The organism is Streptomyces sp. NPDC008092, from assembly GCF_042957285.1.
Lineage (GTDB): Bacteria > Actinomycetota > Actinomycetes > Streptomycetales > Streptomycetaceae > Streptomyces.
In genome coordinates this window covers 121,852-234,941 of the sequence record NZ_JBIBHY010000002.1, presented here as the reverse complement: position 1 = coordinate 234,941, position 113,090 = coordinate 121,852, and the positions used below count along the sequence as shown (strand labels likewise).

Here is a 113,090-nt window from a genome sequence, read left to right as displayed (position 1 = left end):
GCCGGTAGCCGAGCACGGCGGAGGCGGCCGCGGCGGCCGGGGTCCCGGAGGCGGTGAGGGCGAACGCGAGGGCCGCGTCGAGGGAGCCCAGGCCGCCCGGGGTGGGCAGCAGCGCGGCGGCGCCGCTGGCGGCGAGGTAGAGCAGCGCCACCCGGGCCGGCGACAGCGGCAGCCCGACCGCCCGGGTCACGGCGAAGAGCACCAGCGCGTGCAGCCCGGCGAAGGCCAGCGAGCCGCCCCACAGCGCGGCCGCGCGGACCGGGCGGGCGTGCAGGGCCCGGATGTCGGCGGCCACGGCGGCCACCGCGCCCCGGCAGCGGGGCCACACCCGGGCCCGGAGCAGCACCGCGCCGAGCACGACCGCGGAGGTCACCGCGAGGAGGACGGGCCCGGACACGTGCGGGATCCGCAGCAGCCCCGGGCACGCGGGGGCGAGGGCCGCGATCAGGGCCAGCCGGACCACCGCGCCGGAGGCCGCCTTGACCGCGAGGGCCGACGCGCCGCGGCCCGCCGGGAGTCCGCAGCGCATCAGGAACCGCAGGTTCACCGCGCCCGCCCCGAGCCCGGCGGGCAGCACGTGGTTGGCGGCCGACGCGGCGAACTGTGCGGCGACCAGCCGCCCGCCGGGCAGCCGGCACGTGACCGCGCCCTGCTGGGCGAGTGCGGAGGACGCCCACGTCCCGACCGCCGCCACGGCCGCCACCAGCAGCCACCCCTGGTCGGCGCCGGCCAGCCGGACCGCCCCGTGCGCCACGACCGGCCAGTGCCGCCGGACCAGCCAGCCCGCGCCGAGCAGCAGCACCAGGCAGGCGGCGCTCTGCCAGTAGAGTCCCCGGCGGCCCATGACGGGCGTGGCGTTCACGTTCGGGACCATCGAGGCACCCCCCCTGTTCCCCTGCGGCGCGCAGGACCCTCCATGGACTCAGGGACAAACACTGACAAATTAACCGGACTTACCGGTGGAGGCAGCGCGGGTACGTCCATACGAACGGCGGCACTACGCGCTGTAAGGTTGTGGCATGGCTGGCACAGGGTCCCGCGGCAGGACGGAGCGGCGCAGCGCCGGAGAGCTGGAGAGCGAGGTCCTGGCGGCCCTGTGGGCGACCGAACACCCGTTGACCCCGGCCGAGATCCAGACCGAGATCGGCGGCGGGCTCGCCTACAACACGGTCCACACCATCCTGAAGCGGCTCTACGACAAGGGCCTGGTGCTGCGGGACGCCGACGGCCGGCGCGGTGCGTACCGGCCGGCGAAGAACGCGGCCGAGCTGACCGCCGAGGCCATGCACGAGGCCCTGGACCGGGGCCCGGACCCGATCGCCGCGCTCCAGCAGTTCGTGTCCGGGCTGAGTCCGGAGGAGGAGCGGGCGCTGCGGAACCTGTTCGCCGGAGGCGGCGCATGAGGTTCGACGTCTACACCCCGCTGCTGGTCTCCCTGCTGCTGCCCCTGGTCAGCCCGGTGGTCGGCCGCCGGATGGCACCCGCGCTGGCGGCACGCGTCCTGGCGTCCGCCGCCGTGCTGACCGCGGCCGCGGCCACCTGGTCGCTGATCCTCCTGACGACGGCCCTGCTGGGCGACGCCCCGCCGGTGGTCCGGGAGGCCCACGAGGACGGGCGCCCGCTGGCCGACCCGGTGCCCGAGGTGATCGGCGTCGCCGCCTGCCTGGCGCTGGTCGTGGTGGTCTGGCGGGTGCAGCGGGCGGTGCGTGCCGAGCGGCGCACCCGGCGGGCGCTGCGGCGGCTGTGCGAGGGGCATCCGCGGGACACCGAACTGGTGGTGGCGGCCTGCGAGGTGCCGCAGGCGTTCGCGATCCCGGGCCGGCCGGGCCGCATCCTGGTCACCTCGGCGATGCTGGGCGCGCTGGCACCGGCGGAGCGGCGGGTGCTGCTGGCCCACGAACGGGCCCATCTGCGGCACCGGCACGGCCGCCTGGTGACGGCGGTGACGCTCGCCGCGGCCGCGAACCCGCTGCTCGGCCCGGTCCGGTCCGCCGTGACCTTCCTGGTGGAGCGATGGGCGGACGAGCAGGCTGCCACCGAGGTCGGGGACCGCGGGACCACCGCCCGGGCACTGGCCCGCGCGGCTCTCAGCGCGGGCCGCGCCACGCGCCCGGCCTGCGCCCTCAACTTCACGGACCGCGCGGTCACGCGCCGGATCGCGGCGCTGCAGACGACTCCGCCGCCGTATCTCTGGCCGGCCGCGGCAGCGGTTCTCGCCCTGGGCGCGCTGGCGGCCCTGTTCGCGGCGGACGCGACGAGCGATCTGGTGGGGCTGCTCTGGAACGTGCTGACCTGACCGGTCGGCGGTCAGCCGGGGGTGGGTGCGAGCCGGAACACCGGCCAGCCGATCTCGGTGCGCCAGGCGGCCGGGTCCGGGTCGTCGCGCGGGCCGACGAGATAGGTCTCGTGCACCGGACCGTCGACCGCCAGGGCGTGGTCGACCACCCAGGCGCCGAGCCGGCCGTAGGTGACGTCGATGTCGTCATGCGGTCCGGGATGGACGACCACGGCATGCTCGCCGGCCGGGAGATCCACCGGTCGTACCCGGCCCCGGGCCGGCGGGTCGGCCACGGGCCGGTGGACCAGCGCCGTTCCCCGGCCGCGGGTGAACAGCTCGTTGGCGTAGCACCCGCCCGGCGGCCCCAGTACCGGCAGACCGGCGATCGCGGCGTCGAGTTCGGCCATCGCCCCGTCGTACCAGGAGGTCACCTCCTCGTGGCCGACGACGTCCTCGATCCCGGCGACCGTTCTGGCCGGCACCGGGCGGAGCTCGACCCGCAGACCGCCGCCGTCGGGGCGCAGCAGGTTCCGCAGGGAGACCACAGCGGCTCGGGTGCGGTCCAGTTCCGCCTCCAGCCGCCGCATGTGCTCACCGGCCAGGTCCGCGCGCTCCGCGGGGTCCTCGGTGGCGAGGATCTTGGCCACGTCGGCCAGCGGCACGTCCAGTTCCCGCAGCCGGTGGATCACCTGCGCGGTGGGGATCTGGTCGCTTGAGTACCAGCGGTAGCCGCTGACGGGGTCCACCGTGGCGGGCTCCAGCAGCCCGGACTCGTGGTGGCGACGCAGGGTCCGCACGCTCAGGTGGGTCAGCTGCGCGAACTCGCCGATCGTCAATCCGCGGGACATTCCCCCAGTGTGCATCCGCCGGACCCGACACGCTTGACCCTCTCCCCGGGAGAGACCCCATGGTGATCGACATGAGCCGCCCGATCGGCTCACGCAGGGCACCCGATCAACTCACCCGAGGCACCCCATGACCGACAGCACCGTTCGTATCGGCATCACCGAGCTGCCCGCGGCCGTCCGGCAGTTCGTCACCGCGCTCGACACCCGGGACACCACCGCGGTGCCCGGGCTCCTGACCCCGCAGGCGAGCGTGACGGACGAGGGCCGCACCCACACCGGCATCCCCTCGATCACCGAGTGGATGGCCAACGCCGCTTCCGAGTTCACCTACACCACCACGCCGGTGTCCGCCGAGCGCACCGGCACCGACCGGTTCACCCTCACCCAGCACCTGGAGGGCGACTTCCCCGGCGGCAGCGTCGATCTCGACTACCGCTTCACCCTCGACGGCACGCTGATCAGCAGCCTGGTCATCGCCCCCTGACACGCCACCGCCCTTCCCTCTCGGTGGATCCAAGGAGAAGCACTGTGAAGACATGGTTCATCACCGGCGGTACCGGTGGTTTCGGCAGGGCTTATGCCGACGTCGCGCTGGAGCGCGGCGACAACGTCGTACTGACCGCCCGCCGGCCCGGGCAGCTCAAGGAATGGGCCGACCTGCACGGCGCCGGGGCGCGCGAGCGGATCCTGCTGCTGGAGCTGGACACCACCGACCCCCGGCAGGTCCGGGACACGGTCCGGGCCGCGGAAGCGCACTTCGGCGGGATCGACGTGCTGGTCAACAACGCCGGCCGCGGTTGGTACGGGTCGGTGGAGGGCTCCCCGGAGGCGGACGTACGCCGGTCCTTCGAGCTGAACTTCTTCTCCGTCGTCGACCTGGTCCGCGCGGTGCTTCCGGGAATGCGGGAGCGGCGCGGCGGATGGATCGTCAACATGTCCTCGGTCGCCGGGATCGCGAGCGTGCCCGGTTTCGGTTTCTACAGTGCCGCCAAGTTCGCGGTGGAGGGCATGACGGACGCGCTGCGCACCGAGGTGGAGCCGTTCGGTGTCCGGGTCCTCGCCGTGGAGCCGGGAGCGTTCCGCACCCGGGCCTACGCCGGCTTCGCCGAGGAGCCGGTGACGGAGACCGTGGCGGCCTACCGGGCGTTCGTGGAGACGGTGCGGGCGGCCATGGTCGGTCAGGACGGCCGCCAGCCCGGCGATCCCCACCGCGGCGTCAGGGCCGTGGCCGACGCCATGGGCCAGGACTCCCCGCCCCGCCGCATCGTCCTGGGCAGCGCCGGCTACGACGCCGTCCACGACCGGCTGCGCGGCGCCCTGGACGAGCTGCGCGCCCAGGAGACCGCCTCCCGCGCCGCGGACTTCCCGCCGGCGGCGTAGGCGCTCAAGGAGCGCCGGGCCCACGGCCGTCTGCTCAGGTCGGCTCAGGCGTTGGGGCGCTTGCCGTGATTGGCCTTCTTCTTCTTGCGGGCGCGTCGCTTGTTCCCTCGTTTGGCCATGGCGCACATCTCCCTGATCCGTCGTTTCACATGCCCCGTCAGTCTAGATTCGCCTCGATATGTCCGCATCAAGGGACGCGGACCGAGACCCTCAGGCCGGCCGGTTCGGTGCCCGGTGTGGTGGCTGCTGCGGAGCCGGGCCCGGGCGGGCCGGGGGCACCGCGCGCACGGCGGGGCTGTCGGTGCCGACCGCCACCGGCTCCCCGTGGTGGTACACGGTGAGCGGCGGGCCGTCGACGAGGGTGTACGTCGCCTTGTCGGCGCCGATCTCCACCCGCAGCCTGCTGCCGCGCAGCTGCAGGCTGAAGGCGAGCCGGCGCAGCCGCTCCGGCAGCCGGGGGGCGAACCGGGCCCCGTCGTCGTAGTGGCGCAGCCCGCCGAAGCCGGCCACCAGGGCCATCCAGGTGCCGGCGAGGGAGGCGATGTGCAGTCCGTCGCGGGTGTTGTGCTCCAGGTCGTCGAGGTCCATCAGCGCGGCCTCGGCCGTGTAGGCGTGGGCGAGCGTGAGGTGCCCGGCCTGGGCGGCGACGACGGCCTGGCAGCAGGCGGACAGCGAGGAGTCGCGGACGGTCAGCGGCTCGTAGTAGGCGAAGTTGCGGGCGATGTGCTCCTCGTCGAAGTACGCCTCGCAGGTGTACATCGCCAGCACCAGGTCGGCCTGTTTGACGACCTGTTTGCGGTAGAGGTCGAAGTACGGGAAGTTCAGCAGCAGCGGGTACTGCTCGGGGCGGGTGCTCTCGAAGTCCCAGCGCTGGTAGCGGGTGAACCCGGCGTGCTGTTCGTGCACGCCCAGCTCGTGGTTGTAGGGGATGTGCACGGACTCCGCGGCGTCCCGCCAGGCGGCGCTCTCCTCCGCGTCGACGCCGAGCTCCGCGGCCTGCCGCGGGTGGCGTTCGACGGCGTCGGCGGCGGCCAGCAGGTTCGCCCGGGCCATCAGGTTGGTGTACGTGTTGTCGTCGGCGACCGCGCTGTACTCGTCGGGCCCGGTGACGCCGTCGATGTGGAAGGCGCCGCGGCTGTCGTGGTGGCCGAGCGAGCGCCACAGCCGGGCGGTCTCCACGAGCAGCTCGACGCCGGTGTCCCGTTCGAAGTCGGTGTCGCCGGTGGCGGCGACGTACCGGACCACCGCGTCGGCGACGTCGGCGTTGACGTGGAAGGCGGCGGTGCCGGCCGGCCAGTAGGCGGAGCCCTCCGGTCCCGCGATGGTCCGCCAGGGGAACGCGGCCCCGTTCAGGCCCAGTTGGGCGGCCCGCTCGCGGGCGGCGGGGAGCGTGTTGTGGCGCCAGCGCAGCGCCTCGGCGACGGCGCCCGGGGCGGTGTGGGTGAGGACGGGCAGCACGAACATCTCGGTGTCCCAGAAGGCGTGCCCGTCGTACCCGGAGCCGGTGAGGCCCTTCGCGGGTATCGCCCGCTGTTCGGCGCGCGCCCCGGCCTGGAGCACGTGGAAGAGGGCGAAGCGGACGGCCTGCTGGACCTCCTCGTCGCCGTCCACCTCCACGTCGGCGCGGGACCAGAAGTCGTCCAGGTAGCCGCGCTGGTCGTCGGCGAGCCCCTGCCAGCCCTCGTGGGCGGCGGCCGCGAGCGCCGCGTCCACCTGGTCCGCCATGGCGGGCAGCGAGCGCACCCCGGACCAGCCGTGGGCGACGAACTTCTCCACCCGCAGCCGCTGACCGGGCTCCAGGACCGAGGTGACGGTCAGCCGGGCCACGTCCACGCCGCTCTCGGCGCGCACCGTGGTCCGTTCGGGACCGGAGACCGTGTGGTCGGCGGCGACCGCGACCCGCAGTCCGCTGCGCCGGGTCCGGTGCACGAGCCGCAGCCGGTGACCGGAGGCGAAGTCGTCCTCCTGCTCCAGCGGCGACTGCAGCGCGAGCGCCGCACGGGGGTCACCGTTGGACTCGGGCAGCTGCTCGTTGGCGACCAGTTCGGACTGGACCACGATCCGGCAGCGGCGGTCGACGGCCTCCACCTCGTAGGAGACGGCGGCGATCGCCCGCTGGGTCAGCGACACCAGCCGGGTCGAGCGCACCCGCACGGTGGAGCCGGCCGGCGAGGTCCACTCGCAGGTCCGCTCCAGGACGCCCCGGCGCAGGTCGAGGACCCGCTCGTGGGCGACGAGCCGGCCGTAGCGCAGGTCGAAGGGTTCGTCGTCGACGAGCAGCCGCAGGATCTTGCCGTTGGTGACGTTGATGACGGTCTGCCCGGACTCGGGGTAGCCGTAGCCGGCCTCGGCGTACGGCAGCGGGTGCACCTCGTGCACGCCGTTGAGGTAGCTGCCCGGCAGGCCGTGCGGCTCCCCCTCGTCGAGGTTGCCGCGCCAGCCGACGTGCCCGTTGGACAGCGCGAACACCGACTCGCTCTGCGCGAGCACGTCGAGGTTGAGCCGCGTCTCGCGGACCGCCCAGGGTTCCACGGCGTACGACCGGTGGGTGATCACTCCTTGCCTCCCAGCTCCGCGAGGTCCTTCACGACGGTGTCCGCGCCGTGCGCGTACAGGGCGTCGGTCTGCCCGACGCGGTCCACGCCGACGACGTACCCGAAGCGGCCCGCGCGACCCGCGTCCATCCCGGCGAGGGCGTCCTCGAAGACCGCGGCCGCGGCCGGTTCGACCCCGAGGTCGCGGGCGGCGGCCAGGAAGGTGTCCGGGTGCGGCTTGCCGGGGAGGTGCCGCTCGGCGGCCACGACACCGTCGATCCGGACGTCGAAGAAGTGCTCGGCGCCGATCGAGCGCAGTACGTCACGGCAGTTGGCGCTGGAGGAGACGATCGCGGTGCGCAGCCCGTGCGCGCGGACCGCCTCCAGGTAGCGCAGGGTGCCGTCGTAGGCCTCGACGCCCTGGGTGCGGATCTTCGCCAGCAGCAGTTCGTTCTTGCGGTTGCCGAGGCCGTGCACGGTCGGGGCGTCCGGTGGGTCGTCCGGGGTGCCCTCGGGCAGGTGGATGCCGCGGGAGTCGAGGAAGGCACGGACCCCGTCGGCGCGCGGGCGTCCGTCGACGTACTCGTCGTAGTCGTCCGCGTCGAAGGGCCGCTGTCCGTCGTAGCCGTGCAGGAAGGCGTCGAAGGTCTCCTTCCAGGCCGCGGCGTGCACGACGGCCGTCTTGGTGACGACCCCGTCGAGGTCGAAGAGACAGGCCTGGATGGTGTCGGGCAGACCGAGTGCAGTCATGTCCCGCATCTTCCCCACCGGACGGCTTCGAGGGGGTGGCGCCCGCCACATTCCGGGCCCGGTGTCACACTTTTTGCGTGCCGCTGACTTTCGACGACCTTCTCGACCGCGCCCGTTCACTCGCCGGACGGGCCCCGCGCGCGCTCCTCGGCATCGCGGGCAGCCCCGGCGCCGGCAAGACGACGCTCGCCGAACACCTGGTGCGGGAGCTGAACGGCGCCGGTGAGCCGTGGGCCGCGCACGTGCCGATGGACGGTTTCCACCTGGCCGACGTCGAGTTGGACCGCCTCGGCCTGCGGGACCGCAAGGGGGCGCCCGCGACCTTCGACGCGGCCGGGTACGCGGCGCTGCTGCGGCGGTTGCGCGCGGAGACGGACACCGTGGTGTACGCGCCGGGCTTCGAGCGGGTCCTGGAGCAGCCGCTCGCGGGCGCGATCCCGGTCCTGCCGACGGCCCGGCTGGTGGTGACGGAGGGCAACTACCTGCTGCTGGCGGACGGTTTGTGGGCGCGGGTGCGGCCGGCCCTGGACGAGGTGTGGTTCTGCGAGATCGACGAGGGCGAGCGGGTACGGCGGCTGGTCGCCCGGCACGAGGAGTTCGGCAAGACGCACGACCAGGCGGTGGCCTGGGTGGCGCGCACCGACGAGCGCAACGCCGCCCTGGTCGCCACCACCCGGGACCGGGCGGACCTGGTGGTGCCGGAGACGGCGCTGCGCGCGCCCTACGACGCGGGCAGCGGTCGCTGAACTGAGCGCTCCACCGGCTGTGCCGCGATCTGCCGTCTGCCGACTGCGGCGCCGTCGTGGCTTGTCGCGCAGTTCCCCGCGCCCCTTCGGGGCGCTGCCGAAGCCCTCAGCAAGCAGCGAGCGCCAGCTCGGGCACGCCATGGGCGTCCTCGGCCCCGATGACGGCCGTGAACGCCTCGGTGTGCACGGTGAGGTCCCCCTCGAACGTCGGCGTGAAGTCACCGCCGGGCCCGTACCGCACGGCGAACACGTGCAACGACTCCGGTGCGCCCGGCGCCGGTTCGGCCTCGTACGCCGTGGAGTCGACCAGGTGGCGCCAGCCCTCGTCCGGGTTGCCGTAGCCGCGCGGGTCCGCGGCGAGGGCGAACGCGGCCTGTTCCTGGGTGAGTTCGGCGCGCGCGTCGAAGTGGTCGGCGCCCGGTGCCGAGGGGTGCGTGAGCCGCAGGGCGCCCGCCGAGACGAGCTCGCCCTCGGCGACCCGGCGCACCCGGTCGCCGTCGTCCGCCGCGTAGGGCAGCCCGGCCAGCAGGTACGGCGCCCCGCCGAGCCGTTCCACGGCCACCGTCACCCACAGCCGGGTGCCGTCCGTGACGTACAGCGAACGCACGTGGCGCAGCACGTGGTCGCGGCCCACGACCGGCTTGCCGACCAGCTTGGCGGTCAGGCCGTCGGCGTGGACGTCCCGGACCCGGACCTCGCCCATCGGCCTGCAGTACACGAAGCCGTCCAGGACCGGGCCGAAGCCGTGCTGGCGGTCGACCGCCGCCGGCAGGTAGTAGGTGCCGGCGGCCTCGACCAGGGACGGGGTCATCCGGCTGTCGAAGGCCACCGACACGGAGCCCGCGCGGAGTTGGTGGCGGGCCGGGGCGGTCGACGGGTCGCGGTGCCAGGGGGTGGGGTCCTGGATCTGCCAGACCAGCATCCAGGCGAAGTGCCCGTCGACACCGCCGTCCGGCTTGACCGCGTGCCGGCCCCAGTTGGTGTCGCCACGGTAGCGGCCCAGGTCGGAGCCGATCCGAGCGCCGAAGTAGCGCAGCCCTAGGACGGATTCGAAGCCGGAGTGCTGTTCGCTGTAACGGGGGCCGCCGTTGTCGAAGCCGCCGCCCGGCAGGCGGGCGTCGATGTACCGGGCGAGTGCGTCACCGTCCTCGGCGAACATCTCCGCCCCGCTGATCCGGTGGGCCTGGGCGAGGAAGGACAGGGAGATCGGGCCGTAGTTGTTGTCGTAGGCGCCGCCGTGCTCGGGCGGGAGCAGGGCACCCCGGTCGAGGACCCGGTGGGCGCGGATCTTCTCGGCGTACAGGGCCAGCGCCCGCTCGCGGAGCGGCGCCGCCTCCTCCGGCGGTACGTGCCGGGCCAGCATCAGCCCGCCGACCACGCACCCGATCGCCTGGTTGCCGGCCTCCTGCGGGTTGAAGAAGGTGGCCTCGGTCAGCCAGCGCCAGTATCCGCGGCCCAGCTCGACCAGTTCGGCGCGCTGTCCGTCGTCGACGAGGCCGTCCGCGAGGTCGAGGAGGTCGACGGTCTGGAGCAGCGCCCAGACCGTGCTCGGCCAGTCGCCGATCGGGTGCGCGCCCGCCGCCAGCACGTAACGGGCGTACGGCAGGCCGGAGTCGCGGACGGTGAGGTTCGGGTAGCCGGGGTTGTCCTCGGTGTAGACCCGTTCGCGCAGGTGGAAGGCGAGGCTGCGGCGCACCGCCTCCGGCAGCCGCGGGTCCTTGGACCGCTGCCAGGCGAGGGCCAGCAGGGAGGTGACGCCGAGGGAGGTGTCGCCGATGTCGTCGTCGGCGTCGGGGTGTTCGAGGTTGCCCGCGGGGGTGAGGCGGGCCAGGGCCTGTTCGACGACGTCGGCGAGGACCGCGTCGTACGCCTCGGGGGTGGACGGCAGGTCGTGCAGCGGGCCGAGCTGGCGCGGCAGATGCATCGGAGGAGGTCAGCCCTTCGTGCCGGAGGTGGCCATGGTGTGGGTCGTCGGGGTCAGTGGGCGGGTGCGGGCCGGTGGGCGCGCAGGGCGACGGTCAGGGTCTGCGGGCCGTGACCGCCTATGTAGACGCGGTTCCCCGTTGTCGCGTCGGTGCCTCCCGCCACGGTGTGGTCCTGGCCCGGGTCGTACCGCAGTATCTCGCCGAGGTCCGGTCCGGCGAGCGGTCCGCCCGCCTCGACGGCGGCCTCGACCCCGATCTCGTCGTCGCCGACGCGGTAGGTCAACGGCTCGGTCGTCAGGCACCAGCGTCCGTCGCCGAGCGGCACGGCGCCCTGCGGCTCGCCGCCCGGCCGGAAGGTCAGTTCGAGGGCCCAGGGCACCGATGGGCCGCTGATGTCGATCCGCAGGTCGGCCCCGTCCTCCCGCAGGTCGACCTCGACTCGGGTCGTGTGGGAGATCTCGTCCTGAGGGCGGTCGGGGAAGGCCATCGACGCGGAGAAGCGGCCCTCGTCCGACAGGCGGTAGGCGCCGTCGTCGCGCCTCCGGTCCTTCGGGAGCGGCTGGTAGTAGGCGGTGGTGAGGGTCTGGGTGAGCCGGTACCGGTTGCCGGCGAGCTGTTCCATGTCGGCGGCGCGGAACGGGCCCAGGTCGAAGAACACCCGCGAGAGGCGGACCGCGTCGAGGACGGCGGCACCGGCGAACATGCGCAGGAAGGTGGGGTTGCAGGCGAGACCCGAGCGGATGCGCCGGTGCTCGGGCACGTCGGAGCCGCCGTACACCACGGTGTGCGCGGTGGCCGAGACGTGTGCGGCGAGGCGTGCGGTGGAGAGGTACCGGTCACGCGGGAGCTGCTCCGCGTCCGGGGCCGGCAGGGCGCGGCACAGATCCGGGGTGAGGAGGGTCTGGGCGAGCAGGTCGGGGTCGTCGATGCCGTCGGCGGCCGCCAGGCGGGCCGCGCGGGCGAAGTCGCCCCGGCCGGTGCGGATCGCGAACAGCCGGTAGTGCGGCAGATAGGGCCACAGCGCGAACGACAGCTTCTGGTCCTGGCGGCGCGAGTGGACGGTCTCCACCGTGCCGTCCGGCCTGATCAGGTCCAGGGTCGTGGCGAGGTTGCGTTCGACGGCGTCCAGCAGGTCGGTACGCCCGAGCACCTCGGCCAGCAACAGCAGCGACGGGTTGGTCACAAGGGACGCGTAGACGGCACTGCGTTCCGAGTACAGGCCGTCCGCGTCGATGTCGACGCCCTCGGCGAGCCACTCCTCGGCGCGGGCGAGGATCCGGGCGTCCGGGAACGAGCGGTGCAGCCGGGCCAGCGCCGCGGACAGCTCCCAGCGGTGGTTCGGGGTGTGCACCCCGCCGGTCAGGAGAGGGCCGGTGGCGGCGCCCGCGATGTCGGCGAGCGCCGCCGTGACGTCAGCCAGTTCCGGCCCCGCGCCCGCGGCGAGGACGTGCGCGTCGCACACGTCGTTGACGGTGAACGCGGAGTCCGGCGGCGACTGCACGTTGTCGCCGCCCGCGAAGAGGCCGGAGGCCGTCTGCAGGGACCGCAGGGCACGGAGGCAGGTCAGCGCGGCGGCGACGGCCCGCTCGCTGCCGTGCAGGGCCGACTCCGGCGAGCGGTACACCGCAACCAGGGTCTTCACCCGCCGGGCCAGGGCGCGGTGCGGCCCGATGAATTCCGCCGACGGGTCGGCCTCGGGCAGGGCGACCGACCCGTCGGCGGCGAGCACCGCTGCGCGGATGAACTCGTGGTCGAGCAGGGCGGTCAAGGTCAGTCCTTCAGTCCGGCGTTGATGTCGGCGCTCATGACGTACCGCTGGAACACCAGGAAGACGAGGATCAGCGGGATCATGGAGATGACCGATCCGCCCAGCAGCACCGACCAGTTGATGTTCTGCGCCCCGACGAGACTCTGGATGCCGATCTGCACGGTGAACTTGTTGGGGTCGTTCAGCATCAGCAGCGGCCAGATGTAGTCGTTCCACCGCCACTGGAAGGACAGGATGGCGAGGGTCAGCATGATGGGCCGGGAGATCGGCACCATGATCCTCAGGAAGATCGACAGTTCCCGCGCGCCGTCGATGCGGGCGGCCTCGACGAGTTCGTCGGGGACCGTCAGGAAGAACTGGCGGAACATGAAGCAACCGGTGGCGGTGAGCACGGCCGGGAGGATGATGCCGCCGAACGAGTTGTAGAGGCCGAGGTCGCGGACGACCAGGAACTCCGGGGCGAGCATGACCTCGGACGGCAGCATCGTGGTGGCCAGGATGCAGATGAAGAAGGCCTTGAGCCATTTGTTGTCGTACTTGGCCAGGGCGTACCCGGTGCAGCAGCTGACGCCCACCGTGAGGATCGTCGTGATCACGCACACGAGGGCCGTGTTGATGAAGTACTGGGAGAAGTTGGCGCTGTCCCACGCGGCCTTGTAGCCCGACAGGGTGGGGTGGTGCGGGACCACCGTCAGCGGGAGGGAGAAGAGGTCTCCGGCCGGCTTGAAGGAGCTGAGGATGAACCACAGCACCGGCAGCCCGTAGAGGCCCGCCAGGATCCACAGCAGGGTCGTCGCGGGTACCGCGCGCCGGAGCCCGCCGTCGCGCCCGCCACGGGGCCGCCTCTTGGACGGGGCCTTCACGGAACCGGCGTCGACCGGACGCGGCGTGTCTGTGGTGGTCATCGGTTCTCCAACCGCCGGTTGGCGATCAGCTGGATGATCGCGACGGCCATCAGGATGAGCATGAGCACGAACGACGCGGCGCTCGCGTAGCCGATCTGGCCCCGGTTGAATCCGGTCTGGTAGATGTACTGGACAAGCAGGTTGTTCGAGGTGCCCGGTCCGCCGTTGTTGAGGGAGACGAAGAGCGGGTATTCCTTCATCGCGTTGATCGTGTTGAGCAGGATCACGATGAAGGACGTCGGCGCGATGCTCGGCAGCGTGATGCTGATGAACTGGCGCCAGGGGCCCGCGCCGTCGAGCGACGCCGCCTCGTAGTACGAGGTGGGCACGTTTTTGATCGCCGCGATGAACAGCAGCATCGAGAAGGCCGTTCCCCACCAGGCGCCGGCCATCACGACCACGCCCAGCGACAGGTCCGCGTTCGACTGCCACGCGATCGCGTTTCCGCCGAGCTTCTCGATGACGTAGTTGATCAGTCCGAAGTTCTCACCGAACAGCCAGCGCCACAGGACACCGACGACGATCGGCGAGATGAGCCACGGGATGAAGAAGACGACCCGGGCGATCGACGCACCCTTGGCCTGCTTGCTCACCACCAGGTTGGCGATGAGGAGCGAGAGCACGAAGTTCAGCGGCACGACCAGCACGGTGTACAGCAGCGTCCGTGTCAGCGCGTCGTAGAAGGTGGAGTCGCCGAACAGGTTCGTGTAGTTGTCCAGCCCGATGAACTGGAACGCCCCCACGCCCGTGTAGTTCGTGAAGGAGTAGACGAGCCCGATCACCGCCGGCCACACGAAGAACAGTGCGAAGAGCACGACATTGGCCGCGATGAGGACGAGCGGCGCGAGGGTGTAGGTGCTGCGTCGCCTGGGCGGGCTCCCGGACACGTCCGAGGCGCGTTTTGTCATGTTCCTGACTCCGTGCTGTGGGGATGGATTGCCGTGGGCTCAGGCCCTGAGCCCGTGATCGTGTGGGCGCCCGGTCCGGGCGGCGGTGTCTCGACCCCGCCGCCCGGACCGCGGGTCTGCGATCAGCCGCCGACCTGCTGGTTGTAGCCGTCCACGATGTTCTGCAGGGCCTTGTCGGCCGACTGCTGGCCGTTGATCGCCTTGCCGAGCTCCGTCTTGGTCGGGTCGGTGGTGAGGCTCTTGCCCTTCAGCACCCACGCGGTCTGCGCGTTGTTGAAGTAGCCCGAGATCGGGTCGTAGAGCGGGATCTCCTCGTTGTAGAGCTTGAACGCCGCCTGCGCCGCGTCGGAGGTGAAGGGGTACTTCGGGCTCAGGCCGCTCTCGACCGGGAGGAAGCCGGAGGTCTCGACCAGCTCGGTGTACTGCTTCGGGTCGTACACCCAGGACATGAACTTCTTCGCGGCGGTGGCCGCGGCGCCGTTGTTGTTGAAGCCCACCATCATGCCGCCGCTGTTGACGTCACTGGCCTGCACCGGCTGGGCGGGGGTCGGGACGCTCGCCCAGTCGAACTTCTTGATGCTGTCCGCGAAGGAGGCGACCTGCCACACGCCGGACCAGTAGGCGACCACGTCACCGCTCTGGAACATGGCGGACGGGTCGGCGCCGCTGGTCCACACCGACTTCGGCATGGTCTTGTCGTCGTTGAGTCCGACGAAGTACTTCACGGCCTTCTTGGTCGCGTCGTCCACCGAGAACTTGCCGGAGGAATCGGCGTGGACGTACTTGCCGCCCATCTCGTAGACCATGGCGCGCAGCCGGGACGGCGACTGGTCGAAGGTCAGCGAGTACTTCGCGCCGGTCTTCTCCCGGACCTTGTTGGCCGCCGCGATGAACTCGGTCCAGGTCCAGGTGTCCGAGGGCGAGGCCGGGACGGCGACGCCGGCCTTCTTGAACAGCGTCTTGTTGATGAACAGGCCGGACGCGGTGACGTCCGAGGGGATGGACAGCACCTTGCCGGACGAGTCCTTGGCGAGGAAGTTGGCGTTGATGTTGTAGCTCTTGTTGTTGGCGATGGAGCTGAGGTCGATCAGCTTGTTCGACCAGATCGGGTCGAGGGCCGGTACGTCCGCGACGTCGGGCAGGGAGTTCGCCTGCGCGGCGTTGTGCAGCTTCGTCGGGTAGCCGTCGTAGGGGATGTTGACGAGCTTGACGGCGACGCCGGTTTCCTTCTTGTACTGAGCCACCAGCTTCTTCCAGCCCGCGTCCTGTCCCGGAACCGTGGAGATCCAGAACGTCAGCGACTTGGAGGTCCCGCCGGAGTCGGAGCCCGACCCGCAGGCGGAGAGCAGCAGGGCTCCTGCCGAGGCAACGGCAGCGAGGGGAAGCAGGCGGCGCATACCGCCGCGGCCGAGTCGGCTGGAGCGCCGCACACCCACAGTGGTCATCTTCGTTCCCATTTCGTCGTACGGACGGAGCACGGCGCCGGCTGAGGCGGCACGGGTGCATTTTGAAGGAAAAGTCGCTTTCCGGGGGGCGCGGCCTCGCCCGGCCGCATCGTCCACGCGGGGCGAGATCCCCGGCCGTCCTGGCCGTCACCGCACGGGCACGCCCTCGTGCGGTTGCCGTACATCCTGTACGGGCTGGGAGGCTCACCCCAAGTCGGCGTCCCGGCCGACTTAGAAAGCGCTTGTCCGGACATTGGCAGACCGATCAGGAAGCCGTCAATCCTTCGCCTGCGCGCCTTCGGTCACGGTTTGGACTCCCTTGGCCACGGCGAGCCGGGCGGCCCCCACCACGGTACCGAGATCGCCGATCTGGCTGCTGACCACCTCGGTGGGCCAGCTCAGCCGCCCCAGCTCGGCCCGCACTCCGGGCAGGACCTGCGGGTCCGCGCCCGTGCTGCCGCCAAGGACGATCAACCCCGGGTCCAGTACGGCGGCCACCGCCGCGGCCAGCCGGCCCACGTCGGCGGCGTGCCGGGCGACCAGGGCGCGGGCGGGCTCCCGGCCCTGGGCGGCCAGCGCGAAGAGCCGGTCGGCGGTGCGCGGGCACGGGCCGTCGGTCTCCGGCCAGGCCTCGGCGGCCCGGCGGAGCAGGGCCTGCGAGCCGACGTAGGCCTCCAGGGCCTCCTGGCGGGGCTCCCGGTCGTCGTCCCAGGGGTAGGGCAGCCGGGCGAGCTCACCGGCCGCGCCGTTGGCGCCGCGCAGCACGTGGCCGCCGATGACGATGCCCAGACCGATACCGACGCCGATCCGCAGGTAGCCGAAGGTGTGGCGGCCCCGGGCGGCGCCCTCGTGGAGTTCGGCGAGGGCCGCGCAGTTCACGTTGTTCTCCAGGTGGACGGGGACCCCCGGCGGCAGGGCGACGGAGACCGCGTCGAAGACGGGCCCGGCCTTGGCGGTCGCCGGGCGCATGCCGGTGCCCGCCCGGTCGGGGGCGGTGACGTCACCGACGGCGACCACGATGGCCCGCAGCGGGGCCCCGGCGGGCAGCGCGGCCAGAGCCTCGCGGACGGCGTCGGCCGCCCTGGTGCGGGGCGTGTCCGCCTCGGCGAGCAGGGTGCCGTCCAGCGCGCAGGCGCGGACCCGGGTACGGGCCGGGCCGAGGTCGACGGCGAGGACGGAGCCGGCGGCGGGCCCGAGGCCGTAGACGGCGGCGGAGCGGCCGGTACCGCTGGAGGCGGTGCCCGAGTGGGTGGCGAGCCCGGCCCCCTCCAGCTCCGCGACGGCGGCGGAGACCGTCGGCTTGGACAGGCCCGCGAGGCTCGCGAGCTGCGGCCGGGTGGCGCTGCCGGCCTGGGTCAGTACGGCGAAGACCGCGCCGGCGCTCTCGGTGAGCCGGGGGGCCTCAGCCACGACGTGTTCCACAGTTCCCCCATGGGTCAGGGGCCGCGCTCCCCCGGGGTGCCGGAGAATGCGGCGATGCGGTGCCGTTGTGCCGCGCGGTTCTGGCCTCGACAGCGTCCCGTTGATCGAGTCCGCGGCAACTCTTGACGCACTGTACTTCGTTAGTTAACTTCCTAACGAAGTACACGGTACTCGCCTGCCGTGCTCCGCAAGAAGCCCGTCCCGGGGCTTCCCGACCTGCTCGACTCCTGTTCGGCCAGGCGCGGTTCGCCCGCCGTCGCAGATCAGTGCCAGGCTCTTCCGCGCTGTTCGCCCAGACGACGAAAGAGGATCCGTGCAGGACGCACCTTCTTCTCCGCCCTCCCCGCCTTCCCCGCTCGTGGTCGGCATCGACGTGGGCGGCACCAAGACCCACCTCCGCGCCGTCGCCGGTCCGGACCGGGTCGCCGACCACATCCGTCCCAGCAGCGGCTGGCGGCCGCACGACGCGGCCGCCGCGGCCCGCTGGCTGGCCGCGATCGTCCACGACGCCCTGCCGGCCGGCTCCCGCCCGGCGGCCCTGGCCGTCGGCGGGCACGCCTGTGAGACCCCCCGTCAGTGCGCCGGTATCGCCGCCGCCCTGCGCGACCTCCTCGACGTGCCCGTCCGGGTGGTGGGCGACGCGGAACTCCTCGTCCCCGCCGCCGGCCTGGAAAAGGGCGTCGGCGTGGTCGCCGGCACCGGCTCGGTGGCCGTCGGCCGGCAGCCCGACGGCAGCCCCGTGCAGGTGGGCGGCTGGGGCGCGGTCCTCGGGGACGAGGGCGGCGCCGCCGGACTCGTCCGGGAGGCCGCCCGCGCCGCCTGGGCCGCGCACGACCGCGGCGAGGCCCCCGACGCGCTCGCGACCGGGCTCGTCGCCGCCTTCGGGGTGGCCGAGGTACCCGCACTCGGCGACGCCCTGGAGAGCGCCTCCGACGTCTCCGCCGAATGGGGCCGGCACGCCCCGGCGGTCTTCGCCGCGGCCGACGCGGGCTCCCTGCTCGCCGCCGACGTGATAGCCGACGGCGGCCGCGCCCTCGCCGCCCTCGTGGCCCGGCTCGCCGCCCGCGGTCTCGCCGTGGACGACGTGGTGGTCGCGGGCGGCACGATCCTCTCCCAGCCCCGCCTGTACGACGCCTTCGCCGCCGGGCTCGCCGAGGCCGTACCCGGAGCGCGGCCGCAGCCGTTGCGGCTCCCGCCGGTCGAGGGAGCGGTGGCGCTGGCGCGTTCGATCCTGTGAGAAACCTGTCCGCAGCCCGTCCGGTCCCGCCGCGCTGGACCACGGGCCGTTCGAGGCTGCGAACATGCAGGTCCCGGCCGGTTCTTCCTGTGAACCACAGGGCTTCCGTTCAACTCCGGGACACGTGACGGTCGTCGGGCGATGACCACCGGGACACGAACTCGCCCTAGAACTTCGCTCGTTCAATACTTTTCCCACGCGAACCCACACGCTCACGCGCATCTGGAGCGCCGGCCGTCCGCGTGAACTCCCCGAGAATTCAAGAGAGGCACACCCATGCCGTCACCTGCCGGGCACCACTCCGCTTCCCCGACCCGTGGAACCGCCGTCGGCCGACGGCGGTTCCTGAAGACCTCGCTCGGCGCGTCGGCGGGTGTGCTGGCGGCCCCGACCTTCGTCGGCTGGCTCGCGGCCGCCGACGCCAAGGCCGCCACGGCCCTGGCGTTCGTCGACGACTACAAGACGAACATCAGCACCAACCTCACCGCCGACACCAACGCGGTGGTCCGGATCCTCGGCGGCTTCGCGCAGATCTGGAAGACCGGTTCCGCCTGGAACACCGGCAGCGTGCTGCGCGCCGACATCCTGCGCGACAACATGCGCTACTGCGCGAAGATCACCAGAAAGCGGAGCGCCGCCGACGCGAAGAAGGCGTTCCTCTACGACCGCCAGCACCAGAGCTACGCGATGATCGCCGGCCTCGGCCCGCTCGCCGACCTCTACAAGGCCGGTTCCCTCGCGGTCACCTCGATCACCAGCGCCCCCGACGGCACGCCCGCCACCACGATCAACGACGCCGTCCCGGCCGGCGCCCCGGCGGGCGCGGCGCTCGGCGCGGGCTCGCACGACTCGGCGCTCGGCAAGGTGGCCACCCTGGTCGACACCCTGCGCGGCAACTACGCGTCCGGCAACCCGTCCAAGTACGCCTACCAGTACCCGCGTCCGTGGCGGATGAACGAGCACAGCGAGGTCGTCGACACCGGTACGACGGACGCCTACGGCTACCCGGTCTACGAGTCCGACGTGGTCGTCGCCCCGCAGCTGCTGCGCCAGCGCAGCACCTCCCCCACCGACGACGGCGGCTTCCCGTCCGGCCACACCAACGCCTTCCACCTGGCGGGCCTCGCCTACGCGTACGCGGTGCCGGAGCGCTTCCAGGAGCTGGTCACCCGGGCCCTGGAGCTGAGCGACACCCGCATCATCGCGGGCATGCACAACACGGTCGACGTGATCGGCGGCCGCATCATGGCCACCGCCCTGGCCGCCGCCACCCTCGCCGACCCGGCCAACGCCGACCTCAAGGCGGCCGCCCGCGCCCAGGCCCTCGCCTGGTTCGAGGCGCAGACCGGCTCCACCGCCGACACCCTGTACGCCTACGCCCACTCGGCGGGCACCGGCACCGACCCGTACGCCGACCGCGAGGCCAACGAACGCGCCGCCACGCCCCGCCTGACGTACATCCTGGACCGCGAGGGCCGCGAGCTGCCGTTCGACGTGCCCAAGGGCGCCGAGGTGCTGCTGGAGACCCGCCAGCCCTACCTCACCGCCGAGCAGCGCCGCGAGGTGCTGCGCACCACCGGCCTGCCCTCCGGGTACGTGCTGCTGGACGGCCCGGAGCAGTGGGGCCGCCTCAACCTGTTCGCCGCCGCGGACGGTTACGGCGCGTTCGACACGGACGTCACGGTCACCCTGGACGCGGCGGCCGGCGGCTTCGCGGCGGCCGACACCTGGCGCAACGACATCGACGGCCACGGCGCGCTCACCAAGAAGGGCACCGGCACGCTGACCCTGACCGGTGACAACAACTACCGGGGCGGCACCGTGCTGGCCGCCGGCACCCTGGTCGCCGCCGCCGAGGACGCGCTGGGCCGCGGTGACGTCCGGGTCTCGGCCGGCACCCTGCGGGTCGCCGGGAAGCTGTTCGTGCGCGGCACGTACACGCAGGACGCGGGCGCCCTGGAGGTCACCCTCGCCAAGGGCCGCAAGGCGCCGCTGGCGGTGAAGCACCTGGCCGTCCTGGGCAGGGGCAGCACGCTGGTCCTGAACCTCGACACCGAGCACCCGCCGGCCGCGGGCAGCACCCTCCCGGTCGTCGACGCGCCCCGGCTGCGCGGCCAGTTCGACAAGGTGGAGCTGAACTCCGCCACGCTGCGGGCCGTACCCGTCTACACGGCAGACGGTCTGTCGGTACGACTCGTGAAGCGGTGACGCGCCCGGTGGCGGGAGCGATGCGACAGTAGGGCCCATGGCTGCTCGTGATCGCTCCCGTCACCGCGGGCCCGGTGTCCCCGCGGGGCGGAAGATGGCAAGCGAACAGCAGTCGGTCCTCGAACCCGACGTCCCCGGCGTCCCCGGCGTCCCCGACCTCCCAGCCGCCCCCGGGCCGTTCCCCCGGCCCGCCCCCGCGGCCCGGCTGGCCACCGCCCTGCGGGCCCGCCGCCGGTGGCTGGTACCGGTCCTCGCGGTGCTGCTGCTGGCCCAGATGGCGGCGGCGATGGTGACCACCGCCGTCCAGCAGACACCCACCATCGACGAGCCGGTGTACGTGGCCACGGCCACCGACTACCTCCACGAGCACCGGCTGCGCTACAACACCGAGCACCCGCCGCTCGGCAAGCTCGTCGTCATGGCCGGCATCGCCGTCGCCGACCCGCACTACGACCCGTCCTACAAGGGCGACCAGGGGCAGGTGGGACAGCACCTGCTGTACGCGTCCGGCAACGACCCCTGGCGGGTGATGCTGTGGGCGCGGCTGCCGGTGATCGTGCTGACGCTGCTGTTCGGCCTGGTGGCGTTCGCCTTCGCCCGCGAGGTCCTCGGTACGGCCGCCGGGCTGCTGGCGCTCGCCCTGTACTGCTTCTCCCCGGACGTCATCGCGCACGGCTCGCTGGCCACCCTGGACGTGCCGTCGGCCGGGTTCGTGCTGACCTCGGCCTGGCTGGTGTGGCGGGCCCGGCGCCGGCCCCGGCTGTACCTGCCCCTGGCAGGGGCGGCGCTGGGGGCCTCGGTGGCGACGAAGATGAGCGCGCTGCCCGCTCTCCCGGTGCTCGTGGCACTGGCGGTGGTGTCGGTGTGGGGCGCGCGTCCGGGCCGTGTGCTGCGGGCCCTCGCGGCGGCGGCCGTGGTGGCCGTGACCGCGGTCGCCGTCGTCTGGCTCTCCTACCTGGCGGTCGATCCCCGGCTGCGTCCGCTGTCCGCCGAGCCGGTGCCGGCGGTGCCCGGGCTGCGGGGCCTGCTGACCGACCTGATGCCCTTCCCGCAGGCCTACCGGGACGGCATGCGGATGCAGTTCGCCCTGGAGGACTACCCCTGGCAGGGCTATCTGTTCGGGCACCTCTACACCGGCTCCCGCTGGTACTACCTGCCGGCCGCCCTGCTGGTGAAGACCCCGCTCGGCATGCTGGCGCTGTGGGCGGCCGGTGCCGTCGCGCTGGTGGCGGTACGGCGGTTGCGGCGGGCCGCGCCGTACCTGCTGCTGCCGCCTGCCGTGCTGCTCGCCTCGGCGATGACCGGGTCGCGGGACTTCGGGACGCGGTACGCGGTCTTCATGCCGATGTTCCTCGCGGTGGGCTCAGCCGCGGTCCTGACGGTGCGTCGGCGGTGGGCGCGGCCGGTGGGCGCGGCGCTGGTGCTGTTCGTCGCGGTGAGCTCGCTGCGCACGTTCCCGTTCTATCTGCCGTACGCCAACGAGGCGTTCGGGGGTCCGGCGAAGACGCACCGGTGGCTGCACGACTCCAACGTGGACTGGGGGCAGGATCTCGGCCGGCTCGCCGACCGGCTGCGGGAGCGCTACCCCGGCGAGCGGATCTGGCTGGTCTACAAGGGCAGTGGCGTCCCGGCGTACTACGGGATCCACGCCACCGACCCCCGCAAGGTGCCGCCCGGGAAGGTGCACGGACTGCTGGTCGTCTCCGACTCGGCGGCCGCCAAGGCACGGGGCGCACTGGCCGAATTGATCGACACCAGCCGTCCGGTCGATGATGTCGGTCATTCGATCACCATCTATCGGCGGTGACCGTACGATCCACCCGATCCACCGGCGGGGACCACCGCATCCGCCGCCGGTGAGCACCGGAATCCCGGTGTGGTTTCCGCATCCTGAGCGTTCGGCGCCGGGACGGTCCGGCGTACCGCACAACCCCTGGTCACCACGGTCCGTGAGCTATGTTGAGTCCTCGTGGGAGACAAAGGAGGCGCTTCGGTGCCATCGCCGCAGCAGGCACGAGCACAGGCATCCGCGATCACCTCGGGCAAAACCGTGCCGGAGGCCGAGGCCGCGCCCACCTCCCAGCTCCGCGAACTCTTCGACGGTCCCCGGCTCTCCCCCGGCCAGCGCCGCATCGCCCAGTACCTGATCGACCACATCACCGAGGCGGCCTTCCTGTCGATCACCGACCTGGCCGAGCGGGTCGGGGTCAGCCAGCCGTCGGTGACCCGGTTCGCGGGCGCGGTCGGCTTCAGCGGCTACCCCGCGCTGCGTGAGCGGCTCCAGTCGATCGCGCTGCGCACCCTGGCGGGCGGTACCGGGGCCGCCACCGAGCAGCGCAGCAACGAGCTGCAGGCCGCCGTGGACGCCGAGATCGAGAACCTGGAGAACCTGCGCCGGGACTTCGCCGACCCGGACCGGGTGATCTGGATCGGCCGCGAGCTGTCCCAGTCGTCCCCGCTGACCGTGCTCGGCCTGCGCATCTCCGTCTCGCTGGCCGAGTACTTCGCCTACGCCGCCCGCCGTATCCACCCCGACGTACGGCTGGTGACCCGGGGCGGCAGCGTGGCCTACGACGCGCTGCTGCAGTCACGCGAGGCGGGCGGCACCTGGGTGCTGGCGTTCGGCATGCCGCGGCACGCACAGGAGACGCTGACCGCGATCAGAGTGGCGCGCACGGCGGGGCTGCGGGTCGCGCTGGTGACCGACCAGGCGCTCGGCGCGCTGGCCGACGAGGCCGACGTGACCTTCAGCACCGGCATCGGCTCCCGCCTGGTCTTCGACACCTACGCGGCGCCCGGTCTGATGGCCGCCGCCCTGCTCCAGGCCATGACCGACGCCGATCCCGGGCGCACCCAGGCGCGGCTGGAGGAGTACGAGCAGGTCGCCGAGGAGCACCAGTTCTTCCTCAAGGACTGACCCCGGACCGACCCCGGAACAGACGTCCCCGCACGATCGCGTAGGGGGAGTATTCACCTCATTTCGCGCATGAATGTTTTCATACGTCTTGCAAACCGGACGGCATATATAAATACTGCTCAAGGGATCACCCCGGCCCACTCCGGGCACGTTCCGCACCCGAGGACGCACCGCTCGCACCCGCCCCGAGAAAGCCGACGGACCGCCCATGCGCACGCAGCACCAACCGCAGTGCCGGCGGCCGACGCCCGGGGCCTCGCACGGACATCCCCAGCCGCCGTCTCCTACCCGCGTCGGCGCCGGGGATGTTCGAACGGGCATCGCCTGTGCGATTCGCCCGCGGCGGCTCCGGCCATCCCCTAGGCCGGAGCCGCCCAGACCCTCGTCGAGCACCCTCATAACGCCGCACACCCGGAAGCGATGACCATGACTCTGACGACGACCGCGCGCATCAGCCCCGACTGGCCCTGCCAGGTCAAGGCACCGGGGAGTTACGACTGGGAGCGCTCCGCCGCCAAGTGGCTGCGCGAGCTGGTTCCGGCCCGCTACGCCAGCTACCCGGCGCTGATCCGGCACCCCGTGCTGCTCGCCCGGCACGCGCAGATCCAGGTCCAGCACGAGGTCCGGGTGGCGCGCACGGCGCTGCAGACGGCGCGCGCCGAACTGCCCCTGCTGGGCCTGCCGGAGTCGGTCATCGAGCACACCATCAAGCTGTACGCGGCGGAGGTCATGCAGCTGCAGCACATCGCCCGCAGCGTCCGCGTGGTCACCGAGGCGCTCGTCGGGCACAGCACCGGCCGCTGACCGTATCCGGCCACGGATGCCCATGCCCGTCACGGCTCGGGTACGCGTGTGATCGGATGCGCCTTCCTTCGCCGTGCCCGCCCCGGGACGGGCGAGTACCTGCGTGCCGCGGACACCGGAGCCGCCGCCGAGTCGGCCGCCCCGGCCGGGGCCGTGTCCGGGCAGCGCGCCGAGCCGGACCGGCCGCGGGAACCGGCGGCCACGGGCTGCTCCCACGACCCCGCGTACGAGACGTACGAGACGTCGCTGCACCGGGCCGGGTCCGGGAACCGCACGCTGCGGGACGAGCGCCGGCTCGAACGGCGGGACGACGTGCGCGTGCTGGACGTCCGGCCGCCGGGGGCTGCCCGTCGTGACGCCCGTCCGCCGCAGGTTCCCGGCGTTCTCCTGATCCATCGCCCGCCGTTCGACGCCGTCGGTCAGCTGTCGGTGAGGCTGGTGCGGGACTCCAGGGCGCGGCGGGTGTCGTCGCCGTAGACGCCCCGTTCGTCGCCGCTGATGCCGTACCAGACCTGGAAGCGTTCCACGGCGGCGGTCAGGGCGGCGTCGTAGGTGCCGCCGGTGGAGCCGTCGCGGTAGACGTCCGGGATGCGCAGCAGTCGCTGCTCCAGCTCGACGACCTCCGGGCCGGTGTCGCCCTGGCGGAGGGTGCCGGCGCCGTCGGGATCGGTGGAGGTGTCCGAGGCCGGCGGGGTGGAGGCCGGTGCCGTGGTGGCGGACGGGGACGGCTGTGCGGCCTCTGCGGTGCTCTGCCGGCCGGGCAGCAGCAGGGCGCAGCCGAAGCCGACCAGGGCGGCCGCGCCGACGGCCACCACGACGGCGGCCCGGCGCAGTCCCGGCCCGAAGCCGAAGGAACGGGACGGGTCGGCGCCGAGCCCCTGACCGTGCCCGTGGCCGCGACCGCCGGTCGCGGTGCGCGGGCCGTCGGTGACGGGCGGCAGTTCCTGGGTCTCGTCCTCCGTACCGGAGCCGAAGGACCCGATACCGGAACCGAAGGACCCGGTATCGAAGCCGAAGGACCCGGTGCCGGAACCGACGGCGGGGTCGAAGGCCTCGAAGTCCTCGGGGTCCCGGCTCCCCGCGTCTTTCCCCTCCTTCGCCTCCTTCGCCTCCCGCGCCTTCTCGGCGGCCTCGGCCTCCGCGTGGAACTCGCGCATCAGCTCCGCGAGGGTGTCCAGCCTGCGGGGGCGCAGGACCCGGACCGGCTCCAGGACCGGTCCCCGGTGCGGCTGTTCAGGGTCGGGCGGTGTCGACACACTGCTCTCCTTCCACGTCCCGTGCGCACGGGAGTCCGCGCTCCCCGAGAACACATACGGGAGGACCGCCCCACCGGTTCAGCCCCGGAGCACGAGGAGGCCCGGGACGGCCGGCAGAGCACTCAGTCCCCCTTCCAGGTGCACTGAGTGCCATGTGGGGCGACGGAATGCTACGTTCGCGTCCATGAGCTCCAGCAGCGCGGCACCGCCCGCCAAGACGCCCATGCGGGACGCCCTGGTCGCGGCGGCCTTCCGGCTCTTCCTGGAGCGCGGGTACGAGCAGACGACCGTCGACGACATCGTTGCCCTCGCGGGGGTCGGCCGCCGGTCGTTCTTCCGTTACTTCCCGTCCAAGGAGGACGTGGTCTTCCCCGACCACGAGGGGTGCCTGGCCGACATGACCGCCTTCCTGGCGGCGGGCGACCCGGAGTGCGAGCCGGTGCGGCGGGTGTGCGACGCGGCGCGGCTGGTGCTGCGGATGTACGCGGAGAACCCCACGTTCTCCGTGCAGCGCTACCGGCTCACCAAACAGGTCCCGGGGCTGCGCGCGTACGAGTTGTCGGTGGTGTGGCGCTACGAGCGCGCGCTCGCCGACTACCTGCGCGGCCGGTACGCCGGCCGCCCCGACGGGACCCTGCGGGCGGACGTCGTCGCGGCGGCCGTGGTCGCCGCGCACAACAACGCGCTCCGCTCCTGGCTGCGTTCGGACGGGCGGGGCGACGCGGACGAGACGGTCGACCACGCCCTCGGGTACGTGCAGTCCGCGTTCGGCACCGCGGCCGCCGGCCCCGCTCCGGGCGCGGCGCCGGCCGCGCTGTTCGGCGGCCCGGCGGAACACCCGGACGACGTGGTCGTCCTGGTCTCGCGGCGGGACGCCCCGCTGTGGCGGGTGGTCCAGGAGATCGAGACCGCGTTCGGTCGCGCCTGAGTTCCGGAAGACCTCATGATTGGGGTACGCAGTGCCTTTACGACTGGCACTGAGTGCCATACTCTGTCGACGTGCACGGTGGCACGGCCAACCGGGCACTGGCGTGCCCGGCCGGGTCCGGACACGCGGGATTCCGGGCGAGCGCAGGGAGTTGACCAGCGTGTACCACCACTCGACGAGCGCCGCGCAGTCGGCGGTCGGATTCGCGACGGGCGTTCTCGACCCGGCGCCCGCGGACCGCGCCAAGGACGCCATCGTCTACCAGCGCTGCACCTGGTGCGGCACCGCGACGTACCACCGGCTGCTGTGTCCGGTGTGCCAGGGCAGCGAGCTGCGGACGGAGCGCAGCGAGGGCACGGGCACGGTCCGCCACTCGACGGTGGTGCACCGCAACACGCCGGCCGCGCGCAACGTGTCCCTGATCGAGATGGCCGAGGGGTTCGTGGTCCGGGGCCGGGTCATGGGCCCGCCGATCGGTATCCACAGCGGTGACCGGGTCAGGCTCTCCACGGCCAAGGACCCGGTGCGCGGCGAGCCGGTCTTCCAGCTGCTGGACGAGCCGTACCGCGCCTGGAGCTGACGGTCGGAAACCCGGTTGCCCGGTGGCCGGGGCCGCGGGCGAGGATGTGGCCATGAGCGATGAGACTGCGCAGGTGGCGGCTGCGATCGCGGGCGAGCTGCGGCTCATGGATCCCGAGGTGCGCGCCTCCCGGGAGGCGGCGGCCGGGCTGCTGGACCCGGAGTTCGTGGAGGTGGGCGCGTCCGGCCGCAGGTACGCGTACGAGCAGCTGCTCGCCGAACTGCCGGACAAGCCGGGCGCGTCGGCCGACGGTCCCCGGTACGAGCCGTCCGGCATGAGCGGGGTCGTCCTCGCCCCCGGGCTGGTGCTGGTGACCTTCGAGGCCCGTCTCGGTGACCGCCGTTCCCGGCACAGCTCGCTCTGGCGCCGGCGCGACGAGCGGAGCGGCTGGCGGATGTACTACCACCAGGCCACGGTCGTACCGCCCGGCGTCGAGTAGCCCGGCGGGACCGCGGCGGTCGCGAGGGCACCACCGGACGCGCCCCTCCTCCTCCCCCTCCGAGTTCGACAGGCGCCGCTTCTCGGACAGTTGACCCTTCACTCGCGCCCCACAGGCAACCCACAGGCTCGACTCCCCGTCCTCCGGAAGGCGAGGGGCCCCCCCGGAACGGCCGGGGCGGCCCGTGCTCGCCTTCCGAGGAGGAGGAACCTTGGTCCGTACCCGGCGCATATGGGTCACCGCGGCGGCGGTGCTCGCGCTCGTGGGAGGAGTGTCCGGCACCACCGCACACGCTCGGCAGGCCCCGGCCGCCACCGCGTCCGACGGGCGGCTGCCACCGGGCTGGCACCTCGACCAGGGACGGCAGGCACCCCAGCTGGTGTGGCGGTCCGGCAGACGGGTGCCGATGGGGGACGCGCGGGTCGAGTTCCGCGCGGCCGGGCGGCTGTTGGGGGTGCCGAAGCCGGAGCGGGACGGGCACACCTTCCGGCTCGGCCTGGACGGGTCGCGGACGGGGGCGCTGACGGACCTTCAGGTCTGGTCCGGCGGACGTCGGTTGGACACCCGGCCGGGCGCGGCAGCGACCGCGCCCTCGGCGGCGGTCCGGCCCCCGGCCCCGCTGCCCGCCAATGCGGTGGACCCGGGCAGGCCCGGCCCGTACCGCACGAAGACGGGCTCGTACCGGCTCAAGTCGGTCCGCCTGCCCGGGTTCTCCGTCCCGGTCGAGATGCAGGCCGTGGTGGTCGCGCCCACCGGGATCTCCGGGGCCCGCCCGCTCGCGCTGTTCCTGCACGGCCGCCACGCCACCTGCTACGCCCCGCACGGCGGCTCCGACGACGCCTCCGGCGCCTGGCCGTGCCCGGCCGGCACGCTCCCCGTCCCGAGCCACCGCGGTTACCTGCGTGACCAGCAACTGCTGGCCTCCCAGGGCTATGTGACGGTGTCGATCTCGGCGAACGGGATCAACGGCCAGGACTGGCAGGCCGAGGACGGCGGCGCGCAGGCCCGCTCGTCCCTGATCCGGCTGCACCTCGCGCACTGGGCCGACTGGGCGCGCGACCCGCGTCACGCGCCCCCGATCATCCGCGAGGCACCCCGCGCGGACCTCTCCCGCGTGCTGCTGATCGGCCACTCGCGGGGCGGCGAGGGCGTGAACCGGGCGGCGCTGGACAGCCTGTACCCGCCGCCGGCCGGCCAGGACGGCTACCGCGGCAAGGTGCGCTGGCACATCAGCGGGACCGTGCTGATCGGCCCGACCGTCTTCGGCCAGAACCCGGTCCCGGACGTGCCGTCGCTCACGATCCTGCCGGGCTGCGACGGCGACGTCTCCGACCTCCAGGGCGAGGTGTACGTCGACGGCACCCGCGCGGTCAGCAGCGGCAGGGCCCTGCACAGCGCGGTGTACGTGATCGGCGCCGACCACAACTTCTTCAACACGGAGTGGACGCCGGGGCAGGCGCAGGCCCCCGCGGAGGACGACTTCTTCGACGACCCGGACCACCCGGACCCGGTCTGCTCCCCGCACGCCGCGACCCGGCTGACGGCCGACCAGCAGCACCGGGCGGGCTCGGCGTACATCGCGGCGGCGGCCCGCCTGTTCGTCGCGGGGGACGACAAGGTCCGTCCGCTGCTGGACGGTTCGGGACGGCGGGCGCCGTCGGCGGACCCGGCGCGGGTGCTCGCCCACGCGGTCGGCGCGAACCGCGGTGCCGGGTTCCTGCCGGACGGCAAGGTGACGGTGACCGGCGGCCGGCTGTGCTCCGCGGTCGATCCCGACCCGGCGGTGGCCTGTCTCGGCGGGGGCACCGCAGGCGTCTCACCGCACTTCGCGCAGTGGGAGACGGCTCGGGAGGCCGGCCGGCACGCGATCGCGCTGCACTGGACGTCCGCCGGAACCCCGACCCGCATCCGGGTGGCGCGGCCGGTCTCGCTCTCCGGTGCCGAGGCACTCACGCTGCGGGTCTTCGTGCCGCCGAACTCCCGGGGCACCGCCCTCGACGTGTCCGTCACCGACAGCCACGGCCGGCGGGCCGCCCTGGGCCGGGTCCGGGCCGACGGACTGCCCGGCAGCGACCGCACCGCGTCGTACTGGGCGCGTGAACTGCGCGTGCCGCTGGCCGCCGCCCGCCGGGCCGGCCTCGACCTGCGGTCCGTCGCCTCACTCGATCTGACACCGCGTTCGGGATCCGGGCGGGCCTGGCTGATGGACGCCTGGGGCTGGCGGCCGGGCACCCCGGCGGTCCGGGCGGCCGGACTGCCGCGCGTCGACGTCGGCCGGCTCACGGTCGACGAGGGCGACTCGGGCGTGCGCACCTACCACGTCCCGGTGCGGGTGTCGGGGCACGGCACCGGCCGGGTGCGGGTGTACGTCGTCGACCCGGCGACCGGCACCGCGAAGGACCGCCTGGTCACCGTGCGGCCGGGCGGCCACGGCATCGACGTGCCGGTCGAGGTGCGGGGCAACACCCGCTACGGCGCCGACGTGCCGTACGACGTGCTGGTCAAGGCCGTCCACGGGGCCGTGGTCGGCTCCTACCTGGGCGGGCTGACCGTGCACGACGACGACCCGGCACCCACCGTCAGCGTGACTCCGCTCGCGGACCGGGTGACCGAGGGCTCGGACCTGAAGTGGCGGATCTCGCTCTCGGCGGCCGCGGACACGGACATCGGCGCGCTGTTCGTGCCGGTGCCGGTCGGCAGCGGCGGCACGGAGCTGTCCACCAAGGACGTCGACCCCCGCTGGCTGGCCGACGCCTCCGGCGCCGACCCGGCCCCGGAACGGCCCCTGTCCCAGGTGGACGGCCTGTACCTGTGGCTCGACGTGCCCGCCGGGCAGACCCACCTCGACGTGACCGTGCCCACCGTACGGGACCAGGTCGCGGAACCGGCCGAGTCGGTGACCTTCCAGCAGGCGGACGACGACGGCAAGCCGCTGCCCGGCGGCCTGACGCTCACCGGAACGGTGCTGGACGCCTCGTAGTGCCCGCGCGCCCTGAGGAGGTCCCGGCCTCCTCAGGGCGCCAGGGTCACCCGGATGCCGAGCGTGCCGGCGGCGCCCCGGCGCAGCCTGCTGCCGAGGAGGACGAGACGGCCGGAGATGCCGTACTTGCGGGCGATGAGGCCGCGGTAGCGGGCGGTGGTGGCCGCGTCGGTGATCTCGGCGGTGGCCGGTACGGGGTCGCCGGTCGGGTTGCCGCGCAGGTCGCAGGGACCGACCGTGACGTCGGCGCGGCGGCGGATGCGCTTGACCTTGAAGGAGTCGGCGACCGTCCAGACGCCGAGCGTGTCGCCGTCCCGTACCACCCACACCGGGGTGGGCACGGGGGTGCCGTCCTTGCGGTAGCTGGTGACCAGGAGGTACTTCCCGGCGGCGAGCCGGTCGAGGGCCGTACCGGTGATGTCGTCCATGCCCGGAGTCTAAGCGGACCCGCGCCCCGGAGGGGCACGGGGAACCGTGCGACCGGCGGGACGCTCAGGCGTCCGCCCGCCGGCCGAGCAGGTCTAGATACCTCCGCGCGAACAGATAGGCGTCACCGGGCCACCGGGCCGACAGATACGTGCCGTCCTCGACGACGAAGGCATGGCTGTCGTCGGTCGCGGTGCCGCGCCGGGTGAGTTCGCGGGGACCGCGCTCGAACTGGGCGGCGGGGCCGGCGAGGGCGCCGCGCACCTCGTCCTCGACGTAGGCCGGGTAGGTGCGGTAGTAGCGGCCGAGGCGCCAGGCGGTGGTCAAGTAGGCGGTGCGCTCCATGTACTTGGGCAGGCAGGTGGTGCGGCGGCCGTGCAGGACGCTGTGCCCGGTGGCCGGGTCCCGGGTGCGGGCGAGGACGAGCACGCCGTGGCAGATCGCGCCGACCGGACGGCCCAGTGCCCAGAACTTCCGTACCTGGTCGCGCAGTTCGGCCGAGCCGAGGTACTGCCGCATGCCGGGCGCGTGCCCGCCGGGCAGCAGCAGCCCGTCGAAGCCGGTGACGTCGAGGCCGGACCAGCCGACCGTGGCGGTGAACTCCGGTGCCGAGGTGAGCTGTTCGTAGAACCGCCTGGGTTCGTCCGCGGCACCGAGCTGCCCGAACAGGACGCCGGTGAGCAGCCGGGGGTCGGCGGCGGGCCGGGTGCCGGCGCGCTCGGTGGCGAACACGACCTGATGGCCGGCCCGGGTCAGCTCCCGCCAGGGCACGGCCACCTCGGTCACGTCGAAGTCCCGGTCGGGCAGCGGTATCAGCACACGCATACGGCCATGATGTCAGCCGCGCGCTCACGCCTCACGCGAGCGCCGCCGCCATCCGGCGTACCGCCTCCGTGATCACCTCGGGCGAGGTCGCGAGGTTGAACCGGACGTGCCCGGCGCCGCCGGTGCCGAAGGGGATGCCGGAGTTGACGGCGACCCGGCCGCGGTCCAGGAAGACCTCGGCCGGGTCGTCGCCGAGGCCGAGGGCGCGGCAGTCCAGCCAGGCGAGGTAGGTGGCCTCGGCGGGCCGGTACCGGATGCCGGGCAGGTGGCGGTCGAGCAGGCCGGCGAGCAGGCGGCGGTTCTCGTCGAGGCCCGCGAGCAGGGCGTCCAGCCAGGCGGTGCCGTCGGTCAGCGCGGCCGTGTGGGCGATCACGCCGACATGGCTCGGGCCGTGGCTGACCTCCTCCGGCAGCCGGGCGAGGTCGGCGGCGGCCCCGGGTCCGGCGAGGGCGAGGGCGGCCTTGAGGCCGGCGAGGTTCCAGGCCTTGGACGCCGACATCAGGGACAGCCCGCGCTCGGCGCCCGGCACGCTCAGGTAGGGGACGAAGCCGACGCCCGGGGCGGTGAGCGGGGCGTGGATCTCGTCGGCGACGACGCGGACGCCGTAGCGCTCGGCGAGGGCGGTGACGGCGGTGAGCTCGTCGGCGGTGTGGACGGTGCCGGTCGGGTTGTGGGGGCTGCACAGCAGATAGCCGGCCCGCCCGCCGCCGAGCCCGCGGAAGGCGGACTCCAGGACGTCGAGGTCGATGCGTCCGCCGGCGCCGAGCGGGGCCTCCACGACCCGCCGGTCCAGGTGCCCGACGAACTCGTAGAACGGCGGGTACACGGGCGAGTTGACGACCACCGGGTCGCCGGGCCCGGTGACCAGTTTCAGCATCTCGACGACGCCGAGCATCACGTCGGGGACGATCGCGGTGCGGGCCACGTCGAGTCCGTCCCAGCCCCAGCGTTTCGCGGCGAACGCGGCGAGCGCCTCGGCGTAGGCGGTACCCGCCGGGTAGCCGGTGTCGCCGAGTTCCATCGCGGCCGTGACCGCGTGGACGACCGCCGGGGCGAGCGGCACGTCCATCTCGGCCACCCACACCGGGAGCACGTCCTCGGGATAGGTGCGCCATTTCATGCTGGTACGACATCGCAGCCGGTCGAGGGTGAGGGCGCGCAGCGGGTTCGGTTCGCCCGGATTCTCCTGCGGGATGCTGGTCATGGGCTCAAGATAGGCGGCCGCGGCGGGCCCGGGAACGAGGCGTACGGCCGTGCCGCACTGCCACGGGATCGTAAAGATCACCAACGCCGTGAACGCCCCGGGGGCGGCCCGCGTATGGAGAGCAGGGCGCTCGACGACCGGAGGGCCCCGCGGTGCAGGCACCGCGCGTTCGGGGTTTCGGGAGCCATGGATGAGGCACGCACGACGACGGGTCGTCCGGCGGGGGACACAGCTGGCGGCGGTCGGCGGACTCCTTCTGGGAGGCGCGATGGTCACCACGGCCATGGCGAGCGAGACTCCCGGCACGTCCGCCGTCCCGTTCAGCACCGGCTCCGCGACCGAGGCCGGCGACGCCGGTGCCGCGCTGGTGGCCAAGCTCGGCACCGCGCGCACGGCGGGCAGCTGGATCGGCGCCGACGGCAAGCCGGTGGTCGCGGTCACCGACGCCGAGGCCGCCGCGGCGGTGAAGCAGGCGGGTGCGGAGCCCAAGATGGTGTCGCACAGCATGAACGAGCTGAAGGCGGCCGCCGCCACGCTGAAGGCCGCGCCGCGGGTGGCCGGTACCGCGTGGGCGGTGGACTACAAGACGAACCGGGTGATGGTGGAGGCCGACAGCACGGTCTCCGCCTCGGACTGGTCGGACCTGAGCCGGGTCGCCGCCGGCATCGGCAGTTTCGTGCAGATGCAGCGCTCCGAGGGCAAGTTCACCACCCGGCTCAACGGGGCGCAGCCCATCCTGTCGACGGGCGGCCGCTGTTCGGCGGGGTTCAACGTCACCAACGGGACGACCGACTTCATCCTCACCGCCGGTCACTGCGGTCCGGCCAACACCATCTGGTTCGACGAGGGCCAGGGCAACGACCAGCAGGTGGGCACCACGATCGACACGCAGTTCCCGGGCAACGACTTCTCGCTGATCCAGTACGCGAACGGGAAGGCCGGTGACAACCCGGACGTGGTCGCGATCGGCAACGGCCAGGGCGTGCGGATCACGGGGGCTGCCGATCCGACGGTCGGCGAGAAGGTGTTCCGCAGCGGCTCCACCAGCGGTCTGCACGACGGCACGGTGACCGCGCTGAACGCGACCGTCAACTACCCGGAGGGCACGGTCACCGGGCTCATCCAGACCAACGTGTGCGCCGAACCGGGCGACAGCGGCGGCCCGTTGTTCTCCAACGGCATCGCGCTGGGCGTGACGTCGGGCGGCAGCGGTGACTGCACCACGGGCGGGGTGACGTTCTTCCAGCCGGTGACGCGGGCGATGGCGGCGCTGAACGTGCAGCTGATCGTGACGAAGCAGGCCGCGACCGGGGGCCAGGGCGCCACGCCCGCGCCGTCCGCGTCGGCCAACCACAGCGCCATCGCGCCGAGCGCGGCCTCGCCGGGGTCGACGGCGCCGGTGACCGGGGACGACACCAGCCTGGTGGCCCGGCTCACGGACACCCGCAACGTCGGGCCGGGCCTGCTGGTGATCGGGGGCAGTCTGATCGCGCTGGTGGGTACGCGCTTCATCCGCGCGGAGCAGGACCGCAAGGCGTACCAGCGCTACTATTCGGCCACTTGGGGCTGACGGGAGCGGCGGGAGGTCTGCCGCGCGAGGTCCGACGAGAAGGGCACCCGTCCGCTGCGGGTGGGTGCCCGGGACGGGCGGTCGGGCCGACTGGCCCGGCTGCTACGGGGTTGCCGCCGCCCATTCGAGGACGAGCCGCTGGTACTCCTCGCGCTGCTCGGTGCTCAGTGTCCCGCCCGACCGGAGCCACAGGGCCCGGATCTCCTCGTTGACCTCGTCGGCCGATCGCTCGGTGACGGTTTCAACAGTGGTGGACATGGTGTGAAGCATATGCCGGTCGGCGTGAAGGCGCCGTGAGTAAGTACGACCGATACGGACATATCGGACCGTGTTACTCATCACGTCAATGTGTCAAGCACAGGCGGGAGTTCGATGCCGTCCGGCAACGGCCGCACCTGCGGAAACGGCGGTTCAGCCGCCGGCCCGGCCGAGCACCAGGACCTGGATCGCGAGGACGGCCGCGCCCCGCGCCCAGTCGTGGAAGTCGGAGACCTTGGTCTCCAGGACGAGCGGGGAGGCGAGCGGATGCCGGTGGGCGCGGACCGCCTCCCGCACCGTGTCGCCGGCCACCTCCATCAGGCCGACCCCCTCCCCGGCCAGCAGGATCTTCTGCGGCATGACGAAGTTGGCGATCTGGGCGAGCAGCGTGCCCAGCGCCCTTCCGGCCTCGCCGACCACCCGCGCGGCCATCGGCTCGCCCGCGGCGGCGCCGGCCAGGATCTCCTCGTACGACGCGTCGCGGCCGGTGGCGGCCCGGACCTGGTAGCGGATGCTGGGGATGGTGAGCAGCGACACGGCGCTGCCACGCTCGCCCTGCGGGGTGAGCGGGCCCAGGGGGTCGATGATCCAGTGCCGTCCGAAGCCGCGGTCCTCCTCGGCGCAGGGGACCCGCCTGCCGCCGAGCACCAGGCCGTAGCCGATGCCGGCACCGATGGTCAGCACCACGAAGCGGTCGAGTCCGCGGCCGGCGCCGAACCAGGTCTCGGCCTCGACCAGGGCGGCCACGTCGTTCTCCACGACGACCGGCAGCCCGGTGCGCTCCCGGACCAGCCCGGCCAGCGGGACGTCACGCCAGGACAGGTAGGGCGACTCGCCGACCACCGCGTACTCGCGCACGAACCCGCCGACGCCGATGCCGATGCCCGCGATCGCGGGGTGGCGGCCGGCGAGTTCGGCGGTCATCGCGGCCAGCAGGTCGGCGACGTGCTTGGGTTCATGGCTGGTGAGCGGCCGGTCCAGGCGGGCGACGATGTCGCTCCTGAGGCTGGTGACGACGGCGTAGACCATCTCGTCGGTGATCTTGAAGCCGAGGAAGGACCGGGACTCGGCGACCACGTCGAGCGGCTGCGAGGGCCGGCCCTGGCGCGCCTCCGCCGGGGCGCCCGCCCAGGGGGCCTCGACGAGCAGGCCGGACTCGATGAGCGGCTTGGTGAGGCGGGTGAGGCTGCCCTGGGAGAGGTTCAGCCGACGGGCCAGCTCGGTGCGCGACAGGGGGCCGTTGACGAGCACCTCGATCGCCACGGAGCGCTCCGCGGAGCTCAGCGGCAGCCAGTCGGTCACGGGATCCCTTTTCTTCCGGGGCTGAAGCAACCAAGCCACCCTACTGTGCGCCGGGTGCGCCGCATAAGCGCCCTGCTCGCACCTTTCTGACTTCCTTCCGCCCCTTGACGCCAAGATTCTTCCGCGACGAAAGTAACCCCCATGACTTTCTCACTCGGCATCGTCGGCGCCGGACAGTTCTCCGGCCAGTTCGCCACGCTGTTCCAGGCCCATCCCGGCGTCGGCGACGTGTACGTCACCGACCTGCTGCCCGAGCGGGCGGAGCAGCTCGCCACCGCCCAGGGTCTGGCGGGCACCTTCCCGTCGTACGAGGCCATGCTGGAGTCCGGCGTCGACGCGGTCGCGATCTTCACCCAGCGCTGGACGCACGGCCCGCTGGTCCTGCAGGGCCTGAACGCCGGCAAGCACGTGTACTCCGCGGTCCCCATGGCGATCACGGCCGAGGAGATCGCCGCGATCATCGACACGGTCAAGGCGACCGGCCTGACGTACATGATGGGCGAGACCAGCCAGTACAACCCGGCGACCGTGCACGCCCGCAACCAGATCGCCGAGGGCGCCTTCGGGCGGCTCTTCTACGCCGAGGGCGACTACGTCCACGACATGGACCTCGGCTTCTACGACGCCTACCGCTACAGCGGCGGCGAGAACTGGAAGTCCACCGCCAGCTATCCCCCGCTGCTCTACCCGACGCACGCGGTGGGCGGGGTGCTCGGCGCCTGGCAGACGCACGCGGTGAGCGTGTCGGCGATCGGCGTCGTGGACGACCGGGGCGACGGCGTCTTCGACAAGGAGGTCAGCCAGTTCGGCAACGACATCTCCAACGCGACCGCGCTGTTCGAGGTGGCCGGCGGCGGCTCGTTCCGCACCAACGAGTTCCGGCGGGTGGGCTACCCGTCCCACATCCGTGAGTCCCGCTTCCGGTTCTTCGGCACGGAGGCGAGCATGGAGCAGCTGGCGACGGTGGCGCTGTGGCAGGACAAGAAGGGCGTGCAGGACATCAGCGAGCTGCTGGAGCCCAAGCCCACCATGTCCCCTGACGACCCGTCGCTCCAGCACATCGCGCCGGAGCTGCGGGCCGCCTTCACCTCGGGGTCGGCACCGGTGCACGACCGGGCGCGGCTGCCGCGGGAGTTCGACGCGCTGCACAACGGGCACGAGGGCAGCCACCACTTCCTCGTGGACGACTTCGTGACCGCCGTCAACACGCGCAGCCTGCCGTCGGTCAACGCGTGGGTCGCGGCCCGCTACACCCTGCCGGGCATCATCGCGCACGAGTCCGCGCGGCAGGGCGGGGCCAGGCTGGAGATCCCGGACTTCGGGGACGCCCCGGAGAGCTGAGCCGAAGCCGCCGGCCGCGGCCGGAGCCGGGCCGGGTGCCGTCAGGTGCCCGGCTTGCGGCCGTACACGAAGACGTCGTCGCCGGTCTTCAGCAGCGACCAGTACTTCTTGGCGGTCGCGGGGGTCATGTTCACACAGCCGTGCGAGCCCGGCGGGTTCCACATGCTGAGGTTCACCGAGTGGAAGGCCTGGCCGCCGTCGAAGAACTGGCTGTAGGGCATCGGCACGTTGTAGACGGACGAGACGTGGTCGATGTCACGCCAGTAGATCTTCTTCAGACCGGTCCGGGTCTCGTACCCGTTCCGGCCGGTACGGACCGGCACCGGGCCGTAGACCAGCTTGCTGCCGTCCTGGATCCAGCTCAGCTGGAGCGTGAGGTTGACGCAGGCGATGCGGCCCTTGTTCGTCGGGCACTTGCCGTCCTTGTTGGGCTTGTTCCCGACGGCCTTCTGCTTGTTCATCAGGTCCATCACGCCCCAGGTGACGGGACCCGCGTACCCGACGGCGGGCGTGATGCCGTGCTTGTTCTGGAAGGCCTGGATCGCCTTGCAGTCGGCGGTGGACTGCTTGCCGTCGACCGGCCGCCCGAGGAACTTCTCCACCTGCTTCTGGTACGGCCCGGCCTGCGTGGTGCAGCTCGCCGCCTGCGCCGGAGCGGAGGTGAGGGCGAGCGTGAGCGGCGCCACGAGCCCGGTGACACCGAGCACGACGGCACTTCGTCTGCGTATGTCCCCCATATGACGTCTGTCTCCTTTTCCTGTGCTGTGGTCTCGTCGTACTGGACCGCCCGATGCGCGGCATTGGTTGTAGCCCGGAGCGGGCTGTGACGAAACGGTTAACTTAACCGCCGCGGCCGCCGCTTCCGGCACCGGTCCACTTACCCGGAAGTGGCCCGCGCCACAGCGTCGTGGCCGACCTAGTGTGCGGTTCATGCACCCCGCACTCGCCGGCGATCTCGCCCGGCTTCCCGAACTTCTCCAGTCCGCCCGCGACGCGGCCGCCCGTGCGGTGGCCGGGTCGGCCGAGCGGCCGGTGGCCGCGCCCGGGCCCGCACCCGCACGGGCGCCGCTGCCCGAGCGGGGGGAGGGCGGGGCCGGCGCGCTGGCCCGGTTCACCGAGCGGTGGGCGCCGGGCATGTCCGCCTCGGCCGGGCCACGCTACCTCGGTTTCGTCACCGGCGGCGTCACGCCCGCCTCCCTCACCGGCGACTGGCTGACCTCGGCCTACGACCAGAACCTGTCCGGCGACGCCGGCTCCTGGGGCGCCGCCCTGGAGCGCGAGACCGTGGCCTGGCTGGCCGGGCTGTTCGGGCTCGGCGAGGCACACAGCGGGGCGTTCGTGACCGGGGCCACGATGTCGAACACGGTCGGTCTGGCGATCGCCCGGGAGTGGCTCGGCGAACGGCTCGGCGTGGACGTCTCCCGGGCGGGCGCCGCCGCGCTCGGCCCGGTCGACGTGCTCTCCGGCAGCCCGCACTCCAGCGTCGGCAAGGCACTGTCGGTGCTCGGCATCGGCCGGGACCGGCTGCGCCCGGTGCCGCTGCTGCCCGGCAACCGGGAGGCGGTGGACGTGGCCGCGCTCGACGCGGCGCTGGCCGCACTGGCGGGGCGGCCGGCGATCGTCGTCGCCAACGCGGGCACGGTGAACACCGTCGACTTCGACGACCTGCGGGCGATCGCCGCGCTGAAGGAGCGGTACGACTTCTGGCTGCACGTGGACGCCGCGTTCGGCGCGTTCGCCGCCCTCTCCCCCGCCCACGCCCCGCTCGTCGACGGTCTCGACGCGGCCGACTCGGTCTGCGTCGACCTGCACAAGTGGCTCAACGTCCCCTACGACGCGGCCGTCCAGTTCACCCGCCGCCGCGACCTCCAGGTGGCCGTCTTCCAGAACGAGTCCCCGTACCTGGGCCCGCCCGCCGGCACCCCGGACTTCCTGCACCTCACCCCCGAGAACTCCCGCCGGATGCGGGCGCTGCCCGCCTGGTTCGCGCTGACCGCGTACGGCCGGGACGGGCACCGCGAGATCGTCGAGCGCAACGTCACCGAGGCCCGCCGCCTCGGCGCCGGCATCGAGGAGCTGCCCGCCCTGCGCCTGCTCGCCCCGGTCCGGCTCAACGTCGTCTGCTTCACCCTCGCCGAGCAGCCCACGCAGGAGCGGGTGGCCGCCCTGGCCCGCGCGGTCGCCGCGTCCGGGGAGGCGTTCCTGACGCCGACGGTGTACGGCGGGGTGCCCGCGCTGCGGGCGGCGTTCAGCAACTGGCGGACCGCCGAGGACGACACCCGGCGCGTGCTCGCCGTGCTCGCGGCCGCCTCAGCCGCTCTCTGACCCGCGCCGGGCCTCCCGGTGCGGCCGCAGCGCCGCGTGGAACCCGCCGTGCACGGCGGTGAGCCCGCCGTCGACGCTCAGCGTGGTGCCGGTGATCCAGGCGGCGTCGCGGGAGGCGAGGAAGGCGACGGCCGCGGCGACGTCCTCGGGTTCGCCGACCCGGCCGAGCGGGTACAGCGGCCGGAGGGCGTCGAGTTCGTCCTCCCGGTCCGCCCAGGCCGAGGTGCGGACCGTGCCCGGCTCGACGAGGTTGACCCGGACCCCGCGCGCGGCCGCGTGCCCGGCGAGGGTGCGGGTCAGCGAGGCGAGGCCGGCCTTGGCGGCGCTGTAGGCGTGGTTGCCGAAGTCGGCCCGGGCGTTGACCGAGCCGATGCTGACGATCGCGCCCCGGCCGGAGGCGGCGAGATACGGGAGGGCGGCCCGGCAGCAGCGGTGCACGCCGGTGAGCGTGATGTCGAGGTCGAGGGCCCAGGCGTCGTCCGGCTGGTCCTCGAAGCGGGGGACGTCCGGGGTGCAGTGCGCGGCGCAGTTCACCAGCACGTCGAGCGTGCCGAAGGCGCCGACGGCCCGCTCGACAGCCGCCTCCACCGAGTCCCGGTCGGCGACGTCGCAGGCGAACGCCGCCACCGCCAGCCCCTGTTCGCGCAGCCCGGCCGCGGTCCGCTCCGCCTCGGGCAGGTCCCGGTCGGTCGCCAGCACCCCCGCGCCCTCCTGGGCCAGCCGGCGGGCGACGGCCGCGCCGATGCCGCGGGCCGCGCCCGTGACGAGAACTCCGTGTCCGGCAAAACGAGTGAGTCCGGTCATGACGAAGACCGTACGGGCCGGACGATCAACAGGACAGATACCGTGCGCACATGACCGCGTTCCTGCAGCAACTCCCCGCCCTGATAGGCGTCGTGATCGGCGCGCTCGGTTCGTACCTCGCCGTGGTGCGGGGTGACCGGGCGCGGTTCCGCCGGGAACAGGAGGCGCGCTGGGAGGAGCGGCGGCTGACGGTGTACAGCGAATACGCGCGGGCGCTGAAGAGGACGGTGAACCTCACCTACCGCGTCTCCGCCCATCTCGGCAACGACCCGCATCCGCACCCGATCTCCCCGGCCGAGGCCGAGCCGCAGCTGGCGGCGGCCACCGACGGCCGTGACCCGGCCGGGGAGGCGCTGATCATGCTGGGCAGCCGGGAGGTGGTGGAGCAGGCACGGGCGTGGGTGACCGCGGTGATGGCCATGGAGCGGTTCATGCGCTCCGGGACGGTCGACCCGGACGCCTGGCAGGACCTGCTGGCACGGCAGCGGGCGTGCCGGGAGCGCTACTACACCGCCGTTCGCGAGGATCTCGCGCTGCCTCCGGGGCACCCGGCGCTCTGGCCGACCCGGATGGAGTCGGACGGCTGAGGAGCGTGCCGGCTTCCGCGGTGGCCGGTGGCGGGCCGTCCGCGGAAGCCGGGCGTCTCCGGCGGGTCAGTGACCGCGCGCGATCCACTCCGCCAGGTGCGGTGCCTCGGCGCCGATGGTGGTCGGGTCGCCGTGCCCGGTCAGGACCTTCGTCTCGGGCGGGAGGGTGAGCAGCTTGTCCCGGATGGAGTCGATGATCGTCGGGAAGTGCGAGTACGACCGTCCGGTCGCGCCGGGGCCGCCCTGGAAGAGGGTGTCGCCGGTGAAGACGACACCCAGGCCGGGGTCGTGGAGGCAGACGGCGCCGGGCGCGTGGCCTGGCGTGTGCAGCACGGTCAGGTCGGCGCCCGCGGCCTCGATGACCAGCCCGTCGGACAGGTGGTTGTCGGGGTCGCGGTCGGGGTGGGTGAGCTTCCACAGCGGCAGGTCGTCGGGGTGCAGCCAGATCTTGGCGCCGGTGAGGTCCGCGAGGGCGGGCGCGGCGTCGATGTGGTCGTTGTGGGCGTGGGTGCAGACGATCGCCTTCAGGACGCGGTCGTCGACCGCCTCGGCGATGGCCCGGGCGTCGTGGGCGGCGTCGATGACGATCACCTCGCGTTCGTCGCCGACGATCCAGACGTTGTTCTCGACGTCCCAGGTGCCGCCGTCGAGGGTGAACTGCCCTGAGGTGACGAGGCGTTCGATGCGTGTGGTCATCACAGCACCACCACCGAACGCAGCACGTCGCCGCCGTGCATCCGCTCGAAGGCCTTCTCCACCTCGTCGAGCCGGATGGTCTCGGTGACGAAGGCGTCCAGGGGCAGCCGCCCCTGCAGGTGCAGGTCGATCAGCATGGGGAAGTCCCGGGTGGGCAGGCAGTCGCCGTACCAGGACGACTTGAGGGCGCCGCCGCGGCCGAAGACGTCGAGGAGCGGCAGTTCCAGCTTCATGTCGGGGGTGGGTACGCCGACCAGGACGACGGTGCCGGCGAGGTCGCGGGCGTAGAACGCCTGGTTGTACGTCTCGGGGCGGCCGACCGCCTCGATGACGACGTCGGCGCCGAAGCCGCCGGTCAGCTCGCGGATCGCCTCGACGGGGTCGCTCTCGCGCGAGTTGATGCTGTGGGTGGCGCCCAGGGCGCGGGCCTTCTCCAGCTTCCGGTCGTCGATGTCGACGGCGATGATCTTCGCGGCGCCCGCGAGGCGGGACCCGGCGATCGCCGCGTCGCCGACCCCGCCGCAGCCGATCACGGCGACCGAGTCGCCCCGGCCGACGTTGCCGGTGTTGATCGCGGCGCCGATGCCCGCCATCACCCCGCAGCCGAGCAGCCCGGCGACCGCCGGGGAGACGGCCGGGTCGACCTTGGTGCACTGCCCGGCGGCGACCAGCGTCTTCTCGGCGAAGGCGCCGATGCCGAGCGCCGGGGAGAGCTCCTGCCCGGTCGAGGCGAGGGTCATCTTCTGCTTGGCGTTGTGCGTGTTGAAGCAGTACCAGGGGCGGCCGCGCAGACAGGCCCGGCACTGGCCGCACACGGCACGCCAGTTGAGGATCACGAAGTCACCGGGCGCGACGTCCGTGACGCCCTCGCCGACCGACTCCACCACCCCGGCGGCCTCGTGGCCGAGCAGGAAGGGGAACTCGTCGGTGATACCGCCCTGTTTGTAGTGCAGGTCGGTGTGACAGACCCCGCAGGCCTGCACCTGTACGACGGCTTCGCCCGGCCCCGGGTCGGGCACCACGATCGTCTCGACCCGCACGGGTTCGTCCTTGCCCGGTGCGATCACGCCGCGTACTTCCTGCGCCATGGGCCTGCCCTTTCGTCGCTCTGCTGACGTGCTGTCTTCCGACCCTACGCGGGAACGATCAGCGACGGCACGCATCGCTCGTCGCGGATCGTCGTGAATCGCCGCGGATCGTGCCGGCCGGCCGCCGGTCGTGTTCTCCGACACCTTCCCCAGATACCCCCGGGGGTACCTCTGCTACGGTGACACACATACCCCCGGGGGTAATCCACCAGGGGAATCGAGGAGAGGAGTGTGCCGTCGTGTCCTTCGTCGACACCATCGAGGTGCCCGGACTGGGCAACCGCAGCTATCTGGCGGGCGGGGCGCACGGCGCCGTCGCGGTCGATCCGCCCCGGGACGTCGACCGGGTGCTGGCGGCCGTCGCCCGGCGCGGGGTGCGGCTCACGCAGGTCGTGGAGACGCACGTGCACAACGACTACGTCTCCGGCGGCCTTGAGCTGGCCCGCCTGACCGGGGCCGCCTACGCGGTGCCGGCCGGGGCCCGGGTGGCGTACGAGCGGGTGCCGGTGGCCGACGGGGACGTGCTGGAGATCGAGGCGGGCCTCGCACTGCGCGCGCTGGCCACCCCCGGGCACACCCCGCACCACACGTCGTACGTGCTGGAGGAGACCGGGCGCGCGGTGGCCGTGTTCACCGGCGGCTCGCTGCTGATCGGCACGGTCGGCAGGCCCGACCTGGTGGAGCCCCGGCTCACCGGCGAGCTGGCCCGGGCGCAGCACGCCTCGGCGCACCGCCTGGCCGCCCAGCTGCCGGACGGGACGGCGGTGCTGCCCACGCACGGCTTCGGCAGCTTCTGCTCGGCCGGGGACGCGTCCGGCTCCGCCACCACCATCGGGCGGGAGCGGGCGGTGAACGAGGCGCTGGTCAAGGACGTCGACACGTTCGTCGCGGAGCTGCTGGCCGGGCTCGACGACGTACCGGCGTACTACGCCCACATGGGTCCGCTGAACTCCGCGGGCCCGGCCCCCGTCGACCTCACGCCGCCGCGCCGGGCGGACCCCGCGGAGATCGCGGCACGGCTGGCCGCCGGGGAGTGGGTGGTGGACCTGCGCAACCGGGTGGCGTTCGCCGAGGGGCACGTCCCGGGCGCCCTGAACTTCGAGGCCGACGGACAGCTCGCCACCCATCTGGCGTGGCTGCTGCCCTGGGGCCGGCCGGTCACGCTGCTCGCCGAGTCGGCCGCCCAGCTGGCGGCCGCCCAGCGCGAGCTGACCCGCGTCGGCGTCGACCGCCCGGCCGCGGCGGCCACGGGCGCGCCCGAGGCGTGGCTGCGCGCGGACGACCGGCCCCGCTCCTTCCCCCGGGCCACCTTCAAGGACCTGGCCGCGCGCGGCACCGCGGACGTCGTCGTCCTGGACGTGCGCCGGGACACCGAGCGGGCCGGCGGCCATCTCCGGGGTTCTGTCCACATCCCCCTGCACCAGGTGCGGGAGCGGCTGGGCGAGATACCCGGCGGCACCGTGTGGGTGCACTGCGCGGGCGGGACGCGAGCAGCTGTCGCCGCGTCGCTCCTCGACGCGGCCGGCCGCGATGTGGTCGCCGTGGACGACGGGTTCGCGGCGGCGCACGCGGCCGGACTGCCGATGGCCAGGCTCACCCCGGCCGAGGCGCGGGAGCGCACGGACGCGGACGCCGTACTGCTGGACGTCCGCGAGGCCGACGCATGGGCGGCCGGACACGCGCCGGGGGCCGTGCACGCCCCGCTGTCCGGGCTGGCGGCCGGGGCGCCGCTGCCGTCGGCCGCGGCGGACCGCCCGCTCGTCGTGATCTGCCGCTCGGGGCGGCGCTCGCGCCAGGCGGCGGCGCTGCTGACCGCCCGGGGGCTCGACGCGGTCGATGTCGTGGGCGGGATGACCGCCTGGCTCGCGGCGGGGCTCGCGGTGACCACCGAGGGCACCCCCGGATGAGCGTCCTTCTCCTCGCCCTCGGCGCCGGGGCCGTCACCGGGCTGGCGCTCGGGGCCCTGGGCGGCGGCGGCAGCGTGCTCGCCGTACCGGCGCTGATCTATCTGCTCGGCTTCACCCCGGCCGCGGCCACCACCGCCAGCCTGGTCGTGGTCACGGTCACCTCGGCCACCGCACTCGTCGGGCACGCCCGCGAGGGTGCGGTGCGCTGGCGGGCCGGGGCCGTGTTCGCGGCCGCCGGGGTCCTGCCGGCGGCGGTCGGCGGGGCGGTCTCCCGGCAGCTGCCGGCGGCGCTGCTGACCGGGGCGTTCGCGGTGCTCGCCGCCGTGGCGGCACTGCGCATGCTGCGCCCGGCGGCCGTCCGGTCCCCGGCGCGGGTACCGGCCCGGGCGTCCCGGGTGGCCGGGGCGGGCGCCGGTCTGGGCGCGGTGACCGGGGTGCTCGGGGTGGGCGGCGGGTTTCTCGCCGTACCGTCCCTGGTGAACGTCGTGGGGCTGCGGATGCGCGCGGCGATCGGCACCAGCCTGCTGGTCATCACGATCAACTCGCTCACCGCACTGGCGGCCCGCTCCGGTTCCGCGGCGGACGTCGACTGGTCGGCCGTGGGGCCGTTCGCCGGGGCCGCGGTCCTGGGCGCCTGGGACGGCAGGCGGCTCGCGGCCCGGCTCTCCGCGGGCACCCTCCAGCGGATCTTCGCCTGGGCGCTGCTCGCGGTGGCCGCGGCGATGCTGGCCGACGCGATCGGCTGACGCGCCGAGCGCTCCGCTGAAAGTGCCACGTTCTGTCGTCTGCCGACTGCGGCGCCGTCGTGGCCGGCCGCGCAGTTCCTCCCCCAGCCTTCGGCCGGGGGTACCCCCAGCGCCCCTTTCGGGGCGCTGCCGCTCAGGCCAGCGACAGGAACAGCTTCTCCAGCCGTGCCTTCATCTGCTCGGTCGTCTCACCGTCCGCCCCGCTCCGGGCGGGGTCGATGATGCACTGCTGGAGCCCCGTCGCGATGATCGCGAAGCCCGCCCGGTCCAGGGCGCGCGAGGCGGCGGCGAGCTGGGTGACCACGTCCTCGCAGTCGCGGCCCTCCTCGATCATCTTGATCACGCCGGAGATCTGCCCCTGCGCCCGGCGCAGCCGGTTCAGCACCGACTTGAGCTCGTCGCCCTCGAACTGAAGCTCCACGACCACCACTCCTCACATACCCGTAGGGGTATGTTACCCGCCCCTCGGGCGGACCTGCCGTTCATCACTGCAAGGAAGGATCGCATCCGTCATGACACCTACTCCCCCGAACCCGGATCTCACCCCCGACCAGGCCCTCGCCCGCCTGCCGGAGCTGACCGTCGTCGACGTCCGCACGCCCGCCGAGTACGCCGCCGGACATCTGCCCGGCGCCCACAACATCCCCCTGGACAGCCTGGGCCGGGCCGTGCCCACGCTGCGCGCGGCACCCGGCCGGCTCCTCCTCGTCTGCGCCTCCGGCGCCCGGGCCGAGCGCGCCCGTGCGCTCCTCGCCGGGCACGGCGTCCCGGCGGCCACCCTCACCGGCGGCACCCACGGCTGGGCCGAGCGCGGTCACGAACTGCGCCGACCGCGGGGCGAGTCCCGTGCGACCTGGGCCATGGAGCGCCAGGTGCGGTTCACCGCCGGGTCGGCGGTCCTCCTGGGCCTGGCCCTCGGGCAGTTGCACCCGGCCTGGCTGCTGCTGTCGGCAGGGGTCGCGGGCGGCCTGGTGTTCTCGGCGCTCACCGACACCTGCGGGATGGCCGCGGTCCTCTCGAAGCTGCCGCACAACCGGCCGCGCCCGGCCGACCTCGACGCGACCCTGGCGAAGCTGGGTTCCGCCCGTGGCTGACCGGGCCCCGGGGCCGGAACCGGCCGTCGTAGCCTGGGGGTCGTCGGAGGGCGCAGCCCACCGCCCGGACGAGGAGCACCGTGACCACCGCAGACGCACTTCCGACGAGCCCGCCGAAGGAACCCGTGTTCCGGCTGCTCCTCTCCTACGTACGGCCGCACCGCTGGGCCCTGCTGGCCGGCGCGGTGCTCTCGCTGGTGACGGGCGCGACCGGGCTGCTGCTGCCGCTGGTGGCCCGGGGGTTGATCGACGACCTGTCCCACGACCGTTCCATCACCGGCAAGTTGCTCGCGATGGCCGCTCTGGTGGTCGGCAACGCCGCGGTGGGCGCGCTGGGTTCGTACGTGCTGCGGCGCACCGCGGAGTCGGTGGTGCTCGGGGCCCGGCGCACTCTGTCGTCGTACCTGCTCAGGCTGCGGATCACCGCGGTGGACCGTACCGAACCCGGTGACCTGATGGCCCGGATCACCTCGGACACCACGCTGCTGCGCGAGGTCACCACGGACTCGCTGGTCGCGCTCGGCACCGGCGGACTCACCCTGGTCGCCACCGTGGTGATGATGGGGGTGGTCGATCCGGTGCTCCTTGCCGTCACCCTCGTGGTGATCGCCGCGGCGGGCACGGTGCTGGGCACGATCGTGCCGCGCATCAACCGGGCGAGCCGCCGGGCGCAGGACGCGGTCGGGGTGATGGGGGCCTCGCTGGAACGGGTGCTGGGCGCGCTGCGCACGGTGAAGGCGTCCGGCGCCGAGCACCGCGAGGAACTGGCCCTGCACGAGGCCGCCGAGGAGTCCTGGCGGCAGAGTGTGCGGGCGGCGAAGTGGTCGGCCGCGGCGGGGAACACGGCGGGGCTCGCGATGCAGTTGGCGTTCATCACGGTGCTCGCGGTGGGCGGGGCGCGGGTGGCGACCGGTGCGATCGGCGTGGGCACCCTGGTGGCGTTCCTGCTCTACGTCTTCTACCTGATGCAGCCGATCCAGCAGGTCGTCGGGGCGATCACCCAGTACCAGACCGGTGCCGGCGCGCTCGCCCGGATCCAGGAGGCGCTGCGGCTGCCCGCCGAACCACCGTCCCGGCCCGCCGAGTTGCCGTCCACGGGCACCGAACCGGCCTCGGTCGCCTTCACCGACGTACGCTTCCGTTACGCCGACGACCTGCCGTACGTCCACCACGGTGTCAGCTTCGACGTCCCCGCGCGGGGCATGACGGCGTTCGTCGGGCCGTCCGGCGCCGGCAAGACCACGGTGTTCTCGCTGATCGAGCGGTTCTACGACCCGGAGTCCGGCACGATCGCCGTGGACGGCCGACCGGTGGCTGACTGGGAGCTGCCGCTGCTGCGTTCGGCGATCGGGTACGTCGAGCAGGACGCGCCGGTGCTGTCGGGCACGCTCAGGGACAACCTGCTGCTCGGCAATCCGGAGGCGGACGAGGACGCGGTCGCACGGGTGGTGAAGACGACCCGGCTCGACGGTCTGGTCGGCCGGCTGCCGCAGGGCCTGGAGACGCTGGTCGGGCACCGGGGCACCAAGCTGTCCGGCGGGGAGCGTCAACGGGTGGCGATCGCAAGGGCGTTGCTGCGCCGTCCCCGGCTGCTGCTCCTGGACGAGGCCACCTCGCAGCTGGACGCGGTGAACGAGGCGGCGCTCCGGGACACGGTCGCCGACGTGGCGCGGTCGACGACCGTGCTGGTGGTCGCGCACCGGCTGTCGACGGTCACCATGGCGGACCGGATCGTCGTCATGGACGCGGGCCGGGTCCGCGCGGTGGGCACGCACCGGGAGCTGGTGGCGGCGGACCCGCTGTACGCGGAGCTGGCGGCGACGCAGTTCCTGGCCTCGGAGCACTGAGGACGCGGACGGGGCCGGGGCAGGAGCGGGCAACGAGGAGGGCCGCCCCTGCGCGGGACGGCCCTCGGTGTGCGGCGGGGTCAGGCTTCGATGCCCGGCAGCAGTCCCATGGCGGGCGCGGCCAGGTCGGTGAGCTGGTGCAGTTCGCCGAGCTTGTGGAGTCCGTTCAGCCCCTGCACCTGCTCCGAGACCTTCGGCATCCGGTCCCGGTACTCCGCGGGGACGTCACTGCTGGAGACCGAGTCGAGCACACCGAGCGCGGTGAGCTTCCCGGGGTGCTGCGCGCCCGCGTCGGCCGCGTTCGCCAGCGGCGCGGCGAGGCCGGTGACCCCGACGGCGAGACCGACGGCGGCGACGATACGTCGTGTTGAGATCATGTCCTCAGCAACGGCCCCGGCGCCGGGCCGGACACGGGCAGCCGGTCCCCCTCACCCGTCAGGAGGAGCGCACGGCCTGCGCTTGCCGAGCCCGGCGGGGCGGAGGAGGCTCGTGGTGAGGGGCTCGCGCGGCCCGCCCCGCATCGGGTCGCGGGCTCCCGCAGGAGGTCACCATGGGCACCGCGACGGGTTCCACGTTCGACACCGACACGCTGCGCCGGGCCGTAGAGGGGAACACCGGGAACAGTCTTCTGGCGCTCTACGCGGACGACGCGGAGATCCGCATCATCGACCGCAACACCCAGCCCAGCCACCCCAAGGTCCTGCACGGCCGCCAGGACATCGCCGCGCTGCTGGACGACGTCTACAGCCGCGACATGACGCACACGCTGGACCAGTGCATCGTCGAGGGCGACAAGGCCGCCTTCACCGAGTCCTGCGAGTACGGGGACGGGGTCCGCGTGCTCGCCGAGTCGATGATCACGCTGCGCGACGGCAAGATCGCCGAACAGATCATGATCCAGGCATGGGACGAGTAGTCGCAAGGGCCGGGAGGGTCCAGGTCAGCTCGCGGTTGACCTGGACCTTCTCGGCGCGGGCTGCGCTGGGACGCACCCGCCGCCCACGGCCGCACGCCTGCCCCGCGGTGCTGCTGCGGGCACTCCTGCGGGCCGCGCACTGCCACCGGGGAGCGGTCAGCGCATCCAGGCGCGGTACTCCATGACGTCCCCGGCCCGCACCCCGTACGCGGGGTCGTCCCGGGTGAACGTGGTCTCCAGGCCGAGTACGGCGCCGGTGGCCGGGTCCAGGATGAGCATCCGCCGGCCGCCGGTGCCCGTGTCGAGGACGTACGCCTGACCGGTGCGGCCCAGCCGGTCGGTGACCTGGCCGGCCGGCCGCAGCCCCCGCGCATCGGCGAGCAGGCCGGCCAGGGCCGCCGACTCGCGTGCGCCGAGCGTCCAGTTGTCCAGCAACTCCGCGGTGGCGTCGAGGAGTCCGGACGTGGTGAGGGTGTCGCTGTGGATCAGGTCGGTGAGGTAGGCGCGCAGCTTCGCGGGGTCGTGCGGAGGTGTGGACAGGGGCGGCGCGTCGCCCCACATCGGCGGGAACGTCTGCCGGCTGAGCACCTTGCCGTCCTCGACCCGGCCGGTGTCGGTCAGCACGGGCCGGCCCGCGTGGTCCGGGTCGGTGGCCACGACCACCTCGGTGTGCGTGCCGTCCGCCCGCCAGCGCACCACGCGCTCCTCGGGCAGGGTGACCGGCGGCCTGTCGTCGCTCATGGCCAGGCTCCAGGACTGCACATGGGTACCCCGGCGCAGCGCCGGGGAGCCGTCCGTGGCGGCCACGGCGGCGAGTTGCGCGACCTGGGCGAGCGGTACGGGGGTGGAGTGGGTGCGGACGGTCAGCGGCCGGGGTGCGGCGACGGCCGGCGCACCCGAGGGGCCGCCGAACAGCACCGTCAGCGTGGTGGCCGCCACGACGGCGGCCGCGGTCAGCCCCCACAGCAGGCGCGGCCGGAACCGGATCCGGCGGCCGGGGCGGGGGGTGTGCAGCAGCCGGGCGAGGTGCCGTTCGGCGGTGTGGTCGAGAGGGCCGTCGCCGAAGTAGGGGCCGTCGGCGGGGGCCGGGTCGGCGGCGCGCAGCAGGTCGAGTTCGTCAGCCATGGCGGTGTTCCTCGGGAAGGGCCTCGGCGGCGGGCGGGCGCAGACGGTCGATCTCGGCTCTGAGCCGGTGGCGGGCGCGGTGCAGCCGCATCGCCGCCGCCCGTTTCCCGCAGCCCAGGACGACGGCGACCTCGTCGACGCCGAGTTCCTCCCACGCCGTCAGCCGCAGCACCTCCTGGTCGGCCGGGGACAGCCGGGCGAGCGCCTCGTGCACCCAGGCGCCGGGGCGCTCGCTGCCGGGGCTGTCCACGACGTGCCGTCGGTGTGCGGTGTCGTCGTTGCCCACCCGGTCCAGGAGCCGGCGGCGTCGCCCGTACCCGCGTACCGCGTTGGCGAGGCAGTTGCGTGCCACGCCGTACAGCCAGGGCAGCGGGACGGCCGGCAGGTCGGCGCGGCGCCGCCAGGCCACCGTGAACACCTCCGCCACCACTTCCTCCACCTCGCCGGTCCGCCCGTCCAGTCGCCGCGCGACATAGCGGCTGACCGCCCAGTAGTGCTCGCGATAGGCAGCGGCGAAGATCTCGTCGTTGCTCATGTCCCGTTCCTGTCCGGCACCTGCCCGATCGTCACACCCGTTTCCGTGACGCTCGTCGCATCCGCCGAGTGTGACCGGCGGGCACAGCCCGGACACAGGCGGGGCATGCGGAACCTCAAGTGGCTCACGACCACGGATCACAAGACGATCGGGACGCTGTACCTGGTCACAGCGTTCGCGTTCTTCCTCCTCGGCGGGGTGACGGCCCTGCTGATGCGCGCCGAACTGGCCCGCCCGGGCCTCCAGATCATGTCGAACGAGCAGTTCAACCAGGCGTTCACGATGCACGGCACGATCATGCTGCTGATGTTCGCGACGCCGCTGTTCGCGGGCTTCGCGAACTGGATCATGCCGCTCCAGATCGGCGCCCCGGACGTGGCCTTCCCGCGCCTGAACATGCTGGCCTACTGGCTCTACCTGCTCGGCTCCACCATCGCGGTCGGCGGCTTCCTCACCCCGCAGGGCGCGGCCGACTTCGGCTGGTTCGCCTACGCACCGCTGTCGGACGCGGTCCGCTCGCCGGGCGCCGGCACCGACATGTGGATCATGGGGCTGGCCCTCTCCGGCTTCGGCACCATCCTCGGCGCGGTCAACTTCATCACCACGATCATCTGCATGCGCGCACCCGGCATGACGATGTTCCGGATGCCGATCTTCGTCTGGAACGTCCTGCTGACGGCGCTGCTGGTCCTGCTGGCCTTCCCCGTCCTCGCCGCCGCCCTGTTCGCCCTGGAGGCGGACCGCAAGTTCGGCGCCCACGTCTTCGACGCGGCGAACGGCGGAGCACTGCTCTGGCAGCATCTCTTCTGGTTCTTCGGCCACCCCGAGGTGTACATCATCGCGCTGCCGTTCTTCGGCATCGTCTCGGAGGTCATCCCGGTCTTCTCCCGCAAGCCGATGTTCGGCTACCTCGGCCTGGTGGGGGCGACCATCGCCATCGCCGGCCTCTCGGTGACCGTATGGGCCCACCACATGTACGTCACGGGAGGCGTGCTCCTCCCCTTCCTCTCCTTCATGACCTTCCTGATCGCCGTCCCGACGGGGGTGAAGTTCTTCAACTGGATCGGCACGATGTGGCAGGGCTCGCTGTCCTTCGAGACACCCATGCTCTGGACCACGGGCTTCCTGGTGACCTTCGTCTTCGGCGGCCTGACCGGCGTGATGCTCGCGTCCCCGCCGATCGACTTCCACGTCTCCGACTCGTACTTCGTCGTCGCCCACTTCCACTACGTGGTCTTCGGTACGGTCGTCTTCGCGATGTTCGCCGGATTCCACTTCTGGTGGCCCAAGTTCACGGGCAGGATGCTGGACGAGCGGCTCGGCAAGATCACCTTCTGGACCCTGTTCACCGGCTTCCACGGCACGTTCCTGGTCCAGCACTGGCTGGGCGCCGAGGGCATGCAGCGCCGGATCCCCGACTACCTGGCGGCCGAGGGCCTCACCACGCTCAACACGGTCTCGACGGTCTTCTCGTTCCTGCTGGGCTCGTCGCTGCTCCCGTTCTTCTACAACGTCTGGAAGACGGCCAGGTACGGGGAGAAGGTCGAGTCGGACGACCCGTGGGGCTACGGCCGCTCCCTGGAGTGGGCGACCTCCTGCCCGCCCCCGCGCCACAACTTCGTCACCCTCCCCCGCATCCGCAGCGAGTCCCCGGCGTTCGACCTGCACCATGCCCCCGTGGAGCGCGAGTTGAGCGCACGATGACGGCGAGGGAGGAGGAACGGGCACTGGTCAACCAGATCGAGGGGCATCTGCTGCTGGCAGCGACCAGGGAGGAGGGGCGCAGGGTGGCGGCGCGACTGACCGACGGCATCGGCTGGCTCACGGACTCTCAACGGGCCGACCTGGAGCGATATTTCGAAGCGGAGTACCTGGACCTGGCCAGAGCGTCCTGGTACCGCACTGCGGAACGCGGCGAACAACTGAGACGTGAGTACGACACCAGATACCGGTCGCTACGCCGGCGCATCTTGGCCTGCTTCCTGCTGACCTGCGCAATGCTGACGGCAACGACTCTGCTGACGCTGACTACATGAGCGCGCCCCAAAGGGGCGCGGGGCTGTGACTGATATGCGGCTGCCGCCGCGTGTGCGCGACCAGCCACAGCCCACCCGCACCCGACCGACTACCGACTCAGCTCAGCTCTGACTCCACTGCTGGTTGGTCCCCCCGTTGCAGGCCCACAGCACCAGCGAGGTCCCGTTGCTCGTGGCCGCCCCGTACGCGTCCAGGCACAACCCGGCGTTGACGTTCGTGATCGTCCCGTCCGAGTTGACGTTCCACTTCTGGTTGTTCTGCCCGTTGCAGTCCCAGATGACGACCTTGGTGCCGTTGGTCGTGCCCTGGTTGTAGGCATCGAGGCACTTGTTGCCGTACACCACGAACTCCTTGCGCGAGGTGTACGTCCACGCCTGGTTCTGGCCGCCGTTGCAGTCCCAGATCTCGGCCTGGGTGCCGTTGGTGATGGTGTTGTTGTAGACGTCGGCACAGCGGCTGGAGGCCTTGCCCACGACGAGTGTGCCGTTGGTGCCGGGGATCGGGCTCACCGCGATCGAGCCGAGCGACGGCAGCGAACTCCCGGTGAACGTGAGTGAGTTGCCCGACCCCTTGCTCAGGTCGACCTGCACGGACACGGTGCCCTGCGCGGATCCCGTCGGCGGGAAGGAGACCGTGGTCGCGGTCTGGCCGTTGACCTGGAGGGTGCCGGTGACTGCGGTGGAGCCGGTGTTGGTGTAGGCGACGTCGACGACGTCCAGGCCGGTGCTCGCGGCGCCGACACCGGTGTACTTGCCGGTGGAGGACGCGCCGTAGCTGGTGCTCGCCGCCTCCGTGCCGCCGCTGACCTTGAGCATCACCGAGCCGCCGGCCGGCACGCTGGCGGTGTAACTCGTCGCGTACGAGCCGAGGTTCGTCTGCGCCCACAGGTCGCGGACCGTCGCGGAGGCGCCGGTCAGGCCGAGGTCGGACCAGCGGGCGGTGATGTTCGCGGCGGCGGAGGTGCGGTTGAGCAGCACGACCGCGCGACTGCCGGTGCCGGCCAGGACCTTGCTGTAGACCTGCAGACCGGTGGTGTCCTCGGCGACCTTGACGCCCTGCAGCCCCCGCGCGTCCTGGTCGACGGCGACGACGTCGGAGTTCTTGAGGATGGCGGCCGTCTCGCTGGTCATCGTGGTGAGGTCGTTGCCGGCGAGCAGCGGGGCGCCGGAGATCGCCCACAGGGCCATGTGGGTGCGGTTCTGGGCCGCCGTGAGGCCGGACATGCCGACGGTGAGCATGTCGGGGTCGTTGTAGTAGCCGGTGTGCTGGGCGGCCGGGTGCAGGGTCTGGTCGAAGTTGGACAGCACCGCCGACTGCGACGCCGTGCCGCCGTAGTAGTAGATGTCCGTGCTGGTCCGCCACATGGGGGCGAGGCCCGTCGCCCAGTTCCAGGTGTTCTGGTAGCCCCAGTTGCAGATGGACAGGGTCAGCGGGCGGCCGGTGGTGGCGCCGGCCGTGGCGACGGCCGAGCTGATCGACTTGTAGGTGGTGGCCGCGTCCAGGCCCTCGGCGTCGCCGCCGCACCAGTCGACCTTCACGAAGTCGAAGCCCCACTCGGAGAACTGGAGCATGTCCTGGGCGTAGTGCCCCTCGCTGCCGGTGTCGGCGGCGGCGGGGCGGCCGGTCGGGTAGTAGTAGCCGCAGCCGTTCGCGCCCGCGTCGGTGTAGATGCCGGCCTTCAGGCCCTTGCTGTGGATGTAGTCGGCGATGGCGCTCATGCCACCGGGCCACTCACCGGTGTCGACGGTGATGTTGCCGGCACTGTCCCTGGTGCCCTGCCACCAGCCCTCGTCGATGTTGATGTACTTGTAGCCGGCGGCCGGGAGGCCGGCCGCGACGAACGCGTCGACCTGCGCCTTGATGACGTCGTAGTCGATCTTCGCCGCGAAGCTGTTCCAGGAGGCCCAGCCCATCGGGGCGGTGGGCACCGAGACCTGCGGAACCGTCGCCGCCCGGGCCGGGCCCGGGGCGGCGAAGAGCAGCGCGGCCGCGGCCGTCAGGGTCAGGGCGAGGGCGCGTACGGCGGCGGCCCACAGGTGTCGTACGAGACCGCTGCCGGTCGATCTGGGCGGGGGGTACATGCGGCTCCTTCACGGGGGTGCGCCAGGACATTCGATCCACATGTTCGTGATTTCGAACATGGATCGGCCTTTCGAACATGTCGCGCGCCGACCGTAGAGCTGCCAGGGGATGGAGTCAACGGGTGTGACAAAGGCGAACCGGCGCCTACCGCACGCCTCCTGGCGTCCACCCCTCCGGCCGCAGGATCCCCACCAGCAACCGCACCAGCTCCTCCACGACCTCGTCCAGACTCGCCTCCACCCGGCCCGCACTCCAGTCGTGCAGCAACCCGTTCACGCTGCCGATGAAGGCCGCGGCGGCCAGCCGGTAGTCCCGCGGGGCCGCGTCGCCACGCGCAACGGCCGCGTTCGCCTCGGTGCATATCAGGTCCACCCACCGCGCCCGCCGCGCCAGCCGCTGCTCCTCCAGCCGCGGACTGACCCCGATGATCTCGACGAAGGCGATACGGATCCGGCGGGGGTCGGAGGTCACGTCACGGGCGTAGGCGCGGAACAGCACCGTCACCCGTTCCACCAGCGGCAAGGGCTCCGCCTCCGCGAACGCGCCCCGCACCGCTTCCTCCGCCCACCCGTTGACCTCCAGATGCAGCGCCGCGAGCACGTCCTCCAGCGTATGGAACTCCTCGTAGAACTGACGGGTCGACAGACCCGCCGCCTGGCTCAGCGCGGCGACGGTCGTGGCACGGAACCCCGGTGCCTCGCCGAAGAGTTGGAGCGCCGCCGCCAGGAAGCGCCGCCGCCGGTCGGCCTTGCGTTCCGCGGCGGAGCGGCCGCCGTAGCGACCCGTCGGTGCCTTGAGCCTGCCCGCCAAGATTGCCCCCTCCGTCGACCGCCCGATGGCCAATTTTCTCGCGTACGCCTCTTGTGGACTCAGCCACCCCCTCCTTACTTTTCAGTAAGTTCACTTTGAACGCGCCTGTGTTCAGATTTCGTGACCCGTCGACCGCGCGGGCACGGGCGCGTCCCCACCCCCCTTCAGAGGAGAGAGCAGCCATGCCTGCCTTCAGACCCAGGCACCTTTGCTCCGTAGCCGCCGCCCTCGTCCTGACCGTCGCCGCACCCGCGACCGCCGCCACCGCCGCGGCCGACGCGTCCCTGCGCGAGGTCTTGTTCGTCGGCAACAACTGGGACGGCACCGCGACCGTCCTGAACTCGACCGGCGACTTCGCCAAGGTCGGCCAGCTCAACGTCGTCCCCGACAAGGACGCGCGGATCGCCGAGATCAACGCCGACCCCATCAAGTGGATCTACTACACGTCGATCCGCAACGAGGTCGGCCAGGGCCACGACCAGTACGTGGACGACATGTACTCCACGCCGGACGGGAAGTCCGTGGTCGTCTCGCGCCCGAGCTTCGCCGACGTCGTCTCCATCGACCTCGCCACCGACACGATCAACTGGCGCTTCCCGGTGGCCGGTTACCGCGCCGACCACATGGCCGTCTCGCCCGACGGCACGAAGGTCGCGGTCTCGGCGTCCACCGCGAACAAGGTGCAGGTGCTGGACATCAACACCGGCAAGGAGCTGGGCGAGTTCGCCACCGGCGACAAGCCGCACGAGAACGTCTTCAGCCCCGACGGCAAGTACATCTGGAACATGTCGATCGGCGAGGTCACCACCTCGCTCGACGACCCGATCTGGGACTGGACGAAGGGCGACCGGCACATCACCGTCGCGGACGCCACGACCTACAAGCAGGTCAAGACCATCGACATGCGGGCCCGGCTGGACGCGATCGGCCTGACGGACTTCTCGGACGCGGTCCGGCCCGCGGCCTTCACGCCCGACTGGTCGAAGATGTACTTCCAGGTGTCGTTCTTCAACGGCTTCCTGGAGTACGACATCGCCACCGACAAGATCACCCGGGTGAAGACGCTGCCGGCGAACCCGGCGACCAGCACCGACCGCACCACCTGGCTCCTCGACTCGCGCCACCACGGCATCTCGATGAAGCCGGACGGCACCAAGCTGTGCGTCGCCGGGACGATGGACAACTACGCGACGGTCGTGGACCGGGCCACTCTCCAGGAGGGCCCGCTCGTCACCGCGTCCACGCCCTACTGGGCGACCGTGAGCGGCGACGGCAAGGACTGCATCATCTCGGAGGCCGGTGCCGACCAGGTGACGGCCATCGACTTCGGCACCGGTCAGAAGGTGCTCTCCGTACCGGTGGGCGACCACCCGCAGCGCGTCCGGCTCGGCCATGTGCAGGCCGACTGGACAGGTGCGTCGGGTAGTTGACCATCCATCAGGTACTTCGGCCTCCGGAATGCGCGGCACTCCGGAGGCCGAAGCACTGCTCAGAACTTCGCCGCCACCCAGGCGGCCAGTTCCGCCTTGGCCGCGGTGAGCACGGTGGAGCCGGGTGAGGTCGCCCCGTTGGTCACCAGCGCGAAGTGCAGCACGCCGGAGTCCGAGTCGGTGAGCAGCAGTCGGCGGCTGCCCGTCCCACCCGGTTCCGCCGCCACGCCGACCGGGGTCGAGGACGTGTAGGCCGGGGGCCCGTAGGAGGTGCCCAGGTCGGAGACGACGGTGGTGGAAGCGGTCGCGAAGGAGGCCGGGAGATGCAGTTCGGTCGGTGCGGTGGCGCTGCCGGAGCGCCAGACCTGGACGGCGTACTGTCCGGAGCCGACCAGCGCGGCCACGTTCGGCAGCGAGCTGGGCACCGGGTTCCAGGTCAGGGTCGTGGAGCCGTCCCGGGAGCGGTCCTCGTAGCTGAAGGCGAGGGTGGAGCCGGAGGTGGCGGACGGGTAGACCCGGTCGAGCAGCCGGGCGTCCTGACGGAGCGTCACGGTGCCCGAGTCGGTCATGTTCACGGCCGACATGTCCTCGTCGTTCCAGGCGTCGCCGGAGGTGAGGACCTTGTCCGGGTTGTCGTTCATCAGCTCGTGGTGGCGGCCGCTGTAGATGTCCCACTGCCACTGGGTGCCGGAGAGGACCGGTCCGGAGGAGGCCGGGGTGGACCACCAGTTGGCCCCGGAGAGGCGGGAGTCGAGGGCCTGGTACATCGCCTTGTCGACGGTCGGTGCCTTGCCCGCGGTGGTGCCGGCCAGCGGATGCCCGAACTCGCTGACGACGGCCGTGGTTCCGGCCGCCGAGGCGCGGTCGCGGATGGTGCCGAAGTCGGTGGAGTACTGGCCGTCGGAGGCGTTGCCCCACATGAGGATGCCGGAGATCGCCTTCTGGTCGTAGAAGTGGGTGTTGAAGACGTAGCGCGAGCCGAGCGTGCCCGCGTCCAGCAGGCCGCCCTCCTCCTTGGTGACGTTGCCGTTCCAGAAGAGGTTCGGTTCGACGAGGGCGGGCTTGCTGCTCCAGCCGGCCGCGTCCATCCGGGCGCGGAACTTCTGGTAGAAGGGCCACAGCCGGTTCTGCTCCCAGGTGCGGGAGGCCTCGCCGGAGTCGTAGGAGCCGGCGTACGGCTCGTTGTACGGGTCGAAGCCGACCACACCGGCGAACTCGTCGGACGTCAGGTGCTGGGCCAGGTAGGTCATGGTGGTCTGGGCGGTGGCCAGGAAGGCGTCCTGGAGGCCGTAGTTGTTGTGCCAGAAGTCGTACTGGGCGTCCTGGACGGCCGCGTTCTGGGTGATGTTCTGGCCCCAGAGGAAGCAGATGCCGCAGTACTCGGTCGGATAGTCGCCGAGCGCCACCGCCCATTCGGGGGCGCCGTCGCCCGTGTACCAGCTGCCCGAGTTGAACAGGTAGCGGGAGTACAGGTCCTGGTGGAAGTCGGGGAAGACGCGGATGCCGGCGTCGAGGAACGCCTGCATCTGCGCGGTCGCGTTGGCCAGGTAGGTGGTGTCGACCTGGCCCTGGACGGGTTCGGCGTGCGCCCAGGAGAGCAGGAAGCGCACGGCGTTGCCGCCGCCGAGGGCGCGCAGCGCGGTGGCGGACTTCTTCGCGTCGGCGACCGAGGCGAAGGGCAGGCCGCTGTTCTCCTCCAGCTTGGTCTCGCCCGAGACGTTGTAGCCGCGCAGCACGACCTCACGGCCCTGGCCGTCGACGAAACGGCCGTTCTGCACGGTGAGCGCGGTGCCGTCGAACGGGAGGGAGCCGGACGGGGTGGCTGCGGTGGCGGACGGGGCGCCCGCCACCGCGAGGAATCCGCAGAGGACAACCAGGACAACGATCAGTCGTGCCCGGATATTCGTCATGTCCATTACAGTCCGGTGATTTCCGGACACAGTCAATACTTCTGACTCACGAGTAAGTTGAGTACCGGTTCGCTCAGCCGGCCACTCGACCCGTCACGTTCAACAGGTACTCCTTACGGCTCAGCGGGTTGTGGTCGGTGCGCGGCCGCTCCGGGACGGGGCCCCGCTCCACCGGCGCGTAGTGGTCGAAGGCGGTCTCCAGCTCGCCCTCGCCCCGGGTCAGCCCCGGCAGCCGTTGCTCCAGACCGTGCACCCTGGCCGCGGGCACGGCGCCCTCCAGGACCGCGAGCACCCCCTCGGTCGCGGTCCGCTGCGGTACCGCGCCGAGCCCGGCGAGCACCGGAAGCAGCGCGCCCAGCGTGTCCACCGGGGCCTCCAGGCGGAACCGGTGCATGGGCTCGTGCACCCGGGTGCCGGCCCGCCGCAGCGCCTCGGTGAGCACCAGCGGGGTCAGTCCGCGGAAGTCGTGGCCGGTGCTCGACATGCTCTTGTCGAACCCCTGGTGGGCATGGCTCTGCCGGGGCGAGTACCCGGAATGGGTCATGGTCACCGTGCAGTCCGGGATCCGCCAGCCGTGCAGCCCCTGGCCGAGCGTCTCGCGCACGGTCTCCTCGACGGCCTTGAAGAAGGCGTACGGCATCGAGCCCAGCTCCACCTCCAGCCGGAACCCGACGCCCGCGCCGGGCGGGGCCGGCTCCACCCGCAGGCCGACCGTGGCCAGGAAGGGGTTGCCGTCCTTCCTGTTGAACTCGACGGCGGCCCCGGCGCCGGTGAGCCGTTCGACGCAGATGGTGGTGGTCTCCCGGAACGTGACGTCGAGGCCGTAGTCGTCGGCGAGGGTCGCCTGGATCACCTCCTTCTGCACCTCGCCGTAGAGGGAGACGGAGGTCTCCTGGCGTACCTCGTCGGACCGGACGTCGATCAGCGGGTCCTGTTCGGCGAGCTGGGTGAGGGCGACATGCAGGGCGCGCCGGTCGGTGCCCGGTCCGGGGACCACGACGGTCTCCAGGCTGGGGGGCGCGAAGTGGTGCTCGTACGCCCGGCCGGGCGCGCCGAGCGCGTCCCCGATCCGGATGCCGCCGAGCCCCCACACCTTGACGATCCGCCCGGCACCGGCGCGGTCCCGCCGGAGGTCGGTACCGCCCTCGAAGACGCTGAGCCCGGTGACCCGGCCCTCCGGCCGGCCGCCGTCCGCGGCCCGGCTTCCGAACGGGACCCGGTCACGGACCCCGAGGGTGCCGGAGAAGAGGCGCGCGTAAGCGACCTTCTCCCCCGCCGGGCCCCGCTCCACCTTGAACACCGTGCCGGAGAACGGGCCGGCGGGGTCGCCGCCGGCGGCCGGAAGCAGCCGCTCGATGCCCGCGACCAGGTCGGCCACGCCGGCGCCGGTGGCGGCGGAGCCGAAGTACACCGGGTGGACGAGGGCCCGCCGGGTCTGCTCGGCGAGCGCGGCGCGCAGCCGGGGTTCGGGGACACCACCGTCCAGGTAGGCGGCGAGCAGTGCGTCGTCGTGGTCGGCGAGCGCGTCCAGGGCGGCCGGGCCGAGGCCGGGCAGGAAGCGGGCGGCGCGGGTGCCGAGCGCGGTGGCCCGGCCCATCGGAACGAGGGGGACGGCGAGCCTGCGGGCCAGCTGGGCGAGCACGGCGTCGGAGCGGGCGCCCCGCCGGTCGATCTTGTTGACGAAGACCAGCGTGGGGATGCGCAGCCGTCGCAGGGTCCGCATCAGGACCCGGGTCTGCGCCTGGACGCCCTCGACTGCCGACACGACGAGGACCGCGCCGTCGAGGACACCGAGGACCCGTTCCACCTCGGCGATGAAGTCCGGGTGACCCGGGGTGTCGATGAGGTTGACTGTGACACCGTCGAGCGGGAACGAGACGACGGCGGACTTGATGGTGATCCCGCGCTGCCGCTCCAGGGCGAGGGTGTCCGTACGGGTGCTGCCGGCGTCGACGCTGCCGAGTTCGTCGGTGACGCCGGCGGTGTGCAGCAGCCGTTCGGTCAGACTGGTCTTACCTGCGTCGACGTGGGCGAGAATTCCGAGATTGAGCAGATGCACCGGTCGTGATGTCCTTCGGCATGGGTGGGATTCCTTCCTCGGTGGACATGCACGCAGTGCGCATCGGTGGTCCTCTCTCGGTGACGTCGGGTGGGGAGCAGTGCAGCAGGACGGCCCGGGCGGCGGCAATGGATTAACGCTCAACGAAAGCCCCGGCGCAGCACTCGCCGCCCCCTTGCCACGGTTCTAGAGTGACCTACATCACGCCGTCTGGCTGAAATCCCTCGGTCCCGCCGCACGGTCTGGAGGCCACATGACCCACATCAAGGTGACGGTGGACGGCACCCGCTACGAGGACGAGGTGGAACCCCGTCTGCTGCTGGCCCACTACCTGCGCGACCGTCTCGGCCTGACCGGAACCCCGATCGGCTGCGACACCTCGAACTGCGGCGCGTGCACGGTCGACCTGGACGGGGCGACCGTCAAGAGCTGCTCGGTGCTGGCCGTCCAGGCGGACGGCTCCACGGTGACCACCGTCCAGGGGCTGGCCGTGGACGGGGAGTGGACGGCGTTGCAGCGGGCGTTCCACGAGCGGCACGGACTGCAGTGCGGCTACTGCACGCCCGGGATGATCATGGCGGCCCGCGATCTGCTGCGCGAGAACCCGCACCCGTCCTCCGACGAGGTCCGGCAGGCCCTGGAGGGCAACCTGTGCCGGTGCACCGGCTACCAGAACATCGTCCGCGCGGTGCTCGCCGCCGCCGGACAACCGGACGGACAGCAGGACGGGCGGCAGCCCGCCGCCGGGCGCCCGGTCGGCGAGGAGGTCACGGCATGACCGACCAGGCCGTGAAGGCCACAGCACACGAGATCGGCCGCGCCCGGCTGCGCAAGGAGGACGCCCGGCTGATCACCGGGCAGACCAGCTGGACCGACAACATCCAGGTCGCCGGGCTGCTCCACCTGGCCGTCCTGCGCAGCCCGATGGCGCACGCCCGCCTCACCCGGGTCGACGTCTCCCCCGCCCTGGAACGCCCGGGTGTCGTCGCCGCGTTCACCGGCGCCGACCTCGCCGCGGGCCTGGGCTCGCTGCCCTGCGCCTGGCCGGTGACCGAGGACATCGTGCTGCCGGACCACCCGCCGATCGCCGTCGACGAGGTGCGGCACGCCGGCGACCCGGTGGCCGTCGTGGTGGCCCGCGACCGGTACGCCGCCGCCGACGCGCTGGAGGCGGTCGAGGTCGACTACGACCCGCTGCCCCCGGTCCTCGACCTGGAGGCCGCCCTCGCCGACGACGCCCCGCTGGTCCACGCCGACAAGGGCACCAACCGCTGCTACACCTGGCCGCTGGCCACCGGCGAGAGCTTCGAGTCCGTACGGCAGCGCGCCGACGTCACGCTCAAGCGCCGCTACCACCAGCAGCGGCTGATCCCCAACGCCATGGAGCCGCGCGCGGTCGTGGTCACCCCGATCGCCGCCTCCGGCGAGTACACGGTCTACTCGGCGACCCAGATCCCGCACATCCTGCGGATCATGCTGGCCACCGTCACCGGCATCCCCGAGCAGAAGCTCCGGGTGATCGCCCCGGACGTGGGCGGCGGCTTCGGCTCCAAGCTCCAGGTGTACGGCGAGGAGGCCGTCGCGCTCGCCGTCGCCCGCAGACTCGGCCGCCCGGTGAAGTGGACGGAGTCCCGCTCCGAGGGCTACCTCGCCACCCACCACGGCCGCGGCATGATCCAGGACGTCGAGATCGCCGCCACCCGCGAGGGCAGACTGCTCGGCCTGAAGGTGGACCTGACCGCCGACATGGGCGCCTACCTGATGCTGGTCACCCCGGGCATCCCGATCCTCGGCGCCTTCATGTACCCGGCGATCTACAAGATGGACGCCTACGAATTCACCTGCACCGGCGTCTTCACCACCCGCACCCCCACCGACGCCTACCGCGGCGCCGGGCGCCCCGAGGCGACCTTCGCCATCGAGCGGATCATGGACGACCTGGCCGCCGAACTCGGGCTGGATCCGGTGGAGTTGCGGCGCCGGAACTGGATCCGGCACGAGGAGTTCCCGTACACCTCGATCGCCGGGCTGACCTACGACAGCGGCAACTACGAGGCGGCCACCGAGAAGGCCCTCGCCCTGTTCGGGTACGACGGCCTCCGTGCCGAGCAGCGGCGGCGCGACGAACGCGGCGACCCGGTACGCCTCGGCATCGGCGTGTCGACGTACACCGAGATGTGCGGGCTCGCCCCGAGCCGGGTGCTGCGCGATCTGCGGTACGCGGCCGGCGGCTGGGAGGCGGCGAGCATCCGCATGCTGCCCACCGGCAAGGTCGAGGTGGTCACCGGCACCAGTCCGCACGGGCAGGGGCACGAGACCTGCTGGAGCCAGATCGCGGCCGACGTGCTGGGCGTGCCGTTCGAGGACGTCGAGGTGGTGCACGGCGACACCCGGACCTCCCCGCAGGGCATGGACACCTACGGCTCGCGGTCGCTGGCCGTCGGCGGCGAGGCCGTGCACCGGGCGGCGGTGAAGGTGGTCGAGAAGGCCCGGAAGGTGGCCGCGCACCTGCTGGAGGCCAGCGAGCAGGACCTGGAGTTCACGGACGGCGTGTTCGCCGTGAAGGGCTCCCCGGAGGCGCGGAAGTCCATCCAGGAGATCGCCTTCGAGACGTTCACCGGCCACGACCTGCCGGACGGCGTGGAACCGTCCATCAACGCCGAGACGGTGATCGACCCGGAGAACTTCTCCTACCCGCACGGCACCCACCTGTGCGCGGTCGAGGTCGACACCGAGACCGGCCGGACGGAGATCAGGTCGTACGTCTGCGTGGACGACGTCGGCCATGTCGTCAACCCGATGATCGTCGAGGGCCAGGTGCACGGCGGTCTCGCGCAGGGCATCGCGCAGGCGCTGTACGAGGAGGCCGTCTACGACGACGAGGGCAACCTCGTCTCCGGGACCATGGCGGACTATCTGGTGCCGTCGGCGGCGGACCTGCCTGACTTCGTCACCGACCGGACGGAGACCCCGGCGGTCTCGAACGCCATGGGGGTCAAGGGCGTCGGCGAGGCCGGGACGATCGCGTCGACGCCCGCGGTGGTCAACGCCGTGGTGGACGCGCTGCGCCCGCTGGGCGTCACCGACGTGCGGATGCCCTGCACCCCGGAGCGGGTGTGGCGAGCGGTGAAGGAGGCGTCGGCATGATTCCCCCGGCATTCGAGTACGCCCGGCCGGACACCGTCGACGAGGCGGTGCGCGCGCTCGCCGACGCGGGCGAGGAGGCGAAGGTGCTGGCCGGCGGGCAGAGCCTGCTGCCGCTGCTGCGCCTGCGGCTCGCCTTCCCGGAACTGGTGGTGGACGTGGGCCGGATCCCGGAGCTGCGCGGGATCCGCGAGGACGGCGACACGCTCGCCATCGGCGCGCTGACCACCCACCACGACGTCCTCCACGACCCGCTGGTGCGGCGGCACGCCGGGCTGCTCGCGGCGGCCACGGCCACCGTCGCCGACCCCGCCGTACGGCACCGCGGCACCCTCGGCGGCTCGCTCGCGCACGCCGACCCCGCCGGGGACCTGCCCGCCGTGGCACTCGCCCTCGACGCCGAACTGGTCGTCGCCGGTCCGGGCGGTCGGCGCACGGTCCCGGCCCGGGAGTTCTTCGTGGACTACCTGCAGTCGGCGCTCGCGCCCGACGAACTGCTCGTCGAGGTGCGGATCCCGAAGACCGACGGCTGGGGCTTCCACTACGAGAAGTTCCAGCGGGTCGCGCAGGCGTGGGCGATCGTCGGCGTCGCGGCGCTGGTGCGGCGCGCCGACGGGCACATCGCCGAGGCGCGCATCGGGCTCACCAACATGGGCGCCACCCCGCTGCGGGCCGGCGCGGCCGAGCGGGCGCTGTCCGGTGCCGACGGTCCGGGGGCCGTGGCCCGGGCCGCCGAGGCCGCCGCCGAGGGCACCCGGCCCGCCCGGGACCTGTCGGCCTCGCCCGACTACCGGGAGCACCTCGCGCGGGTACTGACCAGGCGGGCCGTGCTGACCGCCGCCGGAATGGGGTGAGCGCCGATTCCCCCGATGGACGACCCGGAGCAGGTGGGGGCCCGGCTGGCGGAGACGGGCTACCTCGTCGACGAAGGGCTGGCCGTCACCTGCTTCCTGGCCCTGCGACTGCACCGGCCGCTGTTCTGCGAGGGCGACGCCGGCGTGGGCAAGACCGCGCTCGCCGCCGCCCTCGCCGAGGCGCTGGGCGCACCGCTGATCCGGCTCCAGTGCCACGAGGGCATCGACGCCTCCCAGGCCCTGTACGACTGGGACTTCCCGCGCCAGCTGCTGCACCTGCGGGCCGCCGAGGCGGCGGGCGTGCAGGACGCGGACCGGCTGGAGAGCGAGCTGTACGACCGGCGCTTCCTGATCGCCCGGCCGCTGCTGCTGGCCCTCCAGCAGCATCCGTCGGTGCTGCTGGTCGACGAGATCGACCGGGCCGACGACGAGTTCGAGGCGTTCCTGCTCGAGCTGCTGTCCGAGTACTCGGTGACCATCCCGGAGCTGGGCACGCTGCGGGCCGAGGTGCCGCCGGTGGTGGTCCTGACCTCGAACCGGACCCGCGAGGTGCACGACGCGCTGAAGCGGCGGTGCCTCTACCACTGGTTCGACCACCCCTCCTTCGCCCACGAACTGGCCATCGTGCGCAGCCGGTTGCCGCGGGTGTCGGCCCGCCTCGCCGAGCAGGTCACGGCATTGGTGCAGGCGCTGCGCGGCGCGGACCTGGTCAAGCCGCCCGGGGTGGCCGAGACGCTGGACTGGGCGGAGGCGCTGGACGCGCTGGGGGCGAGCGAGGTGGACGCGGACCTGGCCGTGGCGACGCTGGGTTCGGTGCTGAAGTACCGGGAGGACACGGAGCGGGCGCGGGGGCTCGATCTCTCGGCGGTCCTCGCGGCCCGGGGCGGGTGACCGGAGATGGACGCGGCGCTGTCGAGGACGGCCGGGGTGCCGGCGGATGCCGTACTGCTCGGTTTCGTACGGGCGTTGCGGGCGGCGGGGGTGGATGCGAGCGCCGAGCGCGGGTACGCGTTCCTGCGCGCGGTGGCCGTGTTGCGGCCGGGGACGCGTTCGGACGTGTACTGGGCGGGACGGGCCACGCTGTGCGGCGGCCATGACGACCTGGAGCGGTACGACAGGGTGTTCGCCGCGTACTTCGGCCCGTCCGGCGCCCCCGCCCGGCGGCCGGTGCGGACCGCTCCCCCGCCACGGCTGCGGCTCGTCGCACGGGAGGCGGCCACGGCGCCCCGCTCCGCCGGCGAGAGCGAGCCGCAGGGTCCGCCCACCGCCGCCCTGGCCAGCTCTACCGAAGTCCTGCGGCACCGCGACGTCACCGAGCTGGACGCCGCCGAACGGGCCCAACTGCGCCGTCTGCTGGCCGCGTTCACGCTGGAGGGTCAGACCCGGCGCTCGGCGCGGCGGCGGCCCGCCCGCCGCGGTGAGGTCGATCCGCGGCGCACGGTACGGGAGTTGCTGCGGCGCGGCGGGGAACCGGCCCTGCTGCGGCGGCACGCGCGGGTGGCGCGGCCGCGCCGGGTGGTGCTGCTCGTCGACGTGAGCGGTTCGATGGGACCGTACGCCGACGCGCTGCTGCGGTTCGCGCACGCGGCGGTGCGGGCGGGCCGTACGGAGGTGTTCACCGTCGGCACCCGGCTGACCCGGGTGACCCGCGAACTGTCGCACCGTGACCCGGAGCTGGCGATGGCGGAGGTCGCGGCGGCCGTGCCCGACTGGCGCGGCGGCACCCGGCTCGGCGAGCTGCTGCGCGAGTTCCTGAACCGGTGGGGGCAGCGCGGCATGGCGCGGGGTGCGGTCGTCGTCCTGCTCTCGGACGGCTGGGAGCGCGGCGATCCGGAGCTGCTCGGGCAGCAGATGCGCCGGCTGCACGGCCTGGCGCACCAGGTGGTCTGGGCGAACCCGCGCAAGGCGCGGCCCGGTTACGCGCCGCTGGCGGCCGGGATGGCGGCGGCGCTGCCCAGCGTCGACGCCTTCGTTGCCGGGCACAGCCTGGCCGCTCTCGAGCGGCTCGCCGCGGTGGTGCGGGGCGCGCAGGACGGTGCCGCGCCGGGGAAGGGAGCGGAGGGTGCGTGAGATTCTGCCGACGCTGGCCGGCTGGCACGCTGCGGGGATCCCGTTCGGCCTCGCCACGGTGGTGGCGGTCAGCCGGAGCGCGCCGCGCGGCCCGGGTGCGGCCATGGCCGTGGGGCCGGACGACGAGGTGGTGGGCAGCGTGTCCGGCGGCTGTGTCGAGGGCGCCGTCTTCGAGCTGGCGCGGGAGGTCGTCGCGACCGGCGAGCCGTCGCTGCAGACCTTCGGCTACAGCGACGAGGACGCCTTCGCGGTCGGGCTGACCTGCGGCGGCGAGATCACCCTGCTGGTCCGGCCGGTGACCGCGGACTCCGACCCGGAGTTCGGCGCGGTCGCCGCGTCGGTCGCGGCGGGCGAGCCGGTGACCGTGGCCACGGTGGTGGACGGACCCGCAGCGCGGGGCGCCACGCTCGCCGTCTGGCCGGACCGGACGGCCGGTTCCCTAGGCGCCACCGGCCTCGACGTGGCCGTCACCGCCGACGCGCGCGGCGAACTCGCGCTCGGCGCCTCGGTCCTGAGGCACTACGGCCCGCACGGCGAACGCCGAGAGGACGCGGTCACCGTGTTCCTCCAGTCGTTCGCGCCGCCGCCCCGGATGCTGGTCTTCGGCGCGATCGACTACGCGGCCGCGGTGGCCCGCATCGGCGACTTCCTCGGCTACCGGGTCACCGTCTGCGACGCCCGCCCGGTCTTCGCCACCCCGAAGCGCTTCCCCGCGGCCGTCGAGGTCGTCGTCGACTGGCCGCACCGCTACCTGAGCGGCACGGACACCGACGACCGCACGGTGATCTGCGTCCTCACCCACGACCCGAAGTTCGACGTGCCGCTGCTGGAGGAGGCACTGCGCCGGCCGGCCGCCTACATCGGGGCGATGGGCAGCCGCAGGACCCACGACGAACGGCGCGCGCGGCTCGCCGAGTCCGGTCTCACCGAGGCCGAACTGTCCCGGCTCCGCTCGCCGTTGGGGCTCGACCTCGGCGCCCGCACCCCCGAGGAGGTCGCCGTGTCCGTCGCCGCCGAGATCGTCGCCCTGCGCTGGGGCGGCAGCGGGGCACCACTGGCCACGACCACCGGCGCCATCCACGCACCCGCCGTCCGCTGACCGGGCCGACCGGACTGACCGGACTGACCGTCAGGAGGAGTGAGTCATGGAACTGCACCACGAGTTCGCCGTCCCCGTCCCGGTCGAGGACGCCTGGCACGCGCTGCTGGACATCGAACGGGTCGCGCCCTGCCTGCCCGGCGCGGTCGTGGAGGACTACGACGGCAGGACCGTGACAGGTTCGGTGAAGGTCAGGGTCGGCCCGGTCACCGTGACCTACCGGGGCACCGCGGTCTTCGAGGAACAGGACGAGACGTCCCACCGTATGGTGCTGGCGGCGAGCGGCCGGGAGACCCGCGGGCAGGGCACGGCCCGGGCGACGGTCACCGCGACGCTCGCCGAACGCGAGGGCGGTACCGCGGTGTCGGTCCGTACCGACCTCACGGTGACCGGACGTCCCGCGCAGTTCGGGCGCGGGGTGCTGTCGGAGGTCGGCGACCGGCTGGTGGGGCAGTTCGCGGACTGCCTGGCGGAGCGGCTGGCCGAGCGGCCGCCCGGCCCCGTCGGCGAACCGGAGCCGGGCGGCGAGGACTTCGGGGACACCGAACCGGCACAGCCGCTCGACCTGTTGCGTACGGCCGGGGTACCGGTGGCCAAGCGGGCCGCCGCGGTGGCCGCCGTGCTCGCCGTGCTCACGGTGGCGGCGGCACGGCTGCGCCGGCGCCTTCGGCGGCATCGCGCAGGCCACCGGTGACCGTTCCGTCCGCCGAACACTATGAACACAACGCCCGGGCCATGGTTCCGGTCCCGGACCGCTCCCTAGCATCGCCGCGGACGGCGCGACGAAGCGCCGCCGAGGACAGGGAGCCGCGCCTTGGACAGGTCGAGAACCCCCGCACGGGTCCGCCGGAGCAGCCGCCACCGGCGTACCGGACTGCTCGCCTCGCTGACGGCGGCCCTCGCCGCCGCCTTCGCCGGCGCCCCTCCCGCACAGGCGGCGGCACCACCGCCGGCCGCCGTCTCCTGCCCGGCGGAACTCGACGGCAGGGCCACCTGTTACACCGGCCAGGACGCCAACGGCGCGTACTACGCCATCGCCGTCCCCGAGCACTGGAACGGCTCCCTGGTCGTGCACGCCCACGGCGGCCCCGACCTCGGCACCGGCTCGGAGCCGGCGCGCAGCGTCGACGACCTGGCCCGCTGGTCGGTGATGGTGAAGGAGGGCTACGCCTGGGCGGGTTCGTCGTACCGCAGGGGCGGTTACGGCACCCGCATGGCCGCCGCGGACACCGAGAACGTGCGCCGGCTGTTCGTCGCGAACTTCGGGAAGCCGCGGCGGACCTACGTGCACGGGCAGTCCTGGGGCGGGGACGTCGCCGCCAAGGTCGTCGAGGTGTACGGGAGGCGGGGCGGACCGTACGACGGGGCGCTGCTCACCAGCGGTGTCCTCGGCGGCGGGTCCCGCGGGTACGACTACCGCGTCGACCTCCGCGTGGTCTACCAGTACTACTGCCAGAACATGCCCCGGCCGACCGAACCCCAGTACCCGCTGTGGCAGGGGCTGCGCGCGGACTCGACGCTGACGACGGCCGGACTGCGCTCCCGGCTCCAGGAGTGCACGGGCTACGCGTCGGCCCCGCAGGACCGCACCGCCCTCCAGCAGCGCAACCTCGACGACATCCTCGCCGTCACCGGCGTCCCCGAGCGCACCCTGGAGTCGCATCTGCGGTTCGCGGTCTTCACGTTCCGGGACATCGTGATCGGCCGGCTCGGCGGCCGTAATCCCTTCTCGAACACGGGTGTCCGGTACTCGGGGTCGCACGACGACGAGGCGCTCAACGCCGGGGTGGAGCGGTTCGCCGCCGATCCGACGGCGGTGCGCGACCTGTCCTACGACAGCGATCTCACCGGCAGGGTGTCGATCCCGGTGCTCACGCTGCACGCGATCGACGATCCGACGGCGTTCGTGGAGCACGAGGCGGCCTACCGGGCCACCCTGCGCGGCGCGCACCGGGACCGGTACCTCGTGCAGACCTTCACCCACGAGTCCGAGCACAGCGCGCTGAGCGACGCGGAGTACGCCAACTCCATTGCGGCGCTTGACCGTTGGGTGCGCACGGACCGGAAGCCGACGCCTGGGAGGATCGCGGACTCGTGCGCCGCGTTCGACCGGACCTACGCCACGGGGTGTTTCTACGACCCGGACTTCCGCCCCGCCTCCTACGCCTCCCGGGTCCGGCCGCGGCCGGGCGGGCTGCGCTGGCCCGCCATGACGGCGGCGCAGGAGAAGCGGTGGAGCGGGATCGACGGGGTCGGGATCGCGCCCTGACGGGCCCCCTCAGCGCGGCGGCAGCCGGTGCAGCGTCACCTCGGCGAGCGCGCCGTCGGCGACGGTCGCGGTGAGGTAGGTGCAGTGCGGCTGGCGTCGCCGGTCAGTCGGGGAGCCGGGATTGAGCAGCCGCAGGCCGCCCGGGGCCGTGGTGTCCCACGGGATGTGGCTGTGCCCGAAGACCAGGACGTCCAGGTCGGGGAAGCGGGCGGCGCAGCGGGCCTCGCGGCCCTGGGCGGGACCGGTCTCGTGGACCACCCCGAAACGCAGGCCGCCCAGGTCGGCGTGGGCCACCTCGGGGAGCCGGGCGCGCAGGCCGGGGCCGTCGTTGTTGCCGTACACCCCGACGAGGCGGCGGCTGCGGCTCTCCAGCAGGTCGAGGGTGGCCTCGTCGACCCAGTCGCCGGCGTGCAGGACGACGTCCGCGCGCGGCAGCTCGGCGAGGAGCTGGTCCGGGAGCCGCTTGGCACGCAGCGGGAGGTGCGTGTCGGAGGTCAGGAGCAGGCGCACCCGGCCAGCGTAGGCCAGAGAACCCCGCCATGATCTTCAGTTCAGCCTTAACAGTCGCGACTGGCCAGTCTCGACTGGACAGCCAGACTGGACAGTCTCGGCTGACGGTTCTACGGTGGGCGCATGGCAGAGATCTCCGATTCCGCGACCCGCGCGGCGCGCGACCTGCGCGTGATGTTCAGCCGGATGCGCCGCCGTATCCGCGAGGTCGCCCAGGACGCCGACCTCACCCCGTCGCAGGAGTCGGCCCTCACCCTGGTGTCGAAGCACGGCGCGGCCACGGCCAGTGCGCTGGCCTCCGCCGAGGGGGTGCGCCCGCAGTCGATGGCCGCCACCCTGGCCGCACTCGACCAGCAGGGGCTGATCCGCCGCAGCCCCGACCCGACCGACGGCCGCCGCCAGCTGGTCACCCTGACCGAGGCCGGCCAGGCCCGCGTCGAGGGCAACCGGCAGGCCCGTGACGAGTGGCTGGCCCGCGCCTTCCAGGACCGGTACACGGAGGACGAGCGCCGGACCCTCCTCACCGCGATCGAGCTGCTCGAACGGCTGTCGCGCCCGTGATACCGAGGCTCGCCGCAGGCCCCCGCAAGGACTCCCGCCCCGCCCCCGCCGGATTCGACCGGCGGCTGATCGCGCCGATGGTCCTGGGTTCCGTACTGAACCCGATCAACTCCTCGATGATCGCGGTGGCCCTGGTGCCGATCGGCATCGCCTTCGGGGCCCCGCCCGCCGAGACGGCGTGGCTGGTCACCGCCCTGTACCTGGCGACGGCCGTGGGCCAGCCGGTGATCGGCCGGCTGGTGGACATGTACGGGCCGCGCCGGCTCTACCTGGTCGGCACCGGCCTGGTGGGCGTCGCCGGGCTGATGGGTGCCCTCGCACCCTCGCTGGGCGTGCTGATCGCGGCGCGGGTGCTGCTCGGCTTCGGTACGTCGGCGGCGTACCCGGCGGCGATGCGGCTGACCCGGAGCGAGGCCGAACGCACCGGGCAGGACAGCCCGGCCGGAGTGCTGACGGCGCTCGCCGTGTCCGCCCAGACCGTGGCCGTGATCGGTCCGACGCTGGGCGGGGTGCTGATCGGCGCCGGCGGCTGGCACCTGGTGTTCACGGTCAACGTGCCGCTCTCCGCGGCCTGTCTGGTGCTCGGCGTGAAGTGGCTGCCGAGGACCGCGACCGCCGGGCAGCGGCAGCGCATGGACCTGCCGGGCATGGCCCTGTTCGCCGTCCTGCTGGTCTCCCTGATGCTCTTCCTGATGAGCCCGCGGCCGGATCTCTGGTACCTGCCGGCGCTCACCCTGGCCACGGCCGCCGTCTTCGCCGCGCGGGAGCTGCGGGTGCCCGACCCGTTCGTCGACCTGCGCGTCCTCGGCGGCAACGTCCCTCTCATCGTCACCTACGTGCGCCAACTGCTCGCGTACACCACCTCGTACGCCTTCCTGTACGGCTACACGCAGTGGCTGGAGCAGGGCCGCGGGCTCGGCGCCTCCACGGCCGGGCTCGCGCTGCTCCCCCTGTCGGCCGCCGCGCTCGTCACCGCAACGGTCACCGGCCGCCGGGAGGCCGTCCGCGCCAAGCTGGTGACCGGCTCCGTGCTGCAGATCGCGGGCTGCGCGGCCCTGCTGCTGGTCGGTGCGGACAGCCCGGTCTGGCTGCTGCTCGCGGCCGGCGCGCTGCTCGGCATCCCGCAGGGCCTGCTCGGACTCGCCGCGCAGACCGCGCTCTACCGGCAGGCCGACCCGGAGCGGATCGGTTCCGCGGCCGGACTGCTGCGCACCTTCATGTACCTCGGCGCGCTGGGTGCCTCCGCCGCCACCGCGGCGTTCTACCCGCACCGCGCCGACACGGGCGGGCTGCACGGCCTGGCCCTGTTCATGCTCGCCGGCTCGGCACTGCTGCTGGCGATCACCCTGCCGGACCGCTCCCTGGCCCGGCTCACCCCCCGACCTCGTCAAGCCCTCCGAAAGGCCTGATCCACCCCATGTCTCTGAGCACGCTCGACCCGCGTACCGCCCTTGTCGTCATCGACCTCCAGAACGGCATCGCGGCCATGCCCACCCAGCCGCACACCGGCGCCGAGGTGGTGGCCCGCACGGCGGAGCTCGCCGACGCCTTCCGCGCCCGGAAGCTGCCCGTCGTCCTGGTCCGGGTCTCCTTCGCGGCCGACTTCGCCGACGCCGTCCCGGGCCGCACCGAGCGGCAGGCGCGCGGCCTCGCCTTCCCGGCGGGCTGGGACGTCGTCGTCGACGAACTCTCCGGCCACGACGGCGACATCCATGTCACCAAGCACAACTGGAGCGCCTTCCACGGCACCGACCTCGACGTCCAGCTGCGCCGCCGGGGCGTCACCCAGATCGTGCTGACCGGCATCGCCACCAGCATCGGTGTGGAGTCCACCGCCCGGGACGCCTACGCACACGGCTACCACGTGACGCTCGCCACGGACGCCATGGCCGACGGCGACGGCGAGGCGCACCGGAGCAGCGTCGAGCGGATCTTCCCGCGGCTCGGCGAGTCCGGCAGCACGGCGGAGGTCCTGGAGCTGCTCGCCAAGACCCACGGCTGATCGCCGCCGGCCGCCGGTCACCAGTCAACGGTCACCGGGGAAGCCGCCCGGTACGCCGCAGGGCGGCCGACGCGCTCGGTGAGCCGTCGGCCGCCCTGCGGCACGTTGTCGCGAACTGCCCTAGAGGGACAGCTCCTTGCGGATGAGTGGCAGCCCCTCCGCGAGGGCCTGGCGCCAGTCCCGCAGCGGCTCCAGGCCCACCTCGGCCCACCGGTCGTGCCCGAGGGCGCTGTAGGCGGGGCGGGGGGCCGGGCGGACGAACGCCTCGCTGGTGGTGGGGCGGACCCGCTCGGGGTCGGCGTCGAGCAGACGGAACACCTCACGGGCCAGCTCGCACCAGGTGGCCGCGCCGGAGTTGGTGCCGTGGAAGACGCCGTGCGCGCGGTCGTCCCGGCCGATACGCGGGCCGAGGTCGGCGATCCGGGCGGCCAGGTCGGCGCTCCAGGTGGGCTGGCCGCGCTGGTCGTCGACCACGTCGAGGGTGTCCCGGCGGGACTCCAGCTCGATCATGGTGCGCACGAAGCTCTTCCCGCGCGTGCCGTACAGCCAGGCGGTGCGCACGACCGCGCTCGCGCCCGGGAGTTCCGCCAGGACGGCCCGCTCGCCCGCGAGCTTGGTGCGCCCGTAGGCGGTACGCGGGGCCGTCGGGTGGTCCTCGGGATACGGGGCGGTGCGGGCCTCGCCGTCGAAGACGTAGTCCGTGGAGACGTGGACGAGGCGGGCGCCGTGCCGGGCGGCGGCGCCGGCCAGCAGGCGCGGGCCCTCGCCGTTGATCAGCAGGGCCCGCTCCTCGTCGGTCTCGGCGTCGTCGACGGCCGTGTAAGCGGCGCAGTTGACCACCAGGTCGGGCCGGTGCGCGGCGAACGCCGAGGCCACCGAGTCGGCGCTGGTGATGTCGAGGCCGGCGCGGCCGAGGGCCACGACCTCCTCACCCCGGCGGGCGAGTTCCTCGGTCACGTCGTGACCGAGCATGCCTCCCGCTCCGGCGACGAGCCACTTCATCAGCGCTTCTCCTGCTCCTTGCGGGACTCCAGGGCGGCACGCTCCTTGAGCGGCTCCCACCAGTCCCGGTTGTCGCGGTACCAGGCGACGGTGTCGGCGAGGCCCGAGGTGAAGTCGTGCTTGGGGGTGTAGCCCAGCTCGTCGTGGATCTTGCTCCAGTCGACGGAGTAGCGCTGGTCGTGGCCCTTGCGGTCGGCGACGCGGTCGACGCGGTCCCAGTCGGCTCCGCAGGCCGCCAGCAGCAGGCCGGTGAGCTCCTTGTTGCTGAGCTCGGTGCCGCCGCCGATGTTGTAGACCTCGCCGGCCCGGCCGCCGGTGCGGACCAGGTCGATGCCCTGGCAGTGGTCCTCGACGTGCAGCCAGTCGCGGACGTTGCTGCCGTCGCCGTAGAGCGGCACGTTCCTGCCGTCGAGGAGGTTGCTCACGAAGAGCGGGATGACCTTCTCGGGGAACTGGTGCGGCCCGTAGTTGTTGGAGCAGCGCGTGACGCGGACGTCCAGGCCGTGGGTGCGGTGGAAGGCCAGCGCGAGCAGGTCCGAGGAGGCCTTGGAGGCGGAGTACGGCGAGTTCGGCTGGAGCGGGTGGCTCTCGGGCCAGGAGCCGGTCTCGATCGAGCCGTAGACCTCGTCGGTGGAGACGTGCACGAACGGGCCGACGCCGTGCCGCAGGGCCGCGTCCAGGAGGGTCTGGGTGCCGACCACGTTGGTGCGGACGAACGCGCCCGCGCCGTCGATGGAGCGGTCGACGTGCGACTCGGCCGCGAAGTGCACGACCTGGTCGGCCTCCGCCATGAGCTTGTCGACCAGCTCGGCGTCGCAGATGTCGCCCTGCACGAAGGTCAGGCGGGGGTGCGACTCGGGCAGGTTCGTCAGGGTGCCCGCGTAGGTGAGCTTGTCCAGCACGGTGATGTGCGGCGCGTCGGGGGCGTTGTCGGCGAGGAGGCCACGGACGTAGGTGGAGCCGATGAAGCCGGCGGCGCCGGTGACGAGGAGGTTCATGAACGGATCTGCACCTTGCTGTGGTCTCCGAGAACGAGGCGGTGGGCGCTGGGGGTGCCGGGTGCCGGGGTGACCTCGACGTGCCGGCCGATCAGCGAGGACTCGATCCTGCCCACCCCGTCGATGGAGGAGTCCCGCAGCACTATGGAGAACTCCAGCTCACTCTGGGTGATCCGGCAGTTCTCGGCGACCGACGTGAAAGGGCCCACGTAGGAGTCGCCGACGACGGTCCCGGCGCCGATCACGGCCGGGCCGACGATCCGGGAGTTGGTGACGCGCGCGCCGGCCTCGACGACCACGCGGCCGACGATCTGGCTGGCCTCGTCGACCTCGCCGTCGATGCGCGGCTCCTGGCTCTCCAGGACGGTCCGGTTGACCTCCAGCATGTCGACGACGTTGCCGGTGTCCTTCCAGTAGCCCTTGATCACCGTGGAGCGCACGTCGGCGCGCTGGTCGATGAGGTGCTGGATGGCGTGGGTGATCTCCAGCTCGCCGCGCCACGACGGCTTGATGGCGCGCACGGCGTCGTGGATGGCGGGCGTGAACAGGTAGACGCCGACCAGGGCGAGGTCGCTCTTGGGCTCCTGCGGCTTCTCCTCCAGGCCGACCACCTGGCCGTCGGCGTCCAGCTCGGCGACGCCGAAGGCGCGCGGGTTGGGCACGTGGGTGAGAAGGATCTGGGCGTCGGGGCGGGTCTCGCGGAACTCGTCGACGAGTCCGCTGATGCCGCCGACGATGAAGTTGTCGCCCAGGTACATGACGAAGTCGTCGTCGCCGAGGAAGTCGCGGGCGATCAGCACCGCGTGCGCCAGGCCCAGCGGCTGGTCCTGGGGGATGTAGGTGACGTCCAGGCCGAACTTCGACCCGTCGCCGACCGCCTCCTCGATCTCGGCGGCGGTGTCGCCGACGATCATTCCGACCTCGGTGACGCCCGCGGCGGCGAGGGATTCGAGCCCGTAGAAGAGCACGGGTTTGTTCGCCACCGGCACGAGCTGTTTCGCCGATGTGTGGGTGATCGGCCGCAGCCGTGTTCCGGCACCGCCGGAGAGCACCAAAGCCTTCATTCGCTACACCTTATAGGTGAACATCTGATTGAGACGTTCTTCTGTTTTCCTGACTGGTTACGACAGTATGGCCTCGGTGCGGACGTCATGTGACCACGAGGTGCCCCGTAACGGCATCCCGCCCGTTTTGTCTGCAGGTCAGGGGCCCTCCGGCCGGGCCGCCGCGCGCTCCACCTCCGCCTCGATCTCGGACCGGGACCGGCCCTCGTCGCGGGCGAACTCGTTGACCGCGGTCAGTTCGTCCCGGGCCAGGTCGCGCCAGGCGCGCAGGGCGGTCTCGTAGGTCTCCGACTGGGCGCCGCCCGGCTGCTGCCGGGCCGGTGGCCCGTAGGTGTCCCGCAGTTCCAGGACCTTGTCGTGGGCCGCGTCGGCAGCGCGGTGCTTCGCCACGAGTTCTTCGAAGGTGTGTGCCACGTCATGGACACTAAGGAGGGTCGGGCCGCGCCGCCTGTCGAGAGCCGGGGTCAGTCCGGCAGGACGAGTTCCGCCCACACCTGCTTGCCGCCGCTGGCCGGCACGGTCCCCCAGGCGGTGGACACCGCCTCCACCAGGAAGATGCCGCGCCCGCCGGTCGCCTCCCAGCCGATGTTGGTGGGCTTCACCGGGCTGCGCGGCGAGGCGTCCGCGACGGCGATCCGCAGCCGGTGGTCGACCAGGGTCAGGTCGAGCCGGACGGGTCCGTCGGTGTGGATGAGGGCGTTGGTGACGAGTTCGGAGACCACCAGCAGGGCCGCGTCCATGGCCTGGTCCCTCACGCCCCACGAGCGCAGGGTGCGCCTGCTGAAGCGGCGGGCGTGCCGGGCCGCCTCGGGGACCCGCCACACCGTCCAGCTCTCCCGCAGCGGGCGGACGGCCATGCCGTCGTAGCGCATCAGCAGCAGGGCGACGTCGTCGGCGCGGGGGGCGTTGCCGAGCAGGGCGTCGGCGGCCAGGCCCAGGTGGGCGGGGTCGGCGCCGGCGAGGTCGCGGGCGAAGCGCTCCATGCCCTCGTCGATGTCGGCGTCGGGGGACTCGACCAGGCCGTCGGTGGTGAGCGCGAGCAGGGTGCCGGGGCGCAGGCTGAGCTGGGTCATCGGGAACTCGGTCCGGCCGAGCACGCCGAGCGGCGGGCCGCCCTCGGTCTCGGCGATGCGCGTGGTGCCGTCCGGCTGGCGCAGCACGGGCGGCAGGTGTCCGGCGCGCACGCACCACGCGGTGCCGTCCTCCATGTCGACGTCGACGTAGCAGCAGGTGGCGAAGAGGTCGCTCTCCATGTCGAGGAGCAGCCGGTTGGCGTGCGAGACGACGACGTCCGGGGTGTGCCCCTCGGCGGCGTAGGCGCGCAGCGCGGTGCGCATCTGTCCCATGAGGGCGGCGGCGCTCGCGTTGTGGCCCTGGACGTCGCCGATGACGAGGGCGACGTGGTTGTCGGTCAGCGGGATCACGTCGTACCAGTCACCGCCGACCTCCAGGCCGCCCTCGGTGGTGGGCAGGTAGCGGGCGACGGCCTCGGCACCGGGCAGCCGGGGCAGCCGGCGCGGCAGCAGGGCGCGCTGGAGCATCCCGACGAGTTCGTGCTCGGCGTCGAAGGCGTGGGCGCGCATCAGGGCTTCGCCCGCGAGGCCGGCGGAGGCGGTGAGCAGGGCGCGTTCGTCGGGGCCGAAGTCGTGCGGGGTGTCCCAGCCGATCAGGCAGGCGCCGGCCATCCGGCCGCCGGCGGGCAGCGGAAGGATGGCGAGGCCGCCGGGGCCGACCTCGGCGAGGGCGGGTTCCAGGGCGGCCCGGGCGGGCCAGATCTGGGCCCGGCCCTCGCGCAGGGCGGCGGCGAGGGTGGGCATGGACCGCACCGGGGCGTCGGGCCACTCGCTGCGCCACTCGCTGCGCCACAGCTCGGGCCAGGACTCGGCCTCGGGCGGGTCGAGGACGGTGACGACCAGGCGGTCGTTCTCCAGTTCGGCCAGGGCGATCCGGTCGGCCTTGAGCGGCTCGCGCAGGGCGTTGACGACGGCCTGGCCGACGTCCTTGACCGTGCGGGCGGTGGCCAGGGAGGCGGCGAGCTGCTGCACCCGGGTCACGTCGGTGACGTCCGAGCGGAGCGTGGAGGCGTCGGCGACGGTGCCGGCCAGCCGGGCCGGGCGGCCCTCGCCGCCGGGCACCAGCCGGCCGCGCAGCCGCAGCCACTTGGGCGGCCCGGAGGGCTGCAGGATCCGGAACTCCAGCTCGCGGTCGCCGATGGACATGTGGTCGGCCTCGACGACGGACATCAGCGCGGGCAGGTCCTCCGGCAGGGTGCGGCCCAGCAGGGTCTCGACCTTGCCGTCGAACTCGTTCCGGCCCATCCGGAAGAGACCGAGGATGCCGTCGCCGACCGCGATCCGGCCGGTGTCCATCGCGAGGCTGAAGGCGTCGGCGGGCAGTTCACCGGTGTCCGCGGCCGGCGGCAGCGGGGCGGGCAGGGCGATCGCCTCGGCCACCAGGTCCAGGCAGGCGCGGTCCTCGGGGCCGAACCCGTCGTCGCGTTCGCTGACCGCGACGAGGAGCCCGGCGCCGCCGGGCAGGGGCAGGACGGCCAGCCAGAACTCCTGGGACGGGGTCCGCCGGGCGTCGGGGCAGCCGGCCAGTTCGTCGGGCCCGAGCCAGACGGACCGCCCGGTGCCGTACGCCTCCGCCGCCGGGGACCGCCCGATCGCCGGGTAGGCGTCGCGCAGCCCGTAGAGGGTGCGGGGCAGGCCCGCCGACTCGGCGAGGCGCAGCACGGCGCCGTCGTCGCCGGGCGTGTACACCCCGGCGAAGGCCGCGCCTGCGAAGACCAGCGCCTGTTCGAGCACGCGACGGAGCCGATCGGGTGCGCCGGGATCGCCAGTGAGCGTTTCGAGGGCGATTTCGGCGCGATCCGTTCTCGTTCCGCGTATCGCAGCACCCTCACTGACCACGCCGCCATTACAGCGCTTATGAGTCGTCTGCGCAGCCCCTGTGACCGTTCCGTGGAGGGCGGGGAGCCGGCCTGCTCGAAACCCGTCGAACATGTTTCGACAGGTGCGTTCCGTACGGCGGTCCCGGGACGGACGTGACCGTCCCGGGACCGTACGGTGTCCGGGGTCCGGCGCCCGGACCGGTGCGGGCCCCGGGCCGCTCTCGCCGTGCGCCGGTCGCCGCCAGGGGGGAGCCTTGATCCCGAGGACGCTACGCGCGGCCGGACGAGGAGGTGGTCGGGCGTGTCCGACGGGATGGGGGCGCCTCCAGCGGGAGCGGGGCCGGACGCCGGGGTGCCGGTGGTCGCCGGCGCCCCGGCGTCCGGCCGGCCGCTGCTGTCGCTGGCGCTGGCCTCGATGATGGAGGAGGTCCAGGCGCACTCCGGCGCGGTCTATCTGCTCGCCTCCGACGAGCCGGTGCTGGAGATGCAGGTGACGGCGGGGCTGCCCCGGGCCTTCGCGGCGCCCTGGGAGCGGGTCGGGCTGAGCGCGCCGGTCCCGGTCGCGGACGCGGCGCGCGGGCGGCGGCTGGTGTGGGTGGGCGGCGAGGAGGACATGGCCCGCCGCTACCCGCGGATCGCGGTGGTGCTGCCGTACGCGTTCGCGCTGGCCGCGCTGCCGGTGGCGACGGCGGACACCCTGTACGGGGCGGTGTACGTGACCTGGCCCGGTGCCCATCCGACGGTGCTGTCCGACCGGGAGCGGGAGTCGCTGACCTCGGCGTGCGACCGGCTGGCGCTGCGGCTTCAGCGGGCCGTCCGGGAGAACCGTGTGCTGGGCGCCGAGCCGGATCTGCTGGCGGCGCCGCCGTCGGCGGTGGCGGGCACGCTGGGCACGGTGGAGGCGGCGCGGATGGTGGGGCGGCTGCCGTACGGGCTCGCCTCCCTCGATCTGCACGGCCGGGTCGCCTTCGCGAACGCGGCGGCGGCCGAACTGCTCGGTGTGCGCGTCGACGACCTGCTGGGCACCCAGCCGTGGGTCTCGGTGCCGTGGCTGAACGACCCGATGTACGAGGACCGCTACCGGGCGGCGCTGCTCAGCCAGCACGTGACGTCGTTCGTGGCGCTGCGGCCGCCCGGTGACTGGCTGTCGTTCCGGATGTACCCGAGCACGACCGGGCTGACCACCCGGATCAGCCGGGCGCGGGCGGTCGCCGAGATGGTCGGGGCGGCGCCGCGCGCGGACGCGGCGCCCGCGCACCGGCTGGTGACCATTTCACAGGTGCTGAGCCTGGCCGGGGCGCTGACGGAGGCCGTCGGGGTGCAGGACGTGGTGCAGCTGGTCGCGGACGAGGTCGCCCCGTCCGTCGGCAGCCAGGCCCTGGTGATCCTCGGGTCGCGGGGCGGCCGGCTGCACGTGCTGGGGCATCACGGGTACGAGGATCCGCGGCTCGTGGAGTGCTTCGACGGCCTTCCGCTGGCCGAACGCACGCCCGGCACCCATGTCCTGAACACCGGCGTGCCTGCGTTCTTCGAGTCGAGACAGCAGCTGGAGCGGCTGTACCCGGACCGGAACGGGACCCCCGACGGGTTCGCCGCCTGGGCGTACCTGCCGCTGATCGCGTCGGGCCGGCCGGTCGGCACCTGTGTCCTCGCCTACGCCGAGCCGCACGCCTTCCCGGCCGACGAGCGTGCCGTGCTCACCAGCCTCGGCGGGCTGATCGCGCAGGCGCTGGAGCGGGCCCTGCTCTACGACGCGAAGAACCAGCTGGCGCACGGTCTGCAGGCGGCCCTGCTGCCGCACTCGCTGGCCCCGCCGTCCGGCATCGAGGCGGCCGCCCGCTATCTGCCGGCCATGCACGGCATGGAGATCGGCGGCGACTTCTACGACCTGGTGCCCACCCGGCCGCTGGCGGCGGCGGTGATCGGGGACGTACAGGGGCACAACGTGACGGCGGCCGGGCTGATGGGCCAGATCCGTACCGGCGTACGGGCCTTCACGAGCGTCGGGCAGGCGCCGGAGGAGGTGATGTGCAGTACCAACCGGCTGCTGATCGACTCCGGTGCCGATCTGTTCGCCAGCTGTCTGTACCTGCGGCTTGACCCGGAGCGCGGGCGCGCGGTGATGGCCCGGGCGGGGCATCCGCCGCCCCTGCTGAGACGTCCGGACGGGCGGGTGCGGGTCCTCGACCTCGCCGGTGGGCCGTTGCTGGGCATCGACTCGGAGGCGACGTACCCGACGACCGAGGTGTCCCTCGCGCCGGGTTCGGTGCTCGCCCTCTACACCGACGGGCTGGTCGAATCCCCCGGCGTGGACATCGAGGACGCGCTGGTCGGCCTGGGGGAACTGCTCTCGGAGAACGGTGACCAGCCCCTGGACAAGCTCGCCGACACGCTCGTGCGGCACAGTGCGGCGGCGCAGGAGCGTGTCGACGATGTCGCGGTGCTGTTGCTGCGGGCCGAGGCCGACGGCTGACCTTCGCCGACGGCGGACGGTCCGGTCCTCCGTGGGGAGGGCCGGACCGTGCACCGTCGGCCGGGAGCCGCCGGCCGGCCGGGCGACCGGTCGGTCAGTGGGACGACGAGGTGTTGTCCGTGCCGGTACCGGACTGGTCGCCGGTCCCGGTCTCGTCGCCCGTGCCGGTCTGGTCGCCGGTACCGGTCTGGTCACCGGTGCCGCTCTGGTCGCCGGCGGTGGCGGACGGGTCGGCGGTGCCGCCGATCTGGTCGCCGCCGGCCTGGTCGCCGGCGCCGGTCCCGTCACTCGCGGTGGCGGAGGGGTCGGCCGTGGCACCAGCGTCACCGGCGCCCGCGCCCGCACCCGCGTCGCCGAGGGTCGCGCCGGTCGCCTGCAGGGCGGTGGTCACCGGCTGGAAGAAGGTCTCGCCGCCGGCGGTGCAGTCGCCGCTGCCGCCGGAGGTCATGCCGACCGCGCCGCCGTCCTGGGTGAACAGCGAGCCGCCGCTGTCGCCGGCCTCGGCGCAGACGTTGGTCTGGATGAGACCGGTGACAGTGTCGACGCCGTTGGGGTCGGTCTCGCTCTGGAAGTTGACGGTGGCGTCGAGCCCGGTGACCTGGCCGTCGTGCAGTCCGGTGGTGGAGCCCATCCGGAACACGGTCTCGCCGACGGTGGCGTCGACGGCCTGGTTGATGGCCACGGTCTGGCCGTTGCCTATGTTGACGTCACTCGTCGTCTGAGTGGTGGGGTCGTTGTACTTGACGAGCGAGAAGTCGCCGTTGCCGGGGAACTGGGCCTGGTCCACGGTGGCGATCGGCTGGCCGGTCTCGGAGTCGGACCAGTCCTTGGCCGCGACCCCGCAGTGACCGGCCGTCAGGAAGGCGGGGGTGCCGTCCGAGGCGGTGACGTTGAAGCCGAGGGAGCAGCGGACGGTGCCGTCCTGCACCTGGGAGAAGATCGCGTCGCCGCCGGAGACGAGGGTCTTGAAGGTGCCCGACGACTTCTTGAGGGTCGCCATGTTCGAGCCGAGGCTCTGGACCGTCGACTCCAGCGTGTCCCACTTGGTGCCGGTGACGGTGGAGTCGGCGGTGACCACGACCTTGTTGGTCTTGGGGTCGACGGCCCAGGCAGTGCCCGGGATGGTCGCCTTGGTCTTCAGGGTCTGGGCGACGGCGGCCAGTTCGGAGTTGCTGTTCTGCACCTGGCGGACGACCGCGCCGGCCTTCTCGGCCTGGACGACTATGTTGTTGTCACCGCTGATGACGTTGACGACGAGCTGCTGCTTGCCGCTGTCGTAGTAGGACCCGGCGAAGGCCTGGCCCAGCAGTTCCTGCAGCTGCGAGGCGAGGTCCGAGGCGTCGGTCGCCTTCAGGGTCTTGGGAGCTGCGGTGGTGGCGCCGGAGGCGTTGTCCTGAGACGCGTTGGCCATCGGCAGCAGAAACGCCGCAGCGCCGAGCGCCGCGACACCGCCCACCGCGATAGCGGCCTTGCGCTTCGGAATTCGCTTGTGACTCAAACTTCTCGACCTCCAAGGGACGGAGTGTCTGCCGTTGCGGGGCAGTCGTTCGTGAGCGGCGCCTGGATGGCCATAGGTACGGGCGGGTCACGTGGTGCGTTCAATTCCGTTTGCCAACTTCCTTGACCCGGTGATGAATCGGCCATGGCGCGCCCGTGATGGAGCAGGTCCGCGTGCCGGGCGGCCGGCCCGGGAACAATCCCCCATATGACGATGACCACCGCCGAAGCCGACAAGATCCTCTCCGCCAACTTCGCCCCCTGGGTGCTCGATCTCGGGCTGGCCGTCGAGGCACTGGGCGAGGACCGGGCGACTCTGCGTCTGCCCTGGTCGGACCGGCTGTCCAGGGAGGGCGGCGGACTGTCGGGACAGGCGCTGATGGCGGCGGCCGACACGGCGACGGTGATCGCGGTCTCGGCGGCCCGGGGCGGCTTCGTACCGATGACGACGGTGCAGCAGTCGACGTCCTTCCAGCGCGCGGTGACCGGTGCGGATGTCCTGATCGAAGCGGTGCTCACCAAGCTGGGCCGCCGGATGGCGTTCGCCGACATCACGATGAGCGATCAGAGGTCGGGCGCGCTCGCGGCCCGGGCGAGCACGGTCTACGCCCTTCTGGGCTGACCCTGCGCGCCCGCCGACCGGACTGAACGACACGGTCGGCAACCGGTCAATGACGGTCCGTTGCGATCACGGACCGGAATCCTTGCTTCAGGGAATCTGCACATCCACTACCCAAGCGGGTCACGGGAAGCAGCGGATCTGCACAACCGCGCGCCCCCTCCCGCGCCCTTGGCCCGGAGTGCCGGATTCGCTGCCGGACAGGCAAGCCGTGCTGCCGGGGCGAAGTCGTGCGGCTTGTGAAGGAGTCGCCGACAAGCGGTGCGCGCGCCTGCACGGTTGCACCCTTGTGGGACTCAAGTGCCCAGGTGAGGCGCTTGGTTGATTGGAAGCGCGGACCGTGGGCGTGCTTTGATCCATCGCACCGCGGGAGCCGCAAGGGCTTCCGGAAACGGGCGCCCGGCGCCCGCGGTCGCGGCCGTCCGCTCGTCCCCCCAAGGGCCGTGTTCGTCCCTGAAGGGCGTCGGGGGGCCGCTCTCCCCCTTGTGAATATCCATATGAAGGGAAGTTCCATCATGAACTCCACCCCCCAGGTCGCGACCGTCGAGATCTCCGACGCCGAGCTCGACAACGTCTCCGGCGGCCTCTCCGTGAACGCCCTCGGCACCGTCACCGGCCTGGTGGACGGCGTCGCCCCGGTTTCCGGTCTGGTCAACACCGTGGTCGGCACCGTCGAGGGTGTCACCGGCCTGAACACCCAGCCGGTCACCAACCTGGTCGCCGGTCTCTGATCGCACCTCGTTACCGCTGAGTCCCGGAGCCGGATCCCGGCCCCGGGGCTCTCGGGCGTTCTGAAACACCCGTGCCTCTCCCCTAGGTGAGGGAAGTTCCGTGCAGTTCCGCCAACAGGCCCTCGCCAGGCTCCAGTCACCGGAGGAGCTCGATCTCCCGGTGCGGTTCGCCCGTCCGCAGGGCTGGCTCGCGCTGTCCGTCTCGGTCGTCGTGATGGCGGCGGCCTCGGTGTGGGCGGTGACCGGTTCGGTCGCCTCCACGGTGAGCGCGCAGGCCATCCTCACCCACGGGCAGGGCAGTTACATCCTGCAGAGTCCGGTCGCCGGGCAGGTCACGGCGGTCCTCGCCGAACAGGGCGAACGGCTGCCGGCGAACTCCCCCGTCCTGAAGGTGCACACCGGGCAGGGCGACTCGGTCGTGCGCACGGTCGCCGCGGGCCGGATCAGCGCGCTCGCCGCGACCATCGGCCAGATCATCCAGACCGGCGCGGACGTCGCCGCGGTGGAGAAGATCGCCCACACCTCGGACCCGCTGTACGCGACGGTCTACGTCCCCGCCGAGAACGCCTCCTCGATACCGGCGGACGCCGAGGTCGACCTGACCGTGTCGTCGGTGTCGACGCAGGAGTACGGCGTGCTGCGCGGCCATGTGAAGTCGGTGGACCGCGCCGCCCAGTCGGCGCAGTCGATCGCGGCGTTCCTCGGGGACAGCCAGCTCGGCGAGCAGTTCACCAGGAAGGGCCGCCCGGTGGCCGTGCTGGTCCGGCTGGACCCGTCGAAGAAGACGAAGAGCGGCTACAAGTGGTCGTCGGCCGACGGGCCGCCGTTCCGGCTCGACTCCATGACCCTGGCCTCGGGTGCGATCCGGCTGGCCGACCAGCGTCCCGTCGATTGGCTGCTCCCGTGACCACCGCCCAGGAGACCCGCGGCCGCCGGCGCGCCGCCCCGCCCAAGCGTCCGGTCCCCAAGGGCCGCGGCCGGACGGTCCGCACGCCTACCGTGCTCCAGATGGAGGCCGTCGAGTGCGGCGCCGCCTCCCTCTCGATGGTCCTCGGCCACTACGGCCGGCATGTCCCGCTGGAGGAGCTGCGCATCGCCTGCGGTGTCTCCCGCGACGGCTCGCGCGCCAGCAACCTGCTGAAGGCGGCCCGCAGTTACGGCCTCACCGCCAAGGGCATGCAGATGGACCTGGCCGCCCTCGCCGACGTGCAGGGTCCGGCCATCCTGTTCTGGGAGTTCAACCACTACGTCGTCTACGACGGCATGGGCCGCCGCTTCGGCCGCCGGGGCGTGCACATCAACGACCCCGCCAAGGGCCGCCGGTTCGTGCCCATGGAGGAGTTCGACGGCAGCTTCACCGGTGTCGTGCTGACCCTTGAGCCGGGCGACGGCTTCGAGAAGGGGGGCCGGCGGCCCGGCGTGCTCGGCGCGATGCCGGCCCGGCTGCGCGGCACCGCCGGCACCATGCCGGCCGCCGTCCTGGCCAGCCTGCTCCTGGTGCTGGTGGGCGCGGCGGTGCCCGCGCTCAGCCGCCAGTACATCGACCTGTTCCTCATCGGCGGCCAGACCTCGCTGCTCACCGTGCTGTTCGCCGCGATGGGCACCTGCGTCCTGCTCACCCTGGTGCTGACCTGGCTGCAGCAGGCGAACCTGCTGCACGGCCGCATCGTCTCCTCCACGCTCTCCAGCGCCCGCTTCCTGCGCCACCTGCTGCGCCTGCCGGTGACCTTCTTCGCCCAGCGCAGCCCCGCCGACCTGGTGCAGCGCCTGCAGTCCAACGACCAGGTCGCCGAGACCCTGGCCCGCGACCTCGCCGCGGCCGGCGTGGACGCGGTGGTCGTCGTCCTGTACGCGGTCCTCCTCTACACCTACGACGTCCAGCTCACCTTCCTCGGCATCGGCGTGGCCCTGCTGAACATCGTGGCGATGCGGCTCGTCGTACGGCTGCGCGCGACCCGGACCGCGAAACTGCGCGCGGACACCGCCCGGCTCACCAACACCTCCTACACCGGCCTGCAGCTGATCGAGACGATGAAGGCGACCGGCGGCGAGGACGGCTACTTCCGCAGGTGGGCGGGACAGCACGCGAGCACGCTGGAGGAGCAGCAGCGGCTCGGGGTGCCGAGCGCCTGGCTCGGGGTGGTGGCGCCGACGCTGGCCACCGTCAACAGCGCGCTGATCCTGTGGATCGGCGGCATGCGGGCGGTCGAGGGCGGGATCTCGGTCGGTCTCCTGGTCGCCTTCCAGTCCCTGGTCACCCGCTTCACCGCCCCGCTGACCCGGCTCAACGGCGTCGCGGGCCGTATCCAGGACTTCGCGGCCGACGTGGCCCGCCTGAAGGACGTGGAGAACTTCCAGGCGGACCCGGTCTACGCCCGCCCCGGCGCCGGCGACTCCACCCGGCGGCTGCAGGGCCATGTCGAGCTGGAGAACATCAGCTTCGGCTACAGCCCGCTGGACAAGCCCCTGCTCACCGGCTTCGACCTGACCGTCGGCCCCGGCCGCCAGGTCGCCCTGGTGGGCGGCTCGGGCAGCGGCAAGTCCACGGTCTCCCGGCTGATCTCCGGGCTCTACTCCCCCTGGGAGGGCGTGATCCGCATCGACGGGCAGCGCCTGGAGGACATCCCGCGCGGCGCCCTCGCCGCCTCCGTCTCCTTCGTCGACCAGGACGTCTTCCTCTTCGAGGGGTCGGTGCGCGACAACGTGGCGCTGTGGGACCCGTCCATCCCGGACGAGGCCGTGGCGGAGGCACTGCGGGACGCGGCCCTGTACGACGTGGTGACGCGCCGGCCCGGCGGCATCCACAGCAGGGTCGAGCAGGACGGCCGCAACTTCTCCGGCGGCCAGCGCCAGCGCCTCGAAATCGCCCGGGCGCTGGTGCGCCGGCCCAGCATCCTCGTCCTGGACGAGGTGACCAGCGCCCTGGACGCCGAGACCGAGCTGACCGTCATGGACAACCTGCGGCGCCGCGGCTGCGCCTGTGTCGTCATCGCGCACCGGCTGAGCACGGTCCGCGACAGCGACGAGATCGTGGTGCTCCAGCACGGCACGGTCGTGGAGCGCGGACGGCACGACGAGCTGGTGGCACACGGCGGGGCGTACGCCGCGCTGGTCAGGGAGCGATGAGATGACGACCGTGGACCAAGGCGACCTCGTACTCGGCGCGTTCGGCTCGCTGGGCGCCCGGATCGACTGCGCCGGCTTCAACCGCCTCGACCTCGAAGGCCCGCAGACGCTGTGGCTGGTGGTGTCCGGCGCCCTGGACCTGTTCGCGGTGGACGCCGAACAGCAGGGCCACTGGCACCACCTGGGCCGCCTGGAGGCCGGTGCCCTCCTGCTCGGTCCGGTCGCGGGTCCCCAGCACACCCTGGTGGCCCGCCCGTTGCGCGACTGCGTGGTCCACCGCATCGGCCTGCGCGAGCTCCACCAGCCCTCCCACACCCAGACCTGGTCCTACGACGAGTACGGCAACCCCCAGTACGTACCGCCCGCCACCAGCCCCCTGGAGTACGCCCTCGCCCTCGGCGTCGGCCGCGGCCTGTCCATCCTCTTCCAGGCCCCGATGACCGCCGGCGAGCGCGCCGCGGCCCCCACCGAGGACGACGTCTTCTGGATGCAGGTGCCGCCGGGCAGCGTGCAGTACGGCTCGCTGTACGGCGCGGAGGCCGCCGCCGACCTGCTGATGGACCCGGCGCTGTGGCAGAGCATGGTCGACCAGCAGTACCGGCTGCTGACCACCCTGGACCGGTGGATCGAGCAGCTGGAGCGCACCCACGAGACGCGTACGGCGGCCGGTATCAAGGCCGGTGAGGCGGTCCGCGCCCAGGCCGACCGGACCCTGCTCGCCTCCATCGGCAAGGCGGCCAAGCGGACCACGGCCGCCGACGCCGACGCCTCCTACGCGGCCTGCGGACTGGTCGCCGAGGCCGCCGGCATCACCCTCGCGGAGCCCGCCCAGAGCGGCACCGAGAGCGACCGCATCGACCCGGTCGAGCGGGTCGCCCTCGCCTCCCGGGTGCGGACCCGGGCGGTACGCCTCGACGGGCACTGGTGGCACGACAACGTCGGTCCCCTGGTCGGGCACCGCGCCCTGTCCGGGGCACCGGTCGCGCTGCTGTGGCGGCGCGGCGGCTACGTGGCCGTCCATCCGGCGACCGGCCGGGAGACCCCGATCGAGAAGGCGAACGCGGCGGAGTTCGAGCCGCGCGCGGTGATGTTCTACCGGCCGCTGCCCGACAAGGCGCTCAGCCCGCTCGGCCTGCTCCGGTTCAGCATGCGCGGCACCCGCGGCGACCTCGGGAGTCTGCTGCTGGCCGGGCTGGTGACCGTGGCGATCGGCTCGCTGGTGCCGATCGCGACCGGCAAGGTGCTGGGCGACTACGTGCCGAAGGCCCAGACGGACCTGATCGTGCAGGTCTGCCTGGCGGTGATGATCAGCGCGGTGGTGTCGGCCGCGTTCACCCTCCTGGAGAACCTCACGATCCTCCGCCTGGAGGGCCGTATCGAGGCGACCCTCCAACCGGCGGTCTGGGACCGGCTGCTGAGGCTGCCGACGAAGTTCTTCACCCAGCGCTCGACCGGTGAGCTGGCCAGTGCGGCGATGGGCGTCAGCGCGATGCGCCGGCTGCTGGCGGGGGTCGGCCCGGTGGTCGCCCAGTCGGTGACCGTCGGGGCGATGAACCTGGGCCTGCTGTTCTGGTACAGCGTGCCGATGGCGCTGGCGGCCGTTGGCATGCTCGTCGTCATCGCCGCCCTGTTCCTCGGGCTCGGGCTGTGGCAGGTGCGCTGGCAGCGCAAGCTGGTGGTGCTCGGCAACAAGCTGAACAACCAGGCCTTCCAGACCCTGCGGGGCCTGCCGAAGCTGCGGGTGGCGGCGGCCGAGAACTACGCGTACGCGGCCTGGGCGGGCGAGTTCGCGCGCAGCCGGGAACTCCAGCAGAAGGTGGGCCGGATCAAGAACCTCACCAGTGTGCTTGGCTCGGTCTACCTCCCGGTCTGCACCCTCCTGATGTTCATGCTGCTCGCCGGCCCGGCGCGGGGCGCCATGGACGCGGCGGCCTTCCTCACCTTCAACACGTCGGTGACGATGCTGCTCACCTCGGTCACCCAGCTGACCGGCTCCTTCGTGTCGGCGGTGGCCGCGCTCCCGCTCTTCGAGGAGATCAGGCCGGTCCTGGAGGCCGCCCCCGAGGTGCGCACCGCCAGCACCCGCCCCGGCCCGCTGTCCGGCGCCGTCGAGGCCCGCCGCCTCTCCTTCCGGTACACGGACGACGGCCCTCTGGTCCTGGACGACGTCTCCTTCGACATCCGCCCCGGCGAGTTCGTGGCGGTCGTCGGCCCCAGCGGCTGCGGCAAGTCGACGCTGCTGCGCCTGCTGATCGGCTTCGACAAGCCGGTCTCGGGAAGCGTGCTGTACGACGGCCAGGACCTGGGCGCCCTCGACCAGTCGGCGGTCCGCCGCCAGTGCGGGGTGGTGCTCCAGCACGCCCAGCCGTTCACCGGCTCGATCCTGGACGTCATCTGCGGCACCGAGCCGTACACCCCCGAGGAGGCGATGGCGGCGGCCGAGATGGCGGGGCTGGCGGAGGACATCAAGCGGATGCCGATGGGACTGCACACGATCGTCGCCGGGAGCGGCGCGATCTCCGGCGGCCAGCGGCAGCGGCTGATGATCGCCCAGGCGCTGATCCGGCGGCCCCGCATCCTCTTCTTCGACGAGGCGACCAGCGCCCTGGACAACGACACCCAGCGCACGGTCATCGAGAGCACCCGCAAGCTCAACGCCACCCGGATCGTGATCGCCCACCGGCTGTCCACGGTCATGGACGCCGACCGGGTGATCGTGATGGAGGACGGCAAGGTCGCCCAGCAGGGCCCGCCGGACCGGTTGCTCGCCGACACCGGCGGGCGGCTGCACGAGCTGGTGCGGCGCCAGCTGGCGTGACGGGTCAGGCGTCGATGCCGGGGACGGGGGCGCCGGAGGGCAGGCCGGCGTCGAGGTAGCCCTGGTAGTACTCCTTCCAGGGCGCGGTGACTCCGGCGTGCGGGCCCTGGAAGTGCTCGCCGCGGGCCTTGGCGTCGAGGGCGGCGAGGCAGACCTCCCAGCCGGCGCTGTTGCGGGCGGCGGTGTCCGCCTCGCCCAGGACGTGCGTGAGCGTGAAGCGGGTCCCGTCGGGCCCGGCGTCCTCCAGGTCGAAGCGGATCTCGTCGCCGCCCCAGTCGAAGACCAGGTTCCTGGGCGGGTCGACGGCGAGCACGGTGCCGTGCGACTCGGGCATGTTCGGGTCCCCGGTGAACTTGACGGCGCCGCCGGGGCGCAGGTCGAACTCGGCGCGGGAGGGGAACCACTCGGCGAGTTCGTCGGGGTCGGTGACGAAGTGCCAGACGCGATCGACGGGGTGGCCGTAGACGCGGCTGAAGCGGACGGCGGGGCGGCCGTCGTCGAGGGTGACGTAGGTGCCGGTGAGATCGGCGGACATGGGGATCAGTCCTTCGTGTTCGAGGGGGTTTCTTCCGGGCCGTCCGCTGTCTCGTCGAGGCGGCGTCCGAGCGCGTCCAGGCTGCTGGTCCACAGCCGGCGGTAGGGGGCCAGCCAGGCGTCCAGCTCGGCGATGGGGGCCGGGTCGAGGGCGTAGACGCGGCGCTGCGCGTCCTGCCGTACCCGGACCAGGCCCGCCTCGCGCAGCACCTTGAGGTGTTTGGAGGTGCTCGGCTGGCTGAGGCCGCAGGCGTCCACGATCTCGCCGACGGGGCGTGGGCGGGTGAGGAGGAGGCCGACTATGGCGCGGCGGTGGGGGTCGGCGAGGGCGGCCCAGAGGGTGTCGGTGGCCATGGGTTCAATATGCCTGGACAGTTATATTCCCGTCAAGGAATACATGGGCCGCGACGGCATGCACGAACATCTGAGGCCGGTGGGGGCCGATCGCGCCCGCGCGGCGGAGCCGCACAGGTACCCAGCCCCGCACCCCTAGGCAGGTGCGCCCGCCGCTCCCCTCCAGTGCAGGAGCGTGGCCAGCACGCGGACCGCCGCCGCGAACCTCGCCGGATCGCGCAGGTACTCCATGTGGATGCCCGGGAACTCCGCCCACCGGGCGCCGGTCCGGCGGGCGATCTCGATCGACGGGCGGGCGTAGTACGTGCCGCGGTCCTCGCTGCCCGCGCCCAGCACGATGGGGAACGGCGCCGAGCGCAGGGCCTCCTCCTCGGGGACGAAGGAGGCCAGGGCGGGCCACTCGGCGGTGAAGAGGTGGTCCTGGTTGCCGAGGAACCGCTTCCAGAGGTCGTCCGGCCAGCGGTACGTGCCTTCGCCGCGGACCCCCTGCGCGAAGCGGCGGCCCGCGGCCGGCGCCCCGCCCCCGGCGTACACCGCGGCCAGTTCACGGAAGAAGTCGCGGGCCGGATCGCCGTCGGGCAGGACGTTCACGGCGGGCGGCTCGTGGGCGATCAGGCCGGCCACCGCCCCGGGGTGGCGGGCGGCCAGGGTGAGGCCGATGATCGCGCCCGCGCTGCTGCCGAACACCAGCGCACGGCCGCCGGCGAGGCCCTCGATGAGCGCGCGGGCGTCCGCCGCCTGCCGGTCGAGGGTCGTCGGGTCGCCGTTCCGGCCCGTACTGCGCGAGTTGCCGCGCCGGTCGTAGGTGATCACGGTGAAGGCGTCCGCGAGGTCCTCGGCGACCGCCGAGTAGTAGCCCGCGTCGCCACCCGCCCCGCTGATCATCAGCAGGGCCGGACCGGCACCCCGCACCTCGTAGTGGAGGTCCGCGCCGGCCGCCGCGAGCATGCCGTCGGTCATGATCGGTCTCCGTCCCCAGCGAAACGTTGCCGTTTCGCTGAAAGTACTCTAATCTCGATGTGTACGAAACCGTTTCGTTCGCGGCTCCGTACATCCCGAACGACTTCCCTGGAGTGGTTTCCCCATGTCTGAGAAGACTCTGACCGACGACGCCCCCGTGGGTGCCGCGGAGGCGCCTCCGGCCGCCGCCTCCTCGAAGCGGTGGTGGATCCTCGCGGTCATCGCCGTCGCCCAGCTCATGGTGGTCCTCGACGCCACCATCGTGAACATCGCGCTCCCGTCCGCCCAGGCCGACCTCGGGTTCTCCGACGGCAACCGGCAGTGGATCGTCACCGCGTACGCCCTCAGCTTCGCGTCCCTGCTGCTGCTCGGCGGCCGGATCGCCGACCTGTTCGGCCGCAAGACCGCCTTCCTCATAGGAGTCGTCGGCTTCGCCGCCGTGTCGGCGCTGGGCGGTGCCGCGAACGGCTTCGGGATGCTGGTCACCGCACGCGCCCTCCAGGGTGCCTTCGGCGCGCTGCTCGCCCCGACCGCGCTCTCACTGCTCAACACCACGTTCACCGACGCCCGTGAGCGGGCCCGGGCGTTCAGCGTCTACGGCGCCATCGCCGGAGCCGGCGGTGCGGTGGGCCTGCTGCTCGGCGGTGTCCTCACCGACACGTTCGACTGGCGCTCGACCCTGTACGTGAACGTCGCGATCGCCGTCGTCGCCTTCGCGGGCGGTATGGCACTGCTGCACAACCACCGCGACGCCGGGAACGCCAAGCTGGATGTGCCGGGCACCGTCCTGGTCGCCGCCGGTCTCTTCTCGCTGGTCTACGGCTTCTCCAACGCCGAGACGCACGACTGGGGTTCGCCGCTGACCTGGGGCTTCCTGATCGCCGGCGTCGCGCTCCTGGCGGCCTTCGCCTGGTGGCAGACCAAGGCCAAGTACCCGCTGCTGCCGCTGGGCATCCTGATGGACCGCAACCGCGCGGCCTCGTTCCTCGCCGTGCTGATCTCCGCCGGCGGCATGTTCGGCGTGTTCCTCTTCCTCACCTACTACCTGCAGTTGAACCTCGGCTTCAGCCCGACGAAGACCGGTGTGGCGTTCCTGCCGATGATCGGCGGACTGATGGTGACGGCACAGATCGGTACCCAGGTCCTGGTGCCACGGCTCGGACCGAAGGTGGTCATCCCGCTCGGCTTCGCCGTCTCCGCGGCCGGCATGGCCTGGCTGACCGACATCGGCGTCGGCTCCAGCTACCTCAGCGCGGTGCTCCCGCAGCTGATCATCACGGGCCTCGGTCTCGGCCTGGTCATGCCGGCCGCCATGCAGCTGGGGACGGGCGGGGTGACGGCCGACGAGGCGGGTGTCGCCTCCGCGACGGTCAACGCCATGCAGCAGGTGGGCGGTTCGATCGGTACGGCACTGCTCAACACGCTCGCGGCGAGCGCGGCGACGGACTACCTGGCCGGGAAGGACGTGACCAGCAAGCTGGTGCAGGCGCAGGCGACGATCGAGAGCTACACGACCGCGTTCTGGTGGTCGGCCGGGATGTTCGCGGCCGGCGCGGTGATCGCCTTCGTGCTGTTCCGCAAGGGGGTGCCGCAGCAGGACCCGGACGCGGCGCCGGTCGTGCACATGTAACTGCCGCAGAGCCGAGCCGCAGGGACCGACCGAGGGGTCGCCGTCAGCAGGGAGACGGTGGCCCCTCGCCATTGCCGTCCGCGGGTGCTTTGCGGCTGGTCGCGCGGGCCCGCGAACCCCTAAAGGGGCGCCAGGTCAAGCCGCTTCATGAAAGTTCACACCGTCGAGTGAACCTGATCTTGCGCCGCCCACGTCAGGGATGACACGCGCTCCCAGCGGGTAACAACCGGGCCCCTATCCGCCCCAGCGAGGTGGAGCGCCGAGATGACGCCGGACGCCGTGGACCCCGGGCTGCCCGCCGCCAACTCCTGTGCGCGCACCCGCCGCAGCGGGGCGTACCTCGTCGTCGAGGTCTTCGGCGAGGTCGACATCGCCACCGAGGAGCTGCTGGCCGAGCACCTGCTCGCGGTGACCGCCGGACCGGAGCCCGATGTGCTCGTGGATCTGCGGCGGCTGGACTTTCTCGACTGCTCGGGGCTGCGGACGCTGTGCCGGGCCGAGGCCCGCGCCAGGGAGCGGGGCGGGCGGCTGCGGCTGGTGTGCGAAGGGCCCCGGGTCCCGCGGCTGTTACGGGCCTCGGGGCTGCTGGGACGTTTTCCGCCGCTCCCCGGTATTCCCCGGGACGGGAACGCCGGGGAGCGACGGTGACGCCGGGGCGGACGGGCAGCCCCACACCACCCGTCCGCACCCGGTGCGAGATCACAGGTCCCCGTTCCAGAGGCCGCACTCCCCAGTTGCGGACCCGTCCGGCAGTCACGAGGACCGTGCGATCCCGGGCTCAGAAGGCGAAGACGCTCGTCCCGTAGGCGTCCCTCATGCACTGGTTGCCGAAGGTGTGCTGGTAGGAGACGCGCTTGCCCTGCCAGACGCCGTCGACCGTGACCACGACGGGGTCGTAGAGCTTGGTGCACCACACGTCGGCTCTGGGCGCGAGGGCGTTCAGGTCACCGCCGGCGCCGCGTAGTTCGGCGCAGGCCTCGGTGGCCGCCGGGTGGGTGCCGGAGGCGTTCGGGGCGCAGTTCAGGGTGACGGCGCGCTCGGGCGTGGCGGTGGCCGCGTCTGTGCCGTGGCCGGTGGTGAGCACCAGGGCCGAGGGGGCGTAGAGCGAGCTCGGGGCGGCGACGGCGGCCCCCGTCAGGGGTCCGCAGACGGCGGCGGCCGTAAGGCCGAGGGTCGCTGCCCAGCGCGCGGTGGTTCGCATTGTGTGCATCCTTCCGCTCGATTCGACGGGTGCCGCCCTCGGCCCGGTGGGTGCCGGGGCGGCGGGCGCCACTCTGCCGAGTCCGCCGCCGAAACACACATCGAACCCACAGGTTTCAGTAACCTTTCGTGTTGAATCAGTGGCGTGAAGTCACGGAATTCGAACGCGTCGGCCGCTCAACGGAGCGGTTCTTGATCGCCCGAAGCGGCCAGATGGCCTGATCCCATCGCCTCGTTAATCGTCCTGAAACATTCCGCTTCCGCTGTCGGCGGACTTCCGGGCAAGCCCTTGCCTTTGTGCCGCAACGGAGTAATCGTCATTACATGATTACTCAAGAGCAACGAGACAAGCTCCGCGGCTGGTTCGCCGGCCGCCTGCCGGACGACCTCTTCGAGGAACTGGTCGACGTGACGGTGGATCGCGAGGAGGTCACCGTCATCGGGCGCATCCCCGGCCCCAAGCTGGCGGACGGCGCGTCGGACGCCGAGCGGGAGGCTGCCGTGCAGGGCCGGATCCAGGAGTTCCGGGAGCGCACCCGGGAGCGCCGGATGGCCGTGGCCGGCGAGGCGGAGCACCAGTTCCGGCGCAAGGTCTCCTGGGGCGTGGAGTGTGCCGGACAGCGGGCGCTGTTCACGCATGTGGCCGCGCCGGTGATGACCCGGCTGCGCCAGCCCGAGCGCCAGGTACTGGACACCCTGATCGCCGGCGGCGTGGCGCGCAGCCGCAGCGAGGCGCTGGCCTGGTGCGTACGACTGGTCCAGCGCCACACCGACGACTGGCTGACCGAACTCCGCGACTCCCTGGAACACGTGGAACGCGTCCGGGCCCAGGGCCCGGACGCGGACAGCAGCGCCCCGTAGAACAGCGCCCCGTAGGGGCGCTGGAGGTACCCCCGACCGCAGGCTGGGGGAGGAACTGCGCGACCTGCCACAACGGCGCCGCACCCGAACGACGGCCTGTCTCGGCCGCCCCCAGCGGAGCGCCTAGTGGCCGGCCAGCTCCGCCGGCTGCGCCGACGCGCCCCCGGTCCCGGCGATGGAGAGCGAGCCGCGGCTCTGGGAGGGCAGCGGGGCGTCGGTCAGCCAGTGCTGGCCGCTGGTGTGGTCGCGGACCTTGACCACGATGTCGGAGCCGGGGTCCACCCCGCCCGTCGAGAGGGCGAGGGTCTCGTCCCAGCGGGGCAGCAACTCGCCCTGCACGGTGAGGTCGTAGCGCACGTCCTTGCCGCGCTCGGCGTCCTCCGCGGCGCAGCTGCCGAGGATGACCACCCCGGCGTCCGCGTGCGAGTCCAGGCACAGGTCCCGGCCGGCCGCGCTGCGCAGCTCACCGTCGCTCTCGTACGTCCACTGCTGGGTCGAGGCCGAGGAGCACACCGCGAGCACGACACTCGCCCCGGCCTTCGGCTCGCCGTTGATGTCCAGGCAGAGCTGGGCGGCGGCGTTGCGCAGCCGGGTCGTGTGGTCGGCGACGGGCAGCCCGGCGGTGCCGGAGGTGGGCGTGCCGGAGGTGGGCGTCGCGTCGGGCTCGGTGTCGCCGGGTACCAGGCCCGCGGTGGCGACGGCGTCGCTGCCGTCACCGCCGCCGGACAGCGTGCTGACCGCGAGGACGGAGGCGAGCAGTCCCGCGCCGGCCACCCCGACGCTGGTCAGCAGCGTCTTCGAGGACCAGGAGCCGGGCGGGCGGCGCACCGCCACGGGGATGCGGGCGAGGAGCCGGGTCCGGGCGGCCGCGCGCCGGCGGCCGCCTCCTCCTCCGGCGCGCCGGGCGGCGGCGCGGGTGAGGGGAACCTCCGCACCGCCCTTGCGCCCCGGGCGCGTGTCGAGGTAGCGGCGGGCCCCCCAGCCGAGCACCGCCTCGGAGAGCAGCACGCCCAGTCCGCCCTCGACATGGCCGAGTTGCTCGGCGGCGGCCCTGCAGTACGGGCACTCCGCGAGGTGCGCCTGGACGTCCGGCAGCAGGGCACCGCCGCGGCGGATCGGCACGTCCAGCAGCCGGTTGTAGTAGCGGCACTCCTGGGACGGCGCGAGTTCCCGGTGGGCGCGGACACAGCCCTCGCGGAATTTCTCCCGGGCGTCTTCGAGAGCCGCCGACGCGGTTGCCGTGTCCATGCCCAACAGACCGGCCGGTACGGTTATCGGTTCGGCCTCCACCTCGGCATGCCACAGCAGGCTCTGGGCGAGCGCCGGAAGGCCCAGGAATGAACGCTCCGCGAGGGTGCGGTTTTCCGGGGTCATGGACTTCGTGGCGCGCATACCGCGGCCGCCGGCGGGTTTCCCGAGGTCCGGAAGAACCTCCGCTATTCGGTCCTCCACGGCCCAGTTGGCGACCGTGTCGCGGACGGAGACCAGCAGGCGCGGCCGGATCGCGTCGGCCGTCTCGCCGAGGGCCACCCGGTCGAGGACCTGGTGGAAGGCGGCGGCCGCCACCATGTGCGCGACAGGCCCGGAGGCGGCCAGGCAGATGACCGCGTATTCCTGGACGGGCCGCCAGTGCCGGGCCATGAGCAGCGCGGCGGACCGGGAGGCCTCGATGTCCGATCCGGCTCGCAGCGGGGCGGCGAGGGACTCGTCGGACTCCCCCGCACCACCGCCCGGCGGTGGATAGGAAGGGCGAGGCGGGTGGGGGGTGGGCACGGAGCGGATTCCTTTGGTGCGGTGGGGCGTACCTCTTCGGTGCGCCTGCGGGGAGCGGGAATTCGCCGACACGGTGTCGGTACGGTGTCGGTCGCGTTCCTCAACTGCCGAATTGGACCAGCCCATTACCCCGCGCGGGTATTCACCCTCGCACAAGTCTCACACAAGCAACAAGGCACCTGTACAACATCGACAGCATTGACAGAAAGTCAGAAAGACGGCGGTGGCTATTGCCCCTTCATGGTGGCATTCACCATTCCGCGCGCCCCGTGTGAACCGTGTGCCCGCACCGGTCCCGCGCGCACGGTCCCGGCCCGCCCGCACGGGTGGTCCACTGATGACCGGCCCTCCTCACGAGGCCCCGCGCGGAACGGCGGCTCTTCCGCGCGAAACAGGCCGCCGGCCCCGTTCCTCCCGCCCTCGGCCGGCGGCCCCGAGGGCCGCGGGGGCGGCTCTGCCTGCACGTCCGGGCAGGTGTCAGAGCTGCCAGGAACGGAGCCGGTCCGCCGCGGCGTAGACGTCGGCCTTGCCGCTCATCAGGTCGCGGGCGAGGTCGACGAGGGCGCCGTAGGGCGGGTCGATGCCGACATCGCTGACGTACATGTAGGCCACGGCGGTCGCGCAGGCGAACCGGGCGTTGGCCGAGGGCAGCGGCTTGAGCAGGGCGAGGGTGTGCAGCAGGGCCGCGGCCCGCCAGGCGGCGTCGGAGTCCACGCCGAGCCGGGGCGGGTCGACCCGGTGCCGGGCGACGGCGGCGACCAGCGCGGAGAAGTCGTTGATGGTGGGCTGCTCCGGCATGACTTCCTCGTGGCGCTGGAGCAGCCACGGCACGTCGATGTGGATGACCGGCGGCATGGGTCAGGCGGCCTCGCCCTTGGCGGGCGGCTCGTCGTCCGGGAACGCGGCGGCGAACTCGGCGGCGTGGGCCGCGAAGAAGCGGCGGAACTCCTCCGCCCCCTCCTGCAGGGCCCGGTGCCGGGCGATGTCGGCGGCAGCCGCCTCACGGACAAGGGCCTTCATCGACGTACCGCGCTCCTTGGCTATCTGCCTGAGGTCCTCAAGTTCGCGGTCGCTGAACTCCACGTTGAGAGCTGGCATGCCCTTCACGGTACCGCGAAGGTACTCCACCGTAAATACCCGCAGGTCAGGACCGACTCACCACGGTACCTACGGCGCGGCCCCGGCCGGCTCGGCCCGGCCGGGGCCGCCCGCCGCCTCAGGTGTCGAGGCGGCTGATCCGGATCGCCCCCGAGGTCTGTCCCGGGTGGGCGCTGGTCAGGGTGAGCCGGACCGCGGAGCCGCGGGTCGCGGTGAAGGTGATGACGGTCGGGGTGTCCGAGGCGGTCGCCCAGTCCACCGCCGTGTCCCGCACCGCCCGGTACGCCGTGCCGTCCCAGACGGCCACCTCGACCGAGGCGGGGAGGGCGTGGCCGGCGTCCACGGTGAAGGAGACGTCGACCCGGTCGTAGCCGCGGGTGCGCCCGTGGTCGACCGACACCCAGTCCGCGGTCCGGGCGCCGCCGAAGGCGGGCAGCAGGGCGGTGGCCGACTTGGCGAAGGCGTTGGACCAGCCGGTGGCCGGGTCGCCGTCGAGCATGGCGGCCGGGAGGGTGTCCGGACGGCCGGAGTAACTGGCGTCCGCGTACGGGAAGTCCGGCGGGGCGGGGTGGTCCGGGCCGAAGTCGGGGGCGGGGGTGCTCGCCACGGTGCGGGCGGGGGTGGTGTGCACGGTGACGGCGTCCTTGTGCAGACCGTCCACCCGGGCGGTCACCCTGAGGCCCCCGGGCTTCGTACCGGAGCGGACGACGGCGAGTGCCCTGCCGTGGAAGGCGGTCCGGGTACTGGCCTGGTAGCGCTCGGCGCTCTCCTCGCGGCCGTTGTCGAGCCCGGCGAGCGAACCGCCGGTCACGGCGAAGGAGATGAGATGGCCGGCGTCGGGCACCACCACGCCGTGCGCGTCGACGATCTCGGCGGTGACGAAGACCAGCGAACGCCCGTCGGCGGCCAGGGACGTGCGGTCGGGGGTGAGGCGGACCGCGTGCGGGGCGCCGGCGGTGCGCAGGACGTCCGTCGCGACCACCCTGCCGTCACGCCGGGCCACCGCCTTCAACTCTCCCGGCCGGTAGGGCACCTGCCAGGTCAGGTGCAGTTTGCCCGCGCTGCCGTTCGGGCTGGTGTAGCTGCCCGGGTAGGGGCCGGTGGTGAAGGTCCTGTCGTCGCCGGTGGCCTCGGTGGTCTCCAGGTAGGTGCGGCCGTCGGTGGTCTTCTTGGTGTCGAACTCCCTTACGCCCAGGGACGTTCCGTTCAGGAACAGCTCGACGGAGGGCGCGTTGGCGTACGCCCACACCTCGACCGTCTCCCCCTCCTCGTGGTTCCAGCTCATCGGCAGCAGATGCACCATCGGCTCACCGGACCACTGGCTGCGGAAGAGGTGGTACATGTCCTTCGGGAACCCGGCCGTGTCGACGGCGCCGAAGAAGGACGCCTTCACCGGGAACACGTCGTACGGCGTCGGCTCGCCGATGTAGTCGATGCCCGACCACAGGAACTGGCCCGCGAACCACTTCCGGTCCCGGTCCTTCTTGTGGCCGTACTCGCCGCTCATCGTCCAGGAGGCGAGGTTGTTGTCGTAGGACGAGGTCGCGCGGCGGCCCGGGGTGTAATTCTCGCCCGTGTTGAGGTGCTCCGGTTCCTGGTACGTGCCGCGGGTCGAGGTCTCCGAGGAGGACTCGGACTCGAAGAGGAACAGGTGCGGGTAGGCCGCGTGCAGCGCGTCCACGGACTTGGCAGTGTTGTAGTTGAGGCCGAGCCCGTCGAGCTTGGCCAGCATCAGGTCGGCGGCGGAGCCCGCCTTCGGCACGCCGCGGTACTTGTCGGAGCCGATCACCAGGGGGCGGGTGTCGTCGGCGGCCCGGATCGCGGCGATGATCCGGTCGGCCATGGCGAGTCCCGCGGTGGAGGTGGAGTCGGGGATCTCGTTGCCGATGGACCACAGGACGACGGCCGGCGAGTTGCGGGCGGCGAGGACCATCTCGGTGGCGTCGGCCTCGCACCACTCGTCGAAGAAGCGGCCGTAGTCGTACCTGGTCTTGCCGGTCCGCCAGCAGTCGAAGGCCTCCACCATCATCACGATGCCCAGTTCCTCGCAGACCTCGATCATCTGCGGCGAGGGCGGGTTGTGCGAGGTGCGGAAGGCGTTGACGCCCATCGACTTCATGATGGTCATCTGTCTGCGCACCGCGTCGATGCTGATCGCCGCGCCGAGGGCGCCCTGGTCGTGGTGGAGGTCGACGCCCTTGATCTTGGTGGGCACGCCGTTGAGGGAGAAGCCCTCGTCGGGGTCGAAGCGGTAGCTGCGGATGCCGAAGACGGTGCGGCAGGTGTCGGTGGTGGTGCCGCCGACCCGGAGTTCGGTGTGCAGGGTGTAGCGGTGCGGAGCCTCGACGGACCACAGCTCCGGTCTCCCGACGGTCAGTTCGTGGGAGGCGGTGGTCGCGCCGGGGCCGGTGACGGTGACCGTGCCGGAGGTACGGGCGACCGTGCGGCCGTCCGGACCGGTGATCCGGGACAGGACCGTCACGTCCGCGCCCGCGCCGGACTCGTCGACGACGGCCGTGCGCACCCGCACCACGGCCCGCTCGGCGGTGATGTCGGGGGTGGTGACGTACGTCCCCCGGCGCGCCACGTGCACCGGGTCGGTCGCCACCAGGCGGGCCTCGCGGTAGATGCCGCTGCCCGAGTACCAGCGGCTGCTGGGCAGCTGGTTCTGCACCTTGACCGCGAGGACGTTCGCGGTGCTGCCGTCGGTGTGCAGCAGGTCGGTGAGGTCGAAGGCGAAGCCGGTGTAGCCGTACGGGTGGCGGCCGGCCTGGGTGCCGTTGCAGTAGACGTACGAGTCCATGTAGACGCCGTCGAACTCCACCGAGATCCGCTTGCCGGCGTACCCGGGCGGCAGGGTGAAGGCGAGCCGGTACCAGCCGAGGCCGCCCGGGAAGAAACCGGTGCCGCTGGTGGTGCCGTGGTCGGTGGTGGGGGTCTGCTCGATGCTCCAGTCGTGCGGTACGGCGACCTGCCGCCAGGCCGAGTCGTCGTACCCGGGGTCGGCGGCGTCCGCGTAGGCACCGGTCGGATCGGTGATCCCGCCCGGGTTGACCAGCGCGAACCGCCAGCCGTCCCGCAGGGCGACCGTGCGGCGGCCGGTGACCTGCGAGGACGTATCCGCGTCCGGCACCGCCCAGGCGCCGGGGGCGCCCAGCAGGGCGCCGGCCGTCGGGGCTGCCGTGGCGGCTGCCAGAACCGATCTGCGTGTGACCGTCATGGTGCGGCTCTCCCTCATCAGGGCCCAGAACTACTCACAACTGATCGTGAACAAACAGATTCTGACGGTGTGGCACTTGTGCCCGTCAAGGGTCCGGAAGCCTCCGCCCTCTCCTTTCGTCCCGTCGGCCGGTCCCCGTTCGGCACCCCGGACGGAGCCCGGACCCGACCGACCGACGGCCGCCGCTTGCCGGTCACGAGCGGGTCCGAAGCACTACCCTGAACACGAGTGGTGCACCTGTTGACTGTGAGTGTGCGCTTGGGAGTGGCGAGATGAGCCGGGTCTATCCCTTCGACGATGCGGCGACGGCCCGGGCTGTCATCGACGAGGACGGCACACTGACCGAGTGGAGCGAGGGCGCGCGGCGGCTCCTCGGCCACCCGGCCGACGAGGTCGTGGGACGGCCCGCGACGCTGCTGCTCGCCGGGGACGTCGCACCCCGCGCGCCCGTCGGCGCCCGCTGGGACGGCACCCTCGGACTCCGCCACCGGGACGGCCGTACGATCCCGGTCTGGCTGCTCGCCCACCACGCCCCGGCCCACGACGAACGGCCCGGCCACTGGCTGGTGGTCTCCCCGCTGGACGGCGGCGGACCGCGCACCCCGGAGGATCCGCTGGCGACGGCCGCGCTGACGCAGTCGCCGTGCGCCATCGCGGTCTACGACGGCCAGCTCAGGCTGCGCCGGATGAACGACGCGATGGCCCAGGTCATCGGACTGCCCGAGGAGCGGGTCCAGGGGCTCAGGGTCACCGAGATCGGCGGCAAGCCGGAGAGCGGGGACCTGGAACGGAGCATGCTCCGGGTGCTGGCCTCGGGCCGGCCGCTGGACGTGCAGACGTACATGCGGACCGGCGGCGAGGACCGGGCGCACGCCTGGCTGGCCCGGATGGCGCCGGTCACCGACGCCGCCGGACGGGTGTGGGGGGTGAGCCTGGCCGCCCACGACTTCACCGAGAACTACCTGGCCAGGGAGCGGCTCCAGCTGGTCAACGCGGCGAGCGTGCGGATCGGCAGCACCCTCGACGTCACCCGTACGGCTCAGGAGCTGGCGGACGTCTGCGTCCCGGCACTCGCCGACCTCGTCACCGTCGACCTGCTGGACCCGCCGGACCACGGCGGCGACCTCCCGGCCCGGCTGAGCGCGCCGGTCACGCTGCGCCGCATCGCGCACCAGTCCGTGCTCCCCGGCGTCCCCGAGGCGGTCCTCAAGCCCGGGCAGACCGAGGTCTACCCGGCCTCCTCGCCGCAGGCGGACTCGCTGACCGCGGGGCACACGATCGTGGCCTCGGTGACCTCCGGCGAGCTGGACCAGTGGCTTTCCTGGAACAAGCGCCGGGGGGAGCGGGCGCGCGAGTTCGGCGTGCACTCCTCGATGTCCGTGCCCATCCAGGCCCGCGGCACCACCCTGGGGGTCGCGGTGTTCAGGCGGCACCGGCGGCTCGACCCGTTCGGCCCGGACGACGTGCTGCTCGCCGAGGAGATCACGGCCCGGGCCGCGGTCTGCATCGACAACGCCCGCCGCTACTCGCGCGAGCGCGAGACCGCCCTGGCGCTGCAGCGCAGTCTGCTGCCCCGGACGCTGCCGTGCACCGCCGCCCTGCAGGCCGCGTCCCGCTATCTGCCGGCGGCGCGCGCCGGGGTGGGCGGCGACTGGTTCGACGTGATCCCGCTGTCCGGGCTGCGGGTCGCCATGGTCGTCGGCGACGTCGTCGGCCACGGCGTGCAGGCCTCGGCGACCATGGGCCGGCTGCGGACCGCCGTGCGCACCCTCGCCGACATCGACCTGGCCCCGGACGAGCTGCTCACCCACCTTGACGACCTGGTGCTCCGGCTCTCGGCGGAGCAGGGCGGCGAGGCCAGTCCCGGCGAGGTCGGCGCGACCTGCCTGTACGCCGTCTACGACCCGGTGTCGCGGCGCTGCACACTGGCCCGCGCCGGGCACCCGCCGCCCGTCCTGATGCGTCCGGGCCGGCGCCCGAGCCGACTGGACCTGCCGGCCGGTCCCCCGCTGGGCCTGGGCGGGCTGCCCTTCGAGTCGGCCGAGGTGACGCTGGACGAGGGCACGGTGCTCGCGATGTTCACGGACGGGCTGATCACCTCCCGGCACCGGGACCCGGACACCGGCCGCCGGCTCCTGCACGAGGCGCTGGCGGCGTACAGCGAATCCCTGGACGAGACGTGCGACCGGATCCTGCACGCCCTGCTGCCGTCGGGCGGCGCGGCCGACGACGTGGCCCTGCTGCTGGCCCGCACCCAGGGCCTGCCGCCGACCCGGGTGGCGTCCTGGGACATCCCGGCCGACCCGGCCCTGGTCGCGCCGATCCGCAAGCGGGTCGTCGAGCAGCTCGACGTGTGGAACCTGAGCATGGCCGCCTTCACGGCGGAGCTGGTGGTCAGCGAGCTGGTCACCAACGCCATCCGCTACGGCGCCCACCCCATCGGGCTCCGCCTGATCCACGACACGACCACGCTGATCTGCGAGGTCTCCGACACCAGCCACACCGCTCCGCACCTGCGCCGGGCCAAGACCTGGGACGAGGGCGGCCGGGGGCTGCTGCTGGTGGCCCAGCTGACCCAGCGGTGGGGTACCCGGCACACCGGGGAGGGCAAGACGATCTGGGCCGAGCTGTCGCTCTTCGAGGACGACGAGCTTCGCTGAGCGCTTCGCTGGGAGTGCCGCGTCGTGTTGTCGGTCGACTGCGGCACCGTCGTGGCTGGTCGCGCAGTTCCTCCCCCAGCCTTCGGCCGGGGGTACCCCCAGCGCCACTTACGGGGCGCTACTGAACCGTCCGCTGTCAGACGGTCGCTGCGGACAGGTGCTCGTGTACCGCTTGCCAGTTCTCGCCGCCGGTGCGGTGGAAGACGATGGTCTCGCGTTCGTGGAGCACCTCCTCGCCGGCCGTGGTGGAGACGCGGGTGGTCACCGAGTGGGTGAACACGGCCGTGTCGCCGAGGAGTTGGAGGCGGCGGTCGGCCGAGTCGCAGGACAGGACGCGGAAGGCGTCCTCCTCGCTCCACTTCTGCCACAGGGCGCGGTACTCCTCGGTGGAGTCCAGGCGCCGGTCGGTGGTGTGGAAGACGAACGTGGCGTCGGGCGCGAAGGCGGCGAAGTAGTCGTCGGTGCGGCCCTCGGCGAAGGCGGCGATCAGGGCGTCCGCGGCGGCGAGGACGGTGTCGTGGTCGTTGCTCAAGGCTTCGGCTCCGAGATCCGGGCCACGGCGCGGACGGGTGCGCCGTCCGCGCCGGGCAGGTGCAGGGGGAAGAGGCTGACGTGGACGTCGTGGCCGGTGTGCTGGGCGTCCAGGACCTCGGCGAGGTTGGTGAGGTTCTCGGCGATGACGGCGTCGGCGCCGCACAGGATGCGGTGGGCGGGCAGGGTATCGCCGGGGGTGGGGTCGACGCTGAGGGCGTCGATGCCGACGGTGTGGATGCCGCGGGCGACGAGGAGGGCGGCCGCCTCCTCGGTCAGGTAGGGGTGGTCGTGGTAGGCGTCGGTGCCCCAGTGCGCGGACCAGCCGGTGGCGATCAGCACGATCCGGTCCGCCGGGACGCGGGCGAGCAGGTCGGTCCCGATGGCCGCCCGGGGCGCCAGGCCCCGGGCGTCGACGACGTACGCCGGACCGTCGAACCGGTTCAGCGGCAACTGGTCCAGCGCGGGCAGGCCGTCCTCGATGTGGGAGGGGGCGTCCACGTGCGTGCCGGACTGCGAACCCATGTGCACCTGGAGGACGTTGACGCCGTCCCGGGCCACGGTGAGGGCGGGGCGGATGTCCACCTCCGGGTCGCCGGGGTAGACCGGCATGCCGGTGCGCAGCGGCACGGACAGGTCGATCAGGCGCATCCCGCTCACACCTCCGCGGGCTCGGGGGCGGCGACGGGGGCGCCGTCGGCGGCCGTGATCGGCGGCACCGGGGTGTCGACGGCGCGCACCAGCCGCGGGCCCTCGGGGCCGAACACGGCGCGGGGCTCGGGGAAGAGCCACAGCAGGGCCAGGTAGAGGATCGCGGCCAGGCCCAGTCCGACGGGCAGGGAGATGTCCACGCCGCCTGCGAGGTCGCCGAGGGCGCCGACGAACTGGCCGGGGAGGTTGACGAACTGGACCGCGAGCAGGGCGGCGGCCAGCCAGGCGCTCATGCCGCGCCAGTTCCAGCCGTGCGTGAACCAGTAACGCCCGCCCCGCTGGCGGCGGTTGAAGACCTGGAGCGAGTCGGGGTCGTACCAGCCGCGGCGGGTGAGGAAGCCCAGGGTCATGATGATCATCCACGGCGCGGTGCAGACGATGATCAGCGTCGCGAAGGTGGAGATGGACTGGGTGAGGTTGGCGGCGAACCGGCCGACGAAGATGAAGCCGATCGACAGGACGCCGATGAACACGGTGGCCTGCACCCGGCTGAACTTCGGGAAGACGCTGGCGAAGTCGAGGCCGGTGCCGTAGAGCGAGGTGGTGCCGGTGGACATGCCGCCGATCAGCGCGAGCAGGCAGACCGGCAGGAAGTACCAGGAGGGCGAGATCGCCAGCAGGCCGCCGACGTAGTCCGGGGCGTTCGGGTCGAGGAAGTTCCCCGCCTTCGCGGCGATGATCGAGGCGGTCGCCAGGCCGAAGAAGAACGGCAGGATGGTCGCGATCTGGGAGAGGAAGGCCGCGCCCATGACCCGGCGGCGCGGGGTGTCGGCGGGGATGTAGCGGGCCCAGTCGCCGAGGAAGGCCCCGAACGAGACGGGGTTGGAGAGCACGATCAGCGCGGAGCCGATGAACGCCGGCCAGAAGCCGGGGGTGCTCAGCGAGTGGAAGCTGCCCTGGTAGCCGGGGTCGAAGTCGCCGCCGAAGGCGAAGAGGCCGAGGACGAAGAGCAGGGAGGCGGCGGCCACCGCGATCTTGTTCACGAAGAGCATGAAGCGGAAGCCGTAGATGCAGACCGTCAGCACCAGCGCGGCGAACAGCCCGTACGCGAGGGCGTAGACGCCGTCGTCGGTCGGCAGGTGGAACATCCGGTGCGCGCCGCCGACCAGGGCGTCGCCGGAGGACCACACGGAGATCGAGAAGAAGGCGATCGCGGTCAGCAGGGAGAGGAAGGAGCCGACGACCCGGCCGTGCACGCCCAGGTGGGCGGAGGAGGACACCGAGTTGTTGGTGCCGTTCAGCGGCCCGAACACGGCCAGCGGCGCGAGGATCAGCGCGCCGACCGCGAGCCCGAGGCCGGTGGCCGCGAGCCCCTGCCAGAAGGAGAGCCCGAACAGGATCGGGAAGGCGCCGAGGACGCAGGTGGCGAAGGTGTTCGCGCCGCCGAACGCGACCCGGAACAGGTCGAGCGGGCGGGCGGTGCGGTCGGCGTCCGGGATGCGCTCCACCCCGTACGTCTCGATCTCGGTCAGCGACGGGGCGTCGTGCTGCTCCGCTTGGGGGCTGGTGGTCATGTCTGCTCCTCGCGGTGGACGGCGGAGTCCAGGGTCAAGAGGCTGATCAGGTCGTAGGCCACGTGGGACGCGGCGAACGACGTGATGTCGGCGTGGTCGTAGGCGGGGGCGACCTCGACGACGTCGCCGCCGACGAGGTTGAGCCCGGCGAGGCCGCGCAGGATCTCCAGCAGCTCACGCGAGGTCATGCCGCCGGCTTCCGGGGTTCCGGTGCCGGGGGCGTGGGCGGGGTCGAGGACGTCGATGTCGACGGAGACGTACAGCGGCCGGTCGCCGATGCGCTGCCGCAGCGCGTCCACGGTCTCGTCGACGCCGCGGCGCAGCACGTCGGAGGAGGTGACGATGCCGAAGCCGAGGCGCCGGTCCTCCTCCAGGTCCCGCTTGCCGTACAGGGGGCCGCGGGTGCCGACGTGGCTGAGCGCCTCGGTGTCGACGACGCCCTCCTCGACGGCGCGGCGGAACGGGGTGCCGTGGGTGTACTCGGCGCCGAAGTAGGTGTCCCAGGTGTCGAGGTGGGCGTCGAAGTGGAGGACGGCGACCGGTCCGTGTCGCTTGGCGACCGCGCGCAGCAGCGGCAGCGCGATGGTGTGGTCGCCGCCGATGGTGACGAGCTTCGTGCCGTCGGCCTGCAGGCGGGAGGCCTCGTGCTCAACGGTCTCGATCGCCTCGTGGATGTCGAAGGGGTTCACCGGGATGTCCCCGGCGTCGGCGACCTGGGCCGCCGCGAACGGCGACACGTCCAGCCCCGGGTGGTACGGGCGCAGCAGCCGGGACGCCTCGCGCACCGCGGCCGGGGCGAACCGGGCGCCGGGGCGGTAGGAGACGCCGGTGTCGAAGGGCACGCCGACGACGGCGATGTCCGCGCGGGGCACCTCGTCGAGGCGCGGCAGCCGGGCGAAGGTCGCGGGTCCCGCGTAGCGGGGGATCCGGGAGGAGTCCACGGGTCCACGGGGCTCGGTCGTCATGGGGAACCTTCCTGTCGAGCCTGGGCGTACACCGCCGGGTGGGCGGACCCTGGACCGGAGCTGGTGGTTCCGGTGGCGGGGGATGCCTCAGTGTGCGGACGGCCGGCCGACAGGGTCAATTGTTGACGGCACGAAGAACTACAGTTGTCTTGTGTCCGACCACAAAGCCACGCCGCGTTCCGTCCTCACCGTCGGCGACCTGCTGTCCTTCCCCGCGTTGCAGATGCGTCTGCTCGCGGGCGGCGGCGGCCTGGGCCGTACGGTCTCCTGGGCGCACGTCAGCGAGCTGGAGGATCCCACCCCCTGGCTCCAGGGCTCGGAGGTCCTGATGACCGTGGGCCTCGCCGTGCCGCGCGGCGGCGAGGCCCAGCGGCGCTATCTGGAGCGGCTCGACGACGCGGGCGTCGCGGCGCTGGTGCTCAGCACCCAGCTGCGGACCCCTCCCCTGCGGCAGGCGTTCCTCGCCGCGGCCGAGGAGCGCGGTTTCCCGGTCCTGGAAGTGCCGCTCACGGTGCCCTTCGTCACCATCGCGCAGGAGGTCGCGGCCGCGGTCAGCGAGAAGTCCGCCGAGCGGCTCGGCGCCCAGCTCCAGGTGTTCGGCGCGCTGCGCTGGATGGCCGAGGAGAACCTGGACATCCCCGCGCTCTTCGACCGCCTGGAGCAGCTCAGCGGCTACCGCATCTTCCTGTGCACCCCGCAGGGGCGCCCGCTGCTGCCCGGCGTCCCGGCGCCGGAGGACCTCTCGGTGCTCCCGGCGGACCCGGACGCCCCGCCGACCGTGCCCGGCGGCTTCGTGCTCCCCGTCCTCGGCCCGGGCGGCGCGGCCGGCTACCTGGTGGCGCTGGAGCAGACCGGGGCCCGGCCGGCCGGGCTGGCCGTCGTCCAGCATCTGGCCACCGTCGCCGCCCTGCGGCTCGCGATGGTGCGCCAGGAGCGCGAGGTGCTGCGGCGGGAGGGCGCGGAGACCCTCGCCGAGCTGCTCCAGGACACCCTCGACGCGGCCGGCGCCCAGCGGCGGCTGGCCCACCACGGCCTGGACACGCAGCGGCCGGTCGTCCTCGCGGTGCTCCGGCGCACCCAGGACGAACAGCTGGACGGCGCGCTGTCCGGCCACCCGCACCTCACCCTGCGCCGCGGCGAGGACCGGCTGGTCCTCGCCGAGCCCGGCTTCACCGAGGCCCTCGCCGAGCTGCCCGGCGCGGTCTGCGGGGTGAGCCGCCCCTTCGCCGTCGGCGAGCCGCTGCGGGTCGCCCAGCAGGAGGCGGAATGGGCGGCCGGCCGCGCGGCGGAGGCGGGCAAGCCGCTCCTCCACTACGGCGAGGACGCCACCGGCCGCTGGCTGCCCGAGGACCGGCGGCTGCTGGCGGCCCTCGTCGAGCAGGTCCTCGGCGAGGCCCTGCGCTACGACCGGGCACACGGGTCGCAGCTCCTGGTCTCCGTCCGCACCTGGATGGAACGCGACCGGCGCACCGAGGACGCCGCGGCGGCCCTCCACGTCCACCCCAACACCCTCGCCTACCGGCTGCGCCGCTTCGGCGAGGTGACCGGCCGCGACCTGTCGACGACGGCCGCCTTCACCGAGGTCTGGTTCGCCGTGCGCGCGGCCACCGAACTCGGCGTGGCGGTCGCCGGGCCGTAGCGGGCGCCCGCTACGGAGGTCCGCCGCGACACGTCGCCGCCCGCCGGTTGCGAAGGCAACGGTCGCGGACTCGCCCGACGTACAGTCGATCACGCTCGACACCGGACGCGGAAGGGACGGCTCAGTGTCGGAGAACCCACAGCACCCTCATCCCGGCGACGACCCGGACGCCCCGAGCTGGACCCGGGCGGTGAAGGTGCTCCAGGAGGCCGCGCCGATCACCGTCCCCGAGGGCGCGACGGCGATGACCCTCCGCGTGGAGTGGGAACCGGGTGACCCCGGAACCCCTCCGCACCGCCACTTCGGCCCCGCCTTCGGCTACGTCCTCAAGGGCGCGGTCCGCTTCGAGCTGGAAGGCGAGCCCGAGCGGATCATCGAGGCCGGCGGCACGTTCTGGGAGCCGGGCGGCGACGTCGTCCACTACCAGGACGGCAACGCGCTCGCCGACGCCAGGACCGAGTTCGTGGTCACCATGATGTGCGCGCCGGGCAGGCCGATGCTGGAACTGGTCGAGGCCGAGGAGCTGAAGCAGCGCGCCCATCTGCGTGCTCCCCGGCCCGCGGGCTGACCCGGGACCCGGCGCCCCTTCGGGGCGCTCGTCAGTCGCTGGTCAGGACCACCAGCTGCCGGGTCGCGCGGGTCATCGCGACATAGCGGTCGACACCGCCCGTCACGCCTGTGCCGAACTCCTCCGGGTCGACGAGGACGACGAGGTCGAATTCGAGCCCCTTCGACAGTTCCGGGGTGAGTGAACCGACCCGGGGCTTCGGTGTGAAGCCGGGGGCGCCGATCACGCACGCGACGCCCTCGGCATGGGTGGCGAGCCAGGTGCCGAGGATCTCGTCCAGTTCCGACACGGATCCGTGGACCACGGGCAGGCCGCTGCCCCGGATCGAGGTCGGCACGTTCGCGTCCGGGAGCACCGCCCGGATGACCGGCTCGGCCTCCGCCATGACCTCTTCCGGGGTGCGGTAGTTGATGCTGAGCGAGGCCAGTTCGATCCGGTCGAACCCGGCCCGCGCCAGCCGTTCCTGCCAGGTCTCCGTGAACCCGTGCCGTGCCTGGGCGCGGTCCCCGACGATGGTGAAGCTCCGGGACGGGCAGCGCAGCAGCAGCATCTGCCACTCCGCGTCGGTGAGCTCCTGGGCCTCGTCGACGACGATGTGCGCGAACGGGCCGGCCAGCAGGTCGGGGGCCGGGACGGAGAGTTCGGACTCGTCGACCAGGCTGACCGCGGCGTCCTCGCCACGGAGCATGATCACCAGGCCCTCGCCTTCGTCGAGGTCGGCGCCGGAGTCCCGGGCGGCCCCGATCAGGTTGTCCACGACCTGGGACATCCGCTCGCGCTGGGCGGCGAGAACGGCCTCCTGCCGCCGCGTGCGCCGGTCCGCCTCCCGGTCGCCGAGCCGCTGCCGGGCCGCGTCCAGGAGGGGCAGGTCGGACACCGTCCAGGCCCGTGCGTCGGCGCGCTGGAGCAGGCGCACGTCGTCCCGGCTCAGCCAGGGGGCGCACAGCCGCAGGTAGGCGGGGACCGACCAGAGGTCCGCGACCAGGTCGGTCGGCTCCAGCAGCGGCCAGGCGCGGTCGAGGGTGTCGACCAGGTCCCGGTCCCGCTGCAGCGACCTGCGGAACTCCTCGGGCGGCACGTCGTCGCCCCGGTGCCTTTCCAGCAGGATGGTGGCCAGTTCCTCCCAGATCTGGTCGCGTGCCTCGTTGTGCGGCGTGCCGGGCCCCGGTGCCCGGAACGCGTCGGCCCAGTCGTCGGCGGTCAGCCGGAGGTCGCCCCGGTCGGTGCTGACCGTCATCCCCCGGGCCGGGGGTTCCTCGTAGAACCGGACGGCCGTCTCGATCGCCCGCACCATGTCCGCGGACGACTTCAGCCGGGCGACCTCCGGGTCGGTCTCGGCGGCAGCGGCGGCCCCTTCGTCGACGAGGTCCCGCAGGAGGCAGGTCTGCACGCCCTCCTCACCGAGGCTCGGCAGGACGTCGGAGACGTAGTTCAGGTAGGGCCGGTGCGGGCCGACGAACAGCACCCCGCCCCGGCGGTGGCCGAGACGCGGGTCGGAGTACAGGAGGTGGGCGGTGCGGTGCAGGGCGACGACCGTCTTGCCGGTGCCCGGGCCGCCGTCGACGACGAGGGCGCCGCGGGATCCCGCGCGGATGATCGCGTCCTGGTCGGCCTGGATGGTGGCGAGGACGTCCCGCATCCGCTCCGAGCGGTCGGCGCCCAGGCTGGCGATGAACGCGGACTGGTCGTCGAGCGCGGCGTGTCCGTCGAGCCCGTCGGCGGTGAACACCTCGTCCCAGTAGTCGCTGATCCGGCCGTCGGTCCAGCGGTACCTGCGCCGGCTGCGCAGTCCCGCCGGGTCGGCGTGGGTCGCCGCGAAGAATGGCTCGGCCGCGGGCGACCGCCAGTCGATCAGCCGCCGGCGGCCCGTGCTGTCGGTGAGGCCGAGGCGGCCGATGTACACGGGCTCCGGGTCGTCGGCGGCGACGATGCGCCCCAGGCACAGGTCGAGGCCGAAGCG

The 113,090-nt window shown here is 72.8% G+C and carries 99 protein-coding genes (2 of these 99 only partly in view); 50 read left to right on the top strand and 49 right to left on the bottom strand.

What is annotated here, in order from left to right:
* Positions 1–874, bottom strand: the 5' portion of a protein-coding gene (locus tag ACFZB3_RS05985; RefSeq protein WP_391370373.1) for a lysylphosphatidylglycerol synthase domain-containing protein. It extends 74 nt beyond the left edge of the window; the window shows 874 of its 948 coding nt (coding positions 1–874); it begins with the start codon at positions 872–874; its stop codon lies off the left edge, out of view.
* 145 nt (positions 875–1,019) lie between these two features.
* On the opposite strand from ACFZB3_RS05985, the gene ACFZB3_RS05980 reads away from it, so the two are divergent.
* Together ACFZB3_RS05980 and ACFZB3_RS05975 are read left to right on the top strand one after the other, a co-directional pair.
* Complete coding sequence (locus ACFZB3_RS05980) at positions 1,020–1,403, top strand: BlaI/MecI/CopY family transcriptional regulator (RefSeq protein ID WP_391370370.1); 384 nt, start codon at positions 1,020–1,022, stop codon at positions 1,401–1,403.
* On the top strand, positions 1,400–2,296 hold the full coding sequence (locus ACFZB3_RS05975) for a M48 family metalloprotease (RefSeq protein WP_391370367.1): 897 nt from the start codon (positions 1,400–1,402) through the stop codon (positions 2,294–2,296). Before ACFZB3_RS05980 ends, ACFZB3_RS05975 begins: the two co-directional genes overlap by 4 nt.
* Positions 2,297–2,307: 11 nt before the next feature.
* On the opposite strand, the gene ACFZB3_RS05970 is transcribed toward ACFZB3_RS05975, so the two are convergent.
* Complete coding sequence (locus ACFZB3_RS05970) at positions 2,308–3,126, bottom strand: GyrI-like domain-containing protein (RefSeq protein WP_391370364.1); 819 nt, start codon at positions 3,124–3,126, stop codon at positions 2,308–2,310.
* A gap of 127 nt (positions 3,127–3,253) precedes the next feature.
* On the opposite strand from ACFZB3_RS05970, the gene ACFZB3_RS05965 reads away from it, so the two are divergent.
* Positions 3,254–3,610, top strand: a complete 357-nt coding sequence (locus tag ACFZB3_RS05965; protein ID WP_391370362.1) for a nuclear transport factor 2 family protein — start codon at positions 3,254–3,256, stop codon at positions 3,608–3,610.
* A 44-nt stretch (positions 3,611–3,654) separates the two neighbouring features.
* Complete coding sequence (locus tag ACFZB3_RS05960) at positions 3,655–4,506, top strand: SDR family NAD(P)-dependent oxidoreductase (protein WP_391370359.1); 852 nt, start codon at positions 3,655–3,657, stop codon at positions 4,504–4,506.
* 44 nt (positions 4,507–4,550) lie between these two features.
* On the opposite strand, the gene ACFZB3_RS05955 is transcribed toward ACFZB3_RS05960, so the two are convergent.
* The 3 genes from ACFZB3_RS05955 to ACFZB3_RS05945 all read right to left on the bottom strand — a co-directional run bounded on the left by ACFZB3_RS05955 (position 4,551) and on the right by ACFZB3_RS05945 (position 7,790).
* The gene (locus ACFZB3_RS05955; RefSeq protein WP_100661309.1) at positions 4,551–4,625 is read right to left on the bottom strand and encodes a 50S ribosomal protein bL37; all 75 of its coding nucleotides are present in this window, start codon (positions 4,623–4,625) and stop codon (positions 4,551–4,553) included.
* A 91-nt stretch (positions 4,626–4,716) separates the two neighbouring features.
* Positions 4,717–7,062, bottom strand: coding sequence for a glycosyl hydrolase family 65 protein (locus ACFZB3_RS05950; protein WP_391370356.1), 2,346 nt, complete (start codon positions 7,060–7,062; stop codon positions 4,717–4,719).
* Entirely contained in the window at positions 7,059–7,790 is a 732-nt protein-coding gene (locus ACFZB3_RS05945; protein ID WP_391370353.1) for a beta-phosphoglucomutase family hydrolase, read from the bottom strand. The genes ACFZB3_RS05950 and ACFZB3_RS05945 overlap by 4 nt, the downstream gene beginning before the upstream one ends.
* A gap of 77 nt (positions 7,791–7,867) precedes the next feature.
* Between ACFZB3_RS05945 and ACFZB3_RS05940 the strand changes: the two genes are divergently transcribed.
* The gene (locus ACFZB3_RS05940; RefSeq protein WP_391370350.1) at positions 7,868–8,536 is read left to right on the top strand and encodes a nucleoside/nucleotide kinase family protein; all 669 of its coding nucleotides are present in this window, start codon (positions 7,868–7,870) and stop codon (positions 8,534–8,536) included.
* Between the two features lie 106 nt (positions 8,537–8,642).
* On the opposite strand, the gene ACFZB3_RS05935 is transcribed toward ACFZB3_RS05940, so the two are convergent.
* From ACFZB3_RS05935 to ACFZB3_RS05910, 6 genes are all read right to left on the bottom strand, one after another.
* Positions 8,643–10,460, bottom strand: coding sequence for a hypothetical protein (locus ACFZB3_RS05935; RefSeq protein WP_391370347.1), 1,818 nt, complete (start codon positions 10,458–10,460; stop codon positions 8,643–8,645).
* 53 nt (positions 10,461–10,513) lie between these two features.
* Positions 10,514–12,229, bottom strand: coding sequence for a hypothetical protein (locus tag ACFZB3_RS05930; protein WP_391370345.1), 1,716 nt, complete (start codon positions 12,227–12,229; stop codon positions 10,514–10,516).
* A 2-nt stretch (positions 12,230–12,231) separates the two neighbouring features.
* Positions 12,232–13,134, bottom strand: a complete 903-nt coding sequence (locus tag ACFZB3_RS05925; protein ID WP_391370342.1) for an ABC transporter permease subunit — start codon at positions 13,132–13,134, stop codon at positions 12,232–12,234.
* A complete protein-coding gene (locus ACFZB3_RS05920; RefSeq protein WP_391370339.1) occupies positions 13,131–14,042 on the bottom strand; it encodes an ABC transporter permease subunit in 912 nt (303 codons plus the stop codon). The genes ACFZB3_RS05925 and ACFZB3_RS05920 overlap by 4 nt, the downstream gene beginning before the upstream one ends.
* Before the next feature lie 122 nt (positions 14,043–14,164).
* The gene (locus tag ACFZB3_RS05915) at positions 14,165–15,487 is read right to left on the bottom strand and encodes an extracellular solute-binding protein (protein ID WP_391370337.1); all 1,323 of its coding nucleotides are present in this window, start codon (positions 15,485–15,487) and stop codon (positions 14,165–14,167) included.
* A 276-nt stretch (positions 15,488–15,763) separates the two neighbouring features.
* Positions 15,764–16,897 carry an ROK family protein gene (locus tag ACFZB3_RS05910; protein ID WP_391370334.1) on the bottom strand — a complete coding sequence of 378 codons (1,134 nt, stop codon included), beginning with the start codon at positions 16,895–16,897 and terminating at the stop codon, positions 15,764–15,766.
* Between the two features lie 325 nt (positions 16,898–17,222).
* Here ACFZB3_RS05910 and ACFZB3_RS05905 point away from each other — a divergent pair, with 325 nt between their 5' ends.
* From ACFZB3_RS05905 to ACFZB3_RS05880, 6 genes are all read left to right on the top strand, one after another.
* On the top strand, positions 17,223–18,146 hold the full coding sequence (locus ACFZB3_RS05905; RefSeq protein WP_391370331.1) for a BadF/BadG/BcrA/BcrD ATPase family protein: 924 nt from the start codon (positions 17,223–17,225) through the stop codon (positions 18,144–18,146).
* 276 nt (positions 18,147–18,422) lie between these two features.
* Entirely contained in the window at positions 18,423–20,354 is a 1,932-nt protein-coding gene (locus tag ACFZB3_RS05900; protein ID WP_391370328.1) for a phosphatase PAP2 family protein, read from the top strand.
* Between the two features lie 94 nt (positions 20,355–20,448).
* The gene (locus ACFZB3_RS05895) at positions 20,449–22,161 is read left to right on the top strand and encodes a phospholipid carrier-dependent glycosyltransferase (protein WP_391370326.1); all 1,713 of its coding nucleotides are present in this window, start codon (positions 20,449–20,451) and stop codon (positions 22,159–22,161) included.
* 186 nt (positions 22,162–22,347) lie between these two features.
* Complete coding sequence (locus ACFZB3_RS05890) at positions 22,348–23,271, top strand: SIS domain-containing protein (protein WP_391370323.1); 924 nt, start codon at positions 22,348–22,350, stop codon at positions 23,269–23,271.
* Between the two features lie 420 nt (positions 23,272–23,691).
* Positions 23,692–24,075 (top strand): hypothetical protein, encoded by a 384-nt coding sequence (locus ACFZB3_RS05885; protein ID WP_362600302.1) that lies wholly within the window; start codon positions 23,692–23,694, stop codon positions 24,073–24,075.
* A gap of 48 nt (positions 24,076–24,123) precedes the next feature.
* Positions 24,124–24,552 carry a hypothetical protein gene (locus ACFZB3_RS05880; protein ID WP_391370319.1) on the top strand — a complete coding sequence of 143 codons (429 nt, stop codon included), beginning with the start codon at positions 24,124–24,126 and terminating at the stop codon, positions 24,550–24,552.
* Here the strand turns inward: ACFZB3_RS05880 and ACFZB3_RS05875 are convergent.
* Positions 24,495–25,331 (bottom strand): peptidoglycan-binding protein, encoded by an 837-nt coding sequence (locus ACFZB3_RS05875; RefSeq protein ID WP_391370316.1) that lies wholly within the window; start codon positions 25,329–25,331, stop codon positions 24,495–24,497. The genes ACFZB3_RS05880 and ACFZB3_RS05875 overlap by 58 nt on opposite strands.
* A gap of 184 nt (positions 25,332–25,515) precedes the next feature.
* Here ACFZB3_RS05875 and ACFZB3_RS05870 point away from each other — a divergent pair, with 184 nt between their 5' ends.
* From ACFZB3_RS05870 to ACFZB3_RS05855, 4 genes are all read left to right on the top strand, one after another.
* Entirely contained in the window at positions 25,516–26,259 is a 744-nt protein-coding gene (locus ACFZB3_RS05870) for a TetR family transcriptional regulator (protein ID WP_391370314.1), read from the top strand.
* Between the two features lie 160 nt (positions 26,260–26,419).
* Positions 26,420–26,839, top strand: a complete 420-nt coding sequence (locus ACFZB3_RS05865) for a zinc ribbon domain-containing protein (protein WP_391370311.1) — start codon at positions 26,420–26,422, stop codon at positions 26,837–26,839.
* Between the two features lie 52 nt (positions 26,840–26,891).
* Positions 26,892–27,278: a DUF4440 domain-containing protein gene (locus ACFZB3_RS05860; protein WP_391370308.1), complete on the top strand. Its 387-nt coding sequence runs from the start codon at positions 26,892–26,894 to the stop codon at positions 27,276–27,278.
* A 211-nt stretch (positions 27,279–27,489) separates the two neighbouring features.
* Positions 27,490–30,258, top strand: a complete 2,769-nt coding sequence (locus ACFZB3_RS05855; RefSeq protein WP_391370305.1) for a hypothetical protein — start codon at positions 27,490–27,492, stop codon at positions 30,256–30,258.
* 32 nt (positions 30,259–30,290) lie between these two features.
* Here ACFZB3_RS05855 and ACFZB3_RS05850 read toward each other — a convergent pair whose 3' ends face one another.
* From ACFZB3_RS05850 to ACFZB3_RS05840, 3 genes are all read right to left on the bottom strand, one after another.
* A complete protein-coding gene (locus ACFZB3_RS05850; protein ID WP_391370302.1) occupies positions 30,291–30,686 on the bottom strand; it encodes a PPOX class F420-dependent oxidoreductase in 396 nt (131 codons plus the stop codon).
* 64 nt (positions 30,687–30,750) lie between these two features.
* A complete protein-coding gene (locus tag ACFZB3_RS05845; protein ID WP_391370299.1) occupies positions 30,751–31,509 on the bottom strand; it encodes a type 1 glutamine amidotransferase domain-containing protein in 759 nt (252 codons plus the stop codon).
* Between the two features lie 31 nt (positions 31,510–31,540).
* Positions 31,541–32,713, bottom strand: a complete 1,173-nt coding sequence (locus tag ACFZB3_RS05840; protein WP_391370296.1) for an aminotransferase class I/II-fold pyridoxal phosphate-dependent enzyme — start codon at positions 32,711–32,713, stop codon at positions 31,541–31,543.
* A gap of 190 nt (positions 32,714–32,903) precedes the next feature.
* On the opposite strand from ACFZB3_RS05840, the gene ACFZB3_RS05835 reads away from it, so the two are divergent.
* The gene (locus ACFZB3_RS05835; protein WP_391370294.1) at positions 32,904–34,283 is read left to right on the top strand and encodes an alpha-lytic protease prodomain-containing protein; all 1,380 of its coding nucleotides are present in this window, start codon (positions 32,904–32,906) and stop codon (positions 34,281–34,283) included.
* 102 nt (positions 34,284–34,385) lie between these two features.
* Here ACFZB3_RS05835 and ACFZB3_RS05830 read toward each other — a convergent pair whose 3' ends face one another.
* Together ACFZB3_RS05830 and ACFZB3_RS05825 are read right to left on the bottom strand one after the other, a co-directional pair.
* A complete protein-coding gene (locus ACFZB3_RS05830; protein WP_351500593.1) occupies positions 34,386–34,541 on the bottom strand; it encodes a hypothetical protein in 156 nt (51 codons plus the stop codon).
* A 153-nt stretch (positions 34,542–34,694) separates the two neighbouring features.
* Entirely contained in the window at positions 34,695–35,843 is a 1,149-nt protein-coding gene (locus ACFZB3_RS05825; protein ID WP_391370291.1) for an ROK family protein, read from the bottom strand.
* Between the two features lie 141 nt (positions 35,844–35,984).
* Here ACFZB3_RS05825 and ACFZB3_RS05820 point away from each other — a divergent pair, with 141 nt between their 5' ends.
* Positions 35,985–37,184 carry a Gfo/Idh/MocA family oxidoreductase gene (locus ACFZB3_RS05820; protein ID WP_391370288.1) on the top strand — a complete coding sequence of 400 codons (1,200 nt, stop codon included), beginning with the start codon at positions 35,985–35,987 and terminating at the stop codon, positions 37,182–37,184.
* Between the two features lie 41 nt (positions 37,185–37,225).
* On the opposite strand, the gene ACFZB3_RS05815 is transcribed toward ACFZB3_RS05820, so the two are convergent.
* Positions 37,226–37,921 (bottom strand): L,D-transpeptidase family protein, encoded by a 696-nt coding sequence (locus ACFZB3_RS05815; RefSeq protein WP_391370285.1) that lies wholly within the window; start codon positions 37,919–37,921, stop codon positions 37,226–37,228.
* Positions 37,922–38,114: 193 nt separating this feature from the next.
* On the opposite strand from ACFZB3_RS05815, the gene ACFZB3_RS05810 reads away from it, so the two are divergent.
* Positions 38,115–39,509 (top strand): pyridoxal-dependent decarboxylase, encoded by a 1,395-nt coding sequence (locus tag ACFZB3_RS05810; RefSeq protein WP_391370282.1) that lies wholly within the window; start codon positions 38,115–38,117, stop codon positions 39,507–39,509.
* Here the strand turns inward: ACFZB3_RS05810 and ACFZB3_RS05805 are convergent.
* Positions 39,495–40,313, bottom strand: coding sequence for an SDR family oxidoreductase (locus ACFZB3_RS05805; protein WP_391370279.1), 819 nt, complete (start codon positions 40,311–40,313; stop codon positions 39,495–39,497). The two genes, ACFZB3_RS05810 and ACFZB3_RS05805, sit on opposite strands and share 15 nt — an antisense overlap.
* A gap of 50 nt (positions 40,314–40,363) precedes the next feature.
* On the opposite strand from ACFZB3_RS05805, the gene ACFZB3_RS05800 reads away from it, so the two are divergent.
* Positions 40,364–40,900 (top strand): hypothetical protein, encoded by a 537-nt coding sequence (locus ACFZB3_RS05800; protein ID WP_391370276.1) that lies wholly within the window; start codon positions 40,364–40,366, stop codon positions 40,898–40,900.
* Positions 40,901–40,966: 66 nt separating this feature from the next.
* Here the strand turns inward: ACFZB3_RS05800 and ACFZB3_RS05795 are convergent, their stop codons facing one another.
* A complete protein-coding gene (locus tag ACFZB3_RS05795) occupies positions 40,967–41,596 on the bottom strand; it encodes an MBL fold metallo-hydrolase (protein WP_391370273.1) in 630 nt (209 codons plus the stop codon).
* Positions 41,596–42,684: an S-(hydroxymethyl)mycothiol dehydrogenase gene (locus tag ACFZB3_RS05790; RefSeq protein WP_391370270.1), complete on the bottom strand. Its 1,089-nt coding sequence runs from the start codon at positions 42,682–42,684 to the stop codon at positions 41,596–41,598. Before ACFZB3_RS05790 ends, ACFZB3_RS05795 begins: the two co-directional genes overlap by 1 nt.
* A gap of 239 nt (positions 42,685–42,923) precedes the next feature.
* Here ACFZB3_RS05790 and ACFZB3_RS05785 point away from each other — a divergent pair, with 239 nt between their 5' ends.
* Complete coding sequence (locus tag ACFZB3_RS05785) at positions 42,924–44,591, top strand: rhodanese-like domain-containing protein (RefSeq protein WP_391370267.1); 1,668 nt, start codon at positions 42,924–42,926, stop codon at positions 44,589–44,591.
* The gene (locus ACFZB3_RS05780) at positions 44,588–45,337 is read left to right on the top strand and encodes a TSUP family transporter (protein WP_391370264.1); all 750 of its coding nucleotides are present in this window, start codon (positions 44,588–44,590) and stop codon (positions 45,335–45,337) included. The genes ACFZB3_RS05785 and ACFZB3_RS05780 overlap by 4 nt, the downstream gene beginning before the upstream one ends.
* Positions 45,338–45,470: 133 nt before the next feature.
* Here the strand turns inward: ACFZB3_RS05780 and ACFZB3_RS05775 are convergent, their stop codons facing one another.
* A complete protein-coding gene (locus tag ACFZB3_RS05775) occupies positions 45,471–45,758 on the bottom strand; it encodes a metal-sensitive transcriptional regulator (RefSeq protein WP_293991319.1) in 288 nt (95 codons plus the stop codon).
* A gap of 91 nt (positions 45,759–45,849) precedes the next feature.
* Between ACFZB3_RS05775 and ACFZB3_RS05770 the strand changes: the two genes are divergently transcribed.
* Together ACFZB3_RS05770 and ACFZB3_RS05765 are read left to right on the top strand one after the other, a co-directional pair.
* Positions 45,850–46,431: a rhodanese-like domain-containing protein gene (locus tag ACFZB3_RS05770; protein WP_391370261.1), complete on the top strand. Its 582-nt coding sequence runs from the start codon at positions 45,850–45,852 to the stop codon at positions 46,429–46,431.
* An 80-nt stretch (positions 46,432–46,511) separates the two neighbouring features.
* Positions 46,512–48,278, top strand: a complete 1,767-nt coding sequence (locus ACFZB3_RS05765; RefSeq protein WP_391370259.1) for an ABC transporter transmembrane domain-containing protein — start codon at positions 46,512–46,514, stop codon at positions 48,276–48,278.
* A gap of 80 nt (positions 48,279–48,358) precedes the next feature.
* Here the strand turns inward: ACFZB3_RS05765 and ACFZB3_RS05760 are convergent, their stop codons facing one another.
* The gene (locus ACFZB3_RS05760; protein ID WP_391370256.1) at positions 48,359–48,655 is read right to left on the bottom strand and encodes a hypothetical protein; all 297 of its coding nucleotides are present in this window, start codon (positions 48,653–48,655) and stop codon (positions 48,359–48,361) included.
* 173 nt (positions 48,656–48,828) lie between these two features.
* Between ACFZB3_RS05760 and ACFZB3_RS05755 the strand changes: the two genes are divergently transcribed.
* Entirely contained in the window at positions 48,829–49,194 is a 366-nt protein-coding gene (locus tag ACFZB3_RS05755) for a nuclear transport factor 2 family protein (RefSeq protein ID WP_391370253.1), read from the top strand.
* A 156-nt stretch (positions 49,195–49,350) separates the two neighbouring features.
* On the opposite strand, the gene ACFZB3_RS05750 is transcribed toward ACFZB3_RS05755, so the two are convergent.
* The gene (locus ACFZB3_RS05750) at positions 49,351–50,319 is read right to left on the bottom strand and encodes a CU044_5270 family protein (protein WP_391370251.1); all 969 of its coding nucleotides are present in this window, start codon (positions 50,317–50,319) and stop codon (positions 49,351–49,353) included.
* Positions 50,312–50,854, bottom strand: a complete 543-nt coding sequence (locus tag ACFZB3_RS05745; RefSeq protein WP_391370248.1) for a sigma-70 family RNA polymerase sigma factor — start codon at positions 50,852–50,854, stop codon at positions 50,312–50,314. The genes ACFZB3_RS05750 and ACFZB3_RS05745 overlap by 8 nt, the downstream gene beginning before the upstream one ends.
* Before the next feature lie 105 nt (positions 50,855–50,959).
* Between ACFZB3_RS05745 and ctaD the strand changes: the two genes are divergently transcribed.
* Together ctaD and ACFZB3_RS05735 are read left to right on the top strand one after the other, a co-directional pair.
* On the top strand, positions 50,960–52,558 hold the full coding sequence (ctaD, locus tag ACFZB3_RS05740) for a cytochrome c oxidase subunit I (RefSeq protein WP_391370246.1): 1,599 nt from the start codon (positions 50,960–50,962) through the stop codon (positions 52,556–52,558).
* Entirely contained in the window at positions 52,555–52,890 is a 336-nt protein-coding gene (locus ACFZB3_RS05735; protein WP_391370243.1) for a hypothetical protein, read from the top strand. Before ctaD ends, ACFZB3_RS05735 begins: the two co-directional genes overlap by 4 nt.
* Positions 52,891–52,992: 102 nt before the next feature.
* Here the strand turns inward: ACFZB3_RS05735 and ACFZB3_RS05730 are convergent, their stop codons facing one another.
* Positions 52,993–54,972, bottom strand: a complete 1,980-nt coding sequence (locus tag ACFZB3_RS05730; RefSeq protein ID WP_391370240.1) for a ricin-type beta-trefoil lectin domain protein — start codon at positions 54,970–54,972, stop codon at positions 52,993–52,995.
* 145 nt (positions 54,973–55,117) lie between these two features.
* A complete protein-coding gene (locus tag ACFZB3_RS05725) occupies positions 55,118–55,783 on the bottom strand; it encodes a TetR family transcriptional regulator (protein ID WP_391370237.1) in 666 nt (221 codons plus the stop codon).
* Between the two features lie 182 nt (positions 55,784–55,965).
* On the opposite strand from ACFZB3_RS05725, the gene ACFZB3_RS05720 reads away from it, so the two are divergent.
* Positions 55,966–57,213, top strand: a complete 1,248-nt coding sequence (locus ACFZB3_RS05720; RefSeq protein WP_391370234.1) for a YncE family protein — start codon at positions 55,966–55,968, stop codon at positions 57,211–57,213.
* A gap of 59 nt (positions 57,214–57,272) precedes the next feature.
* Here ACFZB3_RS05720 and ACFZB3_RS05715 read toward each other — a convergent pair whose 3' ends face one another.
* Together ACFZB3_RS05715 and ACFZB3_RS05710 are read right to left on the bottom strand one after the other, a co-directional pair.
* Entirely contained in the window at positions 57,273–59,129 is a 1,857-nt protein-coding gene (locus ACFZB3_RS05715) for a cellulase family glycosylhydrolase (RefSeq protein WP_391370231.1), read from the bottom strand.
* A gap of 67 nt (positions 59,130–59,196) precedes the next feature.
* Positions 59,197–61,182, bottom strand: coding sequence for a GTP-binding protein (locus tag ACFZB3_RS05710; RefSeq protein WP_391370228.1), 1,986 nt, complete (start codon positions 61,180–61,182; stop codon positions 59,197–59,199).
* Positions 61,183–61,435: 253 nt separating this feature from the next.
* Here ACFZB3_RS05710 and ACFZB3_RS05705 point away from each other — a divergent pair, with 253 nt between their 5' ends.
* From ACFZB3_RS05705 to ACFZB3_RS05670, 8 genes are all read left to right on the top strand, one after another.
* A complete protein-coding gene (locus tag ACFZB3_RS05705; RefSeq protein ID WP_391370225.1) occupies positions 61,436–61,960 on the top strand; it encodes a 2Fe-2S iron-sulfur cluster-binding protein in 525 nt (174 codons plus the stop codon).
* Entirely contained in the window at positions 61,957–64,329 is a 2,373-nt protein-coding gene (locus ACFZB3_RS05700; RefSeq protein WP_391370222.1) for a molybdopterin cofactor-binding domain-containing protein, read from the top strand. Before ACFZB3_RS05705 ends, ACFZB3_RS05700 begins: the two co-directional genes overlap by 4 nt.
* A complete protein-coding gene (locus tag ACFZB3_RS05695) occupies positions 64,326–65,180 on the top strand; it encodes an FAD binding domain-containing protein (RefSeq protein ID WP_391370219.1) in 855 nt (284 codons plus the stop codon). The genes ACFZB3_RS05700 and ACFZB3_RS05695 overlap by 4 nt, the downstream gene beginning before the upstream one ends.
* A 15-nt stretch (positions 65,181–65,195) precedes the next feature.
* Positions 65,196–66,071 carry an AAA family ATPase gene (locus ACFZB3_RS05690; protein WP_391370217.1) on the top strand — a complete coding sequence of 292 codons (876 nt, stop codon included), beginning with the start codon at positions 65,196–65,198 and terminating at the stop codon, positions 66,069–66,071.
* 6 nt (positions 66,072–66,077) lie between these two features.
* The gene (locus ACFZB3_RS05685) at positions 66,078–67,250 is read left to right on the top strand and encodes a VWA domain-containing protein (RefSeq protein ID WP_391370214.1); all 1,173 of its coding nucleotides are present in this window, start codon (positions 66,078–66,080) and stop codon (positions 67,248–67,250) included.
* Positions 67,243–68,349, top strand: coding sequence for an XdhC family protein (locus ACFZB3_RS05680; protein WP_391370211.1), 1,107 nt, complete (start codon positions 67,243–67,245; stop codon positions 68,347–68,349). Before ACFZB3_RS05685 ends, ACFZB3_RS05680 begins: the two co-directional genes overlap by 8 nt.
* Before the next feature lie 46 nt (positions 68,350–68,395).
* On the top strand, positions 68,396–69,043 hold the full coding sequence (locus tag ACFZB3_RS05675; RefSeq protein ID WP_391370208.1) for an SRPBCC domain-containing protein: 648 nt from the start codon (positions 68,396–68,398) through the stop codon (positions 69,041–69,043).
* Between the two features lie 180 nt (positions 69,044–69,223).
* Positions 69,224–70,618, top strand: coding sequence for a hypothetical protein (locus ACFZB3_RS05670; RefSeq protein ID WP_391372040.1), 1,395 nt, complete (start codon positions 69,224–69,226; stop codon positions 70,616–70,618).
* A gap of 9 nt (positions 70,619–70,627) precedes the next feature.
* Here ACFZB3_RS05670 and ACFZB3_RS05665 read toward each other — a convergent pair whose 3' ends face one another.
* Positions 70,628–71,128, bottom strand: coding sequence for a YfcE family phosphodiesterase (locus ACFZB3_RS05665; RefSeq protein ID WP_391370205.1), 501 nt, complete (start codon positions 71,126–71,128; stop codon positions 70,628–70,630).
* Between the two features lie 123 nt (positions 71,129–71,251).
* Here ACFZB3_RS05665 and ACFZB3_RS05660 point away from each other — a divergent pair, with 123 nt between their 5' ends.
* The 3 genes from ACFZB3_RS05660 to ACFZB3_RS05650 are packed head-to-tail and all read left to right on the top strand — an operon-like array spanning position 71,252 to position 73,691.
* Positions 71,252–71,689 (top strand): MarR family transcriptional regulator, encoded by a 438-nt coding sequence (locus ACFZB3_RS05660; protein WP_351711812.1) that lies wholly within the window; start codon positions 71,252–71,254, stop codon positions 71,687–71,689.
* Positions 71,686–73,098 carry an MFS transporter gene (locus ACFZB3_RS05655; RefSeq protein ID WP_391370203.1) on the top strand — a complete coding sequence of 471 codons (1,413 nt, stop codon included), beginning with the start codon at positions 71,686–71,688 and terminating at the stop codon, positions 73,096–73,098. Before ACFZB3_RS05660 ends, ACFZB3_RS05655 begins: the two co-directional genes overlap by 4 nt.
* 8 nt (positions 73,099–73,106) lie before the next feature.
* Positions 73,107–73,691: a hydrolase gene (locus tag ACFZB3_RS05650; protein ID WP_391370200.1), complete on the top strand. Its 585-nt coding sequence runs from the start codon at positions 73,107–73,109 to the stop codon at positions 73,689–73,691.
* A gap of 120 nt (positions 73,692–73,811) precedes the next feature.
* On the opposite strand, the gene rfbD is transcribed toward ACFZB3_RS05650, so the two are convergent.
* The 5 genes from rfbD to ACFZB3_RS05625 all read right to left on the bottom strand — a co-directional run bounded on the left by rfbD (position 73,812) and on the right by ACFZB3_RS05625 (position 79,667).
* On the bottom strand, positions 73,812–74,693 hold the full coding sequence (rfbD, locus tag ACFZB3_RS05645; protein ID WP_391370197.1) for a dTDP-4-dehydrorhamnose reductase: 882 nt from the start codon (positions 74,691–74,693) through the stop codon (positions 73,812–73,814).
* Positions 74,693–75,691 carry a dTDP-glucose 4,6-dehydratase gene (rfbB, locus tag ACFZB3_RS05640; RefSeq protein WP_391370195.1) on the bottom strand — a complete coding sequence of 333 codons (999 nt, stop codon included), beginning with the start codon at positions 75,689–75,691 and terminating at the stop codon, positions 74,693–74,695. Before rfbB ends, rfbD begins: the two co-directional genes overlap by 1 nt.
* Positions 75,688–76,755 carry a glucose-1-phosphate thymidylyltransferase gene (locus ACFZB3_RS05635; protein ID WP_391370192.1) on the bottom strand — a complete coding sequence of 356 codons (1,068 nt, stop codon included), beginning with the start codon at positions 76,753–76,755 and terminating at the stop codon, positions 75,688–75,690. The genes rfbB and ACFZB3_RS05635 overlap by 4 nt, the downstream gene beginning before the upstream one ends.
* A 138-nt stretch (positions 76,756–76,893) precedes the next feature.
* Positions 76,894–77,169 carry a hypothetical protein gene (locus ACFZB3_RS05630; RefSeq protein ID WP_391370189.1) on the bottom strand — a complete coding sequence of 92 codons (276 nt, stop codon included), beginning with the start codon at positions 77,167–77,169 and terminating at the stop codon, positions 76,894–76,896.
* Between the two features lie 50 nt (positions 77,170–77,219).
* The gene (locus tag ACFZB3_RS05625; protein WP_391370186.1) at positions 77,220–79,667 is read right to left on the bottom strand and encodes a SpoIIE family protein phosphatase; all 2,448 of its coding nucleotides are present in this window, start codon (positions 79,665–79,667) and stop codon (positions 77,220–77,222) included.
* Positions 79,668–79,961: 294 nt separating this feature from the next.
* Here ACFZB3_RS05625 and ACFZB3_RS05620 point away from each other — a divergent pair, with 294 nt between their 5' ends.
* Positions 79,962–82,121: a SpoIIE family protein phosphatase gene (locus ACFZB3_RS05620; RefSeq protein ID WP_391372037.1), complete on the top strand. Its 2,160-nt coding sequence runs from the start codon at positions 79,962–79,964 to the stop codon at positions 82,119–82,121.
* A gap of 94 nt (positions 82,122–82,215) precedes the next feature.
* Here the strand turns inward: ACFZB3_RS05620 and ACFZB3_RS05615 are convergent, their stop codons facing one another.
* Positions 82,216–83,619 (bottom strand): alpha-lytic protease prodomain-containing protein, encoded by a 1,404-nt coding sequence (locus tag ACFZB3_RS05615; protein ID WP_391370184.1) that lies wholly within the window; start codon positions 83,617–83,619, stop codon positions 82,216–82,218.
* 207 nt (positions 83,620–83,826) lie between these two features.
* On the opposite strand from ACFZB3_RS05615, the gene ACFZB3_RS05610 reads away from it, so the two are divergent.
* The 5 genes from ACFZB3_RS05610 (at position 83,827) to ACFZB3_RS05590 (ending at position 90,912) form a co-directional block, all read left to right on the top strand.
* The gene (locus tag ACFZB3_RS05610) at positions 83,827–84,240 is read left to right on the top strand and encodes a hotdog domain-containing protein (RefSeq protein ID WP_391370182.1); all 414 of its coding nucleotides are present in this window, start codon (positions 83,827–83,829) and stop codon (positions 84,238–84,240) included.
* A 512-nt stretch (positions 84,241–84,752) separates the two neighbouring features.
* Positions 84,753–84,968: a type A2 lantipeptide gene (locus ACFZB3_RS05605; RefSeq protein ID WP_391370180.1), complete on the top strand. Its 216-nt coding sequence runs from the start codon at positions 84,753–84,755 to the stop codon at positions 84,966–84,968.
* Between the two features lie 100 nt (positions 84,969–85,068).
* Positions 85,069–85,875, top strand: a complete 807-nt coding sequence (locus ACFZB3_RS05600; protein ID WP_391370177.1) for an HlyD family efflux transporter periplasmic adaptor subunit — start codon at positions 85,069–85,071, stop codon at positions 85,873–85,875.
* A complete protein-coding gene (locus ACFZB3_RS05595) occupies positions 85,872–88,094 on the top strand; it encodes an NHLP family bacteriocin export ABC transporter peptidase/permease/ATPase subunit (protein ID WP_391370174.1) in 2,223 nt (740 codons plus the stop codon). The genes ACFZB3_RS05600 and ACFZB3_RS05595 overlap by 4 nt, the downstream gene beginning before the upstream one ends.
* A 1-nt stretch (position 88,095) precedes the next feature.
* On the top strand, positions 88,096–90,912 hold the full coding sequence (locus ACFZB3_RS05590; RefSeq protein WP_391370171.1) for an NHLP bacteriocin export ABC transporter permease/ATPase subunit: 2,817 nt from the start codon (positions 88,096–88,098) through the stop codon (positions 90,910–90,912).
* Between the two features lie 4 nt (positions 90,913–90,916).
* Here ACFZB3_RS05590 and ACFZB3_RS05585 read toward each other — a convergent pair whose 3' ends face one another.
* From ACFZB3_RS05585 to ACFZB3_RS05575, 3 genes are all read right to left on the bottom strand, one after another.
* A complete protein-coding gene (locus ACFZB3_RS05585) occupies positions 90,917–91,447 on the bottom strand; it encodes an SRPBCC domain-containing protein (protein ID WP_391370169.1) in 531 nt (176 codons plus the stop codon).
* A gap of 5 nt (positions 91,448–91,452) precedes the next feature.
* A complete protein-coding gene (locus ACFZB3_RS05580; RefSeq protein WP_391370167.1) occupies positions 91,453–91,800 on the bottom strand; it encodes a metalloregulator ArsR/SmtB family transcription factor in 348 nt (115 codons plus the stop codon).
* A gap of 135 nt (positions 91,801–91,935) precedes the next feature.
* Positions 91,936–92,760, bottom strand: a complete 825-nt coding sequence (locus tag ACFZB3_RS05575; protein ID WP_391370163.1) for an alpha/beta fold hydrolase — start codon at positions 92,758–92,760, stop codon at positions 91,936–91,938.
* 124 nt (positions 92,761–92,884) lie between these two features.
* Between ACFZB3_RS05575 and ACFZB3_RS05570 the strand changes: the two genes are divergently transcribed.
* Positions 92,885–94,390 (top strand): MFS transporter, encoded by a 1,506-nt coding sequence (locus ACFZB3_RS05570; RefSeq protein WP_391370161.1) that lies wholly within the window; start codon positions 92,885–92,887, stop codon positions 94,388–94,390.
* A 264-nt stretch (positions 94,391–94,654) separates the two neighbouring features.
* Positions 94,655–95,038: an anti-sigma factor antagonist gene (locus tag ACFZB3_RS05565; protein ID WP_391370158.1), complete on the top strand. Its 384-nt coding sequence runs from the start codon at positions 94,655–94,657 to the stop codon at positions 95,036–95,038.
* Positions 95,039–95,168: 130 nt separating this feature from the next.
* Here the strand turns inward: ACFZB3_RS05565 and ACFZB3_RS05560 are convergent, their stop codons facing one another.
* Positions 95,169–95,591: an SSI family serine proteinase inhibitor gene (locus ACFZB3_RS05560; protein WP_391370155.1), complete on the bottom strand. Its 423-nt coding sequence runs from the start codon at positions 95,589–95,591 to the stop codon at positions 95,169–95,171.
* A 323-nt stretch (positions 95,592–95,914) separates the two neighbouring features.
* Here ACFZB3_RS05560 and ACFZB3_RS05555 point away from each other — a divergent pair, with 323 nt between their 5' ends.
* On the top strand, positions 95,915–96,451 hold the full coding sequence (locus ACFZB3_RS05555) for a hypothetical protein (protein ID WP_391370152.1): 537 nt from the start codon (positions 95,915–95,917) through the stop codon (positions 96,449–96,451).
* 123 nt (positions 96,452–96,574) lie between these two features.
* On the opposite strand, the gene ACFZB3_RS05550 is transcribed toward ACFZB3_RS05555, so the two are convergent.
* The 4 genes from ACFZB3_RS05550 to ACFZB3_RS05535 all read right to left on the bottom strand — a co-directional run bounded on the left by ACFZB3_RS05550 (position 96,575) and on the right by ACFZB3_RS05535 (position 102,542).
* On the bottom strand, positions 96,575–98,224 hold the full coding sequence (locus ACFZB3_RS05550; RefSeq protein ID WP_391370149.1) for a ricin-type beta-trefoil lectin domain protein: 1,650 nt from the start codon (positions 98,222–98,224) through the stop codon (positions 96,575–96,577).
* Positions 98,225–98,701: 477 nt separating this feature from the next.
* On the bottom strand, positions 98,702–99,079 hold the full coding sequence (locus ACFZB3_RS05545) for a toxin Doc (RefSeq protein WP_293991433.1): 378 nt from the start codon (positions 99,077–99,079) through the stop codon (positions 98,702–98,704).
* A 3-nt stretch (positions 99,080–99,082) separates the two neighbouring features.
* Positions 99,083–99,322 carry a hypothetical protein gene (locus ACFZB3_RS05540; protein ID WP_351711856.1) on the bottom strand — a complete coding sequence of 80 codons (240 nt, stop codon included), beginning with the start codon at positions 99,320–99,322 and terminating at the stop codon, positions 99,083–99,085.
* Between the two features lie 118 nt (positions 99,323–99,440).
* Positions 99,441–102,542, bottom strand: coding sequence for a glycoside hydrolase family 2 TIM barrel-domain containing protein (locus ACFZB3_RS05535; RefSeq protein WP_391370145.1), 3,102 nt, complete (start codon positions 102,540–102,542; stop codon positions 99,441–99,443).
* Between the two features lie 272 nt (positions 102,543–102,814).
* Between ACFZB3_RS05535 and ACFZB3_RS05530 the strand changes: the two genes are divergently transcribed.
* Positions 102,815–105,202 (top strand): SpoIIE family protein phosphatase, encoded by a 2,388-nt coding sequence (locus ACFZB3_RS05530; protein WP_391370142.1) that lies wholly within the window; start codon positions 102,815–102,817, stop codon positions 105,200–105,202.
* A 136-nt stretch (positions 105,203–105,338) separates the two neighbouring features.
* Here the strand turns inward: ACFZB3_RS05530 and ACFZB3_RS05525 are convergent, their stop codons facing one another.
* Genes ACFZB3_RS05525 through speB form a run of 4 tightly spaced genes read right to left on the bottom strand, consistent with a single transcriptional unit; the run spans position 105,339 to position 108,923 of the window.
* Positions 105,339–105,734 (bottom strand): nuclear transport factor 2 family protein, encoded by a 396-nt coding sequence (locus ACFZB3_RS05525; RefSeq protein ID WP_391370139.1) that lies wholly within the window; start codon positions 105,732–105,734, stop codon positions 105,339–105,341.
* Positions 105,731–106,384: a cyclase family protein gene (locus ACFZB3_RS05520; RefSeq protein WP_391370137.1), complete on the bottom strand. Its 654-nt coding sequence runs from the start codon at positions 106,382–106,384 to the stop codon at positions 105,731–105,733. Before ACFZB3_RS05520 ends, ACFZB3_RS05525 begins: the two co-directional genes overlap by 4 nt.
* A gap of 5 nt (positions 106,385–106,389) precedes the next feature.
* Complete coding sequence (locus ACFZB3_RS05515) at positions 106,390–107,958, bottom strand: cytosine permease (RefSeq protein ID WP_391370134.1); 1,569 nt, start codon at positions 107,956–107,958, stop codon at positions 106,390–106,392.
* Complete coding sequence (gene speB / locus ACFZB3_RS05510; RefSeq protein ID WP_391370131.1) at positions 107,955–108,923, bottom strand: agmatinase; 969 nt, start codon at positions 108,921–108,923, stop codon at positions 107,955–107,957. Before speB ends, ACFZB3_RS05515 begins: the two co-directional genes overlap by 4 nt.
* Before the next feature lie 151 nt (positions 108,924–109,074).
* Here speB and ACFZB3_RS05505 point away from each other — a divergent pair, with 151 nt between their 5' ends.
* Positions 109,075–110,562 (top strand): PucR family transcriptional regulator ligand-binding domain-containing protein, encoded by a 1,488-nt coding sequence (locus tag ACFZB3_RS05505; protein WP_391370129.1) that lies wholly within the window; start codon positions 109,075–109,077, stop codon positions 110,560–110,562.
* A 124-nt stretch (positions 110,563–110,686) separates the two neighbouring features.
* Positions 110,687–111,130: a cupin domain-containing protein gene (locus ACFZB3_RS05500; protein ID WP_391370126.1), complete on the top strand. Its 444-nt coding sequence runs from the start codon at positions 110,687–110,689 to the stop codon at positions 111,128–111,130.
* Positions 111,131–111,161: 31 nt separating this feature from the next.
* Here the strand turns inward: ACFZB3_RS05500 and helR are convergent, their stop codons facing one another.
* A protein-coding gene (gene helR, locus ACFZB3_RS05495) for an RNA polymerase recycling motor ATPase HelR (protein WP_391370123.1) crosses the window boundary here: on the bottom strand, positions 111,162–113,090 show its 3' portion. Its footprint extends 243 nt past the window's final position; 1,929 of the gene's 2,172 nt are visible here — the last part of the coding sequence; the start codon falls outside the window, past its right edge — the gene reads right to left on this strand; the stop codon is at positions 111,162–111,164.

Excerpts from the sequence above, each read along its gene's own strand:
- ACFZB3_RS05980 (WP_391370370.1), top strand. The coding sequence starts at position 1,020 with ATGGCTGGCACAGGGTCCCGCGGCAGGACGGAGCGGCGCAGCGCCGGA.
- ACFZB3_RS05975 (WP_391370367.1), top strand. The coding sequence starts at position 1,400 with ATGAGGTTCGACGTCTACACCCCGCTGCTGGTCTCCCTGCTGCTGCCC.
- ACFZB3_RS05970 (WP_391370364.1), bottom strand. The coding sequence starts at position 3,126 with ATGTCCCGCGGATTGACGATCGGCGAGTTCGCGCAGCTGACCCACCTG.
- ACFZB3_RS05965 (WP_391370362.1), top strand. The coding sequence starts at position 3,254 with ATGACCGACAGCACCGTTCGTATCGGCATCACCGAGCTGCCCGCGGCC.
- ACFZB3_RS05945 (WP_391370353.1), bottom strand. The coding sequence starts at position 7,790 with ATGACTGCACTCGGTCTGCCCGACACCATCCAGGCCTGTCTCTTCGAC.
- ACFZB3_RS05935 (WP_391370347.1), bottom strand. The coding sequence starts at position 10,460 with ATGCATCTGCCGCGCCAGCTCGGCCCGCTGCACGACCTGCCGTCCACC.
- ACFZB3_RS05925 (WP_391370342.1), bottom strand. The coding sequence starts at position 13,134 with ATGACCACCACAGACACGCCGCGTCCGGTCGACGCCGGTTCCGTGAAG.
- ACFZB3_RS05920 (WP_391370339.1), bottom strand. The coding sequence starts at position 14,042 with ATGACAAAACGCGCCTCGGACGTGTCCGGGAGCCCGCCCAGGCGACGC.
- ACFZB3_RS05915 (WP_391370337.1), bottom strand. The coding sequence starts at position 15,487 with ATGACCACTGTGGGTGTGCGGCGCTCCAGCCGACTCGGCCGCGGCGGT.
- ACFZB3_RS05900 (WP_391370328.1), top strand. The coding sequence starts at position 18,423 with ATGCCGTCACCTGCCGGGCACCACTCCGCTTCCCCGACCCGTGGAACC.
- ACFZB3_RS05895 (WP_391370326.1), top strand. The coding sequence starts at position 20,449 with ATGGCAAGCGAACAGCAGTCGGTCCTCGAACCCGACGTCCCCGGCGTC.
- ACFZB3_RS05885 (WP_362600302.1), top strand. The coding sequence starts at position 23,692 with ATGACCATGACTCTGACGACGACCGCGCGCATCAGCCCCGACTGGCCC.
- ACFZB3_RS05870 (WP_391370314.1), top strand. The coding sequence starts at position 25,516 with ATGAGCTCCAGCAGCGCGGCACCGCCCGCCAAGACGCCCATGCGGGAC.
- ACFZB3_RS05860 (WP_391370308.1), top strand. The coding sequence starts at position 26,892 with ATGAGCGATGAGACTGCGCAGGTGGCGGCTGCGATCGCGGGCGAGCTG.
- ACFZB3_RS05850 (WP_391370302.1), bottom strand. The coding sequence starts at position 30,686 with ATGGACGACATCACCGGTACGGCCCTCGACCGGCTCGCCGCCGGGAAG.
- ACFZB3_RS05845 (WP_391370299.1), bottom strand. The coding sequence starts at position 31,509 with ATGCGTGTGCTGATACCGCTGCCCGACCGGGACTTCGACGTGACCGAG.
- ACFZB3_RS05840 (WP_391370296.1), bottom strand. The coding sequence starts at position 32,713 with ATGACCAGCATCCCGCAGGAGAATCCGGGCGAACCGAACCCGCTGCGC.
- ACFZB3_RS05835 (WP_391370294.1), top strand. The coding sequence starts at position 32,904 with ATGAGGCACGCACGACGACGGGTCGTCCGGCGGGGGACACAGCTGGCG.
- ACFZB3_RS05830 (WP_351500593.1), bottom strand. The coding sequence starts at position 34,541 with ATGTCCACCACTGTTGAAACCGTCACCGAGCGATCGGCCGACGAGGTC.
- ACFZB3_RS05820 (WP_391370288.1), top strand. The coding sequence starts at position 35,985 with ATGACTTTCTCACTCGGCATCGTCGGCGCCGGACAGTTCTCCGGCCAG.
- ACFZB3_RS05815 (WP_391370285.1), bottom strand. The coding sequence starts at position 37,921 with ATGGGGGACATACGCAGACGAAGTGCCGTCGTGCTCGGTGTCACCGGG.
- ACFZB3_RS05810 (WP_391370282.1), top strand. The coding sequence starts at position 38,115 with ATGCACCCCGCACTCGCCGGCGATCTCGCCCGGCTTCCCGAACTTCTC.
- ACFZB3_RS05805 (WP_391370279.1), bottom strand. The coding sequence starts at position 40,313 with ATGACCGGACTCACTCGTTTTGCCGGACACGGAGTTCTCGTCACGGGC.
- ACFZB3_RS05800 (WP_391370276.1), top strand. The coding sequence starts at position 40,364 with ATGACCGCGTTCCTGCAGCAACTCCCCGCCCTGATAGGCGTCGTGATC.
- ACFZB3_RS05795 (WP_391370273.1), bottom strand. The coding sequence starts at position 41,596 with ATGACCACACGCATCGAACGCCTCGTCACCTCAGGGCAGTTCACCCTC.
- ACFZB3_RS05790 (WP_391370270.1), bottom strand. The coding sequence starts at position 42,684 with ATGGCGCAGGAAGTACGCGGCGTGATCGCACCGGGCAAGGACGAACCC.
- ACFZB3_RS05780 (WP_391370264.1), top strand. The coding sequence starts at position 44,588 with ATGAGCGTCCTTCTCCTCGCCCTCGGCGCCGGGGCCGTCACCGGGCTG.
- ACFZB3_RS05770 (WP_391370261.1), top strand. The coding sequence starts at position 45,850 with ATGACACCTACTCCCCCGAACCCGGATCTCACCCCCGACCAGGCCCTC.
- ACFZB3_RS05760 (WP_391370256.1), bottom strand. The coding sequence starts at position 48,655 with ATGATCTCAACACGACGTATCGTCGCCGCCGTCGGTCTCGCCGTCGGG.
- ACFZB3_RS05755 (WP_391370253.1), top strand. The coding sequence starts at position 48,829 with ATGGGCACCGCGACGGGTTCCACGTTCGACACCGACACGCTGCGCCGG.
- ACFZB3_RS05750 (WP_391370251.1), bottom strand. The coding sequence starts at position 50,319 with ATGGCTGACGAACTCGACCTGCTGCGCGCCGCCGACCCGGCCCCCGCC.
- ACFZB3_RS05745 (WP_391370248.1), bottom strand. The coding sequence starts at position 50,854 with ATGAGCAACGACGAGATCTTCGCCGCTGCCTATCGCGAGCACTACTGG.
- ctaD (WP_391370246.1), top strand. The coding sequence starts at position 50,960 with ATGCGGAACCTCAAGTGGCTCACGACCACGGATCACAAGACGATCGGG.
- ACFZB3_RS05735 (WP_391370243.1), top strand. The coding sequence starts at position 52,555 with ATGACGGCGAGGGAGGAGGAACGGGCACTGGTCAACCAGATCGAGGGG.
- ACFZB3_RS05730 (WP_391370240.1), bottom strand. The coding sequence starts at position 54,972 with ATGTACCCCCCGCCCAGATCGACCGGCAGCGGTCTCGTACGACACCTG.
- ACFZB3_RS05720 (WP_391370234.1), top strand. The coding sequence starts at position 55,966 with ATGCCTGCCTTCAGACCCAGGCACCTTTGCTCCGTAGCCGCCGCCCTC.
- ACFZB3_RS05715 (WP_391370231.1), bottom strand. The coding sequence starts at position 59,129 with ATGGACATGACGAATATCCGGGCACGACTGATCGTTGTCCTGGTTGTC.
- ACFZB3_RS05705 (WP_391370225.1), top strand. The coding sequence starts at position 61,436 with ATGACCCACATCAAGGTGACGGTGGACGGCACCCGCTACGAGGACGAG.
- ACFZB3_RS05700 (WP_391370222.1), top strand. The coding sequence starts at position 61,957 with ATGACCGACCAGGCCGTGAAGGCCACAGCACACGAGATCGGCCGCGCC.
- ACFZB3_RS05695 (WP_391370219.1), top strand. The coding sequence starts at position 64,326 with ATGATTCCCCCGGCATTCGAGTACGCCCGGCCGGACACCGTCGACGAG.
- ACFZB3_RS05690 (WP_391370217.1), top strand. The coding sequence starts at position 65,196 with ATGGACGACCCGGAGCAGGTGGGGGCCCGGCTGGCGGAGACGGGCTAC.
- ACFZB3_RS05685 (WP_391370214.1), top strand. The coding sequence starts at position 66,078 with ATGGACGCGGCGCTGTCGAGGACGGCCGGGGTGCCGGCGGATGCCGTA.
- ACFZB3_RS05675 (WP_391370208.1), top strand. The coding sequence starts at position 68,396 with ATGGAACTGCACCACGAGTTCGCCGTCCCCGTCCCGGTCGAGGACGCC.
- ACFZB3_RS05660 (WP_351711812.1), top strand. The coding sequence starts at position 71,252 with ATGGCAGAGATCTCCGATTCCGCGACCCGCGCGGCGCGCGACCTGCGC.
- ACFZB3_RS05650 (WP_391370200.1), top strand. The coding sequence starts at position 73,107 with ATGTCTCTGAGCACGCTCGACCCGCGTACCGCCCTTGTCGTCATCGAC.
- rfbD (WP_391370197.1), bottom strand. The coding sequence starts at position 74,693 with ATGAAGTGGCTCGTCGCCGGAGCGGGAGGCATGCTCGGTCACGACGTG.
- rfbB (WP_391370195.1), bottom strand. The coding sequence starts at position 75,691 with ATGAACCTCCTCGTCACCGGCGCCGCCGGCTTCATCGGCTCCACCTAC.
- ACFZB3_RS05635 (WP_391370192.1), bottom strand. The coding sequence starts at position 76,755 with ATGAAGGCTTTGGTGCTCTCCGGCGGTGCCGGAACACGGCTGCGGCCG.
- ACFZB3_RS05620 (WP_391372037.1), top strand. The coding sequence starts at position 79,962 with ATGGGGGCGCCTCCAGCGGGAGCGGGGCCGGACGCCGGGGTGCCGGTG.
- ACFZB3_RS05610 (WP_391370182.1), top strand. The coding sequence starts at position 83,827 with ATGACGATGACCACCGCCGAAGCCGACAAGATCCTCTCCGCCAACTTC.
- ACFZB3_RS05605 (WP_391370180.1), top strand. The coding sequence starts at position 84,753 with ATGAACTCCACCCCCCAGGTCGCGACCGTCGAGATCTCCGACGCCGAG.
- ACFZB3_RS05590 (WP_391370171.1), top strand. The coding sequence starts at position 88,096 with ATGACGACCGTGGACCAAGGCGACCTCGTACTCGGCGCGTTCGGCTCG.
- ACFZB3_RS05585 (WP_391370169.1), bottom strand. The coding sequence starts at position 91,447 with ATGTCCGCCGATCTCACCGGCACCTACGTCACCCTCGACGACGGCCGC.
- ACFZB3_RS05580 (WP_391370167.1), bottom strand. The coding sequence starts at position 91,800 with ATGGCCACCGACACCCTCTGGGCCGCCCTCGCCGACCCCCACCGCCGC.
- ACFZB3_RS05575 (WP_391370163.1), bottom strand. The coding sequence starts at position 92,760 with ATGACCGACGGCATGCTCGCGGCGGCCGGCGCGGACCTCCACTACGAG.
- ACFZB3_RS05570 (WP_391370161.1), top strand. The coding sequence starts at position 92,885 with ATGTCTGAGAAGACTCTGACCGACGACGCCCCCGTGGGTGCCGCGGAG.
- ACFZB3_RS05565 (WP_391370158.1), top strand. The coding sequence starts at position 94,655 with ATGACGCCGGACGCCGTGGACCCCGGGCTGCCCGCCGCCAACTCCTGT.
- ACFZB3_RS05560 (WP_391370155.1), bottom strand. The coding sequence starts at position 95,591 with ATGCGAACCACCGCGCGCTGGGCAGCGACCCTCGGCCTTACGGCCGCC.
- ACFZB3_RS05555 (WP_391370152.1), top strand. The coding sequence starts at position 95,915 with ATGATTACTCAAGAGCAACGAGACAAGCTCCGCGGCTGGTTCGCCGGC.
- ACFZB3_RS05545 (WP_293991433.1), bottom strand. The coding sequence starts at position 99,079 with ATGCCGCCGGTCATCCACATCGACGTGCCGTGGCTGCTCCAGCGCCAC.
- ACFZB3_RS05540 (WP_351711856.1), bottom strand. The coding sequence starts at position 99,322 with ATGCCAGCTCTCAACGTGGAGTTCAGCGACCGCGAACTTGAGGACCTC.
- ACFZB3_RS05535 (WP_391370145.1), bottom strand. The coding sequence starts at position 102,542 with ATGACGGTCACACGCAGATCGGTTCTGGCAGCCGCCACGGCAGCCCCG.
- ACFZB3_RS05530 (WP_391370142.1), top strand. The coding sequence starts at position 102,815 with ATGAGCCGGGTCTATCCCTTCGACGATGCGGCGACGGCCCGGGCTGTC.
- ACFZB3_RS05520 (WP_391370137.1), bottom strand. The coding sequence starts at position 106,384 with ATGCGCCTGATCGACCTGTCCGTGCCGCTGCGCACCGGCATGCCGGTC.
- ACFZB3_RS05515 (WP_391370134.1), bottom strand. The coding sequence starts at position 107,958 with ATGACCACCAGCCCCCAAGCGGAGCAGCACGACGCCCCGTCGCTGACC.
- speB (WP_391370131.1), bottom strand. The coding sequence starts at position 108,923 with ATGACGACCGAGCCCCGTGGACCCGTGGACTCCTCCCGGATCCCCCGC.